The 100,361-nt window shown below is 51.3% G+C and carries 80 protein-coding genes (1 of these 80 cut by a window edge); 40 read left to right on the top strand and 40 right to left on the bottom strand.

The genetic code is table 11. The annotated features are described in order from the left end of the window. Positions 1–100 precede the first annotated feature (100 nt). From ACAW87_RS17560 to pepT, 4 genes are read left to right on the top strand one after another with little or no spacing between them, the layout of a single operon-like run. Complete coding sequence (locus ACAW87_RS17560) at positions 101–1,132, top strand: aminotransferase class V-fold PLP-dependent enzyme (protein ID WP_370724938.1); 1,032 nt, start codon at positions 101–103, stop codon at positions 1,130–1,132. Between the two features lie 48 nt (positions 1,133–1,180). After that, positions 1,181–1,759, top strand: a complete 579-nt coding sequence (locus ACAW87_RS17555; protein ID WP_370724937.1) for a MarC family protein — start codon at positions 1,181–1,183, stop codon at positions 1,757–1,759. A 38-nt stretch (positions 1,760–1,797) separates the two neighbouring features. Next, on the top strand, positions 1,798–2,265 hold the full coding sequence (locus ACAW87_RS17550; RefSeq protein ID WP_370724936.1) for a pyrophosphohydrolase domain-containing protein: 468 nt from the start codon (positions 1,798–1,800) through the stop codon (positions 2,263–2,265). 12 nt (positions 2,266–2,277) lie between these two features. Then, complete coding sequence (pepT, locus tag ACAW87_RS17545; RefSeq protein ID WP_370724935.1) at positions 2,278–3,522, top strand: peptidase T; 1,245 nt, start codon at positions 2,278–2,280, stop codon at positions 3,520–3,522. 275 nt (positions 3,523–3,797) lie between these two features. On the opposite strand, the gene ACAW87_RS17540 is transcribed toward pepT, so the two are convergent. Further along, positions 3,798–5,162: an L-serine ammonia-lyase gene (locus ACAW87_RS17540; protein ID WP_370724934.1), complete on the bottom strand. Its 1,365-nt coding sequence runs from the start codon at positions 5,160–5,162 to the stop codon at positions 3,798–3,800. A gap of 74 nt (positions 5,163–5,236) precedes the next feature. Between ACAW87_RS17540 and ACAW87_RS17535 the strand changes: the two genes are divergently transcribed. Continuing rightward, positions 5,237–6,256, top strand: a complete 1,020-nt coding sequence (locus ACAW87_RS17535; protein WP_370724933.1) for a glycoside hydrolase family 113 — start codon at positions 5,237–5,239, stop codon at positions 6,254–6,256. 156 nt (positions 6,257–6,412) lie between these two features. Here ACAW87_RS17535 and ACAW87_RS17530 read toward each other — a convergent pair whose 3' ends face one another. The 4 genes from ACAW87_RS17530 to ACAW87_RS17515 form a co-directional block, all read right to left on the bottom strand. Further along, entirely contained in the window at positions 6,413–7,456 is a 1,044-nt protein-coding gene (locus ACAW87_RS17530) for an ATP-grasp domain-containing protein (protein ID WP_370724932.1), read from the bottom strand. A gap of 37 nt (positions 7,457–7,493) precedes the next feature. Continuing rightward, positions 7,494–8,216, bottom strand: a complete 723-nt coding sequence (locus ACAW87_RS17525) for an NRDE family protein (RefSeq protein ID WP_370724931.1) — start codon at positions 8,214–8,216, stop codon at positions 7,494–7,496. A gap of 225 nt (positions 8,217–8,441) precedes the next feature. Further along, a complete protein-coding gene (locus ACAW87_RS17520; RefSeq protein WP_370724930.1) occupies positions 8,442–9,947 on the bottom strand; it encodes a sigma-54-dependent transcriptional regulator in 1,506 nt (501 codons plus the stop codon). Next, complete coding sequence (locus ACAW87_RS17515; protein ID WP_370724929.1) at positions 9,944–12,292, bottom strand: ATP-binding protein; 2,349 nt, start codon at positions 12,290–12,292, stop codon at positions 9,944–9,946. Before ACAW87_RS17515 ends, ACAW87_RS17520 begins: the two co-directional genes overlap by 4 nt. 387 nt (positions 12,293–12,679) lie before the next feature. On the opposite strand from ACAW87_RS17515, the gene ACAW87_RS17510 reads away from it, so the two are divergent. The 8 genes from ACAW87_RS17510 to ACAW87_RS17475 are packed head-to-tail and all read left to right on the top strand — an operon-like array spanning position 12,680 to position 17,183. Further along, positions 12,680–13,159 (top strand): YHS domain-containing (seleno)protein, encoded by a 480-nt coding sequence (locus ACAW87_RS17510; protein ID WP_370724928.1) that lies wholly within the window; start codon positions 12,680–12,682, stop codon positions 13,157–13,159. A 36-nt stretch (positions 13,160–13,195) separates the two neighbouring features. Beyond that, complete coding sequence (locus ACAW87_RS17505; protein ID WP_370724927.1) at positions 13,196–13,633, top strand: DoxX family protein; 438 nt, start codon at positions 13,196–13,198, stop codon at positions 13,631–13,633. Further along, a complete protein-coding gene (locus ACAW87_RS17500) occupies positions 13,630–14,187 on the top strand; it encodes a DinB family protein (protein ID WP_370724926.1) in 558 nt (185 codons plus the stop codon). The genes ACAW87_RS17505 and ACAW87_RS17500 overlap by 4 nt, the downstream gene beginning before the upstream one ends. Before the next feature lie 10 nt (positions 14,188–14,197). After that, entirely contained in the window at positions 14,198–14,824 is a 627-nt protein-coding gene (locus tag ACAW87_RS17495) for a LysE family translocator (protein WP_370724925.1), read from the top strand. A gap of 25 nt (positions 14,825–14,849) precedes the next feature. Further along, positions 14,850–15,296, top strand: coding sequence for a YHS domain-containing (seleno)protein (locus ACAW87_RS17490; protein WP_370724924.1), 447 nt, complete (start codon positions 14,850–14,852; stop codon positions 15,294–15,296). Between the two features lie 12 nt (positions 15,297–15,308). Next, positions 15,309–16,154 (top strand): hypothetical protein, encoded by an 846-nt coding sequence (locus tag ACAW87_RS17485; RefSeq protein WP_370724923.1) that lies wholly within the window; start codon positions 15,309–15,311, stop codon positions 16,152–16,154. Between the two features lie 22 nt (positions 16,155–16,176). Next, positions 16,177–16,629, top strand: coding sequence for a DM13 domain-containing protein (locus ACAW87_RS17480; RefSeq protein ID WP_370724922.1), 453 nt, complete (start codon positions 16,177–16,179; stop codon positions 16,627–16,629). After that, a complete protein-coding gene (locus tag ACAW87_RS17475) occupies positions 16,629–17,183 on the top strand; it encodes an RNA polymerase sigma factor (protein WP_370724921.1) in 555 nt (184 codons plus the stop codon). Before ACAW87_RS17480 ends, ACAW87_RS17475 begins: the two co-directional genes overlap by 1 nt. A 39-nt stretch (positions 17,184–17,222) precedes the next feature. On the opposite strand, the gene ACAW87_RS17470 is transcribed toward ACAW87_RS17475, so the two are convergent. From ACAW87_RS17470 to wrbA, 3 genes are all read right to left on the bottom strand, one after another. Further along, entirely contained in the window at positions 17,223–19,679 is a 2,457-nt protein-coding gene (locus tag ACAW87_RS17470) for a TonB-dependent receptor (protein WP_370724920.1), read from the bottom strand. Positions 19,680–19,823: 144 nt separating this feature from the next. Beyond that, positions 19,824–21,089, bottom strand: a complete 1,266-nt coding sequence (locus tag ACAW87_RS17465) for an acetyl-CoA hydrolase/transferase family protein (protein WP_370724919.1) — start codon at positions 21,087–21,089, stop codon at positions 19,824–19,826. A gap of 115 nt (positions 21,090–21,204) precedes the next feature. Beyond that, complete coding sequence (gene wrbA / locus ACAW87_RS17460; RefSeq protein WP_370724918.1) at positions 21,205–21,804, bottom strand: NAD(P)H:quinone oxidoreductase; 600 nt, start codon at positions 21,802–21,804, stop codon at positions 21,205–21,207. Between the two features lie 206 nt (positions 21,805–22,010). Between wrbA and ACAW87_RS17455 the strand changes: the two genes are divergently transcribed. The 6 genes from ACAW87_RS17455 to ggt all read left to right on the top strand — a co-directional run bounded on the left by ACAW87_RS17455 (position 22,011) and on the right by ggt (position 30,171). After that, positions 22,011–23,018 carry a hypothetical protein gene (locus ACAW87_RS17455; RefSeq protein WP_370724917.1) on the top strand — a complete coding sequence of 336 codons (1,008 nt, stop codon included), beginning with the start codon at positions 22,011–22,013 and terminating at the stop codon, positions 23,016–23,018. Between the two features lie 90 nt (positions 23,019–23,108). Continuing rightward, positions 23,109–23,768 (top strand): phosphatase PAP2-related protein, encoded by a 660-nt coding sequence (locus ACAW87_RS17450; protein ID WP_370724916.1) that lies wholly within the window; start codon positions 23,109–23,111, stop codon positions 23,766–23,768. Positions 23,769–23,928: 160 nt separating this feature from the next. Continuing rightward, on the top strand, positions 23,929–26,325 hold the full coding sequence (locus ACAW87_RS17445; protein WP_370724915.1) for a TonB-dependent receptor: 2,397 nt from the start codon (positions 23,929–23,931) through the stop codon (positions 26,323–26,325). Between the two features lie 24 nt (positions 26,326–26,349). Then, the gene (locus ACAW87_RS17440) at positions 26,350–27,432 is read left to right on the top strand and encodes a DUF4249 domain-containing protein (protein ID WP_370724914.1); all 1,083 of its coding nucleotides are present in this window, start codon (positions 26,350–26,352) and stop codon (positions 27,430–27,432) included. 16 nt (positions 27,433–27,448) lie between these two features. Then, a complete protein-coding gene (locus ACAW87_RS17435) occupies positions 27,449–28,435 on the top strand; it encodes a glycosyltransferase family 9 protein (RefSeq protein ID WP_370724913.1) in 987 nt (328 codons plus the stop codon). Between the two features lie 71 nt (positions 28,436–28,506). Then, positions 28,507–30,171, top strand: a complete 1,665-nt coding sequence (ggt, locus tag ACAW87_RS17430) for a gamma-glutamyltransferase (RefSeq protein ID WP_370724945.1) — start codon at positions 28,507–28,509, stop codon at positions 30,169–30,171. 5 nt (positions 30,172–30,176) lie between these two features. Here the strand turns inward: ggt and ACAW87_RS17425 are convergent, their stop codons facing one another. Further along, positions 30,177–30,800 carry a TetR/AcrR family transcriptional regulator gene (locus ACAW87_RS17425; protein ID WP_370724912.1) on the bottom strand — a complete coding sequence of 208 codons (624 nt, stop codon included), beginning with the start codon at positions 30,798–30,800 and terminating at the stop codon, positions 30,177–30,179. A 250-nt stretch (positions 30,801–31,050) separates the two neighbouring features. Here ACAW87_RS17425 and ACAW87_RS17420 point away from each other — a divergent pair, with 250 nt between their 5' ends. Then, on the top strand, positions 31,051–32,571 hold the full coding sequence (locus ACAW87_RS17420; protein ID WP_370724911.1) for a malate:quinone oxidoreductase: 1,521 nt from the start codon (positions 31,051–31,053) through the stop codon (positions 32,569–32,571). A 117-nt stretch (positions 32,572–32,688) separates the two neighbouring features. Here ACAW87_RS17420 and ACAW87_RS17415 read toward each other — a convergent pair whose 3' ends face one another. The 3 genes from ACAW87_RS17415 to ACAW87_RS17405 all read right to left on the bottom strand — a co-directional run bounded on the left by ACAW87_RS17415 (position 32,689) and on the right by ACAW87_RS17405 (position 35,922). Continuing rightward, positions 32,689–32,856 carry a hypothetical protein gene (locus ACAW87_RS17415; protein ID WP_370724910.1) on the bottom strand — a complete coding sequence of 56 codons (168 nt, stop codon included), beginning with the start codon at positions 32,854–32,856 and terminating at the stop codon, positions 32,689–32,691. Between the two features lie 200 nt (positions 32,857–33,056). Then, on the bottom strand, positions 33,057–34,991 hold the full coding sequence (dnaK, locus tag ACAW87_RS17410) for a molecular chaperone DnaK (RefSeq protein ID WP_370724909.1): 1,935 nt from the start codon (positions 34,989–34,991) through the stop codon (positions 33,057–33,059). A 376-nt stretch (positions 34,992–35,367) separates the two neighbouring features. Continuing rightward, positions 35,368–35,922 (bottom strand): hypothetical protein, encoded by a 555-nt coding sequence (locus ACAW87_RS17405; RefSeq protein WP_370724908.1) that lies wholly within the window; start codon positions 35,920–35,922, stop codon positions 35,368–35,370. A 186-nt stretch (positions 35,923–36,108) separates the two neighbouring features. Between ACAW87_RS17405 and ACAW87_RS17400 the strand changes: the two genes are divergently transcribed. Continuing rightward, a complete protein-coding gene (locus ACAW87_RS17400) occupies positions 36,109–36,576 on the top strand; it encodes a nuclease A inhibitor family protein (RefSeq protein ID WP_370724907.1) in 468 nt (155 codons plus the stop codon). Between the two features lie 81 nt (positions 36,577–36,657). On the opposite strand, the gene rplT is transcribed toward ACAW87_RS17400, so the two are convergent. The 7 genes from rplT to rlmD all read right to left on the bottom strand — a co-directional run bounded on the left by rplT (position 36,658) and on the right by rlmD (position 44,108). Then, positions 36,658–36,999 carry a 50S ribosomal protein L20 gene (gene rplT, locus ACAW87_RS17395; RefSeq protein WP_370724906.1) on the bottom strand — a complete coding sequence of 114 codons (342 nt, stop codon included), beginning with the start codon at positions 36,997–36,999 and terminating at the stop codon, positions 36,658–36,660. 160 nt (positions 37,000–37,159) lie between these two features. Next, positions 37,160–37,357 carry a 50S ribosomal protein L35 gene (rpmI, locus tag ACAW87_RS17390; RefSeq protein WP_370724905.1) on the bottom strand — a complete coding sequence of 66 codons (198 nt, stop codon included), beginning with the start codon at positions 37,355–37,357 and terminating at the stop codon, positions 37,160–37,162. A 146-nt stretch (positions 37,358–37,503) separates the two neighbouring features. Continuing rightward, entirely contained in the window at positions 37,504–38,061 is a 558-nt protein-coding gene (gene infC / locus ACAW87_RS17385) for a translation initiation factor IF-3 (RefSeq protein ID WP_085413472.1), read from the bottom strand. A gap of 161 nt (positions 38,062–38,222) precedes the next feature. Then, entirely contained in the window at positions 38,223–40,181 is a 1,959-nt protein-coding gene (thrS, locus tag ACAW87_RS17380; RefSeq protein WP_370724904.1) for a threonine--tRNA ligase, read from the bottom strand. A gap of 114 nt (positions 40,182–40,295) precedes the next feature. Next, positions 40,296–41,501 (bottom strand): tetratricopeptide repeat protein, encoded by a 1,206-nt coding sequence (locus ACAW87_RS17375; RefSeq protein ID WP_370724903.1) that lies wholly within the window; start codon positions 41,499–41,501, stop codon positions 40,296–40,298. Between the two features lie 142 nt (positions 41,502–41,643). Beyond that, entirely contained in the window at positions 41,644–42,552 is a 909-nt protein-coding gene (locus ACAW87_RS17370; protein WP_370724902.1) for a class I SAM-dependent rRNA methyltransferase, read from the bottom strand. A gap of 107 nt (positions 42,553–42,659) precedes the next feature. Then, positions 42,660–44,108, bottom strand: a complete 1,449-nt coding sequence (gene rlmD / locus ACAW87_RS17365) for a 23S rRNA (uracil(1939)-C(5))-methyltransferase RlmD (protein WP_370724901.1) — start codon at positions 44,106–44,108, stop codon at positions 42,660–42,662. Positions 44,109–44,357: 249 nt separating this feature from the next. On the opposite strand from rlmD, the gene ACAW87_RS17360 reads away from it, so the two are divergent. Together ACAW87_RS17360 and ACAW87_RS17355 are read left to right on the top strand one after the other, a co-directional pair. Beyond that, on the top strand, positions 44,358–46,550 hold the full coding sequence (locus ACAW87_RS17360) for a T9SS type B sorting domain-containing protein (RefSeq protein ID WP_370724900.1): 2,193 nt from the start codon (positions 44,358–44,360) through the stop codon (positions 46,548–46,550). A gap of 181 nt (positions 46,551–46,731) precedes the next feature. After that, the gene (locus ACAW87_RS17355; RefSeq protein WP_370724899.1) at positions 46,732–50,118 is read left to right on the top strand and encodes a ThuA domain-containing protein; all 3,387 of its coding nucleotides are present in this window, start codon (positions 46,732–46,734) and stop codon (positions 50,116–50,118) included. Positions 50,119–50,202: 84 nt separating this feature from the next. Here the strand turns inward: ACAW87_RS17355 and ACAW87_RS17350 are convergent, their stop codons facing one another. After that, entirely contained in the window at positions 50,203–52,101 is a 1,899-nt protein-coding gene (locus ACAW87_RS17350; RefSeq protein WP_370724898.1) for an alpha-amylase family protein, read from the bottom strand. Positions 52,102–52,224: 123 nt separating this feature from the next. Then, positions 52,225–54,903 (bottom strand): replicative DNA helicase, encoded by a 2,679-nt coding sequence (gene dnaB / locus ACAW87_RS17345; RefSeq protein WP_370724897.1) that lies wholly within the window; start codon positions 54,901–54,903, stop codon positions 52,225–52,227. 390 nt (positions 54,904–55,293) lie between these two features. On the opposite strand from dnaB, the gene ACAW87_RS17340 reads away from it, so the two are divergent. Genes ACAW87_RS17340 through ACAW87_RS17325 form a run of 4 tightly spaced genes read left to right on the top strand, consistent with a single transcriptional unit; the run spans position 55,294 to position 60,252 of the window. Then, the gene (locus tag ACAW87_RS17340; protein WP_370724944.1) at positions 55,294–56,247 is read left to right on the top strand and encodes a PhoH family protein; all 954 of its coding nucleotides are present in this window, start codon (positions 55,294–55,296) and stop codon (positions 56,245–56,247) included. Continuing rightward, positions 56,228–57,634, top strand: coding sequence for a M43 family zinc metalloprotease (locus ACAW87_RS17335; RefSeq protein WP_370724896.1), 1,407 nt, complete (start codon positions 56,228–56,230; stop codon positions 57,632–57,634). Before ACAW87_RS17340 ends, ACAW87_RS17335 begins: the two co-directional genes overlap by 20 nt. 21 nt (positions 57,635–57,655) lie before the next feature. After that, positions 57,656–58,126: a GNAT family N-acetyltransferase gene (locus ACAW87_RS17330; protein WP_370724895.1), complete on the top strand. Its 471-nt coding sequence runs from the start codon at positions 57,656–57,658 to the stop codon at positions 58,124–58,126. Positions 58,127–58,128: 2 nt separating this feature from the next. Then, entirely contained in the window at positions 58,129–60,252 is a 2,124-nt protein-coding gene (locus ACAW87_RS17325) for a ComEC/Rec2 family competence protein (RefSeq protein ID WP_370724894.1), read from the top strand. Between the two features lie 3 nt (positions 60,253–60,255). On the opposite strand, the gene ACAW87_RS17320 is transcribed toward ACAW87_RS17325, so the two are convergent. After that, positions 60,256–61,218 carry a lysylphosphatidylglycerol synthase domain-containing protein gene (locus tag ACAW87_RS17320; RefSeq protein WP_370724893.1) on the bottom strand — a complete coding sequence of 321 codons (963 nt, stop codon included), beginning with the start codon at positions 61,216–61,218 and terminating at the stop codon, positions 60,256–60,258. A gap of 32 nt (positions 61,219–61,250) precedes the next feature. Here ACAW87_RS17320 and ruvC point away from each other — a divergent pair, with 32 nt between their 5' ends. The 4 genes from ruvC (at position 61,251) to ACAW87_RS17300 (ending at position 65,596) form a co-directional block, all read left to right on the top strand. Further along, positions 61,251–61,829 carry a crossover junction endodeoxyribonuclease RuvC gene (ruvC, locus tag ACAW87_RS17315; protein WP_370724892.1) on the top strand — a complete coding sequence of 193 codons (579 nt, stop codon included), beginning with the start codon at positions 61,251–61,253 and terminating at the stop codon, positions 61,827–61,829. A gap of 132 nt (positions 61,830–61,961) precedes the next feature. Further along, a complete protein-coding gene (locus tag ACAW87_RS17310; protein WP_370724891.1) occupies positions 61,962–63,389 on the top strand; it encodes a glycoside hydrolase family 125 protein in 1,428 nt (475 codons plus the stop codon). 66 nt (positions 63,390–63,455) lie between these two features. Then, complete coding sequence (locus ACAW87_RS17305; RefSeq protein ID WP_370724890.1) at positions 63,456–64,802, top strand: alpha-L-fucosidase; 1,347 nt, start codon at positions 63,456–63,458, stop codon at positions 64,800–64,802. A 62-nt stretch (positions 64,803–64,864) separates the two neighbouring features. Then, complete coding sequence (locus tag ACAW87_RS17300; protein WP_370724889.1) at positions 64,865–65,596, top strand: EcsC family protein; 732 nt, start codon at positions 64,865–64,867, stop codon at positions 65,594–65,596. An 88-nt stretch (positions 65,597–65,684) separates the two neighbouring features. Here the strand turns inward: ACAW87_RS17300 and ACAW87_RS17295 are convergent, their stop codons facing one another. After that, entirely contained in the window at positions 65,685–66,647 is a 963-nt protein-coding gene (locus tag ACAW87_RS17295; protein ID WP_370724888.1) for an alpha-E domain-containing protein, read from the bottom strand. 203 nt (positions 66,648–66,850) lie between these two features. Here ACAW87_RS17295 and ACAW87_RS17290 point away from each other — a divergent pair, with 203 nt between their 5' ends. Continuing rightward, positions 66,851–67,600, top strand: coding sequence for an NIPSNAP family protein (locus ACAW87_RS17290; protein ID WP_370724887.1), 750 nt, complete (start codon positions 66,851–66,853; stop codon positions 67,598–67,600). 71 nt (positions 67,601–67,671) lie between these two features. On the opposite strand, the gene ACAW87_RS17285 is transcribed toward ACAW87_RS17290, so the two are convergent. Next, positions 67,672–69,201 carry a sulfatase family protein gene (locus ACAW87_RS17285; protein WP_370724886.1) on the bottom strand — a complete coding sequence of 510 codons (1,530 nt, stop codon included), beginning with the start codon at positions 69,199–69,201 and terminating at the stop codon, positions 67,672–67,674. 375 nt (positions 69,202–69,576) lie between these two features. On the opposite strand from ACAW87_RS17285, the gene ACAW87_RS17280 reads away from it, so the two are divergent. Together ACAW87_RS17280 and ACAW87_RS17275 are read left to right on the top strand one after the other, a co-directional pair. Then, entirely contained in the window at positions 69,577–70,032 is a 456-nt protein-coding gene (locus tag ACAW87_RS17280; RefSeq protein WP_370724885.1) for a hypothetical protein, read from the top strand. 416 nt (positions 70,033–70,448) lie between these two features. Further along, positions 70,449–72,509 carry an alpha-1,4-glucan--maltose-1-phosphate maltosyltransferase gene (locus ACAW87_RS17275; protein WP_370724884.1) on the top strand — a complete coding sequence of 687 codons (2,061 nt, stop codon included), beginning with the start codon at positions 70,449–70,451 and terminating at the stop codon, positions 72,507–72,509. A 51-nt stretch (positions 72,510–72,560) separates the two neighbouring features. On the opposite strand, the gene ACAW87_RS17270 is transcribed toward ACAW87_RS17275, so the two are convergent. From ACAW87_RS17270 to ACAW87_RS17255, 4 genes are all read right to left on the bottom strand, one after another. Beyond that, on the bottom strand, positions 72,561–72,803 hold the full coding sequence (locus ACAW87_RS17270; RefSeq protein WP_370724883.1) for a hypothetical protein: 243 nt from the start codon (positions 72,801–72,803) through the stop codon (positions 72,561–72,563). A gap of 98 nt (positions 72,804–72,901) precedes the next feature. Further along, positions 72,902–74,368: a M48 family metalloprotease gene (locus ACAW87_RS17265; RefSeq protein WP_370724882.1), complete on the bottom strand. Its 1,467-nt coding sequence runs from the start codon at positions 74,366–74,368 to the stop codon at positions 72,902–72,904. A gap of 10 nt (positions 74,369–74,378) precedes the next feature. Further along, positions 74,379–75,578 (bottom strand): chromate efflux transporter, encoded by a 1,200-nt coding sequence (chrA, locus tag ACAW87_RS17260; RefSeq protein WP_370724881.1) that lies wholly within the window; start codon positions 75,576–75,578, stop codon positions 74,379–74,381. Positions 75,579–75,643: 65 nt separating this feature from the next. Continuing rightward, positions 75,644–76,600: an isopenicillin N synthase family dioxygenase gene (locus ACAW87_RS17255; RefSeq protein WP_370724880.1), complete on the bottom strand. Its 957-nt coding sequence runs from the start codon at positions 76,598–76,600 to the stop codon at positions 75,644–75,646. Between the two features lie 188 nt (positions 76,601–76,788). Between ACAW87_RS17255 and ACAW87_RS17250 the strand changes: the two genes are divergently transcribed. Beyond that, complete coding sequence (locus ACAW87_RS17250; protein WP_370724879.1) at positions 76,789–78,339, top strand: sensor histidine kinase; 1,551 nt, start codon at positions 76,789–76,791, stop codon at positions 78,337–78,339. Between the two features lie 96 nt (positions 78,340–78,435). On the opposite strand, the gene ACAW87_RS17245 is transcribed toward ACAW87_RS17250, so the two are convergent. Both ACAW87_RS17245 and pgeF read right to left on the bottom strand, forming a co-directional pair. Continuing rightward, complete coding sequence (locus ACAW87_RS17245; RefSeq protein WP_370724878.1) at positions 78,436–79,122, bottom strand: superoxide dismutase; 687 nt, start codon at positions 79,120–79,122, stop codon at positions 78,436–78,438. A gap of 131 nt (positions 79,123–79,253) precedes the next feature. Then, positions 79,254–80,003 carry a peptidoglycan editing factor PgeF gene (pgeF, locus tag ACAW87_RS17240; RefSeq protein WP_370724877.1) on the bottom strand — a complete coding sequence of 250 codons (750 nt, stop codon included), beginning with the start codon at positions 80,001–80,003 and terminating at the stop codon, positions 79,254–79,256. 93 nt (positions 80,004–80,096) lie between these two features. Here pgeF and ACAW87_RS17235 point away from each other — a divergent pair, with 93 nt between their 5' ends. Beyond that, positions 80,097–80,981, top strand: coding sequence for a LytR/AlgR family response regulator transcription factor (locus ACAW87_RS17235; protein WP_370724876.1), 885 nt, complete (start codon positions 80,097–80,099; stop codon positions 80,979–80,981). Positions 80,982–81,116: 135 nt separating this feature from the next. Further along, complete coding sequence (locus ACAW87_RS17230; protein ID WP_370724875.1) at positions 81,117–82,388, top strand: erythromycin esterase family protein; 1,272 nt, start codon at positions 81,117–81,119, stop codon at positions 82,386–82,388. Positions 82,389–82,405: 17 nt separating this feature from the next. Here the strand turns inward: ACAW87_RS17230 and ACAW87_RS17225 are convergent, their stop codons facing one another. The 6 genes from ACAW87_RS17225 to ACAW87_RS17200 all read right to left on the bottom strand — a co-directional run bounded on the left by ACAW87_RS17225 (position 82,406) and on the right by ACAW87_RS17200 (position 93,109). Continuing rightward, the gene (locus ACAW87_RS17225) at positions 82,406–83,329 is read right to left on the bottom strand and encodes an aspartate carbamoyltransferase catalytic subunit (protein ID WP_370724874.1); all 924 of its coding nucleotides are present in this window, start codon (positions 83,327–83,329) and stop codon (positions 82,406–82,408) included. A gap of 100 nt (positions 83,330–83,429) precedes the next feature. Continuing rightward, positions 83,430–85,016, bottom strand: a complete 1,587-nt coding sequence (locus tag ACAW87_RS17220; RefSeq protein ID WP_370724873.1) for an alpha-amylase family glycosyl hydrolase — start codon at positions 85,014–85,016, stop codon at positions 83,430–83,432. A gap of 113 nt (positions 85,017–85,129) precedes the next feature. Then, positions 85,130–86,437, bottom strand: a complete 1,308-nt coding sequence (locus tag ACAW87_RS17215; RefSeq protein ID WP_370724872.1) for a SusE domain-containing protein — start codon at positions 86,435–86,437, stop codon at positions 85,130–85,132. Positions 86,438–86,546: 109 nt separating this feature from the next. Then, positions 86,547–88,121 (bottom strand): RagB/SusD family nutrient uptake outer membrane protein, encoded by a 1,575-nt coding sequence (locus ACAW87_RS17210; protein WP_370724871.1) that lies wholly within the window; start codon positions 88,119–88,121, stop codon positions 86,547–86,549. A 15-nt stretch (positions 88,122–88,136) separates the two neighbouring features. Then, positions 88,137–91,196, bottom strand: a complete 3,060-nt coding sequence (locus ACAW87_RS17205) for a SusC/RagA family TonB-linked outer membrane protein (RefSeq protein WP_370724870.1) — start codon at positions 91,194–91,196, stop codon at positions 88,137–88,139. Between the two features lie 257 nt (positions 91,197–91,453). Next, complete coding sequence (locus tag ACAW87_RS17200) at positions 91,454–93,109, bottom strand: helix-turn-helix transcriptional regulator (RefSeq protein WP_370724869.1); 1,656 nt, start codon at positions 93,107–93,109, stop codon at positions 91,454–91,456. Between the two features lie 149 nt (positions 93,110–93,258). Between ACAW87_RS17200 and ACAW87_RS17195 the strand changes: the two genes are divergently transcribed. The 3 genes from ACAW87_RS17195 (at position 93,259) to ACAW87_RS17185 (ending at position 95,110) form a co-directional block, all read left to right on the top strand. Continuing rightward, positions 93,259–93,624 carry a hypothetical protein gene (locus tag ACAW87_RS17195; RefSeq protein ID WP_370724868.1) on the top strand — a complete coding sequence of 122 codons (366 nt, stop codon included), beginning with the start codon at positions 93,259–93,261 and terminating at the stop codon, positions 93,622–93,624. Positions 93,625–93,725: 101 nt separating this feature from the next. Continuing rightward, complete coding sequence (locus tag ACAW87_RS17190; protein ID WP_370724867.1) at positions 93,726–94,502, top strand: hypothetical protein; 777 nt, start codon at positions 93,726–93,728, stop codon at positions 94,500–94,502. A gap of 11 nt (positions 94,503–94,513) precedes the next feature. Next, entirely contained in the window at positions 94,514–95,110 is a 597-nt protein-coding gene (locus ACAW87_RS17185; RefSeq protein WP_370724866.1) for a nucleotidyltransferase family protein, read from the top strand. 88 nt (positions 95,111–95,198) lie between these two features. Here the strand turns inward: ACAW87_RS17185 and ACAW87_RS17180 are convergent, their stop codons facing one another. The 4 genes from ACAW87_RS17180 to ACAW87_RS17165 form a co-directional block, all read right to left on the bottom strand. Beyond that, positions 95,199–96,161, bottom strand: coding sequence for an AAA family ATPase (locus tag ACAW87_RS17180; protein WP_370724865.1), 963 nt, complete (start codon positions 96,159–96,161; stop codon positions 95,199–95,201). Between the two features lie 93 nt (positions 96,162–96,254). After that, positions 96,255–97,715, bottom strand: coding sequence for a peptidylprolyl isomerase (locus ACAW87_RS17175; RefSeq protein ID WP_370724864.1), 1,461 nt, complete (start codon positions 97,713–97,715; stop codon positions 96,255–96,257). Positions 97,716–97,827: 112 nt separating this feature from the next. Beyond that, entirely contained in the window at positions 97,828–100,206 is a 2,379-nt protein-coding gene (locus ACAW87_RS17170; protein ID WP_370724863.1) for a peptidylprolyl isomerase, read from the bottom strand. Positions 100,207–100,278: 72 nt separating this feature from the next. Next, positions 100,279–100,361: the final stretch of a hypothetical protein gene (locus ACAW87_RS17165; RefSeq protein ID WP_370724862.1), read on the bottom strand. Its footprint extends 595 nt past the window's final position; the window shows 83 of its 678 coding nt (coding positions 596–678); its start codon lies beyond the right edge, outside the window; the stop codon is at positions 100,279–100,281.

Raw genomic sequence — 100,361 nt, 5'->3', positions numbered from 1 at the left:
CGTTGCGGTGGCTCTGCTAATAGATACGTTGGTTGTTTAGCAGAGCCACCGCAACGGCGGACCGGCTTAATTCTTAATTCTCAATTCTTAATTCTCTACCATGACAACCTTCTACCCTGGTCCTTCTAAGATTTACCCGCAGGTGGGCAGCTACGCGGCGGAGGCTTGCGCGTCGGGCATCGTGAGCATGAACCACCGTAGCCCTGAGTTTATGGCCGTTACGGAAGGGGCTATCCGGGGCGTTCGGCAAAAACTTAACGTACCTGAAAACTACCACGTTGCCCTGGTGTCGTCGGCTACCGAATGCTGGGAGATCGTAGCGCAATCGCTGACGAAACAGACGAGCCTGCACCCATACAGCGGCGCGTTTGGCAAAAAGTGGAAGGAGTATGCTCATCGGCTGAAACCCATGACCCAGCCCGACGAAGCCGATGTGTTGTGTGTGGTGCAAAACGAAACATCTAATGGAACGCAGGTACGTATGCCGGTTCTGGTCGAGTTTCGGGAAGATTTTCCGGATGCGCTTATCGCCGTCGATGCCGTTTCGTCGATGGCCGGTATTGTGCTCGACTGGACGTTGGCCGATGTGTGGTTCGCGTCGGTGCAGAAGTGTTTTGGTTTACCGGCCGGATTGGCGGTGCTGATCTACTCGCCACGGGCATTGCAAAGGGCCGAAGAAATTGGCGAAAACAACCACTACAATAGCCTGCTTTTCCTGCACGAAAATTTCCAGAAATTCCAAACGCCCTACACGCCGAACGGGTTAGGAATCTATCTGCTGAATCGCGTGATGGAGCAGGTGCCCAACATCGTTGAGGTAGACGCCATCACAACGCGCCGCGCTGCTGACTGGTACCGTTTTTTCGAGCAGGAAATGGCTGACTCGCCTTTCCAGGTGCTGGTCGATGAACCGGATTTGCAGTCTGATACGGTCATCGCCATTACAGGAGCCGAGGCCGATATTGCGGCGGTAAAGAAAGCCGCCAAACAGGCCGGATTGTTGCTCGGAAATGGATACGGCGACTGGAAAGATACTACGTTCCGAATCGCTAACTTCCCCGCCATTTCGGATGAAGAAATTAGTGAACTGAAAGACTTTTTCCGAGTAGCACCGAAGCTGAAACTTCGGTAGTCAAGGCCTGTCAATTACTACCGAAGCTGGAGCTTCGGCCCTACACATATGCTCGTTTTTAAAGAAATCATTTCCGTCACGCTGATCCTTTTCTCCGTGATCGATATTCTTGGTTCGCTGCCTGTCCTGATCGATCTGCGTAAGAAAACCGGCAAAATTGAGTCAGAGCGCGCCACCATCGTGTCGGGTGTGCTGATGATCGTTTTCCTGTTCGTTGGTGAACGAATCCTGAAGCTCTTCGGGGTCGATGTCGCCTCATTTGCCGTAGCCGGTGGCCTGATCATCTTCCTGATTGGGCTGGAAATGATTCTGGGGCGGACCATCTTCAAATCGGAGATCGAGTCGGGTGGGGCTACGCACATTGTGCCTATCGCGTTTCCGCTGATCGCTGGTGCAGGTACGTTGACCACACTCATCTCACTACGGGCTGAATACCAGACCGTTAATATTTTGGTCGGTATTGTCCTGAATCTGGTACTGATCTATGCCGTACTGAAATCATCGGAATGGCTCGAAGACCGCATCGGCCCCGGTGGACTGGAAGTGCTTCGCAAAATATTTGGTATTATCCTGCTCGCCATTGCCATTAAGCTTATTAAAACCAATCTGTTACCCACTACATTTTAATCTTCCTCCGGCTTCACCCTGCCGACAATTGACCAACTATGACGTCTCCCGATTCACTGAATGCCGTGGCTGAGTTCCACCGTACCTTTCACGCGCCTGTTCTCGATTCACCCCAAATTCCATCAGATGCCCGCTGCGGATTGCGTATCTCGTTGCTTGCCGAAGAACTGGACGAATTGCGCCAGGCCATTGCCGACGAAAACATCGTTGAAATTGCCGATGCGTTATGCGATCTGCAATACGTGTTGTCGGGTGCTGTGCTGGAATTTGGCCTGGGCGACAAATTCAATGCGCTTTTCAACGAAGTGCAGCGCTCGAACATGAGCAAAGCCTGCCTGACCATCGAAGAAGCCGAAGCAACCGTGGCGCAGTATACCGCAAAAGGGTTTCCGTGTCACTACAAAGAATCGGAAGGTAAATACCTTGTTTTCCGGGATGCCGACCATAAAACGCTGAAAAGTGTTAATTACTCGCCAGCCGATCTGGCCACTATTTTACAGGCCTAACCGCTCTTCGTTATGATCAACCCCGAAACCCTGACCGACCGTTTTCTCCGATATGTTCAGATCGACACCCAATCAGATCCGAATTCAGATGCTAGTCCAACCACCGAGAAGCAGAAAGACCTCGGCCGCGTGTTGGTGCAGGAACTGCTCGAACTGGGCATCAGCGACGCTGAACTGGACGATTTTGGCTATATCTACGCCACCATTCCCGCCACGCCAGGTATAGAAGACCGACCAACAATCTGTTTCTGTGCCCACATGGATACGTCGCCCGACGTGACTGGAGCCGGTGTAAAACCGATTATTCACTATCAGTGGGACGGTCGGGACATCGTGTTGCCGGACGTAGCCGAAGCAGGTGATTTGCCCATCGTTATTCGGCAGACCGATCACCCTGACCTGGCGGCTCAGATCGGTAATGACATTATTACGGCCAGTGGCACCACATTGTTGGGAGCCGATAATAAGTCGGGCATAGCCGCGATCATGGCGGCGACCGAGTTCCTGATGGCCAACCCGGACGTACCCCACGGGCGCATTCGGATTCTGTTTACACCCGACGAAGAAGTGGGCAAAGGAACGGCCAACATCGACATGACCAAGCTCGATGCGGCCTATGGCTATACCATCGACGGTGAGTCGCTGGGTACGTTGGAAGACGAAACGTTCTCGGCCGACGGCGTTAAAATCGTGATCCAGGGCGTGAGTACGCACCCAGGTTTTGCGAAAGGTAAGCTGGAAAATGCGCTGAAAATTGCGGGCGATATTCTAGCGGGTCTTCCGCAAAAACGCCTGTCGCCCGAAACCACGGAAGGGAAAGAGGGCTTTGTGCATCCAACCCATATCGAAGGCAATCAGGATCGGGTCGTGCTTGGATTCATCGTGCGTGATTTCACTACGACGGGCCTTCACGAACTCGAAACCATGCTTCAGAACCTACTGAACAAGGTACTGGCCGATTACCCAAACTCAACGGCTACCTTCTCGGTAACCGAACAATACCGGAACATGAAAGAGGTGCTCGACCGGCACCCCGCTGTTGTCGAAAACGCGCTGGAAGCCATTCGCCGCGCCGGACTGACGCCAAACCGCCGCAGCATTCGGGGCGGCACGGATGGTTCCCGCTTATCGTTTATGGGCCTTCCATGCCCCAATATCTTCGCCGGTGAACACGCGTTCCACTCCCGGCAGGAATGGGTTTCCGTTCAGGACATGCAAAAATCCGCTGAAGTGATTGTGCATTTGGTGCAGATTTAATAGGAGTTCAAAGTCCAAAGTTCAATGTTCAAAGTGGCTCTGCCGCAACGCTTTTGTCATCCCGACGACAGGAGGGATCTTGGCGTTCCTTTTAAAGGTGCCAGGCCCTCTCAGCAGGAACGCCAAGATCCCTCCTGTCGTCGGGATGACAAAAGCGCTGCCTGATTAAGACATGCTACCAAACTATGACATTTAACCAATTGAGTTGGTCAAGCACTTATCAGAATCTAGCACAGCAACTTTAGACATTAAACGTTAAACTTTGAACTTCTTTGTTAACATTCCGTCGCACTCAGCGCCAACCCTGCTTCGGAGGTTTCTTTGTATTTAGTCGACATGTCGCGGCCGGTGGCTTTCATGACTTTGATGACCGCGTCGAGCGAGATTTTCTGCATGCCTGGTGCGCCTGACGAGGCTAATAGGAAGGCGTTGTAGGCTTTCACGGCACCCATGGCATTCCGTTCGATGCACGGAATCTGAACGTACCCACCAATCGGATCGCAGGTCATGCCGAGGTGATGCTCGATGCCAATTTCGGCGGCCGATTCAATGGCGTCGATGCTGTGGCCCGCGCAGTGCGTGAGGAACGCCGCCCCCATCGCCGAGGCGGTGCCGATTTCGCCCATACAGCCCATTTCTGCCCCCGAAATACTGGCGTTATGTTTGACCAGAAAACCTATAGCCGCGGCGGCCAGCATGCCTTCGCGCAGGGTGGTTTTGCTATAGTGAAAATGATGCTTGGCCAGGTACGTTAGTCCCGGAATAACGCCCGAAGCGCCCGAGGTTGGGGCCGTGACAACAATACCGCCCGCCGCGTTCTCTTCTGAGGCAGCTAAACAGTACGCATTCAGGAAAATCAGAAAACTATCGGCACTTTGCGACAGCGAACGTGCCTGCTGGAATAATACAGGAGCTTTTCGGCGAAGTTTGATCGTTCCCGGCAACGTACCCCGGTGACGAAGCCCCCGCCGAACGGCCTTGTGCATGGCGTCGATGAGTTGGTCAAGCTTGAGGTTTACATCGCGCAGTGACCGGCCGGAAACCGCCATTTCATTGGCCAGAAGCACCTCAGCCAGTGGCAGGCCCGATTGGGTCAAGTGGGCTTTCAATTCTTTCATGGTGCTGTAGGGGTACGGCACCTTGGTATGTTTACTGGCGTCGGACGAGTCGCCCTTGCGAATGATGAAACCCCCGCCAATAGAGTAATATTCTTCGCTGGTCAGTAACTTGTCGCCGCTGGTCAGTTTAAGTACCATTGTGTTGGCATGCGGCGATTCGTAGCGAACCCGTTCGAAATGAAACGATGCCGCGCTGATGGGAATGACATTGTCGCCAACCTGAACGGGGTACGTTATGGCAGGGTCGCGGAGGATTTTATTCAGGGCGTCGGGGTCGGTGGTTTCGGGTTGCCAGCCCAATAAACCCGCCACAATGGCCCGGTCGGTGCCGTGGCCTTTGCCGGTGGCACTGAGTGAACCGTAGAGGTGAATATGAATAGAATCGGCTTTTATCAACTGATCAGGGCTTAACTTGGCGAGTCGTTGCACAAAATCAAAGGCCGCTTTCATGGGGCCAATGGTGTGCGAACTCGACGGGCCGGGACCAATTTTAAATAAGTCGAAAACGGAGGTGGTAATCATAGCTGTTGATGAAACGAGGAAGTATGCCTGCAATCTACCCAAATCCTATAAGTCAACTTACAAACATCGTCTGTTTGTTGTGCCTCTGTCTGGTCGCGTCCTGCCAGAATCAGCCGCCTTTCCGGCATGTAGGTGAACCGATTAGAGGTGCCAATCTGGTAGCGCCGCCCCGTAAACCCAACGATTCTACCTTGCGCGTGTTGCAAGCCGATGGCGGAACCTGGGTGGCGGTGGTGCCCTATGGCTTCTGTCGGAAAGATGATCCGCATTTTTTCTGGCATGGCAACCGCCCTCCGGGCGAACGGCGTGGTGGACAATGGTGGGGCGAAACGCCCGATGGCGTGGCCGAAACCGTGCAGATGGCGCGGGCGCAGGGACTTAAAGTGATGCTGAAACCGCACGTCTGGATGATGGGCGGCTCACACCTCGACTTGGCTTTCGAGAAAGAAGCCGACTGGCAATCGTTCGAGGCCGATTATCGCGGGTACGTGCTTGGTCACGCCCGTCTCGCCGATTCGCTGAAAGTGGATCTGTATTGCATCACCACCGAACTCGACAAGTTTGCCATAGCCCGGCCCGATTTCTGGAAACAACTTATAATCGATGTCAGGAAGATTTATAAAGGCAAACTGACCTACGCCGCCAACTGGGATCGCTACGATAAACTGCCCTTCTGGGATCAGCTCGATTACATCGGCGTTGATGCTTATTTCCCGGTCGCCGATGCCAAAACGCCCTCAGTGAAAGCGATGGTGCGCGGCTGGAAAAAACCGATTGCCGAACTCGCTGCGCTCAGTGCTACGTACCAGAAACCGATCCTGTTCACGGAGTTTGGCTACCGTTCCTGCGACTACACGGCAAAAACACCCTGGGAATCCGAGACGGACTGCCAGCCTAATTTGGAGGCACAGGCAAACGCCTACACGGCGCTTTATGAGGCGTTGAGCCCGCAGCCGTGGTTTGCGGGCGGTTTTCTCTGGAAGTGGTTTATGCTCGAACGCAACAGGCCCGGTGGTAATCACCGCGAACGTGATGCGTTTAGCCCACAAGGCAAACCTGCCGAAGATGCGTTGAAACAGATTTGGGTGAAGTAAAGAGTGTATCGCTTTCGCGTAGCCCTTCGACAGGCTCAGGGTGACAACTCACATCCAGATGTGAATGACGAACTTGGGTGAGCTTGTTACCCTGAGCCTGTCGAAGGGCACGTAGCGCGAAGCTTTATAAACCACCAATGCTTTGAAGGTCAGAATTTATTGTTTCCGGCTACGCTTCCAGAAGCGTAGGGCCTCGCGGAAGGTCATGTAGGCAATGCCCCGACGGTTGTTTTCGCGGCTGATGTCGTAGAGTACGCGCCAGTGGTGAAACAAAACCCGGTAGGCTTCCGGAAGCGAAAAACCGGGCTGGTAGATGTGCGCCGGCTCAGCCCCGGCCCCGTTCAGTTCCATGATTCGGATGTGCTGACCTGCGTGTAGATCAGCGATGCTCCGACAGCGCAGATCGTAGCGGCCAAAGTAAAAACCGTCGATAGACTGACTGATCTGGTCAAAAACTGCTGTGAGTTCAGGCGTAATCAGGTGGTTGGCATTCAGGAATTTGGTGCCTTTGCAGTGATTGCCTATTCCGACGAGCGTGATGGTTTCGTTAATCGCCGGAATCTCCTGAAAACGGTGGCCGAGCGTATGTGTCAGGACTGGTAACTGAAGGATAGCCCGTTCATTCTGGTGGATCAACTCCTCAATGCAGTTGCGCCCGTTCCCCCGAATAGTCAAAAATTCTTTCTGAACAATGGACGATACCACGCCCTGCGACTGTCCCGGCATTCGGTAATAAAAGACGCCGAGTTCAAGCGGCTCGTCTACGTATTCCTGAAGCAGAAAATCAAACGAGTGACTCTGCACATACTTGATTACGCCTGTCCAGTCGGTCAGCTTTTCGACCTGCCAGCCGCGCTCGCCGACGTTTGGTTTGGCAATAAGTGGGTACGTTAAGCCCAACTCGTCGATCCTGGTGAACAGGGCTTCTGTGTGGGTAGCTGCCGAAACAAATACCGTTTTTGGTTTGAACGCATCGCTAATCCGGTCAAGGATGTCGATTTTGGATTCGCCCAGCAAGCCACCAGTTTCGATGGATGGGTTGGCCGCCGAAAAAAAGAACAGGGAACGCGCTTTGATTGATAGCCAAAGCCAGTACAAGACAATAGGTGCGTAAACCACCTCAAACGGCCAGTACTCCCAGTGCCGAAGCCGTATGAAAAATGGGCTATTCAGCCTGAAAAAGGGTAGACGTGCCAGCAAAAATTGCCGTAGACCAGGCCGGCTAGTAATAGGTGAGCTAAGCGGTTGCATACGACGGACGGATGAGGGTGTGGGTAAGCGACTGCTGAGTGAAATCTTTGTAAATGAACTCGACCTGCGCTTCCTGATGAACAATGCTGCTGAGGCTGAGCGTAAGCAACTCATTGTTACGGTTCATACGCACGCTATTCGTTGAGTCGCCATCACCGGCGTTTTGATGAAACCATCGGATTGAGTCGACAGTCGGGTTAGGGTGCTGATGCTGCCAGTCACGAAACCAATCTTCGCGCTGTGCAATGATAATGGGCGAGTAGAGCGTCAACGACGACCAGATATGGGGGCGGTCTGGGTCTTTGTCATGCATGAACAACCGACTGCCATTCCAGCGCAATTCGACCAGACGACCTACTGTTGCGATCAGCAACGTAAATGGCTCAATGCCCTCGAAATCATACGTATCTGAGAAGTGGTCGATCGACGAATACGCGAAGAAATGGGGGATCACCAGCCCTCGGCTGTGTTTATAGGGCGGTGTAGGTACGTGCGCCGTAAAGGCACCATTGAGCAAACACACCGACACTGAGGCCGTGGCGGCAATCCAGGTGCCTTGCCCCAGCGGGTCTTTTGGAAACGTTATGTCCTGCTCATTAATTCGATACGTCTTCGGCTGCAGTGCCGACGGGCGAAGCACTCTTTCGTCGCGGCTGTGGGTCAGTATAAAGCCGTTATCAGTGAGCGGGAAGTAAGTGGCAGTGCACATGAGTCAGTAGGATATCTACCGAGCTATGTACAAGTGGTGTACCAGTATTTGAGATAGATTCAATGTGTTGTAAGTCAGCAAGTTGAATTAAATTTGTTGCCACTTCTTGTGCTTGTGTTTTACGATATTTCGTAAATGTTCCGTTAAATCGGGATGACAAAAGTGTTGCCAATCGACGTCTAGGAGTTAACTATACAGAGTAGTGAGCTAACAGGACGTACCTGGCTAGGTCGGACGCTGGATACCCAGTTTTTTCATGCGGGAGTCCAGCGTCGTTGGTATCATATCGAGGATTTTGGCGGCTCCGTTCTCTCCACTGACCTTCCAGCGGGTGTGTTCCAGCACGGCCAGAATGTGGTTTCGCTCACACTCCTCCATGGAGATCAATCCGGTCTTTTTAGGCAGGTTGTTTTTTCGGCGTAACCAGTCGCCTAGTTCCAGTTTCCGGCCCGGCGAAATAATCAGCGACCGTTCGATGACGTTTTCAAGTTCGCGGATATTGCCCGGCCAATGGTAGTCCATGAGCATTTCCAAAACCTGCGGTGCAATGATCTCGATCCGACGGCCGATGTTGGGGCCGTGTTTGTCGCAGAAGTGTCTGACCAGTAGCGGAATGTCTTCTTTTCGTTCACGCAGGGGCAGGCTCAGGATCGGGAACACGTTGAGCCGGTAGTATAAATCTTCCCGGAATCGACCCTCGTTGATCTCTTTTTCCAGATCCCGGTTCGTTGCCGCAATCACCCGAACATTCACCTTCAGTGTTTTGGAGCTGCCTACCCGTTCAAACTCGCCTTCCTGCAATACCCGCAGGAGTTTGGCCTGTAAGTCAATCGGCATTTCGCCAATTTCGTCGAGGAAAATAGTGCCGCCGTCGGCTAGCTCAAATCGACCGGTTTTTTGCGTGGTAGCACCCGTAAATGCGCCTTTTTCATGGCCGAAAAGTTCGCTTTCGATGAGGGTGGCGGGCAGGGCGGCGCAGTTGATCTTAACCAGCGTCTTGTTCTTTCGGCTGCTCCGGTTGTGAACGGCCCGCGCCAGCAGTTCCTTACCGGTACCCGATTCGCCAAGAATCAGCACCGACGTATTCGTAGGAGCCACCTGCTCGACTTGCAGAAGCACCCGACCAAATGCTTTACTCTGACTAACGATTTCCTCAAACCGGATGCTTTGTTTCAGTTCATCGCGCAGGTACGTGTTTTCGGCTTGCAGCTTGTTTTTGAGTTGCTCCACTTCGGTCAATGCAGCTGACAACTGGGCTGTTCGTTCGGCAACCCGATGTTCCAGTAAAGCGTTGGCGGTTTCAAGTTCGCAGTGTAAGCGCCTCAACGTCAAGTGAGTGTTGATCCGGGCCAGCACTTCCTGTAACTGAAATGGTTTGGTGATGTAATCGACCGCGCCCATGTTGAAGCCGTTTACCTTGTCGATGGTTTCGGAAAGGGCCGTCATGAACAGCACCGGAATTGGCTGTGTGGTATCGATCTGTTTCAGGCGGCGGCAGGTTTCGAAACCATCCATACCGGGCATCATAATATCCAGCAAAATGAGGTCCGGGTGCGCCAGTTGAGCCTGTTCAATCGCACTTTTACCATCACGGGCCACCAGCACTTTATACCGGAACCGGGTCAGGGTCTCGTACAACACACTGATGTTGTTGGGCATATCGTCGACGATCAAAATCGTGGACTGACTACCTATGTTGTCGGCTTTGTCGTCGTCAGGGAAAGCGTTCATGCCGTTTTCAAGCAGGTTTGAAGGTACTTTTTGATGGCGCGGGTATCGAAGTCATTGGCCGCCCGCCGAATACGGTCTACAAATGGCTGGGAGGCCGGGTAAGCCGTTTCCAGGTCGGCCACCTGAATCAGAATTTCCTGGATATCACCCATCCTGGCCAGTCGATACAGTGCCTCCAGATCTGCCTGACCAGGTAATTGCCACTGCACGTTCTGCTTGCGCGTGCTTTGCGGTCCGGCGGCTACGTCGGTTAGGGTGCTGGTTTGCCAGGTCAGGTTCAAGTGTTGGCCAATTTTTGCAAGTAACAGGGTTAGGTCAACCGGTTTTGGGATAAAATCGGAGAAACCGGCTTGCCGGCATTGTTGCCTGTCCTGCTCGAAAACCCGCGCCGAAAAGGCGAAAACTTTCGTGTTGGTCAAGGCCGTATCTGTATGAAGCTGGGTAAGGGCCTCGAATCCATCCTGATAGGGCATGGCCAAATCGAGCAGAATCAGATCAGGCGCGTGGGCTTTCGCCTGTTGATGGATTGCGCGGCCATCCGTGACTTCAATCACCGTAAAACCCAGCGGCCGAAGCAGGTTTGTGAGAATAGAGCCACTTTCCCAGGCGTCATTGGCCACCAGAATTGTTTTCCGGTCCCCCTCGTAGCCTACGATTGTCTCTTCACTTTTTGTGGTCGACGTGGTTGGTAGCAGGGCGGGTTGGGCTGTAACAGCGGGGAGCGCCAGCGAAAGTCTGAACTGGGTCCCCCGCCCTGTCTGACTTGCCACGTAGAGGTGCCCCTGCATCAGGCGCACGAGCTGGTCGGTAATGGATAACCCCAGGCCAGTGCCTTCCACAAAATCAGCCGACTCCCGAATCTGCTGGAAGGGCATAAAAATAGTGGACAGTTGTTCGTCTGGAATGCCAACCCCTGTGTCTTCAATGGTAAACAGAATGGCTGGTAGTTCGGAGTCAGGTACGTTGTTGGTTGAGCATTCAGCACTAAATGTAACGGAGCCGGCCGGGGTGAATTTGACAGCATTACCCAGTAGATTGAGCAGCACCTGTCGAAGTTTACGCTCGTCGCCAGTTACCCAGCCGGGTAGGTCATCGGCCAGGTACGTTACCAGTACAAGCCCTTTCTGGTCGGCCCGAATCTGAATTTGCTGGATGATGTTGTGCAGCAGTTCGGGCAGGTAAAAAGCCTCGGCATGAACTTCCATTTTGCGGGCTTCAATCTTCGAGAGGTCCAGCACATCGTTGATGAGCGACAACAAGCTTTCGGCGCAGTCGTGCATGACTTTTACGCCTTTTTGTTGACTATCAGTCAATTGTGGGTCTCGTTTAAAGAGTTGCGTGTAGCCCATGATACCGTTCAGCGGTGTGCGAAGTTCGTGGCTCATCGTGGCCAGAAAATCGCTTTTGGCGCGGTTGGCGGCTTCGGCCTCTTCTTTTGCCGTGGCTAATTCAAGTGTGCGGGCCACCACGGTTGCTTCCAGTTGTTCCTGAATGTGCAATAGCCGTTCTTCAGCTACTTTCCGGCCAATTTCAGCCCCCGACCGGGCGGCCAATACCCGCAGAATACCGACGTACTTGTGGTGATTGGTCATGGGCCGGGAGTCACTAACGGCCAGGTGCCCAATTACTTCACCGGCTTTATCGTGGATGGGTACGCCCAAATACGATTCCAGCCCAACTCCCTGGCTGAAGTTCATGGCTACGTCGGTGGGGCAGTAGAAGTCACGATCTCTCATCACAATGTCGCAGGGGGTGCCCGCTACGTCGTACTCCACATTTTCCAGAAGGGTACTATTGGCGCTGAAAGCCAGCGTTCTGATGCGCGTTCTGTCGAGGTTCGCGCATTCGGTCACGGTGGCGTATTGCACGTGTAGGGTGGTAGTCAATTGCTGAACCAGCGACTGAAAAAAATCCATTCCAATGTCGGCGGCGGTTCCTTCTGAAATGCACCGGAGTGTTTCGTCGAGTTGTGACCGTTCTGTTACGTCGCGTATAAAACAGCAGAGGTAGTTGGTGTCGTTTAACCGGACGAAATTCATACCTACTTCAGACTGGCGTTGTTGGCCGTCGCGACGTACCTGAGTCAGATCCAGAGTTAGTGTATGTTGTTGCTCCAGCGACTGCCACAGGGCGTCGAACGCAAGTGGGCTGGTATCGGTATGAAGATCCGTGTAGTTGAGTAGCCTGATCTCGGTGGGCAAATAGCCAAGCTGATGGCAGGCTGCCTGATTAGCCCGGCTAACTCGCCCTTCGCGATCGAATAGTAAAATAGGCTCCAGTGCATTCTCGACGGTGAAATGCGAGAGCCGTAGCACGTTGTATGGAATGGCGGAGGAAGCTTTCATTCGGTAAAATCACTGATTTACAGGTACGTATCTGCGGTTCGAATATATGATTAACCTCGCAATTCGCGGTCCGAAGAATAGCTGGTGCACAAGAAAGAGCCTGAGGCGCTATAGGTGGCTGTTTGAGCGATTCGGACTGGTTCCCCAAGAAGGTATCTGCTGATTTGGCCACCCGGTTATTTCGTAAAGGTTACGAAATATCGTGAAAATTACAGCCGCTTGGTACGGTGCAGGTACGTTCATGACGAGCTGTTTTCGTTGATTTCAGCGCATCAGAGGCTTTTTACAAGTTCTTGCACTGACTGGAATAGAATTTGGCAAGTAGTCTGTGTTGGCATACCGGGAATATCGGTTCTGCCAATCGTCAATAGATAGTCAGACCTTACCATGAAAACATTGCCGCTCGCTCTCTTCCTGTTTACCATGCTCACTTCCTTGCAGGGTATTGCTCAATCAAATCCGGCGGTGCGGAAACAGCAGTTCAATCTCGACAATGGACTAGCCATTCAGGGCTATGATCCCGTGGCATATTTCAGCCAGAAAAAAGCGGTAAAAGGTATTGCTTCCCAGAGCTACAGCATTAAAAATGTCACCTACCGGTTTTCGACTGTAGCCAATCTGAAAGCCTTCCAGGAACACCCCGAACGATATGAACCGCAGTACGGGGGCTGGTGTGCCTACGCGATGGGCGCGGCTGGCGAGAAAGTCGAGGTCGATCCAGAAACGTTCAAGATCGTGGACGGGAAGCTCTTCCTGTTCTACCACACGTTCATCAACAACACCCTGACCAAGTGGAACCGCGACGAGGCGAACCTTCACAAGAAGGCAGATACCAACTGGTCAAAACTGACGGGCTCAGCCTCGTAGCTCATTCTCATACGACCCTTCCAAAAACTATCAAACATGAAAAAGTCATTCACGTACCTGCTTTGGGCTGCCCGATTGGTAGCGGCTATCATTCTGTTGCAGACCCTGTATTTCAAGTTTCTGGGTCAGCCCGAATCCGTTTATATCTTCTCAATGCTGGGCGTTGAACCCTGGGGCCGGATTGGGTCGGGCGTGGTTGAACTGATTGCATCGGTGCTCATTCTGATTCCGCGCACAAGCTGGTTTGGTGCCGCCCTGGGACTGGGTGTGATGGCTGGGGCTATTTTGTCGCACCTCACTGTGCTGGGTATTGATACACTCGGCGACGGGGGCTATCTGTTTTTTCTGGCACTCGTGGTTGCGGTTAGCTGTGCTACCATTCTCTGGATGACGCGCTTCCAGTGGGGCATCATCGTGTATCGGTTCGGTCAGCGGCTATCGGGGAAACAAACGGTAAAGCCAGTCAGCAGATGAGTGCACTGCAATTTCCACCTGCCAGTAACCCCTTCATTGCCATGTCTCTGACCGCAGCAAGTGCCGATATACTGGCGAAGCTCACCAACGTAATTAGCCAACTGACCAACGAGCAGTATGCCCGTGCGTTACCGGTACTGTCGGGAAACACCATTGGCAGGCATGTACGGCATATTCTGGAGTTTTATGAACTGCTGGTGAAAAGCCCGCAAACCGGAAGGCTCAACTACGATCAACGTCAGCGCGATCTGCCGCTCGAACGACAGGCCGACGAAGCCCTGCGCCGGATTGGGCACCTTAATGTACTGATCCACCAACTCAACCTGGACCAACCGTTGCTGCTCGAAGCCGATCTGTCGGTTGCTGGTGCAGGTACGTTGTGCCTAACATCGTCGATTGCCCGCGAATTGCTGTATAACATGGAGCATGCCATTCATCATATGGCCCTGATTCAGGTAGCGGTTCAGCACGCTTTTTCAGGAATCGATTTGCCCCCACATTTTGGGATTGCCTACTCAACAGTTCAACACGAACAGGGCGTTCATGCTCACTAACCCTCCTGCCATGCTCCCTCTGTTTTTGCTTGTTAGCGCAATCAGTTTCGCCGGGTCCATTCATCCGGGAAGCGTAAATCTGGCTGTGGTACAGGCTACACTCAGCCAGAGCAGGCGGGCCGGATTGTGGCTGGCGTTGGGCGGTAGTTTACCTGAGGTTGTGTACAGCGCCCTGGCGGCCGGTGGCCTGATGCTTATTCCGGCCGATTCCCGTTGGTGGATTGTCCTGATATACCTGCCTATTCCGGTATTGCTACTGGCCGGGGTTGCTTCGTTTCGGCAGAAGCCATTGGTGTTAAATCAGCAAACAGATTCAAGTACGTTGGCTCCGTTCTGGAAAGGAGTGGTGCTTGCTGGTACTAACCCGCAGTTGATTCCTTTCTGGTCGGCGGTGTGGCTGTATCTGAGCAGTACGCGGCTCGTATCGGTGGGCGATTCGGCCAGCCAATGGGCGTTTGCGCTGGGTACGTCGGCGGGGGCATTTGCGCTGCTGGTTGTTGTTGCCTTTCTGACCCATTGGCAACGATACCGGATCGTTTCTTACCTCAACGGGCGGCTGCTCAACCAACTTGCCGGCGGCGCTTTCATCGGAATGGCGTTGTGGCAGGCTGTGAAGGTTTTTAGTAATAAATTCTAATTATTTGTTTGTAAATCAATGTATTATGAAGAATACAGTATTGCGTCTGCTTCTTCTCTGCCTACTAACAACAACGGCCACAGTTGCCCAAAAACCGGCTGTATTTGCGCCGGGGGGAAACGCTATTCGAGGATATGACCCGGTGGCTTATTTCACGGATGGTAAACCCGTAAAAGGCGACTCGACCTTTTCGTACATCTACGATGGTGCTAACTGGTTATTCGCCAGTGCCGACCATCTGGCCCGATTCAAAGCCGCTCCTTCTAGTTACGCACCTCAATACGGTGGCTACTGCGCCTACGGGACATCACGTGGCTACAAGGCACCCACCGAACCCGACGCCTGGACAATCAACGACGGTAAGCTTTACCTGAATTATAACCTGAAAGTTCGGACGGAGTGGGATAAGGATCGCGCTGGCTACATTCAAAAAGCGGACGCCAACTGGCCCAACATTAAAAACAAGAATTAACTCACCTTCTCCATGAAACACACGACAATTTCGCTTATCGCTTTCTTTGTTCTGGTCCCAATGCTTGTTCAGGCGGGTGGGCCTTGGGTGAGGGGTTACCGAAAGGGCTTTTTGCAGATCGGCTATTCCGGCCTGTATTATGATGGTGTTTTTGGCCCGAGTGGGTCAGAACAGGCTTCGTTTCGGCCAACCAGCGATGTTACCTGGCAACTGTACGCTGAATATGGCTTTGCCAAAGGGTGGGAGGTGCGCGGCGTGCTACCTTACAAAAGGCTCAGTACAGGAACCAGTACCAATACGCTGGAAAACCCCGTTCCGGCAGGTACGTTGTCGGGCCTGGGCAATATTGGCCTGGGTGTGAAAAGGGCCATTCTCGACGGCCCGGTGAAGCTGAGCGTGGGCGTTGATGCGTTGGCCAATACCTTCACCAACAACGATCGTCTGGGGCTCCGTACCGGTTACGAAGGCTGGACGGTGTTGCCGTATCTATCGTTGGGGTCGGGTGGGAAACGTACTTATTTCTATGCGGAAGTGGGGTACGGATTCATGACCCAGAACTACAGCAACTTTCTGAAGCTGAACGGTGAGTTTGGCTATCAGGTGCATCCGCGCTTGTGGGTGGCTGGTACGCTCGATTTCCGGTTGCCTGCCCGAAACGGCCCTTTTTTCAACACAGAAGCCTATCAGTTTACGGGCACGTACCTGAACGACCAGCAGTTTCTGGGAACGGGCATAAAAGCCGCTTACGATATTGTGCCCGACAAATTGGGCTTAACGGCCAGTGCCATCGGTGCATTGTCGGGTGAGAATGTGCCTTTCTCGCGGTCGTACAATGCCGGTATTTTCATTAAATGGTAAATCAACTATCACATTCTGACTTATGAAACGATATGTGCTAAGTGCCATTATGGGTCTGTTAGGCCTGATGGCCAGTTGCCGTTCCTCAGAAATGACGGCCGACCCAACCCCGATGATGACGACCATGCCGGGAAGCACCACTACCACTACTGTAGACACCACCGGCCAGACGTCACTTGCGAGAGGGACATTTATGAGTAACGTACACCCGACAAGCGGAACGGTCAGTGTGGTTCAGAAAGGGGGAAAGCAAACGCTCGTCTTCACCAATTTTAAAACGGATGGGGGTCCGGATTTGCGGATTTACCTGGCCGAAAACACCGGACTACGCAACTTCATCGAGGTTTCCAGACTACCTGGCGGCGGTAACTTTTCGGTTGATCTACCCGCCGAAGCTGACCCTACGAAACAGCGCTATGTGCTCATCTGGTGCAAAGCATTTTCTGTTCTATTTGGCAATGCTGAGTTAAAGTGATGGTTACCAACTTTAAAGATGAGTTTGTATTGACCGAGCAACTTCGCCGCCGGGATGAACGGGCTTTCAGGTGGCTCTACAACCGATATTCGGCTTCGTTGGCGTGGCAGATCCAGAAGGTCATTCATGATCATGACCAGGCTGAGGATCTGTTGCAGGATGTTTTTGTCAAAATCTGGCAACACATAGATCGGTACGATGCCAGCAAAGGACGACTGTATACCTGGATGTGCAATGTGGCCCGCCACACCGCTATTGATGCCGGACGGGCCAGCACAACCAGAAGCCGCCCTGCTACCAGTCATCTTCTACCCATCGATGAGCAAACGACTTACCTGATCGATCAGGTAAGTCGTTTGCCGCCCATAAATACAGACCGGATCGGGGTTAAATCCCTATTGGCAACGCTTTCACCACAGCATCAGCAACTGGTTACGTTGTTGTACTTTCGTGGGTACACGCAACAGGAAGCCGCCGACGAACTGTTTTTGCCGGTAGGTACCGTAAAAACACGCCTTCGGAGCGCCCTGAGGGGGTTGAGGCAGTTGTTTTGAGGCGGTCGGCGTGTTGATTTTAACCGGGAAGGGGGATCGCTAAAATTCTTTATCGCCAAACTCGTTGCCCGGTAGTTTAGCCCGCTTGCTTACCTGACGGAACGAATAGCTCAGGTTGATCAGGAACACATCTTTTTCCTGAATGTAATTCGTCGTGGTGTAAAAATCTTTTCCTCTGGTGGTGATACGTTGCTCATTGGTGGGTAAGACGCCAAGCCCGATGTTTTGCCACTGCGCCATAATGGTTAGCCGGCTTGCCAGAAGGCTCTTTTTGACTGACATATTCGGACTAAGAAAACGAGAATCTTCGCCTTGTGCCGTAATACGGCGGGAGAGATAGTTTACGTTGGCCTGCCAGGTAAGCGTTGGGCTGAGCTGCACCGTCGAATTGGCGTTGACTGAATAAACCCAGGCTGCCCGATCGAAAACCACTTCATTCTGAAATAATTGCCCCGATTGCGTGTACCGGTACACCGTTCCTCCCAAATACACTTTCCAGCTTTTGGTCAGCTTCAGGTCTGTGGCCAATTCAATGCCCAGCCGCTGTGCCTGCCCCGCATTCGTGTAAATACGGCTCAGGATGGTGTCGGCAAAGACCTTGTTTACCCGGTTAATGACGTTTTGAACACCCTGATAGTAGACTGTAGCCAATAGCGTACTCCGACCGACCTCTTTGCTCAACCCTAGTTCGGCCAGATTGACAAACTCGGGCAACAGATTTGGATCACCCTGTTCGAGGGTTTCTGAGTGCTCGCGTTCGGGCAGTGGGTTCAGGGCAAAGTTGCTGTTGCGCTGCACCCTACGGCTAAAACCGGCTCGCAGGGCTACTCCCGCTTTGGGCTTGTAGAGTAGGTTGAATGACGGAAACAAGTTATTGAGTGTGAGATAGTACATCTGGTTACGAGGCAGCGACAGCACCGATCGGATGGCGTGTTCGTAGCGCAAACCAACTGTATAATCTACCGTTTTGCTCACCGCACCGAATTGACTATAAACGCTGTGGATGTGGCTGATGATCGCCGTGCGCCCGGTAAAGCCCGGTACAACCAGCAGGGGTAGGCCATTGCCGTCCTGTTGGCTGTAGCGATAATCGCCCGAGTCGTCTTGATACCGGTACTGATAACCGCCTTCCAGCTTGCCGCCCCAGATAGGCAGGGTTGCATCGAGATTGGTCCTGAAGTTCTGGATCGGTCGGTACGTGGTTGAGTACGAATACTGTAAGGTGTCGGCGTAGTTGGTCTGGTTCAGGTTACGGTTCGAGGTAAAGCCGTCGATGAGGTCATACTCGTACAAAGCACCGGCGCTGAGGGTGGCCTTACTCGTAAACGTATGGGTGTAGTCGAGGTTTGCCGTGTAGAACCGCCCTCCTTTGCGCACCAGATTGCTGTTGAAATAAGCCCGCTGACCCAGTAGCTGACCGGTTTGAAGTGATGAAGTCGTGTTGGTGTACAGGATATCGGCCAGGCGGTCTTCGGTACGCTGACTCTGGTAAAGGCCCAGATTCCAGGTGGTTGATTTGCTGGGTACGTAGGCAATGGCCAGCCGGTTGGTGAAGGTGTACCGGTCGAAACTCCGCTCACCGGTTGATGGAAACCGAGTGATGCGATTGCCAATGGTCGTGCTCACATCACCTTCGCGCCGACCGGCAACATCGTTGCGGATATAGGCCGAACTAAGGGCCACATCCCAGCGGGCCGAGCGGTAATTCAGCGTCAGATCAGGGCTGTACCGGACTGGGTTTTTGGCATTGCCAAACGCATGGGTACTTGGCAGACCAATCAGGCCGTTTACCTGCGCCGACCAGCCTTCATCAATGCCCTTCTTGGTTATGATCGAAATGATCCCTGCCTTACCGTCGGGGTCATAGCGTGCGTTTGGCGTGGTGATCACCTCGATCGACTCGATGCTGTTGGCAGGAAGCTGGTTCAGTAACGTACCCAGGTTGGCTTGTACCGGTTTGCCGTTCAGCAGCACCATAAAGCCGTTGGCTCCCCGAAGGCTTACGTCACCCTCGGCGTTGATGGTCAGGCCCGGCAGGTTGCGAAGCACGTCGGTAGCTGTACCGCCAGCTGCCGATTGAAATTGAGCGGCTCGGTACGTCTGGCGGTCTGCCTGAATGATAACGTCAGCCCGCTGTCCGGTGACGGTTACTTCATTAAGCAGTTTAGAGTCACCTTCCAACAATAACGTATCCATGTCAAGCGCCTCACCAGGATCAAGGGTTATGGGGACCGATACAGGTTTGTAGCCAACGAAGAAAGTCCGCAACGAATAGGTGCCTGCCCTGGCGTTGAGAATTCGATACAGTCCGGTTGAGTCAGAAATGGCGCCGCCAACAGCTACCGAATCGGGTAGGCGAAACAGCGCTACGCTAACAAACGGAACGGGCTGGTTGGTACCTTTATCAAGTAGTCTACCACTTACCGTTGACTGAGCATTGGCGACCAACTGAAGGCCGATTAATCCAATGAGCAAACTCAATAATCGTCTTTCCATAATCGGACTAAATGGCTGTTATCTGTATCAATCTGCAAGTACAGCACGTTTGTGTTCCCGATTACATCACCGGCATCGATTTGATGATTTATTAAACAGCTATGTTGCCTAAACACCTAGGGGTTTAGGCAACATAGCTGTTTATCACAGTCGGCCGAACCGTGCGTGAGCTTCTCGTTCGAGTAATTCGCGGTGGTCGGGGTGGGCAATGTTGATGAGTAACCGGGCGCGCTGACGGAGGTTTTGGCCATACAGGTCGGCGATGCCCCACTCGGTCACCACAAAATGCACGTGGGCGCGCGTGGTGGTTACGCCGGCTCCTTCTTTCAGGAAAGGTACAATCTTGCTGAACCCTTTGCTGGTTACCGAAGGTAATGCAATGATGGGTTTGCCGCCCTCTGATAACGACGCGCCCCGCACGAAATCCATCTGACCGCCCACGCCCGAATACTGCATGGTGCCGATCGTATCCGCGCAAACTTGCCCGGTCAGGTCAATTTCAATGGCGGAATTGATCGCCGTCACTTTCGGGTTTCGCCGGATGATCGATGTATCGTTGGTGTAGCTCGCCTGTTTCATGGCCACAGCGGGATTGTCGTGAATGAAATCGTACACGCGCTGACTGCCCATGACAAAGCTGGACACAATGCGGTAGGGGAGAACGGTCTTGTGTTCACCCGTAATTACGCCACGTTCTACCAGATCAATGATACCGTCGGTAAACATCTCGGTATGAATGCCCAGCCCCTTGTGATGAATGAGTTCAGCCAGGGTAGCGTTGGGGATGCCGCCAATGCCTAATTGAAGCGTAGCCCCGTCTTCGACCAGACTCGCCACGTACTGACCAATTTTCCGATCGGTGGCGTCAATTTCGCCGGGCAATACTTCATAAATAGGCTCGTCGACTTCGATAGACGCGTGGAGCATCGAGAAGGGAATAAGCCCGTCGCCGTGGGTACGTGGCACGCGGGGATTCACCTGCGCAATCACGTATTTGGCCGACCGGATAGCCGCCAGCGACACATCGACCGAGGGGCCAAGCGAACAGAAACCATGTGCATCAGGTGGCGATACCTGAATCAGGGCTACGTCGATGGGTAAAATATTCCGGCTAAAAAGCAGCGGTATCTCGCTCAGGAAAATGGGTACGTAGTCGCCAATGCCCTGCGCCAGTTGTTTGCGCATATTGGCCCCGATAAAAAACGAATTTGGTTTGAAAATGCCTTCGTATTGCGGTTCCAGATAAGGGAGCCGGCCTTCGGTGTGGATGTGGCAAATTTCTACGTCGCGGAGGCGGTCGGCCTGATCAACCATGGCCTGAATGAGCACATGGGGCGTTTGGGCGACGCTATGGATGAATACGCGGTTGCCGCTTTGAATTGCAGAAACGGCTTGTTCGGGAGTTGTCATGGTAGGTTGTGTCTGACGATATCGTCACACCATCAAAACCCCAAATGAACCCTCCTGGTTGCGAAATGCAGGTACGTCTCCCGTATAAATAGGCAACGTACCTGCCGTCGAACGTTTATTCGCCTAAAAACTTGATGGTTACTTCGGTCACGCGTTTGCCTTGAAAACGAGCCGCTGCCAAAGCCGTTTCATCGGGGTCTAACGTGCCATTCTGGCTGGTGAACGAGGCACCATATGGGTTTCCCGCCTGAAACTGAATGGGGTCGGCATAACTCGGAGCCACAATAAGCATGCCCCAGCTGTAGAATGTATTGTTGACAGCCAATATCGTTGATTCATGACCGCCGTGGGGCGTAGCCACCGTACAGAACGACGAACCAACTTTGTTGATCAATTTTCCTGCTCCCCACAGTGGACCAGTTGAATCGAGGAATTGTTTGAGTTGCGAGGAAGGCAAGCCGTAGCGGGTTGGTGTGCCCAGGATGATCGCATCGGCCCATTCCAGATCATCGAGCGTGGCTTCGGGCAAATCCTGCGTTTCAAGGCGGTGTTTGCTCCATCCTTCGTTTGAGGCAATGGCTTCTTCAGGTGCCAACTCTTTTACTTTCAATAGCTTTACTGTGGCCCCTGCCGCTTTGGCCCCTTCTTCAATCGCTTTGGCGAGTTGGTAGGTTGTGCCGGTGGCACTGTAATAGATGATTGCTACGTTTGCCATGTCAGTTTCTCCGTTAAGGATGGTTTGTGCTCCGTTAAATGTATCTACATCTACTTTGTTTCGTTAAAATGACCGTTTGGCCCGAATCGTGATGTAACGGTTGTGAAGCGTTGTCAACTGACTTTAAGTCACCTTTACTTGTGTTTACATAATTTTTTAGTAAAAACCTGTATCTTGCCTCACAGTCTATCACCAACTTATTTTCTATGAAATTCACCGCTACCTTCCTATTCTTAAGCACATTATCAATCACTGGTGCTTTGGCACAAAGTCAGATTGTGGTACCCGATAATACACCTGTTGCCATCAGTTCTGACAATGGGACATCTAATTTATACGTGGGGCAGAGTACTACTATGGCCAATGGGTCATCGTCTAACACATTCTTAGGTAGTCAGGCCGGTCAGGCCAATACGTCGGGCTCTTATAACACGTTTATGGGCCTGAAAGCGGGTTACCCTAACACGACCGGTTCTAATAACACATTTATTGGTTACGAATCGGGTAAGAACAACACCGACGGAAGCGATAATGTATTTATGGGCTATAACGCCGGGCAAAGCCTGCGCGGAGGTCGCGGAAACAGCGGCGTAGGTGTTGGCGCAGGGCCGTTAGACACTGACGGAAACAACAACACGTACCTGGGTTTCAACGCTAGTAGTGCTGGGAAAGGACTGTCGAACGCCACAGCTATTGGAGCCAACGCACGTGTACTGAGCAGCAATGCACTCATTCTGGGCAACGGTGTCAACGTAGGCATTGGCAACTCCTCGCCGCAAAGTTTGCTTGAGCTAACAGCCCGTGCTGAAAATCAGAGCGGTCTCCGATTTACAAACCTCACTGCCCAATCGCCTGCCCAGAAAACAGTCGCCGAGAAGTTTCTGACGGTATCTGCTAAAGGCGATGTAGTATTGGCTAATCAGTTAAACACGAACCAACTGGTTGTTCGCACCCGCAAGGCGAGTGAGTGGGCTGATTTTGTGTTCGAGAACAATTACCGCTTGCAGCCACTGAGTGAAGTAGAAACCTATATTCAGAAAAACGGTCATTTACCCGGTATGCCTGCTGCCTCTGAAGTAGCCGATAAAGGGATTGAACTGACTAGACTGCTGACTACACTGGTGCAGAAAAACGAAGAACTAACGCTTCACCTTATTCAACAGCAAAAAGAAATCAAAGCCCTTCAGCGGCAATTGAAGGCACATAAGAAGTGATTCTGTAAGGCGCTCAACAAGGCCCCGCGAGCTGACCATTTAGTCAGCTCGCGGGGCCTTTTTTTTGTTGACGTATCTTTGCACCCCCTTATGAATGACTCTTTGAAACATGCACTGATCAGTGACGCCAAATCCGTTGGCTGGAAACAGGCCTGGCAACAGACTCGTTTTCGGCAGATGGCCATCGGCGGACTACTGCTGATTTGTGCTTTGCTGGCCGTGTGGCCCTGGTATCTGGCTAGAATAGAAGCCCGCAACGGAATGATTCTCAACGATGTAGTCCTCGACGTACTGCCACGCTTCGATATGTCTATTCCCGTGTTTATGAGTCTGTGGGGAGCGGCGCTTCTGCTGATTTACCGGGTGCAGAAAGCGCCTGCCATTTACCTGCGCTTTATCTGGGCCTACGTTTTTCTGTTCATTTCCCGCGTGATCAGCATTGGACTTACCCCGCTCGACCCACCTCCTGGCCTGATTGAACTGCACGATCCGCTCAGCAATTACTTCTACGGAGCCAAGTTCATCACGAAAGATCTGTTTTTCTCAGGCCACACAGCCAGTATTTTCCTTATGGCGCTTTGTCTTGTACGCCCCCTCGATCGGTGGTTAGTCTTTTTGGGAACTGCGATTGTGGCTATCGGTGTGCTTATTCAGCGCGTTCACTACACGGCCGATGTGGTAGCCGCTCCGGCCTTTACCTATGCCGTTTATTGGCTTTCCGGGCTATTTATCCGCAAAATGCGGGTGTAACTAAAAAATGATGAAGGGGCTGTTGTTCATAGAAAAGATACTCATGAAATTAAGTATTGAAACCTGATACCTTTTTCTGGTTACATTTCTGGTCTGTTCATAGTAAATATACGGCTTGCCTATGCTTTGACAGGGAGAAGAATACTCTTAACTGCCTGGCATGCTGCGACTCGCTACATTACTTATATTCATTTTAGTGGCAGATGCCCTTTCTGCGTTTAGCCAATCGAAAAATACGTTTCCACTCACGGGCTATGTGCGACAGGCGGGCTCGGGTGCACCCATTGCTGGCGCTACCATTTTTGTACAAGAAACGCGGGCGGGCACGGTTACAAGCAAAGACGGCTACTTTAACCTACCCTTAGCCGAAGGCAGATACTCCGTTAGAGTGTCGCACATTGGCTTTGTCACGGAGGTACTCACTTTTGTTGTTACCAAACAACTGCTCGTCAACATCGAACTCGGTGCCGACACTAAATACCTGGAAGAGGTAGTGGTGCAGGCCGAGGCTGCCGATAAAAATATTCGCAAAGTAGAGTTGGGCGTTACGCAGCTAAGCATCAAAAATATCCGTCGTATTCCAGCTTTTATGGGCGAGGTCGACGTGGTTCGTAGTCTGTTGCTGTTGCCGGGCGTTACCTCGGTAGGAGAGGGAGCCACCGGTATCAATGTACGGGGAGGGAGCATTGACCAGAATCTGGTACTGATGGACGAAGCGCCGCTATTCAACACAAGTCACCTGCTTGGCTTTTTCTCCGTATTCAACCCCGATATTGTGCGTGACCTGACACTTCATCGGGGCGGTATTGCCCCCAGTTACGGCGGTCGCGCGTCATCGGTACTCGACATAAAAATAAAGGAGCCCGAAACCGAACGTTGGTCGGCCTACGGAGGAATTGGTCTTGTGTCGAGCCGGGCGGGTATAGAAGGGCCGCTGATTAAAAATAAACTGACCGTGCTTGCCGCTACCCGGCTGTCGTTCAACGATTTTCTGTTTAGCCTCGGGCCCGCCAGCCTCCGGGGAACACGGGCTAATTTTTATGACCTGACCACGAAAGTGAAGTGGCAACCGTCAGAAAAACATACCATCAGCAGCACCGGTTATTATGGCCGCGACGTATTTAAACTACCCGCCGATTCACTGTCGGGCGTAGAGATTAACGCTTCTTCGACGCAGTTTGACTATGAAACACTGGCGGGTACGGTTCGTTGGAATTACCTCATCAACGAGCGTTTGAACCTGAATACAACGGCTATCTGGAGTCAGTACCGTACCGAAACGTCGGCCCCCGACTCGTCTAATCAGTTTAGTCTGGTTGCCGAAGTGGCGCACAAACAACTAAAGAGCGACCTGACCATTGCCGCCAATGATAACCATGCTGTGCAGGTGGGGGTGAGTGCCATTAACTATTTCATTCAGCCCAACACGCTTACACCCGGCCCTTTCTCAAACGCCCTGCCTTTTGCCTTGCCCACCGAACGGGCGTATGAACTGGCTGCCTACGCTCAGGACGAGTGGAAAGTATCGAACAATACATCGCTGCTGGCCGGCATTCGCTATTCCGCGCTGCTCAACGACGGGCCCACCACAGAACGTACCTACGGAACCGACCTGCCGCGTTTGCCGGGTACTGCCATTGCCACAACACCCCGTGCTGCGGGAACCATTTATCATTCGTCGGGTGGCATCGAACCCCGTCTCGCGTTGCGGTTTACCTTGAGTGAGGGGCAGGCGGTGAAGATTGGCTATAACCGCATTCGGCAGTATATCCACCTGGTTTCTAACACAACAGCCGCCCTGCCTACGTCGCGGTGGATGCTTAGCGATGCTAACATTAAACCCCAAATTGCCGATCAATGGTCGGCAGGATATTTTCTCAATGGAAAGCAAAACGAATACGAAGCCTCGGCCGAAGTCTATTACAAAACGCTGACCAATGCCATTGACTACCGCGACGGAGCCAATTTACAACGCAATGCCGCCGCCGAAACTGATGTGCTACAGGGCACAGGGCAGGCCTACGGGCTGGAAATGCTGGCCCGAAAAAACAAAGGGGCCTGGACGGGCTGGGTTAGTTACACCTACTCGCGCACGATGCTCACCATGAACAGTCCGTTTATTGACGAGCAGGTGAACGGAGGAAAAGCGTACCCGGCTAATTTCGACAAGCCCCATACGCTCAACGCCACGGCCACGTACCGCCCAAGTCTACGGTTTAGCCTCTCGCTCAATTTTACATATAGCACCGGTCGGCCTATTACGCAACCGTATGGACGAGCCCGGCTCAACAATGCGTTTGTGCCTATTTATATAAATCGTAATCAGGAGCGGATTCCCGACTATCACCGCCTCGACTTCTCGATGTTGTTTGAGCAAGACCCCGCCCGAAAGCGGAAAACACAGCAAAGCTGGAATTTCTCGGTATACAACGTTTACGCACACAAAAATGCGTACTCGGTCTTCTACAAGTTCGACCCGCGTAATTTACAGGATGCCTTCAAGCTGTCAATCTTCGGTACCATTTTCCCCTCATTGACCTACAACGTCCGGTTTTAGTCTATCAGTCATCAAGTTTATCCCATGAACCGAAACGTAATTCGATATTTTATTCACCTGCTGATTTACGGGCTGTTGGCCTCCTGTGTTACGCCCTATCAGCCGGAATTAAAATCGCTCGGCGCCAGTCTGCTGATCGTAGATGGCTATATGACCGATCAGCCCGGACCCTACCAGGTCACGCTGAGTTACACTTCCGATTATTCGGCCCTTGCACTGAATTTTATTGTAGAAAAAGCTACCGTATTCGTAACCGACGATCAGGGAAAACGGCAGGATTTCAGCGAAATAGGCAAGGGCGTTTACCGAACTCCCGCCACATTCCAGGGGCAGCAGGGACGTACCTATAAACTATCGATCATTTTGCCGGATGGGAAACGCTACGAATCGAAACCGGAAAAGATTAATCCGGTGCCGACAATCGACCGCATTTACGACGAGTATACCGAAACGCCTATTGCCGGTACCTCAACGGTGAACAAAGGGTTCAATATCTACCTCGACACCAAAGACCCCGCTTCTACAGGTGATTATTACCGCTGGATCTGGACACACTTCGAGCCGCTGATTCAGTGTGAGGTGAGAAGCGTAACGGTGCGCAACTCGACGGTAGAGTATGGATATAACTGTTGTCAGTCGTGCTGGGATATTCTCCGCTGTAGTGGCCCCGATTGTAGTAATGCTATCAGCGATGAGCAGGTGAACGGAAAAGCCATCAGTCGGCAGTTTTTGCACCGGGCCCCTTATACATCGACGAACGAATATTACGTTGAAATTGAGCAGCTTGCTCTAACCAGAGAGGCTTATCTGTATTATAAAAACATTGAGAATCTGACCAAAAGTAACGGCGGTATCTTTGACGTTGCCCCTGTTCCCATTCGTGGTAATATGGTATCGGTGACTAACCCCGATGAAACTGTTTTTGGTTACTTCAGCGTGTCGGGTGCTCAGAAAATGCCCTACGTGGTAGACCGTAAAAAAGGAATAGGCGAGCCTAATTTTGTACTGTTACCCCCACTACCACCTTCACCGCCTATTCCACCCTGCGCCAATTGTGTAGAAAGCGATTACCGTACCCGCATTAAGCCGCGTTGGTGGCCAGAATAGGTGTATTTTTGCCGGTATGGCTACCAAGTTCCTCATACTCCGCTTTTCGTCGATCGGCGACATCGTGCTAACGACACCTGTGGTACGTTGTCTGAAGCAGCAACTACCCGATGCCGAAGTGCATTATGCGACCAAAAAGGGGTTTGCCACCCTGTTGGAAGACAACCCGTACATCGACAAAAAACACTATCTGGAAGGCTCTTTATCAGCGCTGGTTAAGCAGTTACGTGCCGAAAAATTCGATTACATCATCGACCTGCACCAGAATCTGCGCACCCGCCTGATTAAGCTGCAACTTGGTGTGAAGTCGTATTCGTTTGATAAGTTGAATCTGAGTAAATGGTTGATGGTTCGCCTGAAAATCAACACCTTGCCTGATGTTCATATCGTTGAGCGTTATCTGGCCACGGTTTCGTCATTGGGCGTAATCGACGACGGTAAAGGGCTTGATTATTACATTCCGTATAAAGATCAGGTTGAGGCAGATTGGTTGCCGCCTACTCATCAGACTGGGTACGTTGCCTATGCTATTGGCGGTCAACACGCCACTAAAAAACTGCCCGTGGAGCGCATGATCGAGCTCTGCCGCAAAATTGACTACCCGGTGGTATTGCTGGGTGGAAAAGAAGATCAGGAAGCCGGTGATATCATTGAGAAAACGCTTGGTTCGGCCGTAATCTATAACGCCTGCGGGCGCTATAATCTCAACCAATCGGCCTCGTTGTTGCAGGGTGCCCGCATCGTATTCAGTCACGATACTGGCCTGATGCACATTGCGGCGGCATTGAAGAAGAAGGTGTATTCAATCTGGGGGAATACCGTGCCCGCTTTTGGCATGTACCCCTACAAAACACCTTATCTGGTGTTAGAGAACAACAAGTTGAACTGCCGTCCCTGTTCAAAAATAGGGTACTCAGCGTGCCCTCAGGGTCACTTCAAGTGCATGAAAGAACTCTCGTTCGATTTTGAGATTACCGAGCTAAAACGTCAGCGCGGCTTGTAAGCAACCTTTATCGCCATAATCACTCCTTCATGACCATAACTCTACAAAATTCACTACTTACGGCACTGTTGATGGTCAGTGCACTTATCTCACAAGCTCAGGATCGCCTTACGGGTAAAACCTTTGCCACTCGCACCGTGGTCATGGCGCAGAATGGTATGGTCTGCACGTCGCACCCGCTCTCGACACAGGCGGCTATTGATGTACTGCGCAAAGGTGGTAACGCCATTGATGCGGCTATCGCGGCTAATGCGATGGAAGGTGTTGTAGAGCCAGATATGAATGGCATTGGCGGTGATCTATTTGCCATTGTGTGGGATGCCAAAACCAAAAAGCTTTACGGGCTGAATGCCTCGGGTAGGTCGCCATATAGTCTCACGCTGGCCGAGTTGAAGAAACGGGGACTGACGCATATTCCATCAACGGGGCCGTTGCCGGTTTCGGTACCGGGCTGCGTCGATGGTTGGTTTGCCCTGCACAAACGCTTTGGCAAAACACCGATGCCCGACGTGCTGTCACATGCTATTCGTTACGCCCGCGAAGGCTTTCCCGTCCACGACGAAGCGGCCTATTACTGGAGCGCCATGATTGCCCGAATGGGTAAACTCCCGAACGTAATGGATGTGTATGCCCCCTCTGGCGCTGCCCCAAAACGCGGCGAGCTGTTCAAAAATCCGGCCTTGGCCAATACACTGGATAAGATCGCTAAAGGAGGCCGCGACGCCTTTTACAAAGGTGATATCGCCCGCACGATCGACGGCTTTATGAAAAAAATGGACGGCTATTTAAGTTACCGCGATCTGGCCGAACACACCTCTGACTGGATTGAGCCCGTGTCGACCAACTACCGGGGTTACGATGTGTGGGAACTACCGCCAAATGGGCAGGGGATTGCCGCGCTTCAGATGCTTAATATCCTGGAAGGCTACGATTTCTCGACTATTCCGTGGGGAAGCCCCGAGCATATTCACCGGTTTGTTGAGGCCAAGAAACTGGTTTTTGAAGACCGGGCAAAATACTATGCCGATCCGGCCTTTGCCAACATTCCGGTACAAACCCTGATCTCGAAACCCTACGCAGCGCAACGGCGCGCGCTGATCAATCTCAATCGGGCATCGGCAGGGGTAGAGGCGGGTAATCCCGCCCTGAAAGATGGTGACACCATTTACCTGACCGTTGCCGATGGCGAGGGCAACATGGTGTCATTGATCCAAAGTAATTACCGGGGATTTGGCTCGGGTATGGTACCCGACGGGCTAGGTTTCACGCTGCAGGACCGGGGCGAGATGTTCAGCCTGACCGAAGGTGAAAACAACACCTTTGCGCCGCACAAGCGGCCTTTCCATACTATCATTCCGGCCTTTATTACAAAAGATGGCCAGCCGTTTATGAGTTTTGGCGTCATGGGCGGCAGCTTCCAGCCACTAGGTCATGTACAAATTGTGATGAACATGATTGATTTTGGCATGAATCCGCAGGAAGCGGGCGACGCACCCCGAATTGATCATGCCGGTTCGTCTGAGCCAACCGGAGAGCGTGGAACCGGTGTTGGTACCATCACGCTAGAATCGGGTTACCCCTACGAAACCATCCGCGCGCTGATGATTAAAGGGCACACTGTGGGCTACGGACTGGGTGGTTACGGCGGCTATCAGGCCATTATGTACGACGCTAAAAACAAGATTTACCACGGGGCCACCGAATCGCGAAAAGATGGCCACGCCGCCGGATTCTAATTCAGTCAGACCGTTTTCTTGTCGTAAAACAAATAACTCGTGATCATATCGATGACAAGATTTTTGTGCGTTTGGGCAAACTGATCATACTCTTCGTCTGTCATCTGATGAATTTTAGCCGTTATGACTTTGCTCTGAAACAGAAACTGAATATTGGCAATCATCAGCATCAGTACACTCCTAATATCGACCGGACGTACCTCACCTGCTTCAATACCCTGCTGTAATTGTTGATTAAAAAGCGACTTGGTGATTTGCCCACCCGAAATCATAGGCTCCAGGAAACGCTCTGAATTGTGTTGCATTTCGTTGATGATAAAAATCGACAGGTTGCCATTTTCTTTGAAAAGGCGAAAGTCAGTTTCAACCATCTCGGCTATTTTCTCCCGAAGGCTAATTGGTTTATTGATGATATCCTGCATTCCCTGAAAAAACAGGTTGAGCATATCGGCAAACACGGCATTGAATAACTTTTCCTTACTCCGAAAGTAATAGTTGACGAGTGCACTATTCAGGCCTGCTTCTCTGGCTATATCCCGGGTAGTGGTGCCATCGAAGCCTTTTTCAAGAAAGACTTTCGTAGCTGCTGCTTTCACGCGCTCCTCGGTTGATTTTAAATTACAGATCATTAGCTCGTTGCTTCCTGGATCAAAAATAGAAGGTCTATAGATATTAAGCGAATTATTTAAACGATTGTTTAAACCTGTAAAAATAGTCAATAATTCAGTTAGAATCATAGTCTATAAACTCGCTATTGTACAACCCTATCACAGCATGTTTCTATAGGCTCGTTAATTTAGTATTTTACCATGTTTTGGGGAACAACAGGCTTCTGTTTTTGGTCTTTATTCAGGGGCTACTAGCTACTCAACTACAAGCATGGGAAAACGCAAAGACGCGCACGTTCAATCGTCAGACGTTATTTTAATAGGAGCGGGCATCATGAGTGCCACACTAGGGGTAATGCTCAAAGAGTTGAACCCAAATATTACTATTCAAATTTTTGAGCGGCTCGATCAGGCCGCTGCTGAGAGTTCAGATGCCTGGAATAATGCCGGAACGGGACACTCTGCTTTCTGTGAACTCAACTACACACCCGAGCGCGAAGACGGGAATATCGAAACCTCAAAGGCCATTAAGATCGCCGAGTCGTTCGAGCAATCGAAGCAGTTTTGGGCGCACCTGGTAGAAGAAGGATTTCTGAAAGACGCGCCGAACTTTATTCGTCCCATTCCGCACATGAGCTTTGTCTGGGGCGACAACAACGTAACGTACCTGCGTCGCCGTCACGAAGCGTTGACCAAATCGCACTTGTTTGAGGGCATGCAGTACACGGAAGATAAAGCCAAAATTGCCGATTGGACACCACTCGTCATGGACGGCCGCGATCCTGACCAGCCCGTTGCTGCTACCCGCATGGATATGGGTACCGACGTTAACTTCGGAACCCTAACCCGAGCTATGTTCCGCCGTCTGGAAGAAATGCCTGGCGTGACGCTGCATTTCGCGCATGATGTATTGGAAATTTGGCGTTCGAAAACGCTGGGTGGCTGGAAGATAGAAGTCGAAAATGTAACGACCGGAGCCGTTCGTGATGTACACGCCAAGTTCGTATTTATTGGGGCTGGTGGCGGTTCACTGCGGTTACTCGAAAAATCGGCCATTCCCGAAAGTCGGGGCTACGGCGGTTTCCCCGTTAGTGGTCAGTGGTTACGTTGTCTGAATCGTGACATTATCGAGCAACACCAGGCTAAAGTGTATGGTAAAGCCTCGGTTGGCGCACCACCCATGTCGGTGCCTCACCTCGATACACGCATGATCGATGGTAAACGCGAACTGCTTTTCGGCCCATACGCGGGATTCTCGACGAAATTCCTGAAAAACGGTTCATACTCTGATCTGCCTAAATCGATCCAGATGAGTAATTTGGCCCCGATGCTCATGGCTGGTTTGCATAATATTTCGCTGACGAAGTACCTTATCCAGCAAGTGATGCAATCGCCCGACGATAAGCTCGCCGCCCTGCGCGAATATTTCCCTGAAGCCCAACTAAAAGACTGGGAACTGGAAATTGCCGGTCAGCGAGTTCAGGTGATTAAGAAAGATGAAGAAGAAGGAGGTGTGCTGGAATTTGGTACCGAAGTGGTGAACGCTGCCGACGGAAGCATTGCTGCGTTGCTCGGTGCTTCGCCGGGTGCTTCAACCGCCGTATCGATCATGATCGACCTGCTAAACAAATGCTTCCCCGAGCAAATGCAGTCGGCCGATTGGCAGGAGAAGTTCCGGAAAATGATTCCGAGCTACGGACAACTACTGGCCAATGACGCTGTACTCACCCAGCAAATGCGCGAACACACCAGCCGCGTCCTCGGCCTGACGCAATACGAATTCACGGCATAGCTGTAGTTAACGTACCTGTCTAAACAAAACGCCTCTGCTGAGAACAGCAGAGGCGTTTTGTTTAGACAGGTACGTTAACCACTTCTTGACTCTTTCAGGTTTACTACAAACCAAAATTCAGGCAACACAACGTAACAAATTTTCATGTAAAACATTTTCGTCTAATGGCATCTCTTGTTGTTCAACAATGAGAGCAACTGCACGATGCAGATCCACCAGTGTCATTTCATTGTGGACGCTATCTACCAAGTGATGTATGTCCTGTTTTAGCTCTCCTGTTGTCATGATGTTGGCTCAACTATCTGATCGTCAAGTTTAATAAATTGCTGTTGAAAATAACCGTTACCATTCGCACTAGTAGAGATATACATGCCGGCCTATTTATAGGCAGTAGTGCAGACCCACACAGTTTTACTAGAAAGTTTAAACAAAAAAAAGCCTACTGAACCAGAGTTCAGCAGGCTTTTTTAGTACTTATCAAGCGCCTATTTTACTTCTTCGTAAGGAACATCCGATACGTCACCGTCGGTCGGTTGGTTCTGAGCGCCTCCTGGCTGGCCGGCTCCGGCACCGCCGAAACCATCCATTGGGTTGGCACCACCTTCCTGCCCCTGGGTAGCGGCATATATCTCCTGCGAAGCAGCGTTCCAGGCAGCAGTGATAGCTTCCATTGCCGTGTCAATGGCGGCTACGTCACGTGAGCCGTGGGCCGAACGAAGTTGAGTCAGGGCGCTTTCGATGGCTTCTTTGTTACCTACCGACAGTTTATCGCCGTAGTCTTTCAGTTGCTTCTCGGTCTGGAAAATCATCGAGTCGGCGCTGTTCACCTTCTCAATTTTCTCCCGCTCAGCCTTATCCGATGCTTCGTTGGCTTTAGCTTCTTCACGCATCCGGGTGATCTCAGCGTCGGTGAGGCCACTGCTGGCTTCAATCCGAATCTTCTGCTCTTTACCAGTGCCTTTGTCGCGGGCCGTTACGTTCAAAATACCGTTGGCGTCCACGTCGAAGGTTACTTCAATTTGAGGAACACCGCGTGGGGCTGGTGGAATGTCTGACAGGATAAACCGGCCTAACTGACGGTTCTGAGCCGCCATAGGACGCTCACCCTGCAGTACGTTAATCTCTACGCTTGGCTGATTGTCCGATGCCGTTGAGAACGTTTCCGTTTTCTTAGTCGGAATCGTGGTGTTGGCCTCTACCATTTTGGTGAAAATACCGTTCATGGTTTCGATACCCAACGACAGTGGAATCACGTCGAGCAGCAGTACGTCTTTCACTTCACCTGTCAATACGCCACCCTGAATAGCAGCACCAATGGCTACCGCTTCATCGGGGTTAACGGCTTTCGACGGTTTTTTGCCGAACAGCTTTTCTACTTCATCCTGCACTTTCGGAATCCGGGTTGAACCACCGACCAAAATCACTTCGTCGATCTGGCTGGCGCTCAGGCCTGAATTCTTCAACGCACGACGGCAAGGCTCCAGGCTCCGCTGAATCAGCGAATCGGCCAGTTGCTCGAACTTCGAGCGGCTTAGCGTGCGAACAAGGTGTTTTGGAATGCCGTCTACGGGCATGATGTAGGGCAGGTTGATCTCCGTCGACGATGAGCTTGAGAGTTCAATCTTCGCTTTTTCGGCAGCTTCCTTCAGCCGTTGCAGGGCCATAGGGTCTTTACGCAGATCAATGTTTTCATCGTTGATGAATTCCTGAGCTAACCAGGCAATGATAACCTGATCGAAGTCATCGCCACCCAGGTGCGTATCACCGTCGGTTGCTTTTACTTCGAAGATACCGTCACCCAATTCCAGAATAGAAATATCGAACGTACCACCGCCGAGGTCAAACACGGCGATTTTCATGTCCTTGTCGGTCTTGTCGAGGCCGTAGGCAAGGGCAGCAGCAGTTGGCTCGTTAATGATCCGTTTTACATCGAGACCGGCAATCTGACCAGCCTCTTTGGTGGCCTGGCGTTCGGCATCATTGAAGTAAGCAGGCACCGTGATAACGGCTTCTGTCACCGTTTGGCCCAGATAATCTTCGGCCGTTTGCTTCATCTTTTGCAGAATCAGCGCCGACAATTCCTGAGGGGTATATTGACGGTCGCCAATGCGAACGCGAGGGGTATCGTTCGGTCCACGCTCTACGCTATAGGGCATTTGGCTGGTTTCATTGGCTACGTCGTTAAAACGTTTGCCCATGAACCGCTTAATCGATGAAATCGTGTTCTGCGGGTTGGTAATGGCCTGACGTTTGGCGGGGTCACCGATTTTACGTTCGCCGTTGCCGTTGTCCATGAATGCCACTACCGATGGTGTGGTACGACGACCTTCGCTGTTTGGAATAACAACAGGTTCGTTTCCTTCCATCACGGCTACGCACGAGTTGGTGGTGCCTAAGTCAATGCCTATGATCTTTCCCATATTTGGTTAATTAGACTGCCGCGCTAATGCAGGGCAGTCATTGCTGATTTAGCGATTATGTTGTGGTTATTGATCGGTCGGCTACTACTGAAGCAACCGACAACAACTCTATATCAAGCAAAATGCCAGTTGATTTTTTTAGGCTCTTTTATGACAGATTGGCAGAAATTGACTCGGAAAATCAACGTACCGGGCCGTGTTGACAGGGAGTAGGGCAGGTGGCAGTAGCAGTTGGCAGTGTGCTGCTTTGAGCACGTTGCCATCCAGGCAACTCGTATGGCTGTGAACAAAAAAAGCCCGTAGTCGAAACCACGGGCTTTATATGAAAGCATCAGTTGAGTAGACTCTGTCGACTGCTTCTGCTTACTGCTACGCTTTACTTGCCGCCAAACAGGCCACCTAGCATACCGCCGAGGCCACCGCCGCTATTGCCACCACCCATTTGGCTGGTTGCTACGCGCATCAAATCGTTCATGTCAAGTTTACCATCGGCCATAGCCGAGCCGGCCATGCCCATCCAATCTGTACCCTGTTGGCCAGTAGCGGCACCCATGATAGTGTTGCCATCAACGCTCGAATCGTTCGGGTCGGCGGCTTTGTTCATCAGTTTGCCTAGTACTATCGGTACCAGCGACCCCGCGATAGACATAGCTACCTGTGGGGAGATACCCAGCTTTTGCATCAGGCTCTGCTCTACATTTTGTTGAACGCCCTGCGTTACCGGATTGTCCTGAATGTTGCCGCCGCCGTTGACAACCATACCCAGCAGGTTGCCCAGACCACCGCCCTGAGCCTGTTGAGTGAGGCCACCCATCATGCTTTGCACTACGGTTTCCATGGCCGAGTTGTTCTGCTCGTTCGGAATAGCTGGATTATTAACAATTGCGCTGCCTGCGTTCTGCTGAACGAGGCTCATTAGGGTTTCAAACATAATCTTGGTTGAGAAAAATTGAATACTGGTTTAGATCAGATTAACGTACCAAATGTAGCAAATTGAGGATAAATACTTGGTAGGCTGCCCGATCGATGGGGGTGCATAGCACTCTGAAGTGAACTTCCTGCTACGAACATTCGTCAACCCGTTGTTACTTTACAGCTACCTGATTAAATCACTGCTATGACGACTGAACCTTCAGATAGTAACGTACCTGAGTCTGCGAAAAACGCACAACCCGAGTCACAATTCACCCTTTTCGCTCAACAGGTAACCCCGCTTCTTACCGATTTGTTGTACCCCAGCGAATCTGATGAGCCACTGGAACTGGTGGAGACGTACCTGCGCATGGCAGAGCCCTTGACGGTTAGCCACATGAAGGATTGGCTCATGCTGCCGCCGTCAAACTATGTAGAGGAAATCACCGAAGCCGAATTTTGGGAGCCGGTTGTTACCGTAGAAGACTGGTTTGGCGAGGAAGAAAAAGTCAAAACAGCCCAATTCCAGACACTGAAGACGTACTTGGAAACCACCCTCAACGACCGGCAGGTATTCCGCGTTGGCCAAACCGAAATTGATGTCTATCTACTGGGTAAACAAAAAGAAGGCGAGCCACGCGTAGGGCTGAAAACCAAAGTAATCGAGACGTAATGTGGAGACGCAAGATGTTGCGTCTTCACAAACAAAAAACCCCGACTGAATCAGCCGGGGTTTTGCATTGGTAAGGTCTGTTTATTTAAGCTGGTCAACAACCGCTTTGAACGCCTCCGGGTGATTCATGGCCAGATCGGCCAAAACCTTCCGGTTCAATTCGATGCCTGATTTATTCAGGGCGCCCATGAATGCCGAATACGACATACCGTGTTGGCGAGCACCCGCATTGATCCGTTGAATCCAGAGACCGCGAAAATCGCGTTTCTTGGCTTTCCGGTCACGGTAGGCATATACTAACGCTTTTTCTACCGCGTTTTTGGCAACGGTCCAAACGTTTTTACGACGACCAAAGAAACCTTTGGCCAACTTCATGATTTTTTTGCGACGTGCCCGTGAGGCTACGTGATTGACTGAACGCATGTTACTTGCTTTTTTTGACGTGGGCGGGTCTGGAATTAAGAATTAATAATGCAGAATTAAGAATGGTTGCCGTATAGGGTAATTCTTAAGTCTTAATTCTTAATTATCTTCCTCTTAGTTGCCCGGTGTCGGGTGAAATAGATAACCTAAAAAAAAGAGACTAGGTCAAACGCAACAGCGCTTTGATACGGGTCATGTTCGTCGGGTGTACTGTCGACGACTTAGCCAGATTCCGCTTCTGCTTGGTGGTTTTCTTAGTCAGAATGTGTGAGTGGAAGGCGTGCTTCCGCTTTAGTTTTCCGGTGCCGGTCAGCTTGAAACGCTTTTTGGCAGCCGAGTTAGTTTTTTGCTTTGGCATAATTGAATTGGGCCGGAACGCCGGTCGCGTTAAATAAACAGGCCGCAAAGGTACAAAAAAAGTTTGAGGTTTGTGGTTTGGTGTTTGTAGTTGCTCTGCCAATAAGCGAAGCAACTATAAACACCAAACCACAAACCTCAAACTTTTTATTTCTTCACCTGCACCACTTTAGGGGCCAGGAACATAATCATGCGTTTGCCTTCGAGTTTGGGCTCCTGCTCGATTTTGCCTACTTCTTCCAGGCCTTTCGAGAAGCGCTCAAGAATCTGAAGACCCCGATCTTTGAATACGATCGAACGGCCTACAAAGTGAACGTATGCTTTCACCTTTGCTCCTTCTTTCAGGAAGGTTAGGGCGTGTTTCAGCTTGAACTCGAAATCGTGATCATCCGTGTTCGGACCGAAACGAATTTCTTTGATCACCACTTTCTGGGCGTTCGACTTAATCTCTTTCTGCTTCTTCTTCTGCTCGTATTTGAATTTCGAATAGTCGATGACGCGGCAAACCGGAGGGGTCGCGTTTGGTGAAATCTCCACCAGATCTAAGCTCTGGGCCTTCGCAATGGCTAATGCCTGCTGAATGCCAAAAATGCCTTGCTCGACGTTTTCGCCGACAACACGCACCTCGCGAGCCTGGATGCGTTCATTAATTCGGTAGGGTTCTTCCACCACGCGACGGGGTGGTCTCCGTTGGGGTAATGCCATATGGTTTGGTTAATGTGATACTTGTTGGTTTGGTAAACGAAAAGGGTTGTTTAAAGTTTAAGGTCTAACGTCTAAAGTTGCGCTACTTAAGGGCAGGCTTTGCATTTATGTCAAAACTTTGGACATTAGACCCGCAGCGGCGGACCGCTTAAACATTGAACCTAAACTTTCACTTGCTCCTGGAAAAGAGCGGTGAATTCAGTAATGGTCATGCTGCCCAGGTCACCTTCGCCTTTACGACGAACCGATACCCGACCTTCTGCCTGCTCTTTCTCGCCGACAATAAGCATAAACGGTACTTTAGCTACTTCAGCGTCACGAATTTTGCGGCCGATCTTCTCGTCCCGTAAATCCACGAAGCCTCTAATATCATTTTCCTGTAAGGTCAGGAATAATTCGTTGGCGTATTCTTCGTATTTCTCCGAAATGGGTAACACCGCAATCTGATCGGGAGAAAGCCAGAGGGGAAAATTACCGGCTGTGTTTTCAATCAAAATAGCGATGAACCGTTCCATCGAACCAAAGGGGGCGCGGTGAATCATAACAGGGCGGTGCTTTTGGTTATCGGCACCGGTATACTCCAGCTCGAAACGCTCAGGGAGGTTATAGTCAACCTGAATCGTGCCTAACTGCCACTTACGCCCCAGGGCATCGCGCACCATAAAATCAAGCTTGGGACCGTAGAATGCAGCTTCACCCTTTTCCATAACGGTAGGTAAGCCTTTCTCGTTCGCCGCGTCGATGATCGCTGATTCCGCCTTTTCCCAGTTTTCGTCTGAACCAATGTACTTGGTGCCGTTGTCGGGGTCGCGGAGCGATACCTGTGCGCTATAATCGTTGAAACCCAGGGCTTTGAATACGTAAAGCACCAGATCGATCACTTTCATAAATTCTTCACGTACCTGATCGGGGCGGCAGAAGATATGCGCATCATCCTGCGTAAAGCCACGTACCCGGGTCAAGCCATGCAATTCGCCCGATTGCTCGTAGCGATATACCGTACCGAACTCGGCAAGCCGAAGCGGAAGGTCGCGGTAGGAGCGGGGCTTTGTTTTGTAAATCTCACAGTGGTGCGGGCAGTTCATCGGCTTCAACAGGAACTCTTCGTTCACGTCGGGCGTCAGAATGGGCTTGAATGAATCTTCGCCGTATTTCTCCCAGTGCCCCGACGTTACGTAGAGCTGTTTGCTACCAATGTGCGGCGTCACTACGGGCGAGTACCCGGCACGTACCTGCGCTTTACGAAGGAAATTCTCGAGCCGTTCGCGAATGATAGCGCCTTTAGGGAGCCACAATGGCAATCCTTGTCCTACCTTTTCGGAGAAGGCAAACAGTTCAAGCTCTTTCCCCAGTTTCCGGTGATCGCGCTTTTTGGCCTCTTCAAGCAAAACCAGGTATTCGTCCAGTTCTTTCTGTTTTGGAAACGTGATGGCGTAGATGCGGGTGAGCATCTTGTTCTTTTCGTCGCCGCGCCAGTAGGCCCCCGCCACGTTCATCACTTTAGCCGCTTTGATAAAACCCGTGTTCGGAATGTGCGGCCCACGACACAGATCCGTGAAGTTACCTTGCGTGTAGAATGTGATGCTTCCATCTGCGAGCCCTTCTAACAAGTCAATTTTATAAGGGTCGCCTTTTTCCTCGAAGTATGAAATAGCGTCGGCCTTGCTAACTGATTTGCGTTGAAACGTATTTTTCTGACGGGCCAGCTCCAGCATTTTGTCTTCAACTTTTTTGAAGTCTTCCTGCGAAAAGTGTTTGCCTTCCAGGTCTACGTCGTAGTAGAAACCGTTTTCAATGGGCGGACCAATAGCAAACTTGGTGCCCGGATACAAGGCTTCCAGCGCCTCGGCCAGTAAGTGGGCCGAAGAATGCCAGAAGGTTGATTTGCCCTCCAGATCGTTCCAGGTCAATAGCTGAACTGAAACGGGTTTGCCATCAGCAGGTACGTCGATCGGTAAACCGGCATCTTGCACTTTCCCATTTACTTTGGCGGCCAGTACATTGCGGGCTAGTCCCTCGCTGATACCAAGAGCCACATCGAGCCCCGACGAACCGGCCGGGTACTCGCGAACACTACCATCGGGCAGCGCTACCTGTAATTGTATATCCTGAGTTGTCATATCATTGTAAGTCCAAGGTTCAAAGTCTAACGTCTAAAGTTGTTTCGCTAACCTGAGTACAAGCAGGAAAAACAGCGCAACCTTAGACTTTAGACATTGAACATTAGACTTATTTTATTTATCAATCTGTTTCACTTTCACTGTAGAATCGTTCATTGACTGAATACGGGTTCGGGGTTGAATGGGTGCGATCCGTATTCGACTTGTATCCAGTGTACGCCCGCCAGACGACTGTAATAAACCGGTTTCCGGCGATGTTGGCGTCATAAAATAATCGTTATACGATGCTGTTGCCTGCTGTTGTCGCCGTTGTACCCGCCATAGTCCAGCCTGTGCCGCCGGATCAGTCGGGTCTTTCTGCAATGCACTGGTGTACTGCGTTTGTGCCCGCTCCCATTGGTAGGTCATTTCGGCACCATGCCCCACAAAATAATCGATTCTGGGAAAGGTGGGCTGACGCTTCTGAACCTGCTCAAAATTAGCCAGCGCAGCGCCATAATTACGGAAGCGGTCAAAAATCAGACCAGCCTGAAAATAGGCCTGTACAAAGTCGGGCTGCATGTTTACGGTGCGTTGGTACGCAATAAGCGCACTGTCGGCCCGCCCGGCATACTGGTAAATCATGCCCCGCTGAAATAGTAGTTCGGCGTTGACCGGAAAGTACTGCATGGCCTTTTGGTTGTATGTCAATGCGGTATTCAAATCACCTAGCGACCGGTAAACCGCCGTAAGTTGATTATAGGTGGGCAAATAACGTGGCTTGAGTTGCAACGCCTGTTGATACTGAGCCAGTGCCTGTACGGTGTCTCCCTGTTTGGCCGCCATCAGACCACTAAAAAAGTGGGCTTCGCCGTCGTAAGGGGCCATTTGCAAGGCTTTATAGACGTAAAGCCGCGCTTTTGTATACTGTTTCTGCTGTTGTAACACGTCACCCATCAGGGTAAAGAGTTCTGGAGAATTGATGCCCAGAATTTCAGCTCGCTGCGCATCGTCGAAAGCCTGATCGGGCTTTTTTAAAGCCCGCATTACCTGCGCCCGTACCAGAAAGAAAAAGCCAGTACTGTTGTTTCTGGCAATGGCTTCGTCGATATCGGCCAGCGCGTCGGCTGTTCGCCCGACGCTCATCAGGAGCACGGCCCGTTTAGCATATGCAGTAGCTGAAGACGATTGATTGATGGCGCGGCCGAGGGCCCGCAACGTACTGGCCGTTTGGGCACTGTCGGAAGCCTGGGGAAGGGGTGGAATGCGCGAAAGCCGCCGGTCGCCGCTATTGCACGACGCCAGTGTGGCTACCACCAACAGAATCAATATGTACCGCAAAACGTCCCCAAGGCAATGTGTATTAGCTACTGAGTTGATTCAAAGTCTAACGTTCAAAGTCTAACGTTGCGCTGCAATGAGCGTAAATTCAGCATGTAGCAGAGCAACGTTAGACTTTGAACGTTAGACTTTGAACTTATTCTTACAAATCTACGGAAGAAAAACGAGAGAAAACGCCCAGAGGCAGTCGTTTATGATGCGAATCGGTCAGGAAAAGCTCGCCAGACTGCTCATAACGCGGGACTTGGCCCAATCCAGCAGGGTCACCGAAGCATTGCGCCATGAGGTTGTCGAGGATAAGCGCCGAAAAACCGAGCGAGTACAGATTGATGATGAAAAAGAAATCCTGCTTGTCGAGCAGCGCCGCGCAGGTTTTCAGCAAATCATTCAACTGATCTTCCAGTTGCCATTTTTCGCCATCGGGACCACGTCCGTAAGCGGGTGGATCGAGAATGATGCCGTGGTACGTATTGCCCCGCCGCTCTTCGCGGCGCACAAACTTTACGGCATCTTCAACCACCCACCGAATGTTGTCGAGCTTGCTCATCTCCATGCTTTCGCGCGACCAGGAAATAACCTGCTTCACCGAATCGACATGCGTCACATCGGCCCCCGCCTGACGGGCTGCTAATGACGATCCTCCGGTGTAGGCGAACAGATTCAGCACACGGGGTTTCTCGACAGGCAACGCCTTCACCGCATCGTGAATATAGGTCCAGTTGGCGGCTTGTTCGGGGAAAAGGCCCACGTGCTTAAACGAAGTGAGGGCAAGTTTCAGGGTCAGATCAAGGCCCTGTTGTTGGAAACGAACCGTCCAGGGCTCCTGAATGGGTTTGAGCCGTAACCAATCACCACGTTCGGGCGATTGTTTATCGCGCCGGAAAGTAGCGTGAGCCAGCCGTTCCCATTCCGTTTCTGAAAGCGAGCAGTCCCAGATAGCCTGTGGTTCGGGGCGGGCCAGCACATAAGCGCCAAACCGCTCTAATTTCATAAAATCGCCCGAGTCAATCAGTTCATAATCAGGCCAGGCGGCGGGGGTGAGGAGGGTCATAGGAGGAGGGCTTGTTGTTTATTGTCCGTAGTTTGTGGTTGCGTTGCCAATCCAACCAACTATAGGATTAGCAGCGCAACCACAAACTACGGACAACAAACAACAAACTATTTTCTTGTCAATAACACCACATTCTCAACATGGTGCGTGTGGGGAAACATATCGACGGGTTGAACGGCTTCTACGCGGTACTTTTCGTCGAGCCAGGCAATGTCGCGGGCTTGTGTGGCGGTGTTGCAACTGACATACACGATTTTTTCGGGCGCGGCCTTCAGCAACTGACGAACAACGGCCTCGTCCATCCCCGCCCGTGGTGGGTCGGTAATGACTACGTCGGGGCGACCATGTTTGGCGAAAAACTCGTCGGTGAGTAGCAGTTTCATATCGCCGGCATGAAACGAGGCATTGGCAATGCCGTTGACCTCAGCGTTCACGTGGGCATCGGCAACGGCCGCTTCCACATATTCAATACCAACAACGTACCTGGCCTGCCGCGCCACAAAGAGTGCGATGGTGCCTGTTCCGGTATACAGATCATACACCAGTTCGTTGCCTGTCAGTCCGGCCATGTCGCGGGCAATGCTGTAGAGCGACTGGGCCTGAATGGCGTTGGTCTGGTAAAACGACTTGGCATTGATGCGAAACGTCAGCGGTGGATGGCTTTCCGACGAAATCATCTGCTCTTCGATGTACGGTTTCCCAGCGTAGTTGATTACTTCCTGATCGCCATAATTGTCGTTCTTTTTCCGGTTAATGATGTAGTTCAGCGACGTAATCTGTGGAAAACGCTCACGGAGGTGATCCAGCAAACCGGCCAGCGTTTCGGGGTGATCTTCGGCTACCTGCATGGTTACCATCACCTGATTGGTGGTATCGGCCGTGCGGATAATCAACGTACGCAGATACCCTTCGTGCGTTTTCAGGTTATAGGCCGCCAGATTATGGGCAAACATATAGTCGGCAACGGTCAGCCGGATATCGTTCGAGGGATCGGGCTGAAGGTAGCAATGATTGATGGGCAAAACCTTATCAAAGCGGCCGGGTACGTGAAAGCCCACGGCCCTGAAGTCCATACGCTCGCCGGCGTCTACCTCAGTTTGTGTCAGCCACCGACCGGCAGCTACCGTAAATTCGAGCTTGTTGCGGTAATACTGGGTTGGTTCGGCCGCCACGATTGGCTGAAAGTCGGGCAACGGAACCTTGGCAATGCGCGTAAGGTGATCAATAACCTGTTGCTGTTTGAAACGCAATTGCTCGGCATACTGGATGTGCTGCCATTTACAGCCGCCGCAAATGCCAAAATGCTCGCAAAATGGCTGGGTACGTACCGCCGAAGGGGTGACAATCCGTTCCACTACGGCTTCGCGGTACTGTTTCTTTTTATTGACCACTTTAACATCAACGATGTCGCCGGGGGCGGGCATCGGGTAACCGGGCCTCCCTTCAACAAAGATGACACCTTCGTCGGTTTTGATAATACATTTCCCTTCGGCAGCTACATCGGCTACCAGAAGGTTAGCAATTAGCTGGGGTTGTTTGTGTTTATGACGGCGCATTTAAGGCGGGTCCAAAAGTTTAATGTGAAACGTCTGACGTTGGTAAGCCGTTGTTAATCAGTATTTCGTGTAAAAAAAGCAGACGTTAAACGGTAAATGTTGAACCTATTTTTCTGTAAAAAATGCTAAATTAAGCATCCGTTTTCGGACCCTGTGTACCCTGCCCTAATTTGTATGACTCAACATTACCGTTCTTTTTTCCATTTCCTGCTATTAACCGGCTTGTTCGGTCTGTTACCAGGAATAGTTATGGCTACCCACATTGTTGGGGGTGAAATAGAATTGCAGTATCTCGGCGCCGGACGAACCTACACGCACCGGGTAAATTTGAACCTGTACTTCGATCAGCTCACGGGCAATCCCGGGGCCGAAGATGCAACGGTGGTATTGGGTGTTTTCCGTAAACGTGACAATGTCTTTCTGTCGGGCATTGAACTGCCCCGCACGAGTTCAGCGCTGATTGCCTCTACGTTGCCTAATTGTACGCAGGCTTCTCAAAGTACGCGGGTGATCCGATACGGCCTCGATTTAACCCTGAATCCGCAGGCGTTCAACGATCCGGGAGGCTATTACATTACCTGGGAACGCTGCTGCCGAAACGGGGGTATCAATAATATCAATGCCCCCGGCGATGCGGCATCGACGTTTTACCTCGAATTTCCGGCCATTTCGGCCACCACACCAGCTCTGTACAATTCGTCGCCTGTTTTCACCACGCCTAAAGGTGATTATATCTGCCTGAACCGTCCGTTTACATTTGATTTTTCGGCCAGAGATGCCGACGGTGATAGTCTGGTTTATTCGATGGTGACGCCCTACAATGGGTTTAGCAACCGTAATAATCCTATTCCGTCCATCGGCTCGCAATTTGTTGCTGCCACGTTTTACCCCGGCCCCTACCCATCGGTGAGTTGGAGCCCCGGTTACTCGGCGGCTAACTCTATTCCGGGCAGCGTGCCGTTGCAAGTGAATCCCCGAACGGGCTTGTTGACCGTTACGGCTAGCCGAGAGGGGTTATTTGTTTTCTCGGTCGAAGTAGTTGAGTATCGTCGGGGTGTGGCTATCGGACGGGTTCGGCGCGACTATCAGCTAAAGGCTGTCGATTGCCCCATCAACGATGCACCGGTGCTGTTGATGAAAGCCCAGGGAGAAAATAGCTTTTATAAACCAGGCACCATTCTAACCCTGAATGATAACGATCAGGCCTGCCTGACTTTATTTGTCACAGACCCTAATGCCAATCAGCGCATTTCGATCACCAACGGAAGCGGGTCATTATCTGGCCTGGCCATTACGCCGGGTGTGCTCGTGTCTACAACGGGTCGTGATACAACGTCGGCTCAATTCTGCTTCGATGCCTGTGCGCTGTATAATAATGGCCGACCCGTAACACTACGGATTCAGGCTACCGATGATGCCTGTCCGCAGGGAATAACCACAACGCTCGATATTTTGGTGCAGGTGAATGCCTCACCCACCACAAAACCTGCCGCCACTACCGACCTGCCCAACGCTCAAACCAGCGTCACCGTAGGTACGTCGCTCACCTTCAATGCCTTTGGTAAAGATTCAGAGAACGGGGCGGTGACTATTCAGGCGGTAGGTCGTGGTTTCTCGCTCGCCAATGCAGGTATGACCTTTGCGCCCAAATCGGGGACGGGAACGGTTTCTCAGCCATTTGTCTGGAAACCAAACTGTACACAAGCCTCTGCAACTGATTATTTGGTCGATTTTATTGCCATTAACCGGCGCTGCAACGTAGAACGGCGCGATACAACCACGGTGAGGCTATCAGCGCAGGGTGTGCCTAGCCAACCGCCCAGTATACGTACCTCGTTGACCAGTCAGGTGATCGAACTGGTAGTAACTCCTGCCGATACATCATCTGGAAATGTACAGTTTACGGTATTTGGCAATGACTCCGATGCAGGCGATACCCTTCGGCTAACGGGTACCGGGCGGGGCTTCAATCTGGCCGGGGCTGGTATGACGTTCAGTAACAAAACCGGCCGACCGGAGCTGCAGTCCCCTTTTTCGTGGCAAGCTACCTGCGCTACGCTTCAGGGGCAGAATGAAGCTACTTTTACCCTTGACTTTGCCAATACAGATGGTAGTTGCCAACCCAAAAATACCGATACCACCAGCGTGGTGCTAAAGCTGAGAACGCCCGTGGTTGATTACGAAACGTTGAAAATTCCTAACATCATTACACCGAATGACGACGGTAAAAACGACTATTTCGCCTTGTTGAACGTACCTGCCGAAAGTTGCACGGAACGCTTTGAGCGGGTTACAGTGTATAACCGCTGGGGCAAGTCGGTATTCAGCTCCACTGACCGGACTTTTAAGTGGTACGCCCCCGATTATCCGGCCGGCATCTATTATTATACCATCCTGTTCGGGAAGCAAACAGTGAAAGGCAACCTGACCATTATGCGTTAACCGGGACTGGTTCGATTTCCCGCCAAACAAGTCATTACCTAGCTAAAGGTAAGTTTTCGGGTAAAGAGAGCAACCTTTATCCTTTATGAATTCAATCGTTTTCAGAACTATTCGTCTTTACTTTCTAAAGCACGTATCTACTTCCATGTATACATCATCAATTTATCACCGTCTGTCAGCTATGCGCCGACTCGGGCAAACGCTTGCCCTGGTGGGAGGCCTACTGGCAACGACATACTTGCCTGACAATCAGGCTAAGGCTCAAACGCCAATGGCCAAAAGGGTACTCGTTTTCTCGAAAACGAAAGGATACCGTCATCAGTCAATTCCAACCGGTCAACGGACGCTGATGGACTTGGGTAAACAAAACGGATTTGCCGTCGACACAACGGAAGATGCCGCCAAATTCACCGAGGCAAATTTAAAACGCTACAGCGCCGTAGTCTTTCTGAGCACCACCGGCGATGTACTGAACGATGCGCAGCAGGTAAATTTCGAGCGGTATATTCAGTCGGGCGGTGGGTACGTGGGCATTCACGCCGCTACCGACACCGAATACGGATGGCCGTGGTACAATAAGCTGGCTGGCGCTCAGTTTTCGTCGCACCCAGGTAACCCGAACGTGCAGCAGGGCGAAGCGTATGTAGTCAATAAAGACCATGTGTCGATGTTCGGCTTCCCCGATCGTTGGAAGGTCAAAGACGAGTTCTACGACTTCAAAAACGTGAACAAGGCGGTAACTGTACTCGTTAAAATAGATGAGAAAACGTACAAAGACGGGAAGATGGGCGACGATCATCCCATGTCCTGGTATCACGATTATGATGGTGGAAAAGCCTTTTATACCAGCTTCGGCCACCCCGACGAAACCTATGCCGATCCAGTATTTCTAAAGCACCTGATGGGTGGGCTAACCTCCGTGATGGCCACAAAGCTCGATTATGCGAAAGCTAAATCGCAGCCCGAGCCTGAAGAGAACCGATTCGAGCGCGAAGTACTGGTAAGTAACCTGGACGAGCCAACAGAACTGGTTGTTTTGCCCGGTGGTAAAGTGCTTTTCGGGGAGCGTAAAGGATTGCTGAAAATGTATAACCCGGCCACCAGGAAGACCAAAATTGTGGCCCGGATGCCGGTTTATACTAAGTTCGAATATGGCCTGATGGGCCTCAATGCCGACCCGAACTACGCAGCCAATAAGCGGTTGTTTATGTTCTATTCGCCCGACGCCGCTCTGTTTGGAGCCGATACGGCCCAACACCTTTCGCAGTTTACCTACGACGATGTGCGCGATACGGTGCTGATGAATACAGAAAAGGTGCTCTTGCGCGTGCCCGTGAAACGAACCGGATGCTGCCACACAGGTGGGTCTATTGCCTGGGATAAAACCGGCAATCTCTATCTATCAACTGGTGACGACACTAACCCATTTAACTCAGATGGTTTCTCGCCGTCTGATAATCGGGAAGGCCGTCAGGGTTGGGATGCCTTGAGCACGTCGTCGAACACCAACGATCTCCGAGGTAAAATTTTGCGTATTAAGCCAAACGGCAACGGTGGTTACACCATTCCGGCCGGTAACCTGTTTGCTGAAGGGAATGCAAAAGCGCGGCCTGAGATTTATGTCATGGGCAACCGGAATCCGTACCGAATTGCAGTTGATCAGCGCACCGGCTTCCTCTATTGGGGTGAAGTAGGCCCGGATGCTGGCGAGAATCGCGAAAAACGGGGACCACGTGGCCACGATGAGGTTAATCAGGCGCGCAAAGCCGGATTTTTTGGATGGCCGATGTTTGTGGGTGACAACAAGGCATACGAAGTCTTTAATTTCAAAGACAGTACCTCGTTTGGTATGGCCTACGATGCCGCTAAGCCGATGAACAACTCGCCGCATAATACCGGCCTGAACGAGTTGCCACCCGCCCAGAAAGCGTTCATTTATTATCCCTACGCCGAGTCGCCTGAATTTGGTGCCATTGTGGGCAAAGGTGGCCGTAACGCGATGGGTGGCCCGGTTTATTATTACGACGATTATCCGGCCAACTCGAAGGTGAAGTTTCCCCGTGCCTACGACGGTAAATTCTTCGCCTATGATTGGATGCGCGACTGGATCAATCCGGTAACGATGACGCCCGATGGCGATTTCGTGAAAATGGAGCGGTTTATGCCTTCGACCAAGTTTTCGCACACGATCGACATGCAGTTTGCCCAGGATGGTAGTCTGTACACGCTGGAATACGGTCAAAACTGGTTCGCAGCCAATGACGATGCCCGGTTAGCGCGCATCACCTACACGGCGGGTAACCGTCGGCCCGTGGCCGTTGCTTCGGCCAATAAACTGGTGGGGGCTGCTCCCCTTACGATAGCCTTCAATACGAAGGGCAGCATGGACTATGATGGCGATGCACTGACTTACAACTGGAATTTTGGTAAAGGAATGGCAGCCAGTAAGCAGGCCAATCCAACCATGACGTTTAGCAAACCGGGCATTTACACCCCCACCGTGACGGTTACCGATGCGGCGGGTAATAAAGCCACTCAAACGCTGACGGTGAAAGTGGGGAACGATATGCCGAAGGTTGATTTGGCCGTAAAGGGTAATAAGTCATTCTATTTCCCGAAACAGCCTATCGCTTACCAGACCACAGTGGCCGACAAAGAAGACGGTACACTGGCTAAAGGTATTGACCCCGAAGATGTGACTATGACGATCAATTACGTGGAAGGCTTCGACAAAACCATGCTGGCCCAGGGGCATCAGGCCAATCTTGGTTTCACCACCGGCAAGCGCCTGATTGAGTTGAGCGATTGTAAATCATGCCACGCGATTGATCGGAAATCGATTGGACCTGCCTATATCGATGTGGCCAAGAAATACCGCAGCGGAACCCGGACCCGCGCTTTAGCGCAGAAAATTATTACCGGTGGCGGTGGCGTTTGGGGCGAACAGGCGATGAGCGCTCACCCACAGCTGAAAATTGAAGAGGCCGAAGACATGGTTCGCTACATTATATCGCTGGCCAACGAGAAAGCGCAGCAGAAACAGCCGTTGAATGGCAATTACATGACGCAGGATCAGGCTAAGCCGGGCTCGTATGTATTGACTGCTACCTACACTGACCGGGGTAACGGCCAAATTGGTCCGCTGACACAAGTTAAGTCAGTGGCACTCCGTAGTGCTACGTTCAAGGCCGTTGGGTATGATGACAAAAAAGACATCATGAATTACAAACTGCCCACGGGTTCCGATGCAGCAGTAGCCCTAAAGAGTGGTAGCTACTTAGTATACAACGATATTGACCTTACTGGCCTGTCGGGACTTAGTGCCCAAGTATTCACTGTGGCCGGACAAACCGTGGGTGGTAAAGTAGAGGTTCGTGCCGACTCGCCAACAGGCCCTCTGCTCGGTGATGCCAATGTGAAAGTAGGTACTATGGGGCCGATACAGATTCCGTTCAAAAAGCCTGAATCGGGGATACGCAAGCTCTATCTGGTATTCGTAAACCCTGAGCAGGCCGACAAGCCGCTTATGGCCGTTGATGCCTTGACCGTTCAGCAGAGCGGCATGTAGGGAAGTGTTGGTTTAGTTCATAAAAAGAGGCCATTTCCGTAATTGGAAATGGCCTCTCTTGTGTAGAATCTGAGGGTAACGTACCTAGGAAATAGACAATACCAGTACACCTAGTGGAGGCACCGTGACAGGCACGGTTGTACCGGCGGTGATGAGTGTTTTAGTTCGGAAAATGTCCTGAAATTTATACACTTTCTTCGGCGCTATCTTCATCGCTTTCCACAAAGTATCTGGTATCTGAAGCTGGGTACGTATGGTTTCTTTAGGGTCGAAGTTGCAGACGATCAGGAGTTTTTGTTTGGCCGAATAGCGGAGGTAACTGAACAGCCGTTCGGGTTTTCCGTATTGTTGCAGATCATGAGACACCCCCGTTCTAATGGCATCGCTGGTAGAAACGAGCTGACCTAACTGAGAGTAAAACTGACGCAGCTTTTTCTGGTCGGCTGTTAACTTGCCTCCGTCAAAGACCCCGCCATTCGTCCAGGCCTGAAATTCAGGTACGCCCCAGTAATCGAAAATGGTGGTTCGCCCATCGTCTCCCTGAAAGCCTTCGGGTAGCGTCGGATTCACGCCTACTTCCTGCCCAAAATAAACCATCATGGGCCCGGTGTGCAGGGTGGCCGACAGGGTCATGGCGGGTACTGCTGTCCAGGGATTATTGGCAAAAAAGCGGGAGGCGATCCGTTGTTCATCGTGGTTTTCCAGAAAGCGGAGCATATGTTTCCCCAACGTACCCGACTCGCCCTGACAAACCCTGGAAATCGCAATCGGGCTGCCTTTACCTTCCATCAGCGCCCGTACCGTGTCGTACAAACCAACCTTATCGTAGAGGTAATCGAACTTACCCGTCTCGATGTAGTTGGCATATTGCTGTGGGTTATAAATCTCGGCAATGAAAACGATTGGTGTATCAACAACCGGGGTTGTATTCTTTGCTGATGCAGCAGCAGCGGGTGCTTTTGCTACGGAAGTAGTGGCGGAAGCAACTGCCGGCATACGGCTTGCTTTGATCTGTGGAATGACCCAACCCCAAAACTCGACCGGCACCATTTCGGCCATGTCGCACCGAAAACCGTCGACGCCTTTGTTAGCCCAAAATAGCAGGATATCACGCATTTTCGTCCATGTCGACGGGATAGGGTCGAAATAGGTTTTGCGGTCGTTCTGGTAATCTACGCCGTAGTTCAGCTTGATCGTTTCATACCAGTCATTAATGTCCGGCTGTGCTTTGAAAACGTCGTTTCCCGTGGCTTTGGCCGGTTCTTCTTCATAAGCCGGGGCCAGAGTGCCCTCGGGAACCAACGTACCTGCGGGTGGCTGAAAGGCCTGATCGGGCAGGTAGTAAAAGTTGTTCTGAGGGTCAAATGCTTTCGTTGTATCGTCTGTTTGACCCATATCCTCAACACCGTTGGGTTTGGCATCTGAGTTGTATTGACGGGCCAGATGATTCGGCACAAAATCAATAATAACTTTCAACCCGTTGGCGTGTGATCGCTTTACCAGCGCCTCAAACTCCGCCATCCGCTTCCTGACATCAACCGCCAGGTCGGGTGCTACATCGTAATAGTCTTTGATGGCATAAGGCGACCCGGCGCGGCCTTTCACCACCAGCGGATTATCAGAAGGCGCGCCTGCTGATGAATAACCGGTCATGGTGGCATGTTCGATCACGCCGGTGTACCAGACGTGCGAAACGCCCATCTTTTTGATTTCCAGCAGGGCTTTGTCAGTGATGTCGTTGAATTTGCCAACGCCGTTTTCGGCCAGGCTGCCCCACGGTCTGTTGGTCGTTTGCTGATTGCCAAACAGGCGGGTGAAAATCTGATACACAACCAACTTGTCAGAGGGCGTTACCGGCAAAGCAGATACAAGCAAGCCCGCTGCTGCTTTTGCCAGTGGTTGGTTTAATAAACCGGTGGCCACAAGACCAGATGCGAAGGCCCGGCGGGAGAGGGTTGAGAAGGTAGAATCAGGTTTAGTCATAGGATTTAAAGAATGAGGATAACAACTACTAGATGACCGGATAGTTGTTGGCACGTAACGGACAAAAGCCCGGAGGATCACCCCAGGCTTTTGTAAATATCGTGAAAGGTGACTAGTTCTTGCTTAGAACGGTGTTTCCTGATTTGGATCGGCATTGCCGAAGTTCGATAAGTCATTTGCCCGGCTACGCAACGTACCTGGCGTAGGGGGTAGGGGCGGCATAGTGCCCGGTGGCGGTATCGCACCCGAACCTCCCGAACCGTCGAAACTGCTCATACCCGAAACACCTTCAGGGAACGAGCCCGGAACCGGCGTAAAGTAACCATCGAGGTCACAAAATTTAGTGAACCGGTTAATGAATCGCAGTTGAATGGTATCCAGCGAGCCCGACCGGTTTTTAGCGACAATAACCTCGCCAACGCCAAGCGTGGAATTGCCCGCTTCGTCTTGCGTAATGTTGTAATATTCGGGTCGGTACAGGAACATAACCATATCGGCATCCTGCTCGATAGATCCTGATTCACGAAGATCGGAAAGCTGTGGTTTTTTGTCGCCACCCCGCGTTTCCACGGCCCGGCTTAGCTGTGACAGGGCAATCACGGGTACGTTCAGCTCTTTGGCCAGGTTTTTAAGCGCCCTGGAAATCGAGGCAATTTCCTGTTCACGGTTAGAACCTTTACTGTTGTCGCCGGTCATCAACTGCAGATAGTCGATCACCACAATCTGAATATCGTGTTGCGCTTTCAGCCGTCGGCATTTGGCCCGTAGTTCCAGAATAGACAGGGCTGGCGTATCGTCAATATAGATTGGAGCCTCGGTAAGCCGCTGAATTTTATGGTGCAGCTGTTGCCACTCGTGCGGAGCCAACTGTCCTTTCCGAATCTTCTCCGAATCGATCTCGGCTTCTGCCGAAATCAGACGATTCACCAACTGCACCGACGACATTTCCAGCGAGAAAATAGCCACCGGCTTGCCATGATCCACCGCCGCATTTCGTAGCGCCGAGACTACGAAAGCGGTGTTGTGAGTCACGGTCATATCTTCCATCAAAAACAAATGATTGCCGTCGATGGTAAAACCGTAATAATCGTCTACTATATCTTTTTCAACGGAAATTCCTGTCACGCGCCAGTCGGCTCGTGCTTGAAGAGGACGCGCCTTTTTTCGCTCAATACGTACTGGAATACAATCTAGATTGCCAAACAGCCTAAGCCGGTATACGGTTGACGTATATCCTCTTGACGTGATGACAGCTTGTTTTGCTTTCAGCGAACAGCGGAAGCCCAGTGAATCGCAGAGGAACTTTAGCTGTTCGGCGAGTTCTTTATTTTTCTGTGTAATCTCGTAGCAATTGAACTCGCGCTGGTAATGACCATCACTATCAATTAGGCCAGCCAACAACTTCAGCCGGTTCTCGGTAGTGTTAATCAGGTACGTTCTTGGAATGTGTTTATTCTCAATGACAGTCAGTTTGCGCAATTCGCCCTGAATGCTAAATGCCGTAGCGTGGACACCTGATTGCGTTCCACCCCGCTGCCCCGATGTTATAGCATGATTCGGGGCTTTACCTACCTGTTGATACGTTACAAAAGACAGGTTCAACGAGTCGGCATAGGATTGCATGTACTCGACTACTTCTGAATCGATATTGGTGATTCGTGAACTGTAGCTATGACCGTCGCCAAGCCATAAACCTACAAAATACGGATCGAGAGAAACCGCCTGTTCTGGAAACTCAACGGCTACTTTATAGCCTTTGTAATTGGTTTTGAACTTGTCTGATTTGGTCAAATAATCACGAACGGAAATATTCAGCACCTCACCTTTGGTATATCCACCTTCGTTGCGCGACCGTTTCAGCGATAGAATATGACTTTCATTAACCCGATAATCGATCCCTTTATTTTGCCGAATCCAATACATCTGCTCACGGCCCCGAGCAATCGACATTACTCGACGGGGAGTTGAATCATCACCCATTAATAAGTCCCCTTCCTGAACATCTTCGACTTTCCGCAATGAACCGTCGAACATGAGAACCTTTGTGCCTTTCCCCAGGCACTTGCCCATCGCTGGCCTAGCTGCAATAATCACTAACTCAGAGGGTTGCCAGCCGGAGGTTAAGCGGTCGAGGGCGGTGAATCCGGAGGGGACACCAGTCAGGCCTTCCTGGTTTTTCTTAGTCTCCATCTCCTTCAGGGCTTCACCCACGATGGAGCGCATGTCGGAGACGGTTTTGCGAATGTTCGACTCGGTCAGTTGGAACAAGTCGCGCTCGGTGCGGTCGAGCAGGGTGAAAACGTCGGTGGTATCTTCATAGGCATCGCGCTGAATTTCAGATGACATCGTAATAAGGCCACGTTTCAGGGCCTGCTCGGTGATGATCCGGGCGTGATATTCGATGTTGGCAGCCGAGTTAACCCGTAATGTCAGCTCCGAAATATAACCACCACCGCCAACCAGTTCGATCTCGCCAGTTTTACGCAGTTGTTGCGTAACGGTCAAAAGGTCAATAGGTTCTGAATTGGAGAATAAGGTCAGAATCGCCTTATATACCCGCTGATGAGCTTCTTTATAGAACGTTTCGGGCTTGAGTAAATCAACCACGGCCGACAGCGCATCTTTCTCGATCATCAGCGCACCTAACACTGCTTCTTCCAGATCAACCGCCTGCGGGGGCAATTTGCCGAGGCCCGTGTCGAGGAATCGGTTGATGCCAGCCTGCTGCCGGTTTCCCGGCGCATTGGTAGAGTTTTTACGAAAGTTGTTGTTAGGGCGGGGTGCTCCGCTGTTGGTATCCATAGTTAAGCAAAAATAGGCGGAAAGCACCAGTAAAGGCAAGCTGAGTAAAGGGTCTGAAACAAGGGATTGGTTAACTTGACACGTCTAACTGACTGATCACAAACCAACTGATGTTCGCCCAAAAAATCTGGTTGTCACCAAAATAATCGTTATCCCAAAAATAGATTTTTTTCCTGATACATCAGACAAGCAAGCCAACTTTGATCAGCTAATTGACTGTCAGCAAGATAGAGAGGGTCGTACGATTATTCGCATTTTTTATTGTACCCTTATTATACGGTAGATCAATAAGATTGTGAGCCAATTTTTGCTGAATCTTGTTGTTCAGGTAAGGCTATTTGGTATATTTCAGCCAACCAACGATTGTCTCACTTTAATCTGTTTACCAGTTTGGTCGAAAAAATCATCACTCTCGACGGCGACGTCTCGCTCATTGATTTTCTGGGCGTCGAAAATACCAATATCAAGGAAGTGGCTGCGGCCTTTCCGATGAGTAAAATCATTTCGCGGGGCAATGAAATCCGCATCAAAGGCACGACATCCGAAATTTCGCGCATTACCGATATCCTGGAATCGCTGATGCAGCATTACCAGCGCTACGGTAAACTATCACACGAAAATGTGCAAACGTATCTGAGTGGCGGCAACGAATCAGACCAGAATAGCGTACCAGTATCTGACGATGAAGTGCTGGTGTATGGTACCAAGGGTATTGTGGTGCGGGCTAAAACGGCCAATCAGAAACGACTGGTCGAAGCAGCCGAGAAAAGCGACCTCGTGTTTGCCATTGGCCCCGCGGGTACGGGTAAAACCTATACGGCCGTAGCTATTGCCGTACGGGCCCTGAAAAACAAGGAGGTGCGCAAAATCATTATTACCCGACCCGCGGTGGAAGCAGGCGAAAACCTCGGTTTCTTACCCGGTGACCTTAAAGAAAAAATTGATCCGTACCTCCGCCCAATTTATGATGCGCTCGACGACATGATTCCGGCGGAAAAACTGAAGTATTATCTGGAGAATCGAACCATCGAGATTGCACCCCTTGCCTACATGCGCGGTCGAACGCTGAACAATGCTTTCATCCTGCTCGATGAAGCGCAGAATACAACGGCCATGCAGATGAAGATGTTTCTGACCCGGATGGGGCCTTCCTCGAAAGCCATCATCACCGGAGACCGCTCGCAGGTCGATTTGCCGAAGCATCAGAAGTCAGGTTTGTCAGAGTCGATCGGTATTTTGCGTGATATTCCAGGCATTGCCTTTGTTGAACTCGACGGACGCGATGTAGTGCGTCACCGGCTTGTGAAAGCCATCATCAGTGCATATGAAAAAGCAGGACAATAGTGGAAGCCAGCTACCCCACCCCCACCCGGACGCGGGACCGCCCTCCCCGTTAGGGTTGGGGTGGGGTAAACTGAAAACTCTTCTTGGGCTGACCAGCCTTTTTTTGTGTGTATCTGTGGCTGGCGCTCTGGCACAGTCAACGCCAGATGATGATAGCCACAAAAAGCGATGCGCTAACCCGATCATTGAAGCGCAGTTGCAGCAGCGATCGCCGAACCGGCTCCAGCAAGTCGACAAGCTGAACGAACAGGTACGTGCTTTTGGTCAGTTAGGTACGCAGGCGCGTAGTACATCGGCAACCGTATACCGGATTCCGGTTGTAGTGCATGTAGTGCACAACCAGCCGAATGGGTTAATCGGTGGAGCTAACAATCCTAATATTACCGATGCGCAGATTCAGTCGCAGATTGATGTACTTAACGAAGATTACCGCAAAGCGGTCGGTACGCCAGGCGGTACGTCAACCAATCCGGTTGCGGTAGATACGAATATTGAGTTTTACCTGGCCACGCAGGACCCTAACGGGGCACCCAGCACCGGCGTTGTCAGAACGTACTATGCCGCCAAGAACTCGTTCGATCTGTTTAACGATCTTTATCTGTTGTCAGATATTAGCTATTGGCCGTCGAATCGATATCTCAATATTTGGGTGGTGGCGCTATCGAACCGAAACTATCTGGGTTTCGGGCAATTTCCAACGGCAGCCGATACCTTGCAGGGGCTGGACGATACGAACGAACGTATCGACGGTGTGGTGATCGATCACCGTTATTTTGGCCGTCGAACCGGTACTGTCACCAGCAGCTTGTACTGTTGTGGCCGAACCACGACCCACGAGGTCGGCCACTGGCTTGGCCTTATTCACCCAAACGGGGATACGCGTTGCGGAGACGATTATGTAGCCGATACCCCACCCATTGAAGGGCTGAACGAAACCGATAAATGTGATCCTATCTTCTCCGCCTGCCGCTCTGGCGCGCGCACCCAGAACCTGATCGAAAATTACATGGACTACACGCCCGATGCCTGTATGAATGTATTTACCGCTGGTCAGCGAGACCGGATGGCGGCAGTTCTGCAACTAAGCCCGCGTCGGCTACAATTGATTCTTGCCAATACCGCTCTACCCGAAACTGAACAGTTGAACGTATTGATTTACCCCAACCCAAGTAGTTCGCAAAGTATTGTACGCGTGCAGTTTAAAGGGTTGAAAACCTTCGATACGGAATTGATCGATGCGAATGGGCGAACCATCCAGGCTGACACCTATCCGGCCACATTGAGTCGGGAAATCACGCTGCCGGTTGCCAGTTTACAGGCCGGAGTATATATCTTTCGGGTCAAGACGCAGAACGAGACGGTTAGTCAGCGAGTGCTGATTCAATAAACTGTTGTGTGCTTTTCCACTATGATCACAGTTTCTACAATTCAATCAAAAGCTGATTTAGAAACGGCTTTTGCCATTCGCCGGGAAGTATTTGTCGAGGAGCAGAAGGTGTCTGCCGACGATGAGTACGATGAATTTGAAGAGACCAGCCATCACTTTCTGGCGCTGCACAATGACCAGCCCGTGGGTACTGCCCGTTGGCGGCGGACCAGCAAGGGCGTAAAACTAGAACGTTTTGCAGTACGGGCAGCGGCTCGCGGCAGAGGCGTTGGTAAAGCATTGGTGCAGGCTGTACTGAACGACGTGTTTGCGCAGCAACCCGAACCGATCGAAAGTATTTACCTCCACGCGCAGGTATCGGCTATGCCGCTCTACGCCGATTTTGGGTTTGTGCCCGTTGGACAGAAGTTTGACGAGTGCGGCATCCAGCATTACAAAATGGTGCTCCCCGGCAAACGGATGCCAAGTGAGCAAATGGCCGGGCCGCAGTAACCGTGCGGGGCTATCCGTTTTTCAGGTACGTTGGGGCTATGCTGGCAGGAATTTTCCTGGCCGAAGCATGGCCTGCTTCTTTTTGGTGGCCTATGACTATTGGCGCGATTTGTCTGGCCGTAGCTACCTACACCATCTACCGGAACGAACACCGCCTGATTAAACCGCTCAGTGCCACGCAGGGATTTGCCCTGATGGGCTTATTTGGCGTTGTGGGCTGGCTGGCGGTGTACCTTAGTTCACCGGCACTTCGGCCCAATCACCTCATTCACGCTAATCAGCTACCCCTTGCCTACGAAGCGGTGGTTACCAACCTGCCCGAGTCGCGGGCGAAAACCTACAAAGTAGAACTGGATTTGCGGCGGGCTCAGGTCGGCGATTCAGGAGCACCGTTTCGGCCATTAACGGGCCGCATCATGGTGTATCTCGACAAAGGAGATTCTTTGCATCCAACGCCCGTGCCCAGGTATGGTGATGTCTGGCTCGTTTCGGGGCCGCCCCGGCTGGTTGATGCACCCATAAACCCCGGCGAATTTAATTTTAAGCGATTTCTGGCGCATCGGGGCATCTTTCATCAGCAATACCTGCGTTCCTGGCAACGCACTGTAGTTGGGCACGACCCGCCCAACCGGCTGGTAGAACTGGCCTACCAGACCAACCGCTGGTCTGACAGTTTGCTTACCGCCCGTGTGGGTACCAAAGCAGAGTATGGCATCGTAAACGCCATGATTCTCGGCGTGCGTGATGACCTGGATTCGACGCAATATCAGGCATACGCAGCGGCCGGGGCGGTGCATATTTTGTCGGTGTCGGGGTTGCACGTTGGCATCTTGTTCGTGGTATTAAGCTGGATGTTGCAGAAAGTAGCGCCGGGAAAAGGGAATAGCTGGTGGGTAGTGAGCATAAAACTGGCCGTACTCTGGTTTTTTGCGTTGATGACTGGTTTCTCTGCCCCAGTTCTCCGGTCGGCGCTCATGTTCTCTTTTCTGCTGATCGCGGGCCTGGCCAACCGCACCCAAAGTCTGTTAAACACGCTGGCCGCCTCGGCCCTGCTTATTTTGTGCTACGATCCATTTGCGGCTTTTTCGGCAGGTTTCCAACTGTCTTATTTGGCAGTGGCGGGTATTGGTGCATGGATGCCTTATTTGAACCAGTTGCTCAAACCCAGATCATGGATAGGCATCAACTTGTGGCAGGCTTCTGCAGTGGCCGTAGCCGCTCAGCTACTGACCTTTCCGCTGGGTATTTACTATTTCCACTCGTTTCCAACGTTTTTCCTGCTGGCCAATCCGATTGTGATGGTGCTATCGGCAGTGTTGGTGCCTCTGTCTATGGCCGTGTTGGCTTTTGGCTGGATACCTTATCTGGGCGATCTGCTGGGCTGGTTGTTGCAGAAAACGGCCTGGCTGATGAATCTGAGTGTCGACGCCGTCGGGCAGTTACCGGGCGCGTTACTCAGCGATCTGTGGCTTTCGTTGCCGGGCCTCCTACTCGTGTATACAATCATAGGGGCGGGCTGTTTGCTGTTATTGAACCCAACCCGAACGTACCTGAATCTCACGGCCATAGCATCGCTCTGCTTTGCCGGGTTGGTTATCTATGAACAGGAACAGCAGGACAGGCAACAACGGCTGACGGTTCATTTTCTGCCCCGGAAAACGGCTGTGAGCCTCACCTCCGGGCATCATGCGCTGGTACTGACCGACGATGACTGGCAGACAAACGCCCGGAACTACGACTTCTACCTCAAGAATACGTTTGGACAATGGGGAATCGACAGTCTGTCTGTCGGGAATTTGCGGGCCGATTCGCTGGCGTTTACGGCCGCTTACCGGCATTATCCTGATATGGCCCTGACCGTTTGGCGGGGGCGCAGCATCCTGTTTATTAACCGAATGGCCGACTATCGTCGGTGGCGTTTGCCTGAAGTGATCGACTACGTGGTGCTTCGCCGAACTGCCGTGCGCGATTGGGCATCACTGACCCGGCGCGTAGTGGCCCGCCATGTTATTCTCGACGATTCAAATTTGGCCGAACCAACCGATAGTTTACTCGCTCAGGCGCCGCCACCGGGTATGGCCGTACATACTGTTCGGCGAGACGGCGTATTTATGGCCGAATGGTAAAGGTCAACGATTGGCCAACCGTAGCCGCCACAGTGAATAAATGCCTGTGCAAACCGGCAAACCAATATTGACGAACCAGAGCGTGAGCGTAGCCGCCAGCAGGGGAGAAGCAACCAGATTGAACGGTGCGAACACCCAGAGGGCCGCAGCTTCACGGACGCCCAGATCGCTAAGCCAGTTGAAGGCCGGCGTAACCGTCTTGACCAGATAAATAACCCCCACGCCCGCCAGTAGAGGTCCGGCAGTCAGCGAAACGCCGAATAAGCGAAAGGCGGCGTAGAGTTGGAGCGAAAACGTCAGGTGCCGTAATAGGGCCAGACCAAATACCGTCGTCATCTCAGTGTGGGTATAGTGACCGATTATTTCCCACCAGGTAACGTACCTGCCCAGCCACGGCCAACGGGATGACCAGATCACGAAACGATGTCGGCTAAAGTTGAGTACAACACCTAGTAAACTCAAGCCCGTCAGCCCATAGAGCAGGGCATTTCCTGCCAGTGTATCGCGGGTAGGTACGTAGCTCACGTACGTTGCCCACGCGAACGTACCCACCACGAGGGCCACGTAGAACTGCATTCCACCTGCCACCAGTGCTGCTCCCACGGCTTCGGTCCGTTGTCCCGCTCGAATAGATAGTACCCGACCTGCCGTATCGCCGAGCAAACCGGGCAGGGCCATGCTCAGCGAAAGTCCCGCTAACACACCGGTAAGAGCCTCCCCGAAACGTAGCGGAGCCAGTCGCCGCACAAGCCATTGCCATTTAAGCGCCTCCAGCGACCAGTTTAGTGGCGTCAGCAACAGCATGAGTAATGCCCATCCCGACAGCCAATTGGTCTGTAGCAACGGTTGGCGCAAATCGGCCCAGCGAATGGTCTGTTGGCGCAACGTATAGAGGATGAAGCCGATGAGGAAACAAAAGGTGGCTATCTTGGCCCAGAGCGTGATTTTTTTGGATACGTCAGGCATGGAAACCGTTCCGAAAGCGTTACTTTGCACATATGGCCTCTCAAACTCCCGTTACCGAAAAAATTATCCTTGGCGTTGATCCCGGCACTGTAATCGCCGGTTACGGCGTCATTGTGGTGCGGGCGGGTGTCATGCGAATGCTCCAGTATGGAGTCATTAACCTCTCCAAATATACGACCCATCAGCTCAAGCTTCAGAAACTGCACGAAACCATGCACCGGCTCATCGAGGAACATAAACCCGATGAAATGGCCATTGAAGATCCTTTCTTTGGCAAAAATGTACAGGTCATGCTAAAACTGGGCCGGGCACAGGGCGTGGTGATGGCCGCGGCTCTTTCGCGTGGTATTCCAATTGTTGAATACGCGCCCCGCCGGGTAAAACAGTCGGTGACGGGCAACGGCAACGCCTCGAAAGAACAGGTTTCACATATGGTTGCCAATTTGCTGGAAGTGTCGTTGGCTCCCGAATTTTTCGATGCGACTGATGCCCTGGCTATTGCGATCTGCCACCATTTTCACGAAAACGCGCTGCCGGTTCGATCAACCAAGAAAACCAAAAAAGGTGCCTGGGGTGCATTTGTGAGTGAAAATGAAAGTCGAATTATGTAGTCATTTATGCAGGTTATGCTACCCGTCTCGTTTCTTAACATACATTCCTATAGTAAGCAGATCATGTCATTGCCTTCAGGTAGTGACATTTTTTTGTGCCATTGATCCTCTACGTTTCATTTTATCGTTACTATGAACCGACGTACTTTCATTCATACCTCATCACTAACGGCGGCGGCAGCGTTAACGGCCGGTCCTTTTGCCAAGGCTCGTTCAGGCGCCGATTTTCCAACAGTTCGGGTGCCGGTTAACCAGCGAAATTTCAAGTCGGAAGCGGTTGAGAAAGCGATTGCCGCCGTGAAAAGCGGGATTAAAAACCCGGAAATGGCCTGGCTATTCGAGAATTGTTTTCCCAACACCCTCGACACCACCGTTGACTTTTCTACGCTCGACGGAAAGCCAGACACGTATGTCATTACCGGCGATATCGATGCCATGTGGCTCCGCGATTCAACGGCGCAGGTGTGGCCCTATCTGCCCCTGATGGCGCAGGATAAACCACTTCAGCAACTGGTAGCAGGCGTGATTAACCGGCAGGCGCGCTGTATTCGGTTCGACCCCTATGCCAATGCATTCTACAAAGAGCAGACAAAAGTAGGGGAGTGGAAAGACGATGTGACCGACATGAAACCCGGTCTCCACGAACGCAAATGGGAGATCGACAGCTTGTGTTATCCCATCCGGCTCGCCTATTTCTACTGGAAACGGTCGGGCGATACGTCTCCTTTCGATGCTAACTGGCAGGAGGCAATGCGGTTGGTAGTTCAGACCTTTCGGGAGCAACAACGAAAAACTGGTAAAGGCCCTTATAAATTTGAGCGACGCACTACCTGGGCCACAGACGGCGTTCCGTTGGGGGGCTACGGCTACCCGGCCAGACCCAATGGCCTGATCTGCTCTATGTTCCGCCCGAGCGACGATGCAACCATTTACCCTTATCTGATTCCGGCGAATTTCTTTGCCGTGACCTCGCTCCGTCAATTGACTGAGTTACTAACAGCTCTGAAAGCCAACGCTAATCTGGCTACGGAATGCCGTGCTTTGGCCGATGAAGTAGAAGCCGCCCTGAAAGCGCACGCCATCACTACGCATCCGCGCTATGGTAAGGTGTATGCTTATGAGGTGAATGGGTTCGGGTCATATAACCTGATGGATGATGCCAACGTACCTAGCCTGCTGGCTATGCCCTATCTGGGAGCTATGCCGGTCAGCGATCCGATTTACCAGAATACGCGAAAAATGCTGCTGAGCGAAGACAACCCGTTCTTTTTTAAAGGGAAGGCAGGAGAAGGAATTGGTGGGCCACATGCTGGTATTGATATGATCTGGCCCCTAAGCATCATCATTCGGGGGATGACAAGTACCAACGATGCTGAAATCAGGCAGTGTTTACAGACATTACAGCACATCAATGCCGGTACGGGTTTTATGCACGAAGCGTTTCATAAAGACGACGCCAGCAACTTCACCCGGAAGTGGTTTGCCTGGGCAAATACCCTTTTTGGCGAGTTTGTGCTCAAAACTTTCAACGAACGGCGAGGTCTGCTGACGCAGGCCTGATACGTACCTAACCTGTTCGAAAAAATCTAACTTCACTGTCGTCCGACCAGAACGCCAATACCCATTATGAAGCGCCTGTCTATTTCATGCCTATTACTGTTTATAAGCCTGATCAACGCCGTAGCCCAACCAAAACCGTCTGCCCGACAACTGGCCTGGCAGCAACTCGAAACGACCGCTTTTCTGCATTTCACGGTCAATACGTTTACGGATAAAGAATGGGGGGAAGGTACCGAAAGTCCGTCGCAGTTTAATCCTACTAAGCTCGATGCCCGGCAGTGGGTGAAGGCGCTGAAAGAAGGCGGTTTCAAGATGGCGATTCTTACGGCCAAGCACCACGACGGATTCTGCCTCTGGCCATCGAAGTTTACCGAGCATTCGGTGAAAAACAGCCCATACAAAGCAGGTAAAGGCGATATTGTCCGCGAAGTGGCTGATGCTTGCCGCGAATATGGGCTTAAATTCGGTGTATATCTGTCGCCCTGGGACCGGCACGAACCGCGGTATGGTACGGCTGAGTACAATGATTTTTACAAGGGGCAACTGCGCGAACTACTAACCAACTACGGTCCGATTGCCGAAGTCTGGTTCGACGGGGCGAAGGGAGAGAATGCCAAAAATATGACCTACGATTTTGCGGGCTATTGGGCTATGGTGCGCGCTCTGCAACCCAACGCCGTCATGTTTTCTGATGCCGGGCCGGATGTTCGCTGGGTAGGCAACGAGTCGGGTAATGCGGGCGAAACCTGCTGGTCAACCATTGATACAACGGGCCTAGCCCCCGGCGTAGCCGATCCGGCCTACCTCAATAAAGGTGACGCCAATGGCCCTGTCTGGCTGCCGGCCGAAACAGATGTGTCGATCCGGCCGGGCTGGTTTTACCATGCATCAGAAGATAATAAAGTGCGGACGCCCACCAATCTGGTGAAACTTTATTACGAGTCGGTGGGCAGAAACAGCCTGTTGCTGCTCAATATTCCGCCCAATCGGGAGGGGTTGCTGGCTGATTCAGATGTAGCCAGTATTCGTGATTTTCGCCGTATTCTTAACGAGACGTTTCGTAATAACCTCGTTGTCAAAGCCCCGAAACAAACCGATGGTAAGCTTGCCACATTCACGCTGTTAACGCCCGCAAAACCACTCGAAGTCCAGTTGGCTTCCAATGCCGTGTTCGACCGTATTTCGTTGCAGGAAAATATTGCCAATGGTCAGCAAATCATCGACGGGAAGGTAGAGTACTGGGATGGACGTACCTGGCAACTGCTGAAAACATTTACTACGGTGGGGTATAAACGCCTGCTTCGTTTCCCGGTTGTGCGTGCATCGAAACTACGGATCACAGTTACCAACGCGAAAGGGCCCGTACAACTTGCCGAAGTAGGTGCCTATAAAGCCGCCGCCGGAGACGAATAAACCATTCGTGGAAAAAAGCCGTTTTAAACGGCTGAAGTCGGTTGGTTTGAGGTTATAGGAGTATGCAACTCAGTAGTGTACACTCATACGAAGAAACAGCCCGGCAGGAAGTGGCCCGGTGGGCAGAACAGATGCGTCGCAAGCCGTCGTTGATGAACCGCACAGCCAAGTCGCTTCAGACCCGGATTAACCGTCTGATTCCCGACAAAGTACATGCGGTCATTACGGGAGCAATCAAGCACATGACGCGGGCTGTGCTGCTGGGGTCGGAGTATACCGCGCCTAAACCGGTGACCAACCTTCCGCTCAACGAAAGGGAGTCGGCGGTGTATAACCGCATTGCGTGGTATAAACGAGTAGGTGCCGCCGAGGGTGGGTTAACCGGAGCAGCCGGGCTACTGGTAGGTCTGACTGATTTTCCGTTGCTACTCAGCCTGAAAATGAAAATGTTGTACGACATTGCCGCCCTGTATGGTCACGACGTATCTGATTATCGCGAGCGGCTGTATGTCCTGTATATTTTTCAACTCGCTTTTTCGAGCCAAAGCCGCCGTCAGGAAATATTCGCTCATCTGGAGAACTGGGATGCCCACGCCCAAACACTGCCCGACGATATCAATCAGTTCGATTGGCTTACCTTCCAGCAGGAATACCGCGACTATATCGACTTGGCCAAAATGCTCCAACTCGTTCCAGGCATTGGTGCCGTTGTAGGCATATTCGCCAACTGGCGCCTCCTCAACGAACTAGGCCAAACCGCTGTAATGGCATATCGAATGAGAGATAAGAAGTAAGAGTCAAGAGGTGCTTCGCTTTTCTAACAATTGGTGGATAAGCGAAGCACCTCTTGTCTCTTGACTCTTACTTCTTATCTCTCAATTCCTACGCTTCTGCCGTTTTTAAGTCGAAATACGTTTTGTAGATCGCCGTGCCGATGTCGTTGGTTTGGGTCTGGAAATTGTCGAGAAACTCGTGAAGACCTGATTTGAAGATGTCATCCACTACCGTGAATTCCAGATCACTGCGTAGTTTGCTGATGGCCCGTTCGGCTCCGTTGCCGAAACCCTGGGTTACTGACGTACCTGAAATTTCATACAGTGATAATTCGGCCTGGCGAATACAGTGGGCCGCTGCCCGGGGAAACAGTTTGTCGAGCAACAGAAACTCCACAATGTTGGCGGGTGTCAGACTGCGGTATTGCTGCCGGAACATATTGTAGGCCGATACTGATTTCAATACCGCCGCCCAAATCACCAGATCAAGCGTTGTACTGGCCGAACCGTCGGCGGGGAGCAGCGTGAAATATTTAACGTCCAGAAAGCGGGTCGTTTTGTCGGCTCGTTCGGTGAAACGACCTACCCGGGCAAAATGCCAGGCTTCATTGCGCGTAATGGTGGCGTCGATAATGCCGTAAAAAAGCTGGGCACCGTAGCTGATTTCGGTGAAAAAATCCTGCGTTTGTCCAAGGCTCCAATCGGCGTGGTTTCCCGTTCCCTGCACCATATGGTACAGTTCATTCAGCTTTTCCCACATCTCTCTTGAAATCGTTTCGCGAACGGTCCGGGCATTTTCGCGGGCAAAATTCAGGCTGGATACGATCGAACTGGGGTTACGCTTGTCGAACGTCATGTACTCGATCACATTGTCGCGGGTGGCTTCTTTGTAATGCTCGTAAAACCCGTAATTATTGGCGGTTGCGATCAGTAACGGTTCCCACTGCGGTACTACGTTTGGCGGCAAATCGAGGGCGAGGTTGAAGTTCACGCTCATGAAACGGGCATAATTTTCGGCCCGTTCGATGTAACGATTCATCCAGTATATTGAGTTTGCAACGCGGCTAAGCATGTAGTAGACGGGGGATATATATTGAGATTCCTCAAAAATAACCGCCCCACCCGCTGAAACAAGCGTTTTCAACAGAAAAGCCCATATTGGCCGCAATAGTTACCCCGCGAGTGGAAACACAGACGAAGGCCAATCTGGACATTGGATCAGTATAAATCAGTAAAAATGGCTCTTTCCTTAAAAAACGATACACTAATTCACTAATGAAGAAACTGCACATCACGTTACTGCTTATTACACTCTGCGGTATGACGCTAACAGCCCAAAGCCAATCATCTAAATACTACGAAGTGCGCGTTTATTACCCTAACCCCGGTAAATACGAGGCTATAGTAGACCGGTTTCGGCAGTACACGACCAAAATCTTTGAAAAACACGGCATGGAAAATATCGGTTACTGGACACCCACCGATGCCAGCCGCGAAGAATTGATCTACATATTGGCGTACCCCAGCAAAGCCGCCCGCGACACAGCCTGGAAACATTTTGGGGCTGATCCTGAATGGAAAGCAGTGGTAGCTAAAACAGAAGCGAACGGTAAACTCGTCAGCAAAGTCGATTCGTACTTCATGACCGAATCTGATTTGTCGCCGGTGATCAAACCAAAGAAAAAATCACCGATGCGCACCTTCGAGCTACGTACCTACACGGCACAGCCCGATAAACTGCCCAATTTATTGACTCGTTTCCGCGATCATACCAAAAAGCTGTTCAGCAAACATGGCATGGAGCACATTGGCTACTGGACTACCGCCGAAAAAGAAGGCGTACAGCCTAAATTAGTGTATATACTGGCGCACCCAAGCGAAGAGCAAGGCAAAGCCAATTTTGAGCTGTTCCGTAAAGATCCCAAGTGGGAAAAAGTAAAAGCGGAGTCAGAAAAAGACGGCCCTATAACCGTAAAAGTAGAGTCACTTTATCTGAAACCAACCGATTACTCGCCTATTCAATAGTAGGAACGTACCCAATAAATAAGGCTAGACTGGTGACAGTCTAGCCTTATTTATTGGGTACGTTCCTACTATCAGTACGTTCCTTTAAACCGGTGATCGTTGCGTTTTTGCCGTACTGGATTCATTGGTATCTGCAAGCCGTTGGTCGATTCGAGCCAGTCGAAAACCTGATTGCGCATCTCTTTTGCGATCGCCTGATGGTTGGCACTCCGAATCAGGTTATTTACTTCCTGCGGGTCGGTTTGCAGATCATACAGTTCATTGGCATCCCAAACGCCGTGATTGAAAATGTACTTATACCGATCCGTTCTGACACCAAACATGGTGGGAGTTTGCGGAAAATCGGCCTCCCAATAATATTCGTAAAAGGCCTGATTGCGCCAGGGTATTGTTACTCCCTGTAAGAGTGGCAAAAATGAATTGCCCTGCATTTGAGCCGGTTTAGCCAGCCCGGCATAGGCCAGAAAAGTAGGTGCAATATCCACGTTCTGAATTACCTGATCGAGCTTGGTGCCGGGCTTGATCACGGCAGGGCAGCGTACTAGCAACGGCACCCGCATCGACTCTTCATACATATGTCGTTTGTCAATCAAGCCTCGTTCGCCAAAACTGAAGCCGTTGTCGCCCATGTACACTACCAGGGTTGTTTCGGCCAGGTTATTGTCTTCGAGCCACTGCAACACCCGACCCACACTATCGTCGACACCCATAAGGGTTTCGCAGTATTGCCGGTAAAATTCGTTGAAACCAATAGCACCGTGATATAGGTAATCAACGCCATGCCAGCTATAGCGTTGTTGCTTTACCCAGTTGGGCATATCGGCCATATTTACTGTAGCCTGTTTTGTTTCTGGATTTACCGACGGTTTTTTGCCCCATATCTTACTGGAGTCAGACGCCGTGAGGTACATCGATTCGGGGTAATTAATGGGCATCGTACTGTTGACTCCCCGATGACGTTTGGCGGGCTGAAATTCGGAATGCACTGCTTTGTGTGATAAATACAGGCAGAATGGCTTGTCTTTTTTTAGTGAAGTCAACCAGCCTAATGCATAATCTGTGAGCAGATCGGTAGTGTAACTACTATCGCCGTGGGCTACCTGTTTACCATTGATGTTAAACGTTGGATTGTAATAAACGCCCTGTCCCTTAAAACTTAACCAGTAATCAAATCCGGGTTGGGGTGCATCGTCGGCATTGCCCATGTGCCATTTACCCAGAAACGCTGTCTTGTAGCCCGCCGCTTTCAGGTACTGCGGAAAAAAGGTTAACCCCGGTGTTTGCGGCGCAAAATTGTCAACCACTTTGTGCGTATGAGCGTATTGCCCGGTCAGAATACTGGCTCTGCTTGGCGAACAAAGTGCCGTGCTCACAAACGCATTGCGTACATGAGCACCTTCACGAGCCAGGCGGTCTAGATTGGGGGTTTGCAAACCAGCAACTTTGCCGGTAAAACCCATAAAATCGTACCGGTGATCATCAGCCAGAATATAGATAATGTTTTTGGGTTTTGCCGGTCTTAGCTCGATCGGCAGCCGAAATGCCGCAAGCAAACTGATGAGGGTAAGCGCCGAGAGGGCAATGAGTAGATGATTTTTCATGGGTGATAACGATAAGAAATTCAGCCTTGCTTTTTACTCAATATACAGAATGCCTATCCTAGTATTGGATAATAGAAGTTGGATGTTATAGGTCAGAAAAAAAGTCTCTGAGACTGACCTGTTTTTTTTGTCCAATATCCAGCGTCTACTGTCTAATGTCCAGCTAATCGTATACCGGAGCGTGAATGTGTTTTATGATTTGACCTATTTTGTCTAACAGTACCCCTACAAAGTCTAATCGTACTGTATGCTATTATAGCGATTTAGTAAAAAAGATTTAGTTTCTACTTTTCAGGTACGCTCAAAAACTTTCTACTTTTTAGACGTACCTGAAAATTATGTGTATGTTTGCGCAGAACTTATTAATCCAATACTATGCAGACAGAAGAAATTCGCTTTTTTGACCCTTCAGAAAACACAGAAGAGACTGCGCCTAAAAAGCGTTCAAAAAAATCAGTGACAGTAACTGGCTATATTTCAGCTACTGGTAAACTGGTATTGCCCAATAAAAGTATTGAGCAATTAGGTCTCGACCCAAGCAACACGATATTCAAAGTTGGTGCTAAGGCCGGCAAGCGTAAAGCTAAACTACTGTATCTGGTTCCTGCTTCTGGATCAGACTCTAGCGCTTTCAGTATGGTGAAAGCAGCAAAGAGTTATAGCATTTCACTGCCCGTTATTCTTCAGAAAAATGGCATCGATTTCGTTAGTCAAAAATATACTTTCGTTATAAGCGACTACGACTTTGGGGGCGATGTGGCCGGATATGAGTTGAAACTGAATAAGCCTTCAGAGAAAACCGGTAAAGTTGGTCGGCCAAAAGCAGAATAGTTTATAAAGGCTATTCCTGCATGCAGGTAAGTTAACCTGACTTGCAACTGCCTGGAAATATACCTTATTCCCTTGTTCGTTATTGTAACAGATAACCGACAAGGGAATTTCTTTTTTCAGTTAAGTCAAAAATAACGTATGTTGGTATACTGTGAATTAATCTAACTTAATCGCAAAAAAATACCGCGAATTTCCTTCTTTTGCTCGTTTAGTTTCTCAGGCAATGGGTATGTAGTTGCCAGTAGGTCACAATTATAGGCCGAGCAAGAGAGGAATCAAGCTGAAGAAGGTTTTTAGTGGAACATACTTAGGTTTGTTGGGTCACAGTGTATCTTATTGCTCTATGGCCCCTTATCTCGTGTGCCGTAAACTCCGACGCGAACGGTTATTTTTGCGGCCTAACTCCCTTTTTATCTATGAAGAAACAAACATCATCAAAGAAGCAATCGCTAACAACTGATGTTTCGTTAGCCGGTTTGGCCGGTCAGACCCGCGTGCAAATAGAGCGCGTTTCTCCCGAAGTCGATGCCGGTTATGATCGTCCGGGTCGTTATCCAATTAAAGCCATACTCGGAGATACCATTCCCGTTGAAGCCGATATTGTTGCCGATGGGCACGATGTGCTGGCAGTTCGGCTGTTATACCGTTACGGCGACGAAAAAAGCTGGCAGGAGACGCCTATGCAGCTGTTGGTCAACGATCGATGGGCAGGTACGTTCGCCGTCGAAAAGCTGGGGCGTTATCATTATACTATCGAAGCCTGGGTAGACCATATTGCCTCGTGGCAGCATGAAATAGAGTTAAAAGTGGCCGATGGTCAGCGGATTAGCAGCGAATTACTGGCTGGTGCCCTGCTGGTCGATGGCATGGCGCACCGCGCTGGTGGTGGCCCCAACGCCAACGCGTCTGATGCCGCGGCATTAGTGCGTGCAGCAGCCTTGTTCCGGGAGGGGGCTGATCTGACGAATAATGAAGCCTATCAGGAGGCTATTCATCTGGCCGAAAGTGCGCAATTCCTAACCTGGGCGCAACAGTACCCAGAACGGCAGCATCCATCCCGTTTCCCCTACGAACTGGGCGTTGAAGTAGATCGGGCAGCGGCTGGTTTTAGCACCTGGTATTGCCTGTTTCCGCGCTCGGCCAGTCAGCAAGTAGGCCCCGGCGATTTGCCTGTTCATGGTACCTTCGGCGATGTAGAAAAACTGTTGCCTCGTATTGCCGGCATGGGATTCGATGTACTGTATCTGCCGCCTATTCACCCCATCGGCACGGCCCACCGGAAAGGCAAAAACAATTCTGTGACCTGCCTACCCGGAGAACCCGGCGTTCCGTACGGAATTGGTTCGGCCGAAGGAGGGCATGATGCCATTCATCCCGAATTGGGCACTGTCGAGGAATTTAAACACCTCGTTGCCGAAGCCAAAACATTTGGTATGGAGGTAGCCATGGATTTAGCCATTCAATGTTCGCCCGACCATCCATGGGCAACGGAACACCCGGAGTGGTTTAAAAAACGGCCCGATGGCACCATTCAGTACGCCGAAAATCCACCCAAAAAATATCAGGACATTTACCCTGTTTATTTTGAAACTGAGGACTGGCAAAATCTCTGGCTCGAAATGAAACGGGTTTTGTTGGTATGGGCCGATTGGGGCGTGCGTATCGTGCGGGTAGACAATCCGCACACAAAGCCGTTTGTTTTTTGGGAATGGGTAATCGCTGAAGTGAAAAAACACCATCCCGATATGCTGTTTCTCTCAGAGGCATTCACCAAGCCCAAGGTAATGCAACAACTGGCCAAGGTTGGTTTTGCCCATTCGTATACGTACTATACCTGGCGCAACAACAAAGCCGAACTGGAGCAGTACATGACCGAGTTGACCACGGGCGAAATGCGACATTATTTCCGCCCCAACTTTTGGCCAACAACGCATGATATAAATCCGGGGGTATTACAGACAGGCCACGAACCGCAGTTTCTGATTCGTTATTTTCTGGCGGCTACATTATCGGCAAATTATGGCATTTACGGGCCATCATTTGAACTGATGGAGCATATTCGTTTCCCAAATAAAGAAGAATTCCTGAATTCGGAGAAATACGAAATCCGGCATTGGGATTGGGAACGCACCAATAAATTAACGTACCTGATTGGCTTGACCAACCGCATCCGCCGCGAGAATGCCGCCCTGCAGCAAACCAATAATCTGACTTTCTGTCGAATCGATGACGAGCATTTAACCGCTTATCTTAAACTGGCGGAAGGTAATCGCTTGCTGATTGTGGTGAATATGGATGCCTATAACCGGCGGGCGGGCATGGTTCAGGTGCCAATCTGGCAATTGGGCTTTGTTAACGATCAACCCTATACGGTACACGATCTGCTAACCGGTAATCGCTACACCTGGCATGGTGAGTGGAATTTTGTGGAGCTTGACCCCTACATTATGCCTATGCACCTTTTCCGGATCGAGTAGATTTTTTTGAGCAAATTCAATAAAAAAAGCAGGCTGATCAGCCTGCTTTTTTTATTGAATTAAATGACGAAGAAGCTCCTGAATTAAGCTCACTATGTCGGCGAGGCGATCGGCGAACCAGTTAGCAATGCTGAAGTTACCAACGTTGGGAATACTCAGCGTTGGGCGCTGAAACGTAGTGGGCAACATGTAACGCAAGGCAACAACAGCGGCAATACACAGGGCATTCAGTGCTAACATAAACGTTAGCCGCATAGTTGAATGATCGGTGAAAAAGCGCGAAGGGCGGCTCATAAACGTGAGTGCTGATTGTCGGTACAAAAATAATAGACAAACGTATACACCTCTTATTTACTCCGTAAATATTGAGCCGTCAACTCTCAGAAAGTCAACTATTTGGAAATTACTTTCACCAGTTCTCCTTTAGCGACCGGACTATCTGCTTTCAGGCTATTCAACACGCCTAACTCTTCAATACGGCTGGCGGGCATGTTTAGCGCTGTCATCACATCGCGGAACGTACCTGCCCGGGGAGCCTGCCGCACATACACACGATCTGGTTTGCGGTTGATTTTGTCGGGATCGGTCAGGGTACGGAAACCTTCTGAAACGGTACGGAATGTGGGGTAGGCCCGCTCAAAATCGGCGGCTGACGATAGGCCGTGAATGGCATAAATAAGATTATTGTACTGAATCAGGTACGTGCCGATTTGCAGGGTATTAGCCGCCGTCTGCTGCTGTTGCTGCTGCCCCTGTTGTTGCTGAGGGAGCTGTTGCGAAATAAGCACAATCGCCTGATTGCCGTTCACGGTTCGTTTCGCGTTTTCAAGCACCTTAAGGTTCAGTTCCTTCACCATCGTCTGTGCTGCTTCGTCGAGCGAGTTGCCTTTTGCCAGCATCATGATCACCGACGATTTGCCGTCTTTAGGCCCCATCTGGAACTGAGAAGGCGAATTTTGGTGCTGCCAGCCTGCCGGTACCGGAAACTGAAACTTCAGTTCGGGATGGTAAAACATGTTATTCTCCACAAAGCCCTGTTTAGGATCTTCGCCAAACATGAGCCCATCAATCATACGCAGGTACGATTCCCGGTTGACCTGATAATTGCCCGGATTTTTGGTCTGATAGTCTTTGGCCAACTCATGCACCTTCGTGAAACGATTGCCCGGGTCGGGGTGGGTCGACATCATGTCGGGTATGCTCTGCCCCGAGTTGTCCTGAATACGTTTAATAGTGGCGAAGAAGTCGGCCATTTTGCTGGCGTCGTAACCAATTTTGCTGGAGTAGCCAACCCCAATCTGGTCTGACTCTGATTCGTGAGCACGGCTATAGCTGAGTTGCAGCAACTGGGCACCCTGCATGAAACTTTCGCCTAGTTGAGGTACCAGAATGGCCCCGGCAATACCCGCCAGCGATGTCAATAACTGACTGGATTGCTGCCGGGCCGAGTGTTTGGCCGTGATATGGCCAATTTCGTGGCCCAGCACCCCCGCAAATTCGGCTTCGTTGTTGAAGTGAGCCAGAATACCCCGGGTGAAATAGACGTACCCACCCGGCACAGCAAACGCATTGACAACGGGTGAATCAACGATGAAAAACTGGTAAGGTAATTCGGGCCGGTGCGAAATGGCAGCCATCGCTTTGCCTTTCTGGTTCATGAAAGCCTGAAGCTTGGCGTCTTCATAGAGGCCCATCGTTGCCACAATAGAAGGGTGTGACTCTTTACCAATGGCAATTTCCTGCTCGGGCGACATCATACTTAATTCGCGCTTGCCTGTTACAGGGTTGCGGGCGCAGTTTGTTAGCAACAGAGCTAACGAAGCAATAACCAGTTTGGATAGGGTAGGAATGTATTTCATAGAAGATGGATTAAAGAATAATGCCTAACGCCAAACCGCCGATAATAAGCGCGTAGGGCGGAAGCTTTGTAAATTCAAGCAATACTATGGTGCCCAACACAACGGCCACAAAAGGCCAGTGCGGTGCCATTGGTTCAAACAAAATGATGGCCGAAGCCGCCGTAAGCCCCGTACTCGCCGCATTGATACCCTCTAACGAAGCCCGAACCGGACGATGCCGTTTGACCTGATCCCAGAAACGATACACAAAGAAAATCAGGAACGTACCCGGTAGAAAAATACCAACTGTAGAGACAAGGCTACCAAGTAACTGTCCTTGTAGCCCTTCTGTTCGCATGGCCAATGTACCGATATACGAAGCAAAGGCAAAAACGGGCCCCGGCATTGCCTGAACAAGCCCCAACCCTGACAAAAATTCTTCGCGACTGATGTAGTGTTTGAAAGCCACAAACTCGTTGTACAGAATAGGCGTAAGTACTTGTCCACCCCCAAAAACGAGGCTGCCATTCCGATAAAAATTCTCGAAAAGACGTACCGGTAACGATTGGGTAATAGCGCCCAACAAGGCCGCGCCAGCCAGTACGCCAAACCAAAGCCCGAAGTTAGCCCATTGAATGTGCATGGGCTGATGGTCCATCTTGGCGTGTTTCCGGTAGGTAAGCGAAGTCGTGAACCCACCCACAATGATGACAATGGGCGTGAGAAAAGGAGAGCGAAACATGTAGGCAGCCAGTGCTGCTAGCAAAGCCAGTATCAGACCGGTCTGATTATGAATCACTTTACGACCAATTCGGTAGCCCGCTACCACCAGAAAACCAACGGCCATTGGCTGAATGTAGCGTGTGAAGGCTAGTGAGCCGTTCTGCTGTTCGATGTAATGCACGCCAATGCCGGCGGCTGTCATGGCCAAAACAGCGGGCAAGCACCAGATAATCAGGGTAAGATAGGCCAGATTGGGGCCACCAATTTTGTAACCCAGTGCCGTAATCGTTTGGGTTGATGTTGGGCCGGGAAGCAACTGGCACAGGGCGGTCAACTCCATGACTTCGGCCTCTGTCAGATACCGACGTTTTTTGACCAGCAAATCCAGGAACATGGTCAGATGCACCTGGGGTCCTCCAAATGATGTCACAGCCAGAATTAACACATCTTTCAGGAAGATGATATGCCGAATTTTACGGACTGGTGTGAGGGTGGGAGGTCGTTTCAAGGGTGGGAAGGAGTTGCTGCTGATAGCTGACTAGCCTGTCAGTGATCAGCAGCAACGGTAACCTGTTATTTTTTCAATCCCAGTTCCATCAGGCGTTCGTTGAGAAACTCACCGGCGGTCATGTCTGAGTAAAGCTTGGGGTTTTGCGAATCAATGCAACTGGCAAGGCTACTCAGGTTCATATCAGCGCGGGGGTGCATAAAGAAAGGAATGGAATAGCGCGACGTACCCATTTTTTCCCGGGACGGGTTTACGACCTGATGAATTGTCGATTTCAGGCGGTGGTTGGTTAGCCGGTCGAGCATATCACCTACGTTAACAATGATCTGGTCGGGCAAGGCGGTGATGGCAATCCATTTTCCATCGCGCCGAAGCACTTCCAGTCCATCGGCCGAGGCACCCATCAACAGCGTGATCAGGTTAATATCGCCATGAGGAGCGGCGCGCACAGCTCCGTCGGGGGTTGAGTTGGGGTCGAGCGGAAAGTAATGAAGTGCCCGTAAAATGCTGTCGCCATTGCGCACTTTTGCTTCAAAATAGTCTTCGGGCAGGCTCAGGTAGAGCGCAATTGCCCGTAGTAGCGTTTTGCCCGTTTGCTCCAGAATACGGTATGTGTCAACGGTGTATTGGCTAAACTCAGGATACTCGGCCGGTAGCACGTTGGCGGGCATCGAGCCCTCCGGTTCGGGTTGACCAATGTGGTAAAACTCTTTCAGATCAGCCACCTTGAATCCTTTGGCTGTTTCGCGCCCTTTGCCAATGTAGCCACGCTGCCCGTTCAGTTCAGGATGTTCATATTTTTTCTTCAGTTCATCGGGAGCCGAGAAAAAAGATTGAGCCGAAGCATATAGTTGTTTGGTCAGCTCATCGCTGAGGCCGTGGTTTTTGATGGCAACAAAGCCAATGTTGGTAAAGGCATTACCCAGGTCGGCAACAAATTGGTTGCGGAGAGCCTGATCGCCGGTGGTAAAATCAGCTAAATCAAGCGAGGGAATTTCATTGTACTCTGTTAAGTCAGTCATAACTGGTGACGAAGTTTTGCCGGGCAAAATTACGAAAACAGCGGTGAAGTAAGTGTTTTTCCTGGGATTGACTCAGTGAGGTTTCCCCTTTACACTTTTTTTTGAACAGCAGGTTTCATTTACAGGTTACGAATCCAATTTCCCTACAAATTCAATAGGGTAGTAAGTTAACTTGTTTGCGTAAACGAATGCACGCTACTTCTTCCGTAATTCCGTTGGCGGATGGCCCTTCCGACGCACTGCTGCAACTGGCCCTGGATCAGTCGGCGAGTGGTATTGTTATCTTTGAAGCCATTCGGATACAAGGGCGAAAAAAGATAGAGGACTTTCGGGTTGTGCTGATGAACAAACGGGCCGAGCAAGTAATAGGCTTGTCGCGTTCAGAAGCTGTGGGCAGACTAGTCAGTGCGCTGGCTCCTGCTTCGCAAAGCAACAAGATATGGAGCAACATAGGACAGGTTATCGACTCAGGGAAGCCACATCGCCAGGAGTTTTTTTACCACGTTGGCCGGACCAACATCACGGCCTGGTATGACTTGAGCATTGAGCCCATAGGCGACGGTGCCCGTGCCATTTTTACGTTCACAGATATCTCTGAACTAAAGCTGGCGCAGGAAACCATGTTGCACGATTCTATTCTTCTGAAAGCCTTGTCGTCGACGGTACCGGAAGTAGGCGTAATCGTGACTAATTATTTCAAGAAAGTGTTATCCGCTAGTGGCACTTTGCCGGGTCTTCTGGCCGACACGAATCCTGAACATCTGGTCGGTAGCCTACTGGAAACTAAAGTTTTGCCCGATTTTCGGGAAGATTGGCGTAACTATCTGGGAACGGCGTTAGCGGGTGAGTCGCACTTTTTTTCCGATCATTGGGGAGGCTGGCGTAGCGAAGTATATGTGGGTCCGGTACGCAACGAGAAGGGCGACGTGGTGATGATTCTGGTTGTGTTTCGGAATGTAACCGAGCAATACCGGCAGCAGCAGGCCCTGATTCAGAGCAATACGGCGCTCCAGCACTCGAACCAGAATCTGGAGCAGTTTGCCTATGTAGCCAGTCATGATTTGCAGGAACCGCTACGGAAAATAAAAGCATTCGGTGATCTACTGAAATCAAATTACGGCGCCTCTATGGGTAAAGATGGCGTTGGTATGATTGACCGGATGCAGGCGGCTTCTGACCGGATGAGTACGCTGATTCAGTCGTTGCTTTCGTATGCCCGCCTGAGCAATGAACAAAAACCGCAGGGCGTAGTGCATCTTGAAGACCTCTTCAACGAGCTCATTTTCGATCTCAGTGTTTTGATTCAGGAACGAAATGGGGTGGTGCGACTAAAACCGCCAATGCCCATTATTCCCGGTGATGAGCAGCAACTGCGACAGTTGTTTCAGAATTTATTGACCAATGCGCTCAAATTTGTACCCGCCGAACGCACGCCGCTCATCACGGTGTCGGCGCGAGTACTAGAGGGGCCGCACGTACCCAACCTGGCTACGTCTGCCGATTCGCTCTATGCCCAAATCTCAATCAAGGACAATGGGATTGGTATTGAGGCCGCCAATCACGACAAAATATTCGGACTCTTCAATCGGCTTCACGGCCGTAGGGAGTTTGAAGGGTCGGGCATTGGGCTAGCCACCACAAAGAAGGTGGTCGACAACCACAAAGGAACCATTACACTGGAAAGCGAGGTCGGTAAAGGAACTCAATTTCACGTGTATTTGCCCATTAAGCAGGGGTGAATTGGTGAGGAGTGAAGGGTGAGGAGTGAAGGGTGAAAGCTCTGCTTAGCAACCTGATTGTATAGAGCGGAGCCTTCACCCTTCACCCTTCACCATTTACGCAAACGCTTTCGAGGCTTTATCCCAATCGTAGAGATTCCAGGCGGCTGTTACGTAATCGGGGCGTTTGTTCTGGTATTTCAGGTAGTAGGCGTGTTCCCAAACGTCGAGGCCGATCAATGGGGTGCCGGGTTTGTCGGCCAGCTTCATCAGGGGATTATCCTGATTGGGAGTTGATACGATCTCAACGCCAGCGCCGTCTTTAATCAGCCATACCCAACCCGAGCCAAACCGGCCGGTAGCCGCCTTGGCCCACTCTTCCTTGAACTTATCGAACGAACCGTATTTCTTGTTGATCGCATCGGCTAACGCCCCTTTGGGTTGTCCGCCTCCTTTCGGCGACAGGATGTTCCAAAAGAACGTGTGGTTCCAGTGACCACCGCCGTTGTTGCGAACAGCAGCGGGCGTTTTGGCGTCGATGCTCCGAACGAGTTGGTCGATGTTCATACCGGCCATAGCGGTACCAACTACAGCTTTGTTGAGGTTGTCAACGTATGCTTTGTGGTGTTTGCCGTGGTGGATTTCCATCGTCATTTTATCGATGTGTGGCTCCAGAGCGGCGGCATCGTAGGGTAGGGGAGCCAGTGTGAAGGAACCAGCCTGAGCAGCAAAAACGCGATTCGGAGTTATGGCGAGCCCGGCAGCAGTACCGAAGGCTAGTTTCAAAAATTCAGATCGATTCATGGTAACGTGTTTTTAGGTACTGAAAAGGCGGCAGATGAGTGCTTCCCGCCCTGTGATAAGCAAGTAACGATGTTTTCAACGGACAGCCAAACCAAAGTCGGTACCCTTAGCGCACGGGAACGGTTGACCGCCTACCTGACACCGATAATAGCCAACATTCGACCGGTGAGACCCTGCTCGAGCCGGTGCGAAAAATAGTCGTCGTTGTTGAGCACGGTAGAGTAGGGGGAGAGCTCAATTTGGCTGTCGCTCAATCCAAAAGCCCGTAACTGATCGGCGTTGGCCTGTTTAAGATCGACCTGCGCTTTGCCCGAAACGGGGTCAATTGATGTTCGGGAGGGGGCGAACTGGGTAGCGACATCGGGGCCTACCTCAAAGGAACATGCGTCGATGCACGTACCCACGTAGGCAAGGCAGTCGGCAGGTTGGGTACCATAGTGAGCATGCATGCTGGCTAGTGTGTTGGCTACGATGCCCCCCACGGTGCCGCGCCAACCCGCGTGTATGGCGGCTACGGCCCGGTTTCGGGTGTCGAAGACCAGAATCGGGGTGCAATCGGCAACGGTAACGCCTACCATCAGGCCAGGTACGTTGGTGATTAGCGCATCAAAGCCGGTAGTTCGTCCTGCTTCGGTAGCCACTTGTATTGCTGTACCATGAACCTGATACGAAGACGCCAGATTGGCGTCGGTCAGTTGCCAGTTGGCCAGCCATCGCCGCCGGTTCTCCACCACATTAGCCGGGTCATCGTCGGTATTGATGCCCAGGTTAAGCGACGAATAAGGTGGTTGGCTGATGCCCCCATGCCGCGTACTTTCGGCAGCAATCAGGTGCGGAAACGGCGCAAAAAGGGCTGGTACTTGAAAAGACGCGTGTTGCATGGAGCAAAAATAGATGCTTAACGTTGGATATCGGATGCTGGATTTCGGACACCGGACATTCAATGTCCAGCATCCAGCCTCTACTTTTGCCCCATGATCAATCGAGTTCGTGCGTGGTTGAACCGGCCTTTGGCTGAAGACTTCAGTTTGAAAAATCAGGGATGGCTAGCTGTACAGGCTGGCGTCTATATTTTTCTTTTCCTCTCCTTTTTCAATGCAGGTGGATCCAACTGGAAGGAGCGTCTCTTTATGCACGCGCTATTTGCGGTCGGTTGCGCCCTGTCGTCTCTATCGGTTAACACGGTTGTTCCCCGGCTTTTTCCGGTCTGGTACGATGAAGAGTATTGGACAGTTGGTCGGCATGCGTTACATGTGTTGCTGGTGCTGTTAGCCGTATCGCTGGGAAATCAGCTTGTTTTATTCCTGCTTGATCTGCCACTTTTGCCTTTTCTGACCATGTACCTGATGGTGACCGTTGTTGGCTTTTTTCCGGTATTCATGGGCGTTATGATCGCTGAGCGTCGTCGGCTGAAACGTAACCTGCTTCAGGCACAGCAACTCAACGTGCAACTCGATCAGCTTCACCAACCTAACGTACCTGATCTACCGACTGTAACGGACTTGCCGAAGGGTATTTTGCTGACCAGTGATACGGGTAAAGAGCGCTTGAGCCTGTTGCCCAACCAACTTGTTTATATCGAGTCGGTGGGGAATTATGTGGAAGTATACTGGCTGAATTTTATGTTTCCGCAAAAGACCATTCTGCGGAATACGCTCAAAGAAGTGGAGGCTGCCATTGCCGATGATCCTCAATTTTTCAGGTGTCATCGTGCGTTTTTGGTCAATCTCCGGGCTATCCATCACACCACCGGAAACAGCCGGGGGTACTTGCTCATGATGAGCGGAACAAACCGTGAAATACCCGTTTCTCGCAGTTACCTCGCTGCTTTTGATGCGCGCATGGCTAAGCTGAGTTGACCCGATATGCCTTCCTGACTGTCCCTAACGGTGCAATTCGTCCCCCGGTTAGCCCACCTGTCCCGCTCTATTGCGCTCGGTTGACGCTACAGGTACGTTTGCTGCTGTCGATCGCTAACCGACGATACCAGCGCCATGTTTCGGATACTACTTCTCGTCACTCTCACTCTATTTATTGCCGGCCAGCAACATACGCAGGCGCAGTCTGTACTGCTTCCTCATCAGGAAATAGAGCTGACTAAAGATCAGCCTGATTTTTCGCTGTTCGACAAAGCTTTCTACGACAATCAGTTTTTTCTGTTGGGAGAATCGCACGGGTTCCAGAGACCTCAGCAGGTAGATCTGGCTTTGCTGAAGCATCTGAACAAGCGCGTTGGCGTGCGGTACTACATTGCGGAGGTAGACCCCACAAAGGCCTATTACCTCAATCAGTATTTGCAAACGGGGCAGGATAGTTTGCTCCGGCTGGTGTTCAGGTCGTGGATTGCCGAAACCGCGCAATGGGCCAATATCGACTTCTTTCGGAAAATTCAGGCTATCCGCGCTTATAACCAGACGTTACCGGCCAAAAAGCGGATACGTTTTGTGGGGATTGATGTCGTGCAGGACCGGCCGTTGCTCGCCCAGCAGCTTCGTGAATTAACTGGATTCCAAGCTTCTTTTCAGGCAGATCAGCCTCGCCTCGATTCGCTGGTAACATACCTGACCGCCGCGCCCAAAAAACCAGATAGTCTGGCCGCGCAGGTAGCTATGAACTGGTTAGCTAAAATCAGAAACGAGGCCGCCACTTACCGGAACGCACCCGGCCAGACCATGAACGAACTGACGGCCGCGTTGACTGGACTTGGCTACCGAAAAAGCATCCGTCGGCGGGAGCCAACGCTCTTTGCCAATTTCCGGGATGCTGTTTCCCGGCTCGATCTACATGACGAAAAGCTATACGGATTTTGGGGAGCGTACCATGTTGGCCTTGCCCCGCTGAGCGACGGGAATAAGTCGTTCGCTGCCATGGTAGCTGACTCGGACCTGCCCATGCGTAGCAAAATGGTTTCCCTGCTTTGTCGCTACGTCGATTCGTTCATGATGGTGCCCACTGCCTTCCTGCCTCCGTTCTGGCAGGATAAAGGAAAGGCTTACTCCCGCCTCGACAAGTTCAACGACAACGGTCCCATGATGCGTATCGACGGCATTGACGCGTTTATCGACCAAAGCAAACCCAACACCGTTACCTTGTTTAAGCTGTCAGGTACGTTGGCCGGACGGCAGCCCATCACGGCTACGTATTCGCCATTTATGCCCGCCGAGCAACGACTTCAGTTTGACACGGCTCGCCCAACAACCGATTATTTCCAATACATCGTACTGATTCGTAACTCAGAGATGACCCAACCGCTGGATGGCAAGTAACGGGTAACTAGTACCACCTATTTTTCCTGGGCCAGCAGATAAAGCACAGCCATCCGGACGGCTACCCCGTTTTCTACCTGATCAAGGATGATGCTATGGGGCGAATCAGCGGCGTCGGAAGTTAATTCAACGCCCCGGTTAATGGGGCCGGGGTGCATGAGTACGATGGGCCGGTCAAGCTCGTCAAGCATCTGTCGGCTGATGCCATAGTAAAGGCTATACTCGCGCAGACTGGGGAAGTACTTGATTTGTTGCCGTTCCAACTGAATGCGGAGCACGTTGGCAACATCGCACCATTGCAGGGCCTCGCGTACGTTATGCCCAATTTTTACGCCCAACGACGCCATGTGCTTTGGAACCAGCGTGGTAGGTCCACAAACCATTACCTCGGCACCCTGTTTTTGCAGGCAAAAAATATTGGACAAGGCCACCCGCGAATGGGTAATATCACCGATGATGGCTACGCGTTTTCCGGCCAGATCGCCCAGTTTTTCGCGCATTGAAAACGAGTCGAGCAGGGCTTGCGTGGGGTGTTCGTGGGTGCCATCGCCCGCGTTCACTACGTTGGCCGGAATGCGTGATGACAGGTAATGCGGTGCGCCGGGGCTACTGTGGCGCATCACAATCATGTCGACCTTCATGGCCAGAATGTTGTTGACTGTATCGAGCAGGGTTTCTCCCTTTTTTACCGAGCTTCCCGACGCCGAGAAATTGACTACATCGGCAGAAAGGCGTTTTTCGGCCAGTTCAAACGAAAGGCGAGTGCGGGTTGAATTTTCGAAAAAGACGTTGGCGATCGTGATATCCCGTAGGGAAGGAACCTTCTTGATGGGGCGGTTGATGACGTCCTTAAATTGAGTTGCTGTCTCCAGAATAAGCTGAATGTCGTTCTGAGTCAGGTCTTTAATGCCAAGGAGATGGCGCGTACTGAGTTGCGGCATGGGGCGCGGCGTGGGCTACGATTTGGCAAATGTACTTTGTAATTGGGTAAATGGGTAATTGCTGTTGTGATGCTTACGAAGCATCACAACAGCAATTACCTCAAATCAACACCGCTACGCCAAAGCCGGGTAAGGTCAATGTGTTGTCTGTCAACAACGTACCTGAAACCGTAGCTAGCTGAACCTCAGAAACGGCTTGCTCAGCGGCCGATAATACCACGTTGATGGTAGTTTTGGTCAGGTTTTGAATGACCCAAACCGTACCGAACTCATTCTGCCGACCAAATGCAATGGTGCCTTTCTGTCGTATGTTACTCAACACCAGACGGCTGCGATTGTCGTTCAGAATAGGGTGATTATTCCGAAAGGCAATCATCCGTTTATAATGCTGATACAGCGAATGGGGATCGGTCTGTTGCTGCGCCAGCGGACGAACGGTGCGGCTCGTTGAGTAACGGGCATGCATCCATCGCGCACGGTTGGGGTCTTGTTTGCCAATGTTCCAGATAAATGGTTCGCGAATGTGCTCGTCCGGCTTCAGGCCCAGCATCCCAATTTCTTCACCATAATACAGGTAGGGGTTGCCGGGTAGCGTAAGCAAGAGATTGGCGGCTACTTTCAGCTTATTCAGATCGCCTTTCAGCAAACTGCCAATCCGGTTCTGATCGTGATTGGAGAGAATGAGCGCGTCGATAAACTGGTCGTTCACTTCGCCGTAAGCCGACTGTGTTTCGTGCAAAAAGGCCATCACATCGTTGGCATCATCGCCCCGGCGAATGATTTCTTCGAGTTCAAGTGCCAGGTCAAAATTGAAATTGGCTTGCAATCCCCGGAAGTAAGGTGCCACTTTGCTGGGGCGGGTCCAGACTTCGCCAACGAGGTACGCTCCCGGCTTGGCCGCCTGAACCACCTGCCCGAACTCTTCCCAGAACTGGTGATTTTTGGGTTCTTCGGCCTCGCGGTACAAATGTCGGGCGGCGTCGAGCCGGAAACCGTCGACACCCACCTCGGTCAGCCAATACCGGACGATCTTATAGATTTCGTCGCGTAGCGGCTGATGATCGAAATTCAGGTCGGGCATGCCGCTCCAGAACATGCCGTAATACTTTTCGGTGTCTGCGCTTTTGGTTTTCGCCCCACCGATTCGGCCAAGTACGTTGTGCCAAGGACTGCGCTCATCTGAATCGGCGGTGATATCGCGGGTGGCCAGATTGCGCCGTTTGATCTCCTCAGGCAGCATCCATTTGTAAAAGGAACGGTATGGGTTATCCGGCCCTTTGGCGGCTTCCTGAAACCAGTGGTGCTGAATACTGGTGTGGTGAATGACCAGATCCATCAGCACGGCAATTCCTCGCTTGTGTGCTTCATCGATCAACCGACGAAAATCAGCCAGCGTGCCGTAGTCGGGGTCGATGCCGTAGAAATCGGTAATGTCGTATTTATGGTAGGTGGGCGAGGGGTTGATGGGCATGAGCCAAATGGCCGATATGCCCAGGTCGCTCAGGTAATCCAGCTTTTGGGTTACGCCGTTCAGGTCACCAATGCCATCATTATTGCTGTCGGCAAAGGCGCGTACAAATAATTCGTAATGAACACCGGTGGTGCCCACGCTAGTGGTGCTTACACTTGCGGGGCCGACAGTAAGCGCAGAGGTACGTACTTCAGTTGTCACAGTAGAAAGGGGCATTGTTTTCTAAACCTATAAGGTCTCAAAGACCTTATAGGTTTAACAGACCATAAAAAAACTCGCCAAACGTGAGAGTCTGGCGAGTCGTTGATGAAGTGCGGCACTAGGAGCGATTACTTCTTTGTAACCGTAATTTTAGGCGTTGCCGTTGTGAAGTCAATTGTGATATCATACGTACCGGCGGCGGCTACTTTGAGGTTAGCTCCGTTCAGTTCCAGCGATCCGTTGGCTCCGTCGTCTCCGTAGTTGGTATCCCACTTGTTATCGGCCCGTACTTTAAATTCGCCCACTTTCAGTTTTACGCCGGTTAGGGTCCAAACGCCGTCTTTTGTCAGATCGGGGCGGAAAGCCTGATCGGGACCGTCCCATCCGTTTGGTGTGGCATCACCTACCAGACCCCAGGCTTTGGTTGCCGTCAGGGTGTATTTCAAGCCAGTAGCTTTCAGGTCGGCTACAAGCAGATACGTTCCCGCTGTTGTAATCTTGATGTTGTCGCCGCCTGCTGACAGTTTACCGGCTGTTCCGCCATAGTTAACGGCCCAATCGTTGTTCTGACGAATTTTGATATCACCCACTTTCAACGTTGTCAGTGCGAACCACTGGTCTGTGGCAGGATCATAGGTCAGGGCCTGATCGGGGCCATTCCAGCCGTTCAAGGTTGCGTCACCGACCACACCCCATGAGAACTTCTCAACGGCATACGTCATCGCCGTTAGGTTAAAAGTCACTTTGTACGTACCGGCCGTTACCTTGAGGTTATCGCCATTGAGCGATAATTTGCCACCTGTGCCGCCGTAGTTAGTGTCCCATTTATTATCCTGCCGAATTTTCACTTCGCCATCAATCAGGTTCACGTAGGCTACAAATACGCCCGGTGTTTCTGTTTTGTAAAACGGTTGATCAGGTCCATCCCAGCCGTTGGCGGTGGCGCTGCCTACCAAACCCCAGGGTGAGCTCAGATCAAGTCGGTCGAGGTAGGGCGTTGCTTTTACGCTGGCGAGTGCCGATGACAATACCGTACGGCCACCCAATGCCGACATGACTTTTACATCGATATCGGCCGCTGTAGCAGGGGTGAGGCCCAGACCCAGCAACAGGCTGTTCAGTTCCGCCGCTTTAAACGTTTTCGATAATTCGGTACCAACGGGCAGAGAAACGGCTTTGGTAAAGTCGCCGCCTTTTTTGTCCATCATTACCGTGTAATTAGCCGCCGCTTCGTAGCCGTAATTGGGCTTAGGCCAGCTAATGGTCAGCACATCGGTCGCTGCATTCTCTTTGGTCAGTACCACCGTTGGGGCCGAAACGGTCACCACAGGTACCGCCGATACGTCGAGGAAGAGCTTTTCTCCCTCGTTCTCACAAGCCGTAAACGTCAGCAATGCCGACGCAGCAACCAGGAAACTCTTAAGTAGCGATTTCATATCAATAGAGTTGATTGTTTAGATGAAGTTTGTGGTTTGTTGTGTGTGGTTTGTGGTTGCTGATTAGCGAAGCAACCACAAACCACACACAACAAACCACAAACTACGTTTAATACCCCGCGTTGTTTTGCTGTAACGTTGGGTTCGCTACCAGGTCGGTAGCCGGAATTGGGTAGAGGTTGAAGCGGGCATCGACGGCACGTCCTTCCCGAACACCTCCTTTGAAGGGCCACAGGTACGTATTCGTGGTAAACCGACCGAAGCGAATCAGATCGGTGCGGCGGTAGCCTTCCCAATACAACTCACGAGCACGTTCGGCCAGAATGAAATCGGTGTTAATCGAAGTCACCGTAGCCGCTTTAGCGCGGGTACGCAATAGGTTGACGTACTGAATTGCCGTGGCCTGATCGCCGCCCGTTCCGCCGCGTAAAACCGCTTCAGCATAGGTCAGATACATATCGGCTAACCGAATCAGCGGGAAATCGGTGTCCACAAACTGAAGGTCAGAGCCAGCTGCACCCGTCGACGTTACATTTTTGTACTTGGTCACGGCAAATCCATCGGTGAACGTACCCAGATCGTTTACATCGCGGGCCTGACCATCGGTGTAGAACATACCGCGTTTGTCGGCTGTAGCGTTGGCATCGGGAAACACATCGACCAGTTTCTGGGTCGAGCGAATACCGGCCCATCCACCGTTAACGCCGAAGTTGGCAACGGGCATTCTACCACCAACTTGCGCGTGTACGATGAAGGTCATACCGCCAAAGGTCTGCGTGCGGGTGCCATCGAAGGCGATCGGAAAAATGATTTCCTTCGAGAGGTTGTTGTCGGCCGTAAACAGATTCTGGTAGTTCGGTTCCAGCGTATAAACCCTTGAATCGATTACCTTCTTGGCGTACGTGATCGCCTCCGAGTACTTGCCGGCTCCTGTGTAGACTTCCGCGTTCAGGTACATACGGGCCAGAATAGCCTGTGCGGCAGCCTGACTGGCGCGGCCATATTCGACAGTGCCGGGTGCACCCAGTTCGGTTTCAATGGCCTTCAGCTCACTTTCCACGTAGGTAAACAGTTCCTGACGTGTAGCCTGACGGGGCAGGAATGAGCCCGGTGCGTCAGCTTCGGTCACGAAGGGTACTGTACCAAACATATCGATGGCGTGGAAATAAGCCATTGCCCGCAGGAAACGCGCTTCTGCCCGATACGTTTTGGCATCTGTAGCGTTTTGACCGCTGATGCCGCGTTCGGCAAGTTTGGCGTCCGATGTTTCCCGGATGAACTCGTTCGAGAGCGAGATCATGTAGAAAATACGGTTATACATCGCCGTGATAAAGCCATCGCTCGACGTCCACGTCATCCGGTTGATGTCCTGAATGGTGGCATCATTCCAGGCAATAACGGCCTCGTCGGTGGGCAGTTCCTGAAGTTTCCAGTACAAACGCATGTAGTTCGACGTTCCTTCGTCGATACCCGAAATGTCGGGTTTACCGGACGGTCCCTGCTGACCGCTTACCGCTAGAGTAGCGTAAAGACGGGCCAATACCGGTTTGTAATTTTCAAAATTAGCGTAGACCGAGGCCGACGTAACTTCATACTTAGGTACGCGGTCGAGGTCATTGACACACGACGTGGCCAACGCCATTGCGGCGGCCAGCATACCTGCTTTTATGGTTAATTTAAACATGGTTCGATTTGTCGTTTAGAAGTCAAGGTTTAGGCCCAGGGTACCAATGCGGGGACGTGGGTAGAAATTGTTGTCGATACCGCCCGAAATCTCTGGGTCAAGGCCCGAGTATTTGGTGATCACAAACAAGTTCTGGAAGGTTGCATTCAACCGCAGGTTGGCCCGGTTACCGATAACCCGACCGAAATTGTAGCCGAAGTTGAGGTTATCGAGCCGGATAAACGAGGCATTCTCAACGTAATAATCCGAGAAGAACTGCTGCGTACGGAAACGTGTATCGAGCACGTTCGATGAGGCATTCGAGAGGAAGCCCAGTGAGTTTACCATGCTTTGGGTAGTACCCGTGTTGGCGCGCACGTTGTTGTACACGTAGTTGTCGGCTGTTCCGCGCAACACAAGGCCCGCGCTGAATTTACCGGCGGTCAGGTTGGTGGTGAAGCCAAACAGTTGCACTGGGTTGGCCGTCTGATACCGGTAGCGGTCGTTGATGGTGATGTTGCCATCGCCGTTCAGATCTTCATATACGCCTTCTATCGGCAGTCCGGCAGCGTTGTAGATCTGACGGTTTACGTAGAACGTACTCGTTGGGAAACCCACCGTCTGAATCTGGATCGTGTTGCCTGTTCCACCCGCAATACCGCCGGTCAGAATACCCGGATCGTTTGGTGTTGGCACTTTGGTCAGGTTCGTGATCTTATTCTCGTTGTAGGTGTAGTTGAAACCAACATCAAGGGTCAATCCTTCGCGCTGAATCGGCGTGGTATTGATCAGGAATTCGACACCCCGGTTTTGCAGATTACCTACGTTGGTCAAAATCTGGTTGGTCAGGTTTGAGCCAGCAGCCACCGGAATGGTAGCCAGGAGGTCTTTGGTACGCTTGTCGTAAAAATCGACGCTACCTGAAATACGACCGTCGAAGAGGGCGTAGTCAACGGCGGCGTTGATCGATTCGGTCTCTTCCCATTTGATATTGGCATCATAACCACCGGCCCGCAACGTGCGAATGAAGCTGTTGCCGAACTGATATTGCGCTGTAGGGTCAGAGATCAGGTACGTTGGCAGGTACGGATAGTTGCTAACCCCGGTTGGTAAATCCTGCTGACCGGTAACACCGTAACCGAAGCGGAGTTTAAGGGCTGAAATCGTTTTTGAATCTTTCAGGAAGTTCTCATCTTTCACGCTCCATGAAGCGCCTACTGATGGGAACCAGCCCCAACGGGCGTCGGGGCTAAACCGCGACGTACCGTCACGACGAATGGTGGCCGTCAACACGTACTTATCGTTGAAGGTGTAATTCAGGCGACCAAAAAACGCCATCAGCGTATACTGCGTCTGGAAAGGGTTACCCGCCGGGTTATATTCAACACCGTTGGCCAGGTTATCGGCGTAGCTTGGCTCGTCCCGAATAAAATCCTGATACGAGTAACCGCCCGTCACGTCAACGCGGCTGTTAATGCTTTTCACGTCTTTCGTGTAGTTCATGTAGAACTCCAGCGTTTTGCCAGTGCGAGTCTGCGAATACACTCGGTCGATACCCCCCGTTGTTGAGAAATCACCCGAAATGCCGGGTCTTCCCTGGCCACGACCGAAGTTTGACGCGGCGAATGCTGGTACCTGAATCTGTCCGTCTGTCGATGACACGTCGAGGCCCAGGTTCAGGTTAGCGCGGAGTTCACGGAGGAACGGAAACCGGTAATCGAGTTGTACGTTACCTACCAACCGATTAATCTGGTTGCGGTCTTCTTTGTCGTACAACAGACCAAGCGGGTTGCGGGTAGCCTGTCCGTTTGGCCGACCGGTGGTTGGGTCAAGCCATTCGTATAAGCCGCCATAATTTTCGTTACCGCTGAACACCGGTTTTGTCGGGTCAAAGCTAACGGCAGCCCCAATGGCTCCCTGATCGGCAAAACGGTTAGACACGACCGATCCTTTGGCACTCACATCAACCCGAAGGTCATTGTTCAGGAACTTGGGCGATAAGTTTACCGAGAGCGAGTGACGCTGGAAGTTCGATGTTTTCAGGATACCATTCTGAGTAGTATAGCCGTATGAAACCCGATAAGGAATGTTTTTGTACGAACCTGACACGGCCAGGTTGTTGTCATTACTGATCCCCGTCTGGTAGATCTGGTCCTGCCAGTCGGTACTTAATGAACCGCTTGTCAGAGATCGTTGCTCCGGTGTGGTGAAACCCGTTTCAGTAGACGTATCGTTTATTAACGCCCGGAACTGATCGCCATTGAGTACGGATACTTTCTTGGCAATCTGCGATACAGAGAGTTGCGTTGAAAAGCTAATTTTCGGCGCACCTGATGCCCCCTTCTTGGTGGTGATCAAAATAACACCGTTGGCGGCGCGGGCACCGTAGATGGCCGCTGCTGAGGCGTCTTTCAACACCGTGAAGGTTTCAATATCGTTCGGGTTAATCAGGCTAAGCGGGTTGGCTGCACCTGAGATACCTGTATTGTCTACAGGTACGTTGTCGATAACGACTAGTGGATCATTGCTGGCGTTGAGTGATGAGCCTCCCCGGATACGAATGGTGCTTCCACCGCCTGGCTGTCCGCTTGGCGGCGTGATCGAAACACCGGCCAATTTACCGGCAATCAATTGCTCGGGAGCAACAATGTTCCCGCGCTGAAATTCTGCCGATGAAATAGAGGCGATCGAACCCGTCAGGTCTTTCCGACGCTGGGTACCGTAACCTGTAACCACTACTTCCTGAAGCGATTGCGAATCATCGAGAAGGGTGATGTTGATGGCAGTCTTGTTGCCGATCACAACTTCCTGGGGAATTTTGCCGACGAAGCTGAAAACAAGTGTGCCGGTAGCCGGAGCCTGAATACGGAATGTTCCGGTTGCGTCGGTATTAGCACCTCTGGTGCTGCCTTTAAGGGCAACTGTTACGCCGGGAAGTGGTGATCCGTCTACTTCCGTGACGACGCCGGTAATGGATTGGTCCTGCGCCAGGGCCGGTAGTGCGCCAAGCAGCATCAGCACCACAAACGCCTTGAACGAACTGCTACAGGTCGTTACGGCTGTTTGAAAGAACCTGCTGACAAAGAGGTAATTCATAAGTTAACGTATTATACTGTTTATAGAGAAAAATGAAGTTGGCTCAACCTTGACTAAGTTGATTCAACTTTATCTTGCAAAAATAACATATTGTGTAGGCGTGTGTCGTTCCAGTTTACGAGGTAACACGTATACCACTACAAAACGGATAACTGATAAGATAAAATCATGTTATTCAGTTAATTAACCGCAAAAAAAGGCGTGCCATTTTAGAAAAATGGCACGCCTTTTCGTTTTATTTCTCTACAAAATAGAGCTTACTCCACTAGCTCAATGTTGCCGGAACGCACGCTCAGGTATTCACTAGGGGTTTGGTTGGTCAGCTTCTTGAATGACCGATTGAAGGCCGTTTTTGAGTTGAACCCCACTTCATACGCCATGCTGAGCACGGTATATGATCTGAATCGGGGGTCGTTTAGTCGGCTTTTTAGCTCTTCGATTCGGTGGTAATTGATAAAGTCGAAAAAATTCTTTTGATACTCTTCGTTCAGCATTTTCGACAATACGTGCGGTGGCATGTGCAGTCTGAGCGCTAATTCGGCCAGGGTCAAGTTGGGGTTAGTGTAGGGCTTTTGGCGTTTCATGTACGTATCGATTTGCTGCTTCAGGGCAATGGTCGATTCGGTCAGTTCAGTGACTGGGGGCGCTACAGTGGCAGGGGGGGGTAGGTCAGACAGAAAAGCAGGTTGGGTGATGACGGAGGGGGGCAGATTGATGGGTAGTGCCGATACCTGCGTTTCCAGAAGGGGTATGTGTTCAGTATCTGGTAATTTAAAAATTTCGGGCTGGTGAATGGCATAATACCCCAGCAGGTAGATAATGCTGGAAAAGACAAGCCAAATCATGTCTACGTTTTTCTGGGCAATGAACAATACTTCTGTTTCAGTTAGCACACCAACCGCCACCAATCCGAAAAAGAAAAGCCAAAGACCCAGGCAAACGGCCTGAATGGCCAGAACCGTATTCAGGTAGTGAACCTGTGGTTCGGTCGACAGGCTCATCTGGTGCTGCTCTTTATAGGTACGTACCGCCCTACGACACAATAGCCAATAGCCCGCATTGTAAAGCAAGCCAACAAGTCCAGCTACCAGAAAGAGGCCTGAAAGCCAGGGGTCTCGGTTCACAATTTTGAGTTGCAATAGTTTATTCTCACTGAGCAGGTAAGGCATATAAATGCCAATCTGAATCAGCGAAGGAACAAAATGACGCCACCAACCCCTCATCGGGCGTTTTGTATTGAATAAGAGTTTACGCAGGTAGATATAGAAAACCGGCGCGTACAGGAACAGAATCAGGTCGGGTACCAACAGCAACTTAGTGTAAGCCTGGGCCACATCGCGGTAGGCAGCCACCGTTCTGACAAATAGCAGCAGTGAGGTAAGTCCTAGCAACATAACCAGCCACCGATTTGCCGATCGGTTGTAGTTCTGTATGCTGGGAATGGCAATGAGCAGTAGTAAACCCTGAAAAGCTGAAAACAGCATGAGCAGGTCGTAAATAGAATAGAAATGGAACGTACCCGACAGGTCTTCCCAACTCAGGATAGCCACATCGACCTCTATGGGTCCATTTCCTGCCGATCGTGAGAGAACGCGATTGGGGCGGGCATTGCCACTTTCTCGCCCTTCAACCGATTCCCAATTCCCGCGCGTCACTTTGTACTCCAGACGCGGTAGGTTTGTCTGCACTGTTATGTGGTACGACCCATCGAGGCGGCGTTGAAACTGGTAATTCGGATGCGCTGAGTTCCACTTATTAAAATTACCCGCCAGGAATAGTTGTGCATCATGCGGAGTATTTTCGGGAAGTTCGGTAATCACAAAATGGTACACAGGCGGCATGCCCGTCTGTGCTTGCGACGACGGCGTATGACTAACCAGAAAAAGCAACAGCCACAGGAGTAGCCGATTCATATTCATTCGTTGATGAGTTAACAGAAAGATAGTAAGCAGCAGTGGACCGTGTCCTCGATTTACGATTATAAGTGGCCTGTTTAGCCGTATTCGCCTAACACTTGGTGGGCGGTTTACGTTACTAAAGTACGAATCTAACGCGCAACGAAATGAAAATTAACGTAGAAGAAGGCCTGGATAAGCCCTTTCTGACTGATGGTCGTCACGACGTCGAAATTACCACTATTGATGAAGGTAAAAGTGAATATAAAGGCATTCCGTTCATTGCCTGCCGTTTCGAAAATGAAGAAGGCTTCGTCAATCAACGGTTTTATATCTCGCCCGGTGGTATGCCTATCCTGATGGAGTTGTGTCAGGCGGTTGGTGTAGAGGTAGAATCGGGTAAGGAGCTGGATACGAATAAGTTGAAAGGTAAATCGCTGTCGATAGAGGTAGGTGATTACACCTATGCAGACCCTGAAACAGGCAATGAGCGTACCCTAAAACAAGCATCTGGTTTTGAGGCACTGGCATAAGGTAATGGCCTGTTGACAAAAATGGGCCTTATATTTGCAAGTGACTATGTAGCAGTCAGAGGTTGGCCAGCCCGGCCAATGCTCTGGCTTTTTTTATGACCATGAAAGTAGTACCTCTTCTTTGTATTTGCCTGATGCCCCTCTTGTCGGTGGCCCAATCGCCGGTATCGACCCGGCTCAGTTCTGGAGTCGACCTGGGTGCTGGCTTCGGAAAAGATCACATCAGCCCTTCGCTTTCGTATTACCAGTTGCTGACCATTACTAAAACGAAAGTTCTTTCTGTTGGCTGGACGGCGAATTTTCGAACCAACTACCTAAGCAATGCCGATTATATCACCGCACCGGCTAATCTGTCGAGGGGTGGCAAAACGGGTTTTTTTGCGTTAGGCGCTCCGTTAATCCCGGCTAACCTCGACACGCTTCGGATGTCTTCGGCTTCAGGTACGTCGTTCAACCTGGGTGTACGTGCGCAAGTCCGCATCAAATTTCTGGAAATTGGTGCCAGTGCCGATATTGTTGGTATTACACTCGGTCGCAGACGCACCGGACAGTATTTGTCGTCGACGGGCGCTTATTCGCTGGGTACGTCGGTGTCGGGTGCTGACTCTGTGCAACGCTTCACAGGATCTTATGTGAATCAGTCGGCTAAACCAACCATTGCAAACCTGCAATTGCTGGGCGATAATTCCATCGGGACACTAGCCACTGAAGTCTATATACGGGCTATTGTTGGTCAGCGGTTGGGCGTGAAGGTCGGCTACCAGTGGATGATGACCGAGTATACTACGTCGGTCACTAACACGGTCGACGATAACCGACGTTTCCGTAGCCGCTCAGGTCTGACCTACGTTGGCGTTACGTTTCCTTTCTTCCGGTAAGCAACCAAACCATGAAAACAGGCATTATTGTCCTGGCGGCGGGCTCGTCAAAACGCTTTGGGGGCATTGCCAAGCAGTTGCTGACCATAAATGGGACTTCGCTGGTTCGTAATGCCGTAGACATTGCCATGGCCGCTAATTTAGGTGGGCCAGTTGTGGTTGTACTGGGCGACCGGCGGGCGCAGATCGCTCCCGAACTCGACGGTTTGGGTGTCACCCTGATCGATAACCCGACCTATGATGATGGCGTAGCCACGTCGGTGAAAGTGGGGTTGGCTGGCCTGTTTATGATGCAGCCTTCCATCGACACGTTTATTGTGATGCCCTGCGATCAGCCATTTTTAACGCCTGCCCTGCTCAATCAGCTAGTTGCCACGCAAACTGAAACGGGTAAAGGCATGGTAGCTACCCGCTATGCCGATCAGGTACATATGCCCGCGCTGTTTACCCGCCGTTACGCCGAATTACTGGCTGAACTCACCGGTGATAAAGCCCCGAAGTGGGTGATCATAAAACATAAAACCGACCTCGCTGAAGTCGGTTTCGAACCCGCCGCCATCGACCTGGATTTCTGGGCGCAGGTGGAGGCGTTGGAAGGGAAAAATTAAGTTTGTGGTTTGTAGTTTGATGTTTGTGGTTGCTTCGCTAATCGGCGAAGCAACCACAAACATCAAACTACAAACCACAAACTTAATTTTAAAGCATCTTCTTCACCAGCTGTTCCACCGTAATGCCTTCGGCTTCGGCTTTGAAGTTGCGGACAACCCGGTGACGCAGAATCGGCATGGCTACTGCCCGAACATCTTCAATATCGGGCGAATATTTACCGGCCAGCAGCGAGTTGCACTTCGCCGCCAGAATCAGCGCCTGTGAGGCGCGTGGCCCTGCTCCCCATTCCAGATATTGATTCGCCTCTGTTGACGCCATTTCTGTATTGGGTCGGGTTTTGTGAACCAGCTTTACGGCATATTCCACCACATTATCGGCCACAGGTACGCGCCGAACCAGATGCTGGAACTCGGTGATTTCCTGCCCGGTAATAACTCGCTGAACCTGATAGCGTTCGTCGGTGGTCGTACTTTTTACAATAGCTACTTCCGACTGATAAGACGGGTAATCGAGGTAAATGTTGAACATAAACCGGTCGAGCTGGGCTTCGGGAAGTGGGTACGTTCCTTCCTGCTCAATGGGGTTCTGAGTGGCCAATACAAAGAACGGACGACCCAGTGAATAGTTCTGCCCGGCAATGGTCACCTTGTACTCCTGCATGGCTTCGAGGAGGGCCGATTGCGTTTTAGGTGGTGTCCGGTTTATTTCATCCGCCAGAATGATGTTGGCGAAAATAGGGCCTTTGATAAACTTGAAATTCCGATCCTGATCCAGCGTTTCAGAGCCAAGAATGTCTGACGGCATCAAATCGGGCGTAAACTGAATGCGGTTGAAGTTCAGATCGAGCGCGCCGGCGATGGTCTGGATAAGCAACGTCTTGGCTAGTCCCGGTACACCAACCAACAGGCAGTGTCCCTGACAGAAAATGGCGGTGAGCAAAAGCCGAACCGTTTCGTCCTGGCCAATAATGACCTTCCCGATTTCGGTACTTAATCGTTTATAAGCGTCTTTCAGGGCTTCAGCAGCCGCCACGTCGGATGTATAAGGCATTAGGGAATAGAGAATTAAGAAGTATGAACAGAAAATTGAGAACAAGGAATGGCTAATCTAGTCGATTAATTCAGCATTCTTCATCCCGCATTCCTAATTACTAGCCTGTGCTCCTTCGGTTTGGGTAGTCCCAAATATCCGGCAGCTTGTATATTGGGGATCAACCGTGATATATACGTCACCAACCGATTTACGGAACCACTCGTCGATGGCCTTGTTTTTCTTGTTCTGCAACACAATGTTTTGCAGCTTTTCGAAGTCAAGCTTGTAATCGGCGGTATGCGGGGCAATTTTCGTTTTGTAGTACAAAATCCGTACCCCGGTTTTACCATCGTCGGACCGATAGGGCAAAACGGGTGTCATTTTACCTACAGTCATGGTGTCGAGAATAGAGAACATGGCGTAATCCATGGTGCCATCCATAGCCATCCGTGAGCTACCTGTCTGTTCATTACGCAGTAAACCGCCCGCATCGGCCGTGGTTTTGTCTTCTGAGAAATCTTTGGCGGCTTTCTCGAATTTCAAGCTGTCTAGCTGAATCAGATTTCGTAGGCTGTCCAGATAACGTGTGGGGTCGGTAACGTCGAGGCGGCTATATTCAGGGCGCAACAGAATGTGGCGGGCATGATATTCGGCCCCCCGCGTTTCGATGAGCTGAATCAAGTGAAATCCGAAGTCAGATTCGACGATATCCGACATTTCGCCGGGTTTGAGTTTAAGGGCTGCTCCTTCAAAAGGGGCCACCATCATGCCGCGTTTGGCAAAACCCAGGTCACCGCCTTTTTCGCCCGAACCCACATCTTCTGAATTGGCTTTGGCCAGCACGGCGAAATCAGCCCCACGGGTTACACTGTCTTTCAGGGCCTGTAACCGCTGACGCAACGTTTCTTTCTGAGCTTTGGTAACAACGGCGTACCGCACAATCTGACCAACCTCAACCTCGGCCGGCATGTAAGGAAGGCTGTCTTTGGGAATCGTGTTGAAGAATTTCAGCACATCACGGGGCGTCACTTTCGTCTTTTCCGTAATGGTTTCCTGCATTTTGCGCGTCAGCATCTGGTCACGTACCTGCACGCGTACTTCGCCTTTCAGCATTTCCAGGCTTTTGCCAAACTGCTCAACAATGTTTTTCTCCGAGCCGTACTGCTGAACCATGTACGACATCCGGCTATCGAGTTGGCTGTCGACCAGCTTCTCATCGACTACCACCGAGTCAATCTCGGCTTTGGCCAGCATCATTTTGTTGATAACCAGACTTTCGAGTAACTGACATGGTTCCGGAGCCTTCTGCCCATTCGCTCCATACGATTGCAGGGCTTCGTCCAGATCCGATTTCAGGACGTAATAATTATCGACCTTGGCAATGATCTTGTTCAGCAGAATGGCCTCTTCAACCACCGTGTCGGCGGCCGTTACACCCGAAGGCACTTGCGTTGCCCGGGCCGATTGTGGTAACGCCGATGTCCGGGCGGCAAATCCCCCCGTGCTGAACGCCTGAGCAAGCGTCAGCGTAGCACCCAGCAGACTCAGCGATGCAGTTTGTAGTTTGTTCATATTTTAAAAGGGAGTTTGCTGTTTACTGTCTACAGTTTACTGTTGCTTCGCTTACAAACGCAAGGTGCTATTTGCAGCGCAACGGTAAACTGTAGACAGTAAAACAGCAAACTCATTTCAGTAGTCGTTTCAATTCCTCCTCGTTCACCTGAACGGGGTATTTCTGACGTAGTTCAGCTAAAAACTGCTGTTCCAGGTACGTTTGGTACTCATTAATCACGGTGCCACGCGCCTCGGCAAACGTGCGCGGACGGGGCGGATCGATGCGGCTGATAGCGATGCTCACTACCCGATTCCCATTCGTAAACGTGGTGGTGCCGCTTTGCCAGGGACGCTCGTCCAGATACGCATTCTGACCTTTAGCAAAAATGCCTTCTGTAATGGTTACTCCTTCTGTAGCCGTACCGCTCACCACCCGGGCAACATCCTGTTTCGAGGTGGTCAGGTACGTAAACGTAACCCGTCGGGCATCGTCACGGGCACCCTGCAAATCGTTCTCGTTGATGCGCGCGAGTTGAATGCCATTGCTGGTCAGGTACGTTACCACTGACCGAAGCCGCCCGGCCGAGGTACTGTCTTTTTCATTGGCAGCGTGCGAAGCTTTCACATCAAGTATGTAGGCCGGATTTTTCACCATCGTTACCAGAATATCGTACATGGCATCGCGGTTGGTAGCCGAAAGTGCCGTTTGGTTTGGTTCGAACTGTAGGGTTGGAGCCGACCGTTTCAGCGCATATGGACTGGTAGCCAATCGGGTTTTGACCTCATTCAATAACGTCTCGCTGGGTGCTTCGATAATAGTTGCTACAGCTCGTTCCGGGTACGTGTATCGGGCTTTGTTCTGCTCAAAAAACTGTTTTTGCCCCAGCGAATCGGTTAATGAACGTTCCCAAACGGTGGCTTCCATCACCTGTGAAAGCAGTACACCGTCGCGCACTTCGTTCAACAGGTTCCTAAACTCAGGGTATTTTTTGTCCAGATTCGCTTCTTCGGCCACCAGTAACTGATCGTCGATAAAACGTGAGTACAGCCGCTGCATAACCCGGTTAGGGGTAAGACCCGTTTCGGTGCGTGGTAGTTGCTTCTGTTGAACGTAGGTGAAAAATTTTCCGATCGGCACGGTCGTTGAGTACCCGCCGGTTCCCTCAATGGTCAGCAGGGGCTGGGTGGCAGATGGGTCCGTTTCGGCGGGAATACGCCACCGGCCCTGTAACAGGCTTGAGTCTGCTTTAGCCAGGGCTACCTGCTTGGCTGCTTCATTCTCCACTACTTTATAGTCTCGGCTCAACCGTTGAACGGTAGCCTGACGAATGACTTCGGCTCTTGAATCGGTTACCACTTTTTGCCGGATGGCGGGCGCTAGTTCGGCAAAGGGTTCTATTGGGGTGCGTTGAATGAGTTTCAGTACATGCCAGCCATAGTTGGTTCTGACCGGTGGGCTGTAGCTTCCGGGCGCGGTAAGCGCAAAAGCGGCCTCTTCCAGCGCAGGCACCATCTGACCCGTAGCAAACGACGGTAATTTACCGCCCGTATTTTTGCTCTGCGCATCATCGGAATAGGTACGTGCCAGCGTTTCAAATGCCTCACCGGCTGTCAGTTTTGCGTAGGCCTCGTCGATCCGTGCTTTGGCGGCTGCTACTGCATTGGGTTCGGCACTGGGCGATAGGCGGACCAGAATATGGGCTACCTGCACTTTCCCGCGCGATGGTCGCCGGTCGGCTACGCGGATGAGGTGATACCCGAAACGGGTACGTACCGGGGCTGACAAACTGCCAACCGGAGTCCGGTAAGCGGCATTCTCGAACGGGTAAACGGTTCGGAAAACAGAGAAATAACCCAGATCACCGCCATTTTGGGCTACTGTGGGGTCTTTAGAAACTTCTTTGGCTACGGTAGCAAACGGCTCTCCGCTCAGCAAACGCCCGCGAACGGCCAATGCTTGCTGATAAGCGGCCAACGTATCGGCGGGCGTGGCTTCTTCGGCTACAGGAATGAGCACGTGCGAGGCGCGCACTTCTTGCTGCATGCGCTGATAGGCCTCACTGGTCAGTTGCTCAACCAGCGCTTTATCGGTCAGGTACGTTTGAGCAAGTTGTTTCCGGTAAGTAGCCATTTCTTCGCGAAAGGCTTCTGTGGTGTCGCGGCCGGCTTGTTCGGCGGCCAGCACTTTCAGCTTCAGGTTCGTATACAGATCCAGATAACTGCGAATATCGGTGCGTTGCGACGAGTCGGCCGAGAGTTGGTTTTTCGTAAAGGAATCGAAAAACTCATCGCTGGTAAAGACTTTGTTGCCTGTTTGTGCTCCGCCAAGCGTTAAAACGACCGGAACAGGCGGTGCAGCAGGTGTAGTGGTGGCAACCGGAGCCGACGTTTTGCAAGCGGCCACGAACAGCAACAGCAGGGCTGAACTGGTAAGGCGACGAGTTATAGGCGTGCCGAAAGAAGGGGGAGAGAACCGCAAAAACAACGAATTTGAAGCAGGTAAGCGCATGTATAATTTGCTACGTTCAGAACAGTCTTTGGCGTGTAAATGGTGCCGACTGAGAACTAACAAAGATAGGATTTATTGACCAGAAGGCCCTATTTTAACGTTTTTTAGCGACAGATCGTACGTCAGCTCATAGTCGAATGAATCGCGGAGGTGTT

Origin of the sequence: Fibrella aquatica, assembly GCF_041321135.1 — a bacterium.
In the GTDB taxonomy this organism is placed as follows: Bacteria; Bacteroidota; Bacteroidia; order Cytophagales; family Spirosomataceae; genus Fibrella; species Fibrella aquatica.
Note: the sequence above shows the minus strand (reverse complement) of the source record. Positions and strands in the feature narration are given on the sequence as shown.

Excerpts from the sequence above, each read along its gene's own strand:
- ACAW87_RS17560 (WP_370724938.1), top strand. The coding sequence starts at position 101 with ATGACAACCTTCTACCCTGGTCCTTCTAAGATTTACCCGCAGGTGGGC.
- ACAW87_RS17555 (WP_370724937.1), top strand. The coding sequence starts at position 1,181 with ATGCTCGTTTTTAAAGAAATCATTTCCGTCACGCTGATCCTTTTCTCC.
- ACAW87_RS17550 (WP_370724936.1), top strand. The coding sequence starts at position 1,798 with ATGACGTCTCCCGATTCACTGAATGCCGTGGCTGAGTTCCACCGTACC.
- pepT (WP_370724935.1), top strand. The coding sequence starts at position 2,278 with ATGATCAACCCCGAAACCCTGACCGACCGTTTTCTCCGATATGTTCAG.
- ACAW87_RS17540 (WP_370724934.1), bottom strand. The coding sequence starts at position 5,162 with ATGATTACCACCTCCGTTTTCGACTTATTTAAAATTGGTCCCGGCCCG.
- ACAW87_RS17525 (WP_370724931.1), bottom strand. The coding sequence starts at position 8,216 with ATGTGCACTGCCACTTACTTCCCGCTCACTGATAACGGCTTTATACTG.
- ACAW87_RS17520 (WP_370724930.1), bottom strand. The coding sequence starts at position 9,947 with ATGAACGCTTTCCCTGACGACGACAAAGCCGACAACATAGGTAGTCAG.
- ACAW87_RS17515 (WP_370724929.1), bottom strand. The coding sequence starts at position 12,292 with ATGAAAGCTTCCTCCGCCATTCCATACAACGTGCTACGGCTCTCGCAT.
- ACAW87_RS17510 (WP_370724928.1), top strand. The coding sequence starts at position 12,680 with ATGAAAACATTGCCGCTCGCTCTCTTCCTGTTTACCATGCTCACTTCC.
- ACAW87_RS17505 (WP_370724927.1), top strand. The coding sequence starts at position 13,196 with ATGAAAAAGTCATTCACGTACCTGCTTTGGGCTGCCCGATTGGTAGCG.
- ACAW87_RS17500 (WP_370724926.1), top strand. The coding sequence starts at position 13,630 with ATGAGTGCACTGCAATTTCCACCTGCCAGTAACCCCTTCATTGCCATG.
- ACAW87_RS17495 (WP_370724925.1), top strand. The coding sequence starts at position 14,198 with ATGCTCCCTCTGTTTTTGCTTGTTAGCGCAATCAGTTTCGCCGGGTCC.
- ACAW87_RS17490 (WP_370724924.1), top strand. The coding sequence starts at position 14,850 with ATGAAGAATACAGTATTGCGTCTGCTTCTTCTCTGCCTACTAACAACA.
- ACAW87_RS17485 (WP_370724923.1), top strand. The coding sequence starts at position 15,309 with ATGAAACACACGACAATTTCGCTTATCGCTTTCTTTGTTCTGGTCCCA.
- ACAW87_RS17480 (WP_370724922.1), top strand. The coding sequence starts at position 16,177 with ATGAAACGATATGTGCTAAGTGCCATTATGGGTCTGTTAGGCCTGATG.
- ACAW87_RS17475 (WP_370724921.1), top strand. The coding sequence starts at position 16,629 with ATGGTTACCAACTTTAAAGATGAGTTTGTATTGACCGAGCAACTTCGC.
- ACAW87_RS17470 (WP_370724920.1), bottom strand. The coding sequence starts at position 19,679 with ATGGAAAGACGATTATTGAGTTTGCTCATTGGATTAATCGGCCTTCAG.
- ACAW87_RS17465 (WP_370724919.1), bottom strand. The coding sequence starts at position 21,089 with ATGACAACTCCCGAACAAGCCGTTTCTGCAATTCAAAGCGGCAACCGC.
- wrbA (WP_370724918.1), bottom strand. The coding sequence starts at position 21,804 with ATGGCAAACGTAGCAATCATCTATTACAGTGCCACCGGCACAACCTAC.
- ACAW87_RS17455 (WP_370724917.1), top strand. The coding sequence starts at position 22,011 with ATGAAATTCACCGCTACCTTCCTATTCTTAAGCACATTATCAATCACT.
- ACAW87_RS17450 (WP_370724916.1), top strand. The coding sequence starts at position 23,109 with ATGAATGACTCTTTGAAACATGCACTGATCAGTGACGCCAAATCCGTT.
- ACAW87_RS17445 (WP_370724915.1), top strand. The coding sequence starts at position 23,929 with ATGCTGCGACTCGCTACATTACTTATATTCATTTTAGTGGCAGATGCC.
- ACAW87_RS17440 (WP_370724914.1), top strand. The coding sequence starts at position 26,350 with ATGAACCGAAACGTAATTCGATATTTTATTCACCTGCTGATTTACGGG.
- ACAW87_RS17435 (WP_370724913.1), top strand. The coding sequence starts at position 27,449 with ATGGCTACCAAGTTCCTCATACTCCGCTTTTCGTCGATCGGCGACATC.
- ggt (WP_370724945.1), top strand. The coding sequence starts at position 28,507 with ATGGTCAGTGCACTTATCTCACAAGCTCAGGATCGCCTTACGGGTAAA.
- ACAW87_RS17425 (WP_370724912.1), bottom strand. The coding sequence starts at position 30,800 with ATGATCTGTAATTTAAAATCAACCGAGGAGCGCGTGAAAGCAGCAGCT.
- ACAW87_RS17420 (WP_370724911.1), top strand. The coding sequence starts at position 31,051 with ATGGGAAAACGCAAAGACGCGCACGTTCAATCGTCAGACGTTATTTTA.
- ACAW87_RS17415 (WP_370724910.1), bottom strand. The coding sequence starts at position 32,856 with ATGACAACAGGAGAGCTAAAACAGGACATACATCACTTGGTAGATAGC.
- dnaK (WP_370724909.1), bottom strand. The coding sequence starts at position 34,991 with ATGGGAAAGATCATAGGCATTGACTTAGGCACCACCAACTCGTGCGTA.
- ACAW87_RS17405 (WP_370724908.1), bottom strand. The coding sequence starts at position 35,922 with ATGTTTGAAACCCTAATGAGCCTCGTTCAGCAGAACGCAGGCAGCGCA.
- ACAW87_RS17400 (WP_370724907.1), top strand. The coding sequence starts at position 36,109 with ATGACGACTGAACCTTCAGATAGTAACGTACCTGAGTCTGCGAAAAAC.
- rplT (WP_370724906.1), bottom strand. The coding sequence starts at position 36,999 with ATGCGTTCAGTCAATCACGTAGCCTCACGGGCACGTCGCAAAAAAATC.
- rpmI (WP_370724905.1), bottom strand. The coding sequence starts at position 37,357 with ATGCCAAAGCAAAAAACTAACTCGGCTGCCAAAAAGCGTTTCAAGCTG.
- infC (WP_085413472.1), bottom strand. The coding sequence starts at position 38,061 with ATGGCATTACCCCAACGGAGACCACCCCGTCGCGTGGTGGAAGAACCC.
- thrS (WP_370724904.1), bottom strand. The coding sequence starts at position 40,181 with ATGACAACTCAGGATATACAATTACAGGTAGCGCTGCCCGATGGTAGT.
- ACAW87_RS17370 (WP_370724902.1), bottom strand. The coding sequence starts at position 42,552 with ATGACCCTCCTCACCCCCGCCGCCTGGCCTGATTATGAACTGATTGAC.
- rlmD (WP_370724901.1), bottom strand. The coding sequence starts at position 44,108 with ATGCGCCGTCATAAACACAAACAACCCCAGCTAATTGCTAACCTTCTG.
- ACAW87_RS17360 (WP_370724900.1), top strand. The coding sequence starts at position 44,358 with ATGGCTACCCACATTGTTGGGGGTGAAATAGAATTGCAGTATCTCGGC.
- ACAW87_RS17355 (WP_370724899.1), top strand. The coding sequence starts at position 46,732 with ATGCGCCGACTCGGGCAAACGCTTGCCCTGGTGGGAGGCCTACTGGCA.
- ACAW87_RS17350 (WP_370724898.1), bottom strand. The coding sequence starts at position 52,101 with ATGACTAAACCTGATTCTACCTTCTCAACCCTCTCCCGCCGGGCCTTC.
- dnaB (WP_370724897.1), bottom strand. The coding sequence starts at position 54,903 with ATGGATACCAACAGCGGAGCACCCCGCCCTAACAACAACTTTCGTAAA.
- ACAW87_RS17335 (WP_370724896.1), top strand. The coding sequence starts at position 56,228 with ATGAAAAAGCAGGACAATAGTGGAAGCCAGCTACCCCACCCCCACCCG.
- ACAW87_RS17330 (WP_370724895.1), top strand. The coding sequence starts at position 57,656 with ATGATCACAGTTTCTACAATTCAATCAAAAGCTGATTTAGAAACGGCT.
- ACAW87_RS17320 (WP_370724893.1), bottom strand. The coding sequence starts at position 61,218 with ATGCCTGACGTATCCAAAAAAATCACGCTCTGGGCCAAGATAGCCACC.
- ruvC (WP_370724892.1), top strand. The coding sequence starts at position 61,251 with ATGGCCTCTCAAACTCCCGTTACCGAAAAAATTATCCTTGGCGTTGAT.
- ACAW87_RS17310 (WP_370724891.1), top strand. The coding sequence starts at position 61,962 with ATGAACCGACGTACTTTCATTCATACCTCATCACTAACGGCGGCGGCA.
- ACAW87_RS17305 (WP_370724890.1), top strand. The coding sequence starts at position 63,456 with ATGAAGCGCCTGTCTATTTCATGCCTATTACTGTTTATAAGCCTGATC.
- ACAW87_RS17300 (WP_370724889.1), top strand. The coding sequence starts at position 64,865 with ATGCAACTCAGTAGTGTACACTCATACGAAGAAACAGCCCGGCAGGAA.
- ACAW87_RS17295 (WP_370724888.1), bottom strand. The coding sequence starts at position 66,647 with ATGCTTAGCCGCGTTGCAAACTCAATATACTGGATGAATCGTTACATC.
- ACAW87_RS17290 (WP_370724887.1), top strand. The coding sequence starts at position 66,851 with ATGAAGAAACTGCACATCACGTTACTGCTTATTACACTCTGCGGTATG.
- ACAW87_RS17285 (WP_370724886.1), bottom strand. The coding sequence starts at position 69,201 with ATGAAAAATCATCTACTCATTGCCCTCTCGGCGCTTACCCTCATCAGT.
- ACAW87_RS17280 (WP_370724885.1), top strand. The coding sequence starts at position 69,577 with ATGCAGACAGAAGAAATTCGCTTTTTTGACCCTTCAGAAAACACAGAA.
- ACAW87_RS17275 (WP_370724884.1), top strand. The coding sequence starts at position 70,449 with ATGAAGAAACAAACATCATCAAAGAAGCAATCGCTAACAACTGATGTT.
- ACAW87_RS17270 (WP_370724883.1), bottom strand. The coding sequence starts at position 72,803 with ATGAGCCGCCCTTCGCGCTTTTTCACCGATCATTCAACTATGCGGCTA.
- ACAW87_RS17265 (WP_370724882.1), bottom strand. The coding sequence starts at position 74,368 with ATGAAATACATTCCTACCCTATCCAAACTGGTTATTGCTTCGTTAGCT.
- ACAW87_RS17255 (WP_370724880.1), bottom strand. The coding sequence starts at position 76,600 with ATGACTGACTTAACAGAGTACAATGAAATTCCCTCGCTTGATTTAGCT.
- ACAW87_RS17250 (WP_370724879.1), top strand. The coding sequence starts at position 76,789 with ATGCACGCTACTTCTTCCGTAATTCCGTTGGCGGATGGCCCTTCCGAC.
- ACAW87_RS17245 (WP_370724878.1), bottom strand. The coding sequence starts at position 79,122 with ATGAATCGATCTGAATTTTTGAAACTAGCCTTCGGTACTGCTGCCGGG.
- pgeF (WP_370724877.1), bottom strand. The coding sequence starts at position 80,003 with ATGCAACACGCGTCTTTTCAAGTACCAGCCCTTTTTGCGCCGTTTCCG.
- ACAW87_RS17235 (WP_370724876.1), top strand. The coding sequence starts at position 80,097 with ATGATCAATCGAGTTCGTGCGTGGTTGAACCGGCCTTTGGCTGAAGAC.
- ACAW87_RS17230 (WP_370724875.1), top strand. The coding sequence starts at position 81,117 with ATGTTTCGGATACTACTTCTCGTCACTCTCACTCTATTTATTGCCGGC.
- ACAW87_RS17225 (WP_370724874.1), bottom strand. The coding sequence starts at position 83,329 with ATGCCGCAACTCAGTACGCGCCATCTCCTTGGCATTAAAGACCTGACT.
- ACAW87_RS17220 (WP_370724873.1), bottom strand. The coding sequence starts at position 85,016 with ATGCCCCTTTCTACTGTGACAACTGAAGTACGTACCTCTGCGCTTACT.
- ACAW87_RS17215 (WP_370724872.1), bottom strand. The coding sequence starts at position 86,437 with ATGAAATCGCTACTTAAGAGTTTCCTGGTTGCTGCGTCGGCATTGCTG.
- ACAW87_RS17210 (WP_370724871.1), bottom strand. The coding sequence starts at position 88,121 with ATGTTTAAATTAACCATAAAAGCAGGTATGCTGGCCGCCGCAATGGCG.
- ACAW87_RS17205 (WP_370724870.1), bottom strand. The coding sequence starts at position 91,196 with ATGAATTACCTCTTTGTCAGCAGGTTCTTTCAAACAGCCGTAACGACC.
- ACAW87_RS17200 (WP_370724869.1), bottom strand. The coding sequence starts at position 93,109 with ATGAATCGGCTACTCCTGTGGCTGTTGCTTTTTCTGGTTAGTCATACG.
- ACAW87_RS17195 (WP_370724868.1), top strand. The coding sequence starts at position 93,259 with ATGAAAATTAACGTAGAAGAAGGCCTGGATAAGCCCTTTCTGACTGAT.
- ACAW87_RS17190 (WP_370724867.1), top strand. The coding sequence starts at position 93,726 with ATGAAAGTAGTACCTCTTCTTTGTATTTGCCTGATGCCCCTCTTGTCG.
- ACAW87_RS17185 (WP_370724866.1), top strand. The coding sequence starts at position 94,514 with ATGAAAACAGGCATTATTGTCCTGGCGGCGGGCTCGTCAAAACGCTTT.
- ACAW87_RS17180 (WP_370724865.1), bottom strand. The coding sequence starts at position 96,161 with ATGCCTTATACATCCGACGTGGCGGCTGCTGAAGCCCTGAAAGACGCT.
- ACAW87_RS17175 (WP_370724864.1), bottom strand. The coding sequence starts at position 97,715 with ATGAACAAACTACAAACTGCATCGCTGAGTCTGCTGGGTGCTACGCTG.
- ACAW87_RS17170 (WP_370724863.1), bottom strand. The coding sequence starts at position 100,206 with ATGCGCTTACCTGCTTCAAATTCGTTGTTTTTGCGGTTCTCTCCCCCT.